At 68.1% G+C, this 98,436-nt stretch carries 90 protein-coding genes and 3 pseudogenes; 47 read left to right on the top strand and 46 right to left on the bottom strand.

Going from position 1 to position 98,436, the window contains the following annotated elements; all coding sequences use genetic code 11:
• Positions 1–717 (bottom strand): 6TM ABC transporter family protein (locus GWK61_RS02030; protein WP_228561589.1); only part of this gene is annotated, 717 nt, incomplete at its 3' end.
• Positions 718–1,078: 361 nt separating this feature from the next.
• Positions 1,079–1,489, bottom strand: a complete 411-nt coding sequence (locus tag GWK61_RS02025) for a MerR family transcriptional regulator (RefSeq protein ID WP_194904256.1) — start codon at positions 1,487–1,489, stop codon at positions 1,079–1,081.
• Between the two features lie 135 nt (positions 1,490–1,624).
• Here GWK61_RS02025 and GWK61_RS02020 point away from each other — a divergent pair, with 135 nt between their 5' ends.
• On the top strand, positions 1,625–2,521 hold the full coding sequence (locus GWK61_RS02020; protein ID WP_194904253.1) for an alkylmercury lyase family protein: 897 nt from the start codon (positions 1,625–1,627) through the stop codon (positions 2,519–2,521).
• 25 nt (positions 2,522–2,546) lie between these two features.
• Here GWK61_RS02020 and GWK61_RS02015 read toward each other — a convergent pair whose 3' ends face one another.
• Together GWK61_RS02015 and GWK61_RS02010 are read right to left on the bottom strand one after the other, a co-directional pair.
• A complete protein-coding gene (locus GWK61_RS02015) occupies positions 2,547–2,915 on the bottom strand; it encodes an ArsR/SmtB family transcription factor (RefSeq protein WP_323747368.1) in 369 nt (122 codons plus the stop codon).
• 30 nt (positions 2,916–2,945) lie between these two features.
• Entirely contained in the window at positions 2,946–3,749 is an 804-nt protein-coding gene (locus tag GWK61_RS02010; RefSeq protein WP_194904249.1) for an AfsR/SARP family transcriptional regulator, read from the bottom strand.
• A 132-nt stretch (positions 3,750–3,881) separates the two neighbouring features.
• Here GWK61_RS02010 and GWK61_RS02005 point away from each other — a divergent pair, with 132 nt between their 5' ends.
• The 9 genes from GWK61_RS02005 to GWK61_RS01965 all read left to right on the top strand — a co-directional run bounded on the left by GWK61_RS02005 (position 3,882) and on the right by GWK61_RS01965 (position 13,429).
• Positions 3,882–5,342, top strand: coding sequence for a CUAEP/CCAEP-tail radical SAM (seleno)protein (locus GWK61_RS02005; RefSeq protein ID WP_194904247.1), 1,461 nt, complete (start codon positions 3,882–3,884; stop codon positions 5,340–5,342).
• A 45-nt stretch (positions 5,343–5,387) separates the two neighbouring features.
• On the top strand, positions 5,388–6,095 hold the full coding sequence (locus GWK61_RS02000) for a DUF169 domain-containing protein (RefSeq protein ID WP_194904245.1): 708 nt from the start codon (positions 5,388–5,390) through the stop codon (positions 6,093–6,095).
• Between the two features lie 202 nt (positions 6,096–6,297).
• Positions 6,298–6,684, top strand: a complete 387-nt coding sequence (locus GWK61_RS01995) for an ArsR/SmtB family transcription factor (protein WP_228561588.1) — start codon at positions 6,298–6,300, stop codon at positions 6,682–6,684.
• A 21-nt stretch (positions 6,685–6,705) separates the two neighbouring features.
• Positions 6,706–8,529, top strand: a complete 1,824-nt coding sequence (locus tag GWK61_RS01990) for a GNAT family N-acetyltransferase (protein ID WP_194904243.1) — start codon at positions 6,706–6,708, stop codon at positions 8,527–8,529.
• Positions 8,495–9,727: a type III PLP-dependent enzyme domain-containing protein gene (locus tag GWK61_RS01985; protein ID WP_194904240.1), complete on the top strand. Its 1,233-nt coding sequence runs from the start codon at positions 8,495–8,497 to the stop codon at positions 9,725–9,727. The genes GWK61_RS01990 and GWK61_RS01985 overlap by 35 nt, the downstream gene beginning before the upstream one ends.
• Positions 9,724–9,897: a hypothetical protein gene (locus GWK61_RS01980; RefSeq protein WP_194904239.1), complete on the top strand. Its 174-nt coding sequence runs from the start codon at positions 9,724–9,726 to the stop codon at positions 9,895–9,897. Before GWK61_RS01985 ends, GWK61_RS01980 begins: the two co-directional genes overlap by 4 nt.
• Positions 9,894–12,146 (top strand): peptidase domain-containing ABC transporter, encoded by a 2,253-nt coding sequence (locus GWK61_RS01975; RefSeq protein ID WP_194904235.1) that lies wholly within the window; start codon positions 9,894–9,896, stop codon positions 12,144–12,146. Before GWK61_RS01980 ends, GWK61_RS01975 begins: the two co-directional genes overlap by 4 nt.
• 5 nt (positions 12,147–12,151) lie before the next feature.
• Positions 12,152–12,295, top strand: coding sequence for a hypothetical protein (locus tag GWK61_RS01970; protein ID WP_194904233.1), 144 nt, complete (start codon positions 12,152–12,154; stop codon positions 12,293–12,295).
• 549 nt (positions 12,296–12,844) lie between these two features.
• Entirely contained in the window at positions 12,845–13,429 is a 585-nt protein-coding gene (locus GWK61_RS01965; RefSeq protein ID WP_323747367.1) for an undecaprenyl-diphosphate phosphatase, read from the top strand.
• Positions 13,430–13,835: 406 nt separating this feature from the next.
• Here GWK61_RS01965 and GWK61_RS01960 read toward each other — a convergent pair whose 3' ends face one another.
• The 11 genes and pseudogenes from GWK61_RS01960 to GWK61_RS01910 all read right to left on the bottom strand — a co-directional run bounded on the left by GWK61_RS01960 (position 13,836) and on the right by GWK61_RS01910 (position 21,831).
• Entirely contained in the window at positions 13,836–14,747 is a 912-nt protein-coding gene (locus GWK61_RS01960; protein WP_194904229.1) for a hypothetical protein, read from the bottom strand.
• A gap of 170 nt (positions 14,748–14,917) precedes the next feature.
• Positions 14,918–15,223 carry an ATP-binding protein gene (locus GWK61_RS01955; protein ID WP_194904227.1) on the bottom strand — a complete coding sequence of 102 codons (306 nt, stop codon included), beginning with the start codon at positions 15,221–15,223 and terminating at the stop codon, positions 14,918–14,920.
• Positions 15,220–15,468, bottom strand: a complete 249-nt coding sequence (locus tag GWK61_RS01950; RefSeq protein ID WP_194904225.1) for a hypothetical protein — start codon at positions 15,466–15,468, stop codon at positions 15,220–15,222. The genes GWK61_RS01955 and GWK61_RS01950 overlap by 4 nt, the downstream gene beginning before the upstream one ends.
• Complete coding sequence (locus GWK61_RS01945) at positions 15,444–15,869, bottom strand: hypothetical protein (protein ID WP_194904224.1); 426 nt, start codon at positions 15,867–15,869, stop codon at positions 15,444–15,446. The genes GWK61_RS01950 and GWK61_RS01945 overlap by 25 nt, the downstream gene beginning before the upstream one ends.
• Positions 15,870–16,090: 221 nt before the next feature.
• Complete coding sequence (locus GWK61_RS58280; protein ID WP_194904222.1) at positions 16,091–16,387, bottom strand: DUF3375 family protein; 297 nt, start codon at positions 16,385–16,387, stop codon at positions 16,091–16,093.
• On the bottom strand, positions 16,384–16,575 hold the full coding sequence (locus GWK61_RS61475) for a DUF3375 family protein (protein ID WP_194904220.1): 192 nt from the start codon (positions 16,573–16,575) through the stop codon (positions 16,384–16,386). The genes GWK61_RS58280 and GWK61_RS61475 overlap by 4 nt, the downstream gene beginning before the upstream one ends.
• A 59-nt stretch (positions 16,576–16,634) precedes the next feature.
• Positions 16,635–16,724, bottom strand: a pseudogene (locus GWK61_RS61470) (hypothetical protein); the annotation flags it as partial.
• 217 nt (positions 16,725–16,941) lie between these two features.
• Complete coding sequence (locus GWK61_RS01925; RefSeq protein ID WP_194904218.1) at positions 16,942–18,288, bottom strand: AAA domain-containing protein; 1,347 nt, start codon at positions 18,286–18,288, stop codon at positions 16,942–16,944.
• On the bottom strand, positions 18,278–19,798 hold the full coding sequence (locus GWK61_RS01920) for a hypothetical protein (RefSeq protein ID WP_194904217.1): 1,521 nt from the start codon (positions 19,796–19,798) through the stop codon (positions 18,278–18,280). The genes GWK61_RS01925 and GWK61_RS01920 overlap by 11 nt, the downstream gene beginning before the upstream one ends.
• Positions 19,795–20,946: a hypothetical protein gene (locus GWK61_RS01915; RefSeq protein ID WP_194904215.1), complete on the bottom strand. Its 1,152-nt coding sequence runs from the start codon at positions 20,944–20,946 to the stop codon at positions 19,795–19,797. The genes GWK61_RS01920 and GWK61_RS01915 overlap by 4 nt, the downstream gene beginning before the upstream one ends.
• A gap of 45 nt (positions 20,947–20,991) precedes the next feature.
• Positions 20,992–21,831, bottom strand: a complete 840-nt coding sequence (locus GWK61_RS01910; protein WP_194904214.1) for a hypothetical protein — start codon at positions 21,829–21,831, stop codon at positions 20,992–20,994.
• A 120-nt stretch (positions 21,832–21,951) separates the two neighbouring features.
• Here GWK61_RS01910 and GWK61_RS01905 point away from each other — a divergent pair, with 120 nt between their 5' ends.
• The 3 genes from GWK61_RS01905 (at position 21,952) to GWK61_RS01895 (ending at position 27,827) form a co-directional block, all read left to right on the top strand.
• Positions 21,952–23,268 carry a metallophosphoesterase family protein gene (locus GWK61_RS01905; RefSeq protein ID WP_194904213.1) on the top strand — a complete coding sequence of 439 codons (1,317 nt, stop codon included), beginning with the start codon at positions 21,952–21,954 and terminating at the stop codon, positions 23,266–23,268.
• On the top strand, positions 23,265–26,462 hold the full coding sequence (locus GWK61_RS01900) for an AAA family ATPase (RefSeq protein ID WP_194904212.1): 3,198 nt from the start codon (positions 23,265–23,267) through the stop codon (positions 26,460–26,462). Before GWK61_RS01905 ends, GWK61_RS01900 begins: the two co-directional genes overlap by 4 nt.
• Before the next feature lie 810 nt (positions 26,463–27,272).
• Positions 27,273–27,827: a hypothetical protein gene (locus GWK61_RS01895; protein ID WP_194904211.1), complete on the top strand. Its 555-nt coding sequence runs from the start codon at positions 27,273–27,275 to the stop codon at positions 27,825–27,827.
• Between the two features lie 1,760 nt (positions 27,828–29,587).
• Here GWK61_RS01895 and GWK61_RS01890 read toward each other — a convergent pair.
• Genes GWK61_RS01890 through GWK61_RS01875 form a run of 4 tightly spaced genes read right to left on the bottom strand, consistent with a single transcriptional unit; the run spans position 29,588 to position 33,675 of the window.
• On the bottom strand, positions 29,588–31,312 hold the full coding sequence (locus tag GWK61_RS01890; protein ID WP_194904210.1) for an ADP-ribosylglycohydrolase family protein: 1,725 nt from the start codon (positions 31,310–31,312) through the stop codon (positions 29,588–29,590).
• A gap of 4 nt (positions 31,313–31,316) precedes the next feature.
• Positions 31,317–32,018 carry a DarT ssDNA thymidine ADP-ribosyltransferase family protein gene (locus tag GWK61_RS01885; protein ID WP_194904209.1) on the bottom strand — a complete coding sequence of 234 codons (702 nt, stop codon included), beginning with the start codon at positions 32,016–32,018 and terminating at the stop codon, positions 31,317–31,319.
• A complete protein-coding gene (locus tag GWK61_RS01880) occupies positions 32,015–33,436 on the bottom strand; it encodes a UvrD-helicase domain-containing protein (protein WP_323747366.1) in 1,422 nt (473 codons plus the stop codon). Before GWK61_RS01880 ends, GWK61_RS01885 begins: the two co-directional genes overlap by 4 nt.
• 35 nt (positions 33,437–33,471) lie before the next feature.
• On the bottom strand, positions 33,472–33,675 hold the full coding sequence (locus GWK61_RS01875) for a DUF397 domain-containing protein (protein ID WP_194904208.1): 204 nt from the start codon (positions 33,673–33,675) through the stop codon (positions 33,472–33,474).
• A gap of 295 nt (positions 33,676–33,970) precedes the next feature.
• Here GWK61_RS01875 and GWK61_RS01870 point away from each other — a divergent pair, with 295 nt between their 5' ends.
• The 3 genes from GWK61_RS01870 to GWK61_RS01860 all read left to right on the top strand — a co-directional run bounded on the left by GWK61_RS01870 (position 33,971) and on the right by GWK61_RS01860 (position 38,989).
• Positions 33,971–36,238, top strand: a complete 2,268-nt coding sequence (locus GWK61_RS01870; protein WP_194904207.1) for an ATP-binding protein — start codon at positions 33,971–33,973, stop codon at positions 36,236–36,238.
• A 63-nt stretch (positions 36,239–36,301) separates the two neighbouring features.
• Entirely contained in the window at positions 36,302–36,610 is a 309-nt protein-coding gene (locus tag GWK61_RS01865) for a DUF397 domain-containing protein (RefSeq protein ID WP_228561585.1), read from the top strand.
• Between the two features lie 27 nt (positions 36,611–36,637).
• Positions 36,638–38,989, top strand: coding sequence for an NB-ARC domain-containing protein (locus GWK61_RS01860; RefSeq protein WP_194904206.1), 2,352 nt, complete (start codon positions 36,638–36,640; stop codon positions 38,987–38,989).
• A 120-nt stretch (positions 38,990–39,109) separates the two neighbouring features.
• On the opposite strand, the gene GWK61_RS01855 is transcribed toward GWK61_RS01860, so the two are convergent.
• Both GWK61_RS01855 and GWK61_RS01850 read right to left on the bottom strand, forming a co-directional pair.
• Positions 39,110–39,502 (bottom strand): hypothetical protein, encoded by a 393-nt coding sequence (locus tag GWK61_RS01855; protein WP_194904205.1) that lies wholly within the window; start codon positions 39,500–39,502, stop codon positions 39,110–39,112.
• Positions 39,503–39,652: 150 nt separating this feature from the next.
• A complete protein-coding gene (locus tag GWK61_RS01850) occupies positions 39,653–40,066 on the bottom strand; it encodes a hypothetical protein (protein WP_194904203.1) in 414 nt (137 codons plus the stop codon).
• Positions 40,067–40,123: 57 nt separating this feature from the next.
• On the opposite strand from GWK61_RS01850, the gene GWK61_RS01845 reads away from it, so the two are divergent.
• The 3 genes from GWK61_RS01845 to GWK61_RS01835 all read left to right on the top strand — a co-directional run bounded on the left by GWK61_RS01845 (position 40,124) and on the right by GWK61_RS01835 (position 43,286).
• Complete coding sequence (locus GWK61_RS01845; RefSeq protein WP_194904202.1) at positions 40,124–41,506, top strand: hypothetical protein; 1,383 nt, start codon at positions 40,124–40,126, stop codon at positions 41,504–41,506.
• Between the two features lie 72 nt (positions 41,507–41,578).
• On the top strand, positions 41,579–42,463 hold the full coding sequence (locus GWK61_RS59225; RefSeq protein WP_194904201.1) for a DUF8426 domain-containing protein: 885 nt from the start codon (positions 41,579–41,581) through the stop codon (positions 42,461–42,463).
• Positions 42,464–42,986: 523 nt separating this feature from the next.
• Complete coding sequence (locus GWK61_RS01835) at positions 42,987–43,286, top strand: hypothetical protein (RefSeq protein ID WP_194904200.1); 300 nt, start codon at positions 42,987–42,989, stop codon at positions 43,284–43,286.
• Between the two features lie 263 nt (positions 43,287–43,549).
• On the opposite strand, the gene GWK61_RS01830 is transcribed toward GWK61_RS01835, so the two are convergent.
• Entirely contained in the window at positions 43,550–43,807 is a 258-nt protein-coding gene (locus tag GWK61_RS01830) for a hypothetical protein (RefSeq protein ID WP_194904198.1), read from the bottom strand.
• Between the two features lie 273 nt (positions 43,808–44,080).
• Between GWK61_RS01830 and GWK61_RS01825 the strand changes: the two genes are divergently transcribed.
• A complete protein-coding gene (locus GWK61_RS01825; RefSeq protein WP_194904197.1) occupies positions 44,081–44,608 on the top strand; it encodes an RICIN domain-containing protein in 528 nt (175 codons plus the stop codon).
• Between the two features lie 981 nt (positions 44,609–45,589).
• On the opposite strand, the gene GWK61_RS01820 is transcribed toward GWK61_RS01825, so the two are convergent.
• The 5 genes from GWK61_RS01820 to GWK61_RS01800 form a co-directional block, all read right to left on the bottom strand.
• Positions 45,590–46,933, bottom strand: coding sequence for a hypothetical protein (locus tag GWK61_RS01820; protein WP_194904195.1), 1,344 nt, complete (start codon positions 46,931–46,933; stop codon positions 45,590–45,592).
• 111 nt (positions 46,934–47,044) lie between these two features.
• Positions 47,045–47,470 (bottom strand): hypothetical protein, encoded by a 426-nt coding sequence (locus GWK61_RS01815; protein ID WP_194904194.1) that lies wholly within the window; start codon positions 47,468–47,470, stop codon positions 47,045–47,047.
• 459 nt (positions 47,471–47,929) lie between these two features.
• On the bottom strand, positions 47,930–48,319 hold the full coding sequence (locus GWK61_RS01810) for a hypothetical protein (protein ID WP_194904192.1): 390 nt from the start codon (positions 48,317–48,319) through the stop codon (positions 47,930–47,932).
• Entirely contained in the window at positions 48,316–49,647 is a 1,332-nt protein-coding gene (locus GWK61_RS01805; RefSeq protein ID WP_194904190.1) for a sialidase family protein, read from the bottom strand. The genes GWK61_RS01810 and GWK61_RS01805 overlap by 4 nt, the downstream gene beginning before the upstream one ends.
• A 682-nt stretch (positions 49,648–50,329) precedes the next feature.
• Positions 50,330–50,470, bottom strand: coding sequence for a hypothetical protein (locus GWK61_RS01800; RefSeq protein ID WP_194904187.1), 141 nt, complete (start codon positions 50,468–50,470; stop codon positions 50,330–50,332).
• A gap of 280 nt (positions 50,471–50,750) precedes the next feature.
• Here GWK61_RS01800 and GWK61_RS01795 point away from each other — a divergent pair, with 280 nt between their 5' ends.
• Both GWK61_RS01795 and GWK61_RS01790 read left to right on the top strand, forming a co-directional pair.
• Positions 50,751–51,920, top strand: a complete 1,170-nt coding sequence (locus GWK61_RS01795; RefSeq protein WP_323747371.1) for a sensor histidine kinase — start codon at positions 50,751–50,753, stop codon at positions 51,918–51,920.
• Between the two features lie 23 nt (positions 51,921–51,943).
• Positions 51,944–52,597, top strand: a complete 654-nt coding sequence (locus tag GWK61_RS01790) for a response regulator (RefSeq protein ID WP_194904271.1) — start codon at positions 51,944–51,946, stop codon at positions 52,595–52,597.
• Positions 52,598–52,674: 77 nt separating this feature from the next.
• Here the strand turns inward: GWK61_RS01790 and GWK61_RS01785 are convergent, their stop codons facing one another.
• Positions 52,675–52,893 (bottom strand): hypothetical protein, encoded by a 219-nt coding sequence (locus tag GWK61_RS01785; RefSeq protein ID WP_194904183.1) that lies wholly within the window; start codon positions 52,891–52,893, stop codon positions 52,675–52,677.
• 1,028 nt (positions 52,894–53,921) lie between these two features.
• On the opposite strand from GWK61_RS01785, the gene GWK61_RS01780 reads away from it, so the two are divergent.
• The gene (locus GWK61_RS01780) at positions 53,922–54,377 is read left to right on the top strand and encodes an RrF2 family transcriptional regulator (RefSeq protein ID WP_194904181.1); all 456 of its coding nucleotides are present in this window, start codon (positions 53,922–53,924) and stop codon (positions 54,375–54,377) included.
• A 90-nt stretch (positions 54,378–54,467) separates the two neighbouring features.
• Here GWK61_RS01780 and GWK61_RS01775 read toward each other — a convergent pair whose 3' ends face one another.
• Both GWK61_RS01775 and GWK61_RS01770 read right to left on the bottom strand, forming a co-directional pair.
• On the bottom strand, positions 54,468–55,712 hold the full coding sequence (locus GWK61_RS01775; RefSeq protein WP_194904179.1) for a globin domain-containing protein: 1,245 nt from the start codon (positions 55,710–55,712) through the stop codon (positions 54,468–54,470).
• 653 nt (positions 55,713–56,365) lie between these two features.
• Positions 56,366–56,776, bottom strand: a complete 411-nt coding sequence (locus GWK61_RS01770; protein WP_228561583.1) for a hypothetical protein — start codon at positions 56,774–56,776, stop codon at positions 56,366–56,368.
• A 305-nt stretch (positions 56,777–57,081) separates the two neighbouring features.
• Between GWK61_RS01770 and GWK61_RS01765 the strand changes: the two genes are divergently transcribed.
• The gene (locus GWK61_RS01765) at positions 57,082–57,258 is read left to right on the top strand and encodes a hypothetical protein (RefSeq protein ID WP_194904178.1); all 177 of its coding nucleotides are present in this window, start codon (positions 57,082–57,084) and stop codon (positions 57,256–57,258) included.
• A gap of 334 nt (positions 57,259–57,592) precedes the next feature.
• Positions 57,593–57,775, top strand: coding sequence for a hypothetical protein (locus GWK61_RS01760; protein WP_194904176.1), 183 nt, complete (start codon positions 57,593–57,595; stop codon positions 57,773–57,775).
• A 1,291-nt stretch (positions 57,776–59,066) separates the two neighbouring features.
• Here GWK61_RS01760 and GWK61_RS01755 read toward each other — a convergent pair.
• From GWK61_RS01755 to GWK61_RS55890, 4 genes are all read right to left on the bottom strand, one after another.
• Complete coding sequence (locus GWK61_RS01755) at positions 59,067–59,669, bottom strand: protein kinase domain-containing protein (protein ID WP_323747364.1); 603 nt, start codon at positions 59,667–59,669, stop codon at positions 59,067–59,069.
• Positions 59,670–59,695: 26 nt separating this feature from the next.
• Positions 59,696–60,055 (bottom strand): ArsR/SmtB family transcription factor, encoded by a 360-nt coding sequence (locus GWK61_RS01750; protein WP_323747363.1) that lies wholly within the window; start codon positions 60,053–60,055, stop codon positions 59,696–59,698.
• Positions 60,052–60,258 (bottom strand): hypothetical protein, encoded by a 207-nt coding sequence (locus GWK61_RS01745; RefSeq protein WP_194904168.1) that lies wholly within the window; start codon positions 60,256–60,258, stop codon positions 60,052–60,054. Before GWK61_RS01745 ends, GWK61_RS01750 begins: the two co-directional genes overlap by 4 nt.
• Before the next feature lie 204 nt (positions 60,259–60,462).
• Positions 60,463–60,789: a GNAT family N-acetyltransferase gene (locus GWK61_RS55890; RefSeq protein ID WP_228561582.1), complete on the bottom strand. Its 327-nt coding sequence runs from the start codon at positions 60,787–60,789 to the stop codon at positions 60,463–60,465.
• 952 nt (positions 60,790–61,741) lie between these two features.
• On the opposite strand from GWK61_RS55890, the gene aceE reads away from it, so the two are divergent.
• Both aceE and GWK61_RS01730 read left to right on the top strand, forming a co-directional pair.
• On the top strand, positions 61,742–64,516 hold the full coding sequence (gene aceE, locus GWK61_RS01735) for a pyruvate dehydrogenase (acetyl-transferring), homodimeric type (RefSeq protein WP_194904165.1): 2,775 nt from the start codon (positions 61,742–61,744) through the stop codon (positions 64,514–64,516).
• Between the two features lie 6 nt (positions 64,517–64,522).
• Complete coding sequence (locus GWK61_RS01730) at positions 64,523–65,401, top strand: universal stress protein (RefSeq protein ID WP_194904163.1); 879 nt, start codon at positions 64,523–64,525, stop codon at positions 65,399–65,401.
• 41 nt (positions 65,402–65,442) lie between these two features.
• On the opposite strand, the gene GWK61_RS01725 is transcribed toward GWK61_RS01730, so the two are convergent.
• A complete protein-coding gene (locus tag GWK61_RS01725; protein WP_194904161.1) occupies positions 65,443–67,410 on the bottom strand; it encodes an aconitate hydratase in 1,968 nt (655 codons plus the stop codon).
• A 427-nt stretch (positions 67,411–67,837) separates the two neighbouring features.
• On the opposite strand from GWK61_RS01725, the gene GWK61_RS01720 reads away from it, so the two are divergent.
• Positions 67,838–68,344: a MarR family winged helix-turn-helix transcriptional regulator gene (locus tag GWK61_RS01720; protein ID WP_228561581.1), complete on the top strand. Its 507-nt coding sequence runs from the start codon at positions 67,838–67,840 to the stop codon at positions 68,342–68,344.
• A gap of 187 nt (positions 68,345–68,531) precedes the next feature.
• Here the strand turns inward: GWK61_RS01720 and GWK61_RS01715 are convergent, their stop codons facing one another.
• A complete protein-coding gene (locus GWK61_RS01715) occupies positions 68,532–69,314 on the bottom strand; it encodes a helix-turn-helix transcriptional regulator (RefSeq protein WP_194904159.1) in 783 nt (260 codons plus the stop codon).
• Positions 69,315–69,440: 126 nt separating this feature from the next.
• On the opposite strand from GWK61_RS01715, the pseudogene GWK61_RS55880 reads away from it, so the two are divergent.
• From GWK61_RS55880 to GWK61_RS01685, 5 genes and pseudogenes are all read left to right on the top strand, one after another.
• Positions 69,441–70,394, top strand: a pseudogene (locus GWK61_RS55880) (DUF2231 domain-containing protein).
• Positions 70,395–70,493: 99 nt separating this feature from the next.
• Positions 70,494–71,090 (top strand): GTP cyclohydrolase I FolE, encoded by a 597-nt coding sequence (gene folE, locus GWK61_RS01700; RefSeq protein ID WP_369125542.1) that lies wholly within the window; start codon positions 70,494–70,496, stop codon positions 71,088–71,090.
• 125 nt (positions 71,091–71,215) lie between these two features.
• Positions 71,216–71,911 (top strand): uracil-DNA glycosylase, encoded by a 696-nt coding sequence (locus GWK61_RS01695; RefSeq protein WP_369125541.1) that lies wholly within the window; start codon positions 71,216–71,218, stop codon positions 71,909–71,911.
• Between the two features lie 166 nt (positions 71,912–72,077).
• Positions 72,078–73,199: a transaldolase gene (gene tal / locus GWK61_RS01690; RefSeq protein ID WP_194904155.1), complete on the top strand. Its 1,122-nt coding sequence runs from the start codon at positions 72,078–72,080 to the stop codon at positions 73,197–73,199.
• 4 nt (positions 73,200–73,203) lie between these two features.
• On the top strand, positions 73,204–74,448 hold the full coding sequence (locus GWK61_RS01685; protein WP_194904153.1) for an NAD(P)/FAD-dependent oxidoreductase: 1,245 nt from the start codon (positions 73,204–73,206) through the stop codon (positions 74,446–74,448).
• A gap of 12 nt (positions 74,449–74,460) precedes the next feature.
• Here the strand turns inward: GWK61_RS01685 and GWK61_RS01680 are convergent, their stop codons facing one another.
• Positions 74,461–74,826, bottom strand: a complete 366-nt coding sequence (locus GWK61_RS01680; protein WP_194904150.1) for a DUF488 domain-containing protein — start codon at positions 74,824–74,826, stop codon at positions 74,461–74,463.
• Between the two features lie 176 nt (positions 74,827–75,002).
• On the opposite strand from GWK61_RS01680, the gene GWK61_RS55875 reads away from it, so the two are divergent.
• The 8 genes and pseudogenes from GWK61_RS55875 to GWK61_RS01645 all read left to right on the top strand — a co-directional run bounded on the left by GWK61_RS55875 (position 75,003) and on the right by GWK61_RS01645 (position 81,051).
• Entirely contained in the window at positions 75,003–75,602 is a 600-nt protein-coding gene (locus tag GWK61_RS55875) for an ROK family protein (RefSeq protein ID WP_194904148.1), read from the top strand.
• Positions 75,599–75,859, top strand: coding sequence for a hypothetical protein (locus GWK61_RS58270; protein WP_323747370.1), 261 nt, complete (start codon positions 75,599–75,601; stop codon positions 75,857–75,859). The genes GWK61_RS55875 and GWK61_RS58270 overlap by 4 nt, the downstream gene beginning before the upstream one ends.
• Positions 75,860–76,563: 704 nt before the next feature.
• On the top strand, positions 76,564–77,010 hold the full coding sequence (locus GWK61_RS01665) for a hypothetical protein (protein WP_194904146.1): 447 nt from the start codon (positions 76,564–76,566) through the stop codon (positions 77,008–77,010).
• Positions 77,011–77,198: 188 nt separating this feature from the next.
• A complete protein-coding gene (locus GWK61_RS01660) occupies positions 77,199–77,345 on the top strand; it encodes a helix-turn-helix domain-containing protein (RefSeq protein ID WP_194904144.1) in 147 nt (48 codons plus the stop codon).
• A 265-nt stretch (positions 77,346–77,610) separates the two neighbouring features.
• Positions 77,611–78,261, top strand: a complete 651-nt coding sequence (gene phoU, locus GWK61_RS01655) for a phosphate signaling complex protein PhoU (protein ID WP_194904140.1) — start codon at positions 77,611–77,613, stop codon at positions 78,259–78,261.
• A 1,108-nt stretch (positions 78,262–79,369) separates the two neighbouring features.
• The gene (locus GWK61_RS61465; RefSeq protein ID WP_438939749.1) at positions 79,370–79,981 is read left to right on the top strand and encodes an IS5 family transposase; all 612 of its coding nucleotides are present in this window, start codon (positions 79,370–79,372) and stop codon (positions 79,979–79,981) included.
• Positions 79,909–80,439, top strand: a pseudogene (locus GWK61_RS61460) (IS5 family transposase); the annotation flags it as partial. The gene GWK61_RS61465 and the pseudogene GWK61_RS61460, both read left to right, overlap by 73 nt.
• Before the next feature lie 423 nt (positions 80,440–80,862).
• Positions 80,863–81,051, top strand: a complete 189-nt coding sequence (locus GWK61_RS01645; RefSeq protein ID WP_194904139.1) for a hypothetical protein — start codon at positions 80,863–80,865, stop codon at positions 81,049–81,051.
• Positions 81,052–81,282: 231 nt separating this feature from the next.
• Here the strand turns inward: GWK61_RS01645 and GWK61_RS01640 are convergent, their stop codons facing one another.
• Together GWK61_RS01640 and GWK61_RS01635 are read right to left on the bottom strand one after the other, a co-directional pair.
• Entirely contained in the window at positions 81,283–81,951 is a 669-nt protein-coding gene (locus GWK61_RS01640) for a response regulator transcription factor (protein ID WP_194904137.1), read from the bottom strand.
• Positions 81,948–83,336: a sensor histidine kinase gene (locus GWK61_RS01635; protein ID WP_194904135.1), complete on the bottom strand. Its 1,389-nt coding sequence runs from the start codon at positions 83,334–83,336 to the stop codon at positions 81,948–81,950. Before GWK61_RS01635 ends, GWK61_RS01640 begins: the two co-directional genes overlap by 4 nt.
• 188 nt (positions 83,337–83,524) lie before the next feature.
• Between GWK61_RS01635 and GWK61_RS01630 the strand changes: the two genes are divergently transcribed.
• The 4 genes from GWK61_RS01630 to GWK61_RS01615 are packed head-to-tail and all read left to right on the top strand — an operon-like array spanning position 83,525 to position 87,247.
• A complete protein-coding gene (locus GWK61_RS01630) occupies positions 83,525–84,079 on the top strand; it encodes a hypothetical protein (protein ID WP_194904133.1) in 555 nt (184 codons plus the stop codon).
• The gene (locus GWK61_RS01625) at positions 84,076–85,224 is read left to right on the top strand and encodes a peptidoglycan-binding domain-containing protein (RefSeq protein WP_194904130.1); all 1,149 of its coding nucleotides are present in this window, start codon (positions 84,076–84,078) and stop codon (positions 85,222–85,224) included. The genes GWK61_RS01630 and GWK61_RS01625 overlap by 4 nt, the downstream gene beginning before the upstream one ends.
• The gene (locus GWK61_RS01620; protein ID WP_194904128.1) at positions 85,221–86,039 is read left to right on the top strand and encodes an ABC transporter ATP-binding protein; all 819 of its coding nucleotides are present in this window, start codon (positions 85,221–85,223) and stop codon (positions 86,037–86,039) included. Before GWK61_RS01625 ends, GWK61_RS01620 begins: the two co-directional genes overlap by 4 nt.
• The gene (locus GWK61_RS01615) at positions 86,036–87,247 is read left to right on the top strand and encodes an ABC transporter permease (RefSeq protein WP_194904126.1); all 1,212 of its coding nucleotides are present in this window, start codon (positions 86,036–86,038) and stop codon (positions 87,245–87,247) included. The genes GWK61_RS01620 and GWK61_RS01615 overlap by 4 nt, the downstream gene beginning before the upstream one ends.
• A 475-nt stretch (positions 87,248–87,722) precedes the next feature.
• Here the strand turns inward: GWK61_RS01615 and GWK61_RS01610 are convergent, their stop codons facing one another.
• The 6 genes from GWK61_RS01610 to GWK61_RS01585 form a co-directional block, all read right to left on the bottom strand.
• On the bottom strand, positions 87,723–89,096 hold the full coding sequence (locus GWK61_RS01610) for a hypothetical protein (protein ID WP_194904125.1): 1,374 nt from the start codon (positions 89,094–89,096) through the stop codon (positions 87,723–87,725).
• A gap of 365 nt (positions 89,097–89,461) precedes the next feature.
• Positions 89,462–91,273, bottom strand: a complete 1,812-nt coding sequence (locus tag GWK61_RS01605; RefSeq protein WP_194904123.1) for an alpha/beta fold hydrolase — start codon at positions 91,271–91,273, stop codon at positions 89,462–89,464.
• A complete protein-coding gene (locus GWK61_RS01600; RefSeq protein ID WP_194904121.1) occupies positions 91,270–91,740 on the bottom strand; it encodes a hypothetical protein in 471 nt (156 codons plus the stop codon). The genes GWK61_RS01605 and GWK61_RS01600 overlap by 4 nt, the downstream gene beginning before the upstream one ends.
• An 84-nt stretch (positions 91,741–91,824) precedes the next feature.
• Entirely contained in the window at positions 91,825–92,469 is a 645-nt protein-coding gene (locus GWK61_RS01595) for a LuxR C-terminal-related transcriptional regulator (RefSeq protein WP_194904119.1), read from the bottom strand.
• Positions 92,466–93,662: a sensor histidine kinase gene (locus GWK61_RS01590; protein ID WP_194904117.1), complete on the bottom strand. Its 1,197-nt coding sequence runs from the start codon at positions 93,660–93,662 to the stop codon at positions 92,466–92,468. The genes GWK61_RS01595 and GWK61_RS01590 overlap by 4 nt, the downstream gene beginning before the upstream one ends.
• Positions 93,663–93,860: 198 nt before the next feature.
• Positions 93,861–94,313, bottom strand: coding sequence for a hypothetical protein (locus tag GWK61_RS01585; protein ID WP_194904116.1), 453 nt, complete (start codon positions 94,311–94,313; stop codon positions 93,861–93,863).
• A gap of 1,153 nt (positions 94,314–95,466) precedes the next feature.
• On the opposite strand from GWK61_RS01585, the gene GWK61_RS01580 reads away from it, so the two are divergent.
• Both GWK61_RS01580 and GWK61_RS01575 read left to right on the top strand, forming a co-directional pair.
• Positions 95,467–95,703 carry a hypothetical protein gene (locus tag GWK61_RS01580; RefSeq protein ID WP_194904114.1) on the top strand — a complete coding sequence of 79 codons (237 nt, stop codon included), beginning with the start codon at positions 95,467–95,469 and terminating at the stop codon, positions 95,701–95,703.
• A 3-nt stretch (positions 95,704–95,706) separates the two neighbouring features.
• Entirely contained in the window at positions 95,707–95,940 is a 234-nt protein-coding gene (locus tag GWK61_RS01575) for a hypothetical protein (RefSeq protein WP_194904112.1), read from the top strand.
• A 647-nt stretch (positions 95,941–96,587) separates the two neighbouring features.
• Here GWK61_RS01575 and GWK61_RS01570 read toward each other — a convergent pair.
• Positions 96,588–98,015, bottom strand: a complete 1,428-nt coding sequence (locus GWK61_RS01570; RefSeq protein ID WP_228561577.1) for a Na+/H+ antiporter — start codon at positions 98,013–98,015, stop codon at positions 96,588–96,590.
• Positions 98,016–98,436 lie beyond the last annotated feature (421 nt).

Below are 98,436 nucleotides of genomic sequence, written 5' to 3'. Positions count from 1 at the left end.
ATCGAGCGCAGCGGGCTGGTCATGCCGTGCGCCAGGATCTGCGTGACGCCCAGCGACAGGATCACCGCGACGCTGACCACGTACCGGGACGATCGGCGCCGCGTCGGCGATCGCGCACAGCCGCGCCCAGGCTGAGCGGCCGCGGTCGGCGGCGCGCGCCGCGTCGGGCAACGCGGCCGGCGTCTCGAACAACGCCAGCGCCGCCAGGACCACGGCTGCCGCCACCGGGGCGGCCACGCGGCCGGAGTGGACGGCGCCGAGCGCCACCACGGCCAGGACCGCGGTCGTCGCCCCGGCAGCGAAGGTGCTCAGCGCGGTACCGAGGCCGGACGCGAGCGCGCCGCGCCGTTCGAGGAGCGCCAGGCGCGCGTCGTCGTCGCCAATCTGGGTCAGCCGGTCCGGGGCGGCGCCGTAGGCGATCACGTCCGGCAGCGCCGCGAGGGTGTCCACGACGTCGTCGCACAGGGCCACGTTGGCGGCCTGGACGCGGGTCTCGGCTCGGCGGGCGGTCCGCCGGGTGAGCAGCGGGGCTGCGATCCCGGCGACGGACGCTCCGGCGATGAGCACCAAGGCCGCCAGGGGGAGGGTGAACGCGTCGAAGAGCACCAGCCCGCCGACAGCCAGGCCGGCCGCCGCCATCGGTAGCAGGACCTTGAGGAACAGGACTCGCCCGAGCCTGAAGTCCTTCCACCGGTCACGATCCTCGCGTCCCCTCACAGGTTGGCATTCGTCGGCGGGTAACGACCTGGCCGCGCCTCCGGGTCGGCATCGGTTCCGCTCGTCGACGCCCATTCTGCGGGACACCAGAGAACGCTTGTCGCCATTACGATCGGAGCCGGGCGTTTCGAGCACCGCCGACCTGGGAAAAGCCCTGCCGGCGATAGTAGGGACGGTCCGGAAAAGCTCGCTATCCGTCGCCGCCGTCCGCCTTGTGATCCAGCTCGGCCAACGACGCCTTACCCAAGTGTGCGAGAGGTAGTGCTCGATGATGCTGCGTCAGCTGCGGTTGGTCGGGGGCCGCAGCCTCGTCTCCGATGGCGGCTGGAGCCGTCCTGACGCGTCAGACGTCACCGCCGCGTCACAGGCTGCCTGCTCCACCTGTCGGCTCCACCTCACCCAGCAGGGGGCAGTGCCGGTCGGCGCGGGGAAGCTCACAGGTCGCGACCAGTTCAGCGAGTGCATCGCGCATGGCGATCAGGCTTGAGATCTTGCCGGTCACCGCGTCGATCTTGGCCTGGGCGAGGTCGCGGACGCTGTCGCAGCTGTCGGGGCCGCCGTCGGCCAAGCCGAGCAGGTCGGCGATGTCGTCGAGGGTGAACCCGAGTTCCTTGGCGTGTTTGACGAAGCGCACGATCTGGACGGCGTCGGCGGGGTACTCCCGGTACCCGGACGGCAGCCGGGCCGGCGGGGCGAGCAGTTTCCGGCGTTCGTAGAAGCGGAGCGTTTCCACGCTCACTCCGCTGGCTGCCGCTACCTCGCCGATGCGCACGACACCATTGTGCGCGCCGGAGCGCTTGACCCTGAAGCGGGGTACGGGGTTCAGAATGGATTGGTGATCGTTGAACTGCGTGCTGTGCCCGACTGCCCGAATCTGTCCGGGACCCGTGACCTTTTGCGGAAGTGCTTGACAGAGGCTGGTCTACCGCCGACCTTCACCGAGGTCATCGGGGGCTATCCGTCGCCGTCGGTGCTGATCGACGGCGTGGACGTCACCGGGGTCGATTCGGCCGGGCCCGCAGCGTGCGTACTGACGCCGCCGACGGCCGATCAGATCCGCGTGGCGTTGCTCCACGCTGTCGAGGCGTCGGCACTCGACCGTAATCTGCGACAAACGACGTTGGAGGATTCGATGAGCGACCCTGATGAATACCCTGCCGAGCTTGCAGTCGGCGTCACCGGTACCCGGGTCGCGGAGGTCTCGGCGCCGGCCCGCACTGTGCACCGAGCGATCCTGCGCGCGTTCGCAGACACCGGGCAGGCCCCGGACCAGGCGGCGCTGCTTGCCGCGGTTCCAGCCGGCCACGAACTCGATGTACTGCTCGCTGAACTGCATGACCGTGACGTCGTCCGCCTGGACGCCGCTGGCCGCATCCGAGCGGCGTATCCGTTCTCGGCGGCGCCAACCCGGCACGTGTTGGCGATCGACGGTGGCCCGTCGGCGTATTCGATGTGTGCCGTGGACGCGTTGGGCGTCTCCGAGATGCTGGGCCGGGACGTGGCGATCACCTCGGCCGATCCGCTGACCCAGGAGCCGATCGCGGTATCGGTTCGCGCCGGAGCGGCAGTGTGGGCGCCGGAGACGGCGGTGGTGTACGTCGGGGCGAACCAGCCGGCCGAATCCTCCTCCGGGGATGTCATCGCGGCGGAAGACCGGTGCTGCACGGTGATGAACTTCTTCACCGATCCCGGCACCGCACAGCAATGGATCGCTGAGAATCCGGCAGTCTCCGGTGTGGTGCTGACCCAGGGGCAGGCGCTGCGGCTGGGCGTCGACATCTTCGGCCGGCTCCTGGAGGAGTGAAGCCGAGGTCCGCGGCCGGCTGGCGTCAGACCCAGTCCGGGCCGATGCGGTGGCAGGTGGCCAGGTGCTCGGCGTTGTCGGCGAGCAGGTTGTCGGCCAGGTCCAGCAGGTGGCGCAGCCGGGGGTCGGCGATGGTGTACACGACCCGGCGGCCGTGCCGGTCGGCGGTGACGAAGCGGCACCACCGCAGACAGGCGAGGTGGTTGGAGACTCGGCTCTGCGGCACACCGGTCTTGGTGACGAGTTCGCCGACGCTGTGCGGGCCGTCGAGCAGCAGGGTCAGGATCGCCAGTCGGGTCGGGTCGGCCAGGACGCTGAACCAGCGCGCGCGGACGGCCGACGTGGTCCCGGCGACCGCCAGGTCGGTGCGAGAGGATCGGGCCTGCTCGGTCACGCTGGCGATCATAGTCGCCGCCTGTGCCGGTCAGCCACACGTCTGTGCGATGGAAATGTGCCGACGCAGGGTTTCAGTGGGCTGTAGCCCGAGTTCGGCGTATAGCAGGGTGCTGAAAGCGTTGTATTGGCGCAGCGCTTCGCAGGTGTTGCCTTCGGCCAGGTAGGCGTCGATGAGAGCCCGGCGGGCTGATTCGCGCAGCGGATCGGCTCCGACTGCGGCGAGTCCGGCGTCCACGGCGCGAGCGTGGACACCGGCCGCGGTCAGCCGCGTGCACAGCGCCTCCAGCGCGTGCAGGCGGAGTTGGTGGAAACGCTCGCGTTCGTTGACGAGCCAGGGTTCGGACCAGCCGGGCAGCAGATCCTGGTCGAACACCTCCCAAACCGCGTCTGCCAGGTCGCGATCGGCGATCGCTACAGCGGGGTCCAGGAGTCGGCGGGCGGCCAGGCTCGCCGCCCAGTAGTCCACGGCAACGTCGGCGACCAGGCGGATGTCGGTGGAGGTGGCGGCGATTGTGTCCGGGCAGCAGCGGTGCAATCGGAACAGCGCTCCGCGAAGGTTCGCGGTGGCTTGGGCGTCGGTGGTGTGCGGATACAGGATCTGGGCGGCCTGCCAGCGGGCGACCATACCGGTGTTGATCGCCAACAGCGCGACAAGCCGTTGGCCGGCTCCTCCGACGGTGGCGGCCTGCACGCCGGCGAGGTCGAAGCGTCCCAGCAGTCGTACCCGACACCGGCCCGCGTCGGCATTGTCGGTGGCAGTGCGGATCGACGCGACGGTCACGTGGGCTCCCCGGCTCCACTCGACGGGATCCAACAGGATTGCCTGATACATCAAGCCATCGGGGACATCGTGTACTGATATCCCCACCCCGTCTAGTGGGGCGGCGTAACGGCTGCATCACGCTGTGATAGCGCCTCGTCGGCACAGTGGGACATGCAGTCCGTCCTGCTGGAGGTGTGACCCATGTCCGTGCCGATCGCCCTCACGCGCCCGCCCCGTACCGATGCCGCCGCTGACCGGCTTCGGGTGCTGCTGGTCTCAGCGTTCGACCTCGGGCATCAGCCGTTCGGGCTGGCCTCGCCTGCGGCGTGGCTGAGTTCTCAGGGCGCCGTGGTGGCCTGCCTGGACCTGGCGGTGCAGAAGCTCGACGAGGCCGCCGTCCGCGAGGCGGATCTGATCGGGTTCTACCTGCCGATGCACACCGCGACCCGGATCCTGGCCGGGGTGGTGCCGCGGGTCCGGGAACTCAACCCCGATGCCCACCTGTGCGCGTACGGCCTGTACGCGCCGGTGAATCAGGAGCTGCTCCAAGGCATCGGCATCGACTCGATCATCGGTGGCGAGTTCGAGGAGCCTTTGGCGGACCTCGCCCGCCACCTGCGTCCCCGTCAGGTCAACGGTCAGCTGATCTCCCCGCCGCAGATTTCGCTGGGCCGACAGGACTTCCAGGTCCCCGACCGCAGCGGCCTGCCGGCCTTGTCGGACTACGCGTTCGTGACGCTGCCGGACGGGACGCGGCGGGTCGTCGGTTACACCGAGGCCACGCGCGGCTGCAAGCACCTGTGCCGACACTGCCCGATCGTGCCGGTCTATGGCGGCCAGTTCCGTGTGGTGCAGCGCGACATCGTGCTGGCAGACATCCGCCAGCAGGTCGCCGCCGGTGCCCAGCACATCACCTTCGGCGATCCGGATTTCTTCAACGGTCCGGCTCACGCCACCGCGATCGTGCAGGCTCTGCACGAGGAGTTCCCGGATGTGACCTACGACGTCATCATCAAAGTCCAGCACCTGGTGGCCCACCGCGACCGGCTGCCGATCCTGCGCCAGACCGGCTGCATCCTGGTGACCAGCGCCGTCGAATCGGTCGACGAGAACATCCTGGAGTACTTCGACAAGCGCCACACCCGCGAGGACTTCGCGAGCGCGGTGACGACGCTGCGGGACCTGGGCATCGGCCTGAACCCCACCTTCGTGGCCTTCACCCCGTGGACCACGATGGACGGCTACTTGCGGTTCCTGACCGAGATCGACGAGCTGGGCCTGGTGGAGAACGTCACCCCGATCCAGTTCGCCATCAGGCTCCTGATCCCCGAAGGCTCCAAACTTCTGGACCTGCCCGACGTGCGCGACCTCGTCGAGCCGTTCGACCCCGTCTCCCTCGTTTACCCGTGGACCCATCCGGACCCCGCGGTAGACGCGCTCCAGCGCGACGTGCTCGCGCTGACCGCCGAAGCGGTCGGCGAAGGCCGGCCCCGGGCGGTGTTCTTCGACCAGCTCTGGGCCCTGGCGAACGCCGCCGCCGGACAGCCGGGCCGTTCAAGGGCCGCCGGGGTGCGGCCGATCTCGCTGCCGGTGCCGCAGTTCAGCGAGCCCTGGTACTGCTGCGCCGAACCGACCGAGACGCAGCTGGCCCCACCTGTATGACCGCACGCCCCACCCGTCAGCCGCTCACCCAGGAGGACATCACCGATGGACCACGCCACCACCGCCCAGAAGCTGACCGACCTGCTGGCCCTGTCACACCCGCCGGTCGCGCTGGCCTTCGTCGAGACGCCGCCGGAAGGGCTCGCCGAGGCCGGCGCGCCGGTGCCGTCGGCGTGCACGTTCTGGCGCCAGGCCGAGCACGGCACCTTCTACGCCGCGGCGGCGGCACACTACAACTGCCCGGTCGGGTCGATGGTGATGGGCTTCGAGTTGCCCGCGCCGGTCAACGAGCAGCTCGGCGGCCTGGTCCAGTCGATGTGCGACGCGCAGTACCTCTCGATGGACGAGGCTGCGAAGATCCCCACCGTCGGCAAGAACAGCGCCGGGATCGTCTACGGGCCGCTGCACGAGTTCCCGGTGCCGCCGGACCTGGTGCTGTTGTGGGTGAACGTGGCCCAGGCGATGATCTACAGCGAGGCCGCCGGCCGCGCTGCCTGGACCAGCACCCCGATGGACGTCACCGGCCGCCCCGGCTGCGCCGCGCTGCCGCTGGCCCTGAACGCCGGCCAGCCCGGCATGTCCCTGGGATGTGCGGGCATGCGCACGTTCACCGAGATCGGTGACGAGCTGACCCTGGCCGCGCTGCCCGGCAGCGCCCTCGACGGCTTCCTGGAATCCCTGGCCAAGACCGTTGAGTCGAACACCGCAATGCGTGCCTTCTACTCACAGCACAAGGCCTCCATCACCGCCTGACAGCGGTATCCCTCGGCGTCGGCGGACCGCTCGGCCCGCCGACGCCGAGCGCGGATCCAGCAATCCTGCTCAGGCTCCTGAGATCGGCAGCGAGTACGACCCCTTACTCCCCTTGAGTCGATCGATACATCAGGCTAGCCTGATGTATCGAGAGTTCTCGATATGTAGACGATGAAGAATCATCGATCTGAGGCGGCGCGAGATGGCGAACGAGATGCTCGGGCAACGCGGCACCGGCTCGGGTGCGGACGTGTCGCAGTGTGCGTCGTTGACCGCGCCGATCTCGCTACCGGAAGCCACCCGCACCGCCGACCGGTTCGCCGCTCTCGGCCACCCGCGCCGGATCCAGCTGATGAACATGCTGGTCCGCAGCGGCTTCCCGGTCTGCGTCTGCGACCTGGTCGCCGTGACCGGGTGGGCGCAGTCGACCGTGAGCCACCACCTCAAGCAGCTCGTCGACGCCGGGCTGCTGCACCGCGAGCAGCGGGGCCGCTGGGCGTACTACTCCGCCGACCACGAAGGTCTGGCCAGCCTCGCCGACATCGTGTCCGTACCGGCCGCCGACTTCGGCCTGGCCGTCCGCAGCTAACTCTCCGTCAGGAGGTCTGTGATGGGCCGTCACATCCTGTTCGTGCTCGGCGCGCACACCTGCGTGCCGTCCGATCCGCTGCAGGCCGCCCGCGAACTGGGCGCCCGGTCACTCGTGTTCACCCCCTCGGCTCCGACCTGCGCCGAGGACGCCCACCTGATGGACGCCGTCGAGGTCATCCACCTGGACCGCCCGGACGAGGCCATCGAGCTGGCCCGGAAGTACCACGCCGAGCAGCCGATCAGCGCGGTGGTGTCCTACGAGGACGGCGCCAGCGTCCTGGCAGCGCGGATCACCGAGGAGCTCGGCCTGCTCGGACACCCGGTGGAAGCGGCAGTCGCTGCGGTCGACAAGCCCACCATGAAGCAGCGGTTCATCGCCGCCGGGGTCCGCACCGCCGAGCACCTGGTCGCCGACGACGAGGACGACGCGGTCGCGTTCGCCCAACGGATCGGGTACCCGGTGGTGGTCAAGCCCTGTCGGGGCGGCGCCAGCCAGGGCGTGATGCGCGCCAACGACGAGACCGAGCTGCGCGCCAACTACCGGCGGCTGCGCCGGATCGTGCGCGACTACGGCTTGGACAACGGCGGGCGACCCAACCGGGCGCAGCTGGTGGAGCGCTACCTGCCCGGCTCGGAGATCTCCGTCGAACTGATCGTCGTCCATGGCCGGCCGCAGGTCACCACCGTCTTCGAGAAGCCCCGTCCGCTGACCGGCCCGTTCTTCGAGGAGACGATCTACCTCACCCCGCCGCGGCTGGACGAGGACGTGAAAGCCGCCGCCGAGCAGCTGGCCGTCGACGCCGCTGCCGCGCTGGGCCTGTATCACGGGCCGGCACACTGCGAGATCCGCGTCAGCGACGACGGACTCTACGTCCTGGAGGTCGCCGGCCGGCTCTTGGGCGGGTCCTGCGCCCGGGTGTTCCGGGACTGCCTGGGAACCGATATCCATCCGCTGTTGCTGTCGCTGGCCATGGGCGATCCGGTCACCATCCCGACGCCCGACCCGGACCGCCCGATCGCCGCCGCGCTGATGCTGCCGGTACCCGGCGAGGGACGGCTGATCGCCCTGCGCGGCGCCGAACGGGCCCGGCGGGTGCCCGGGATCAGCGACGTGATCGAGGTCGGCTGCCCCGGCGACATCATGGTGCGCTTCCCGGAGCAGGCTTGCTACCCGGTCGGGTTCATCGGCGCCAGCGGCGCCACCCACGAAGAGGTCGAGGACGCCCTGGCCTGGGCGTCGGCGTCGATCTCCGTGGAACTCGCGCCGGTCGGCTGCCAGCGCTGGACCCGCCCGCTGCACCCCGACGACGCCGCCGTCACCCCCGGCGGCGATGCGATCCTGGCCCTGGCCGACCTGCCCGCGGAGCAGGCCCGCGAGCTGGCGGTGTCCCACGTCGCCGACATCATGTTCGGCGAGCTGCCCCGCGACGAGGCGATCCGCGAGGCCGAGTGCACCATCGGCTGGGAGGACCAGCGCGGAGAACTCGCCGGGGTGTACCTGCCCGAGGTCGGGCTGATGCTCGGATTCGTGGACGGAACCACTGCATCCGTGTGCTGCTTCGGGGTCATGCCCGAAAAGCGGCGCGCCGGACTCGGATCCGCACTGATGGCCGCCCAGCTGACCGAGTTCACCCGCCGAGGCGCCACCACCGTCGTCTCGGAGACCGACCCGCGACTGCCGCTCGGCGAGGCGCTGCTGCGCAGCTTCGGATTCAACCCGGACCCGGCGCAGGGCACCGTCACCACCCAGGTGTACAGCTGCGCGCTGGACTTCGTCGGACAGACCACGGGCGGCAAGGAGAACACCGATGTCGACTGCACCGCCACCAGCTGCACGTGCTGAAACCCTCGCCCTGGCCGCCGAACGGTACGGCACACCGGCCTACGTCTACGACCTCGACCGGGTCCGCGCCCACGCCGACCACCTGACCCGGACCCTGCCGGGCGTGCAGATCCGGTACTCGGTGAAGGCCAATCCGAACGCTGCCATATGCCGTGCGGTCGCCGAACGCGGCCTGGGCGCCGAGGTGTCCTCCGCCGGGGAGTTCGCCACCGCTGTACAGGTCGGGTTCCGGCCCGAGCAGATCATGGTGAGCGGCCCGTATAAGGAGCCTGCTCTGCTCGCCCGGCTCGCCAGCATGCCTGGGACTCTGATCTCTGTCGACTCGCTCAGCGAACTCGCCCAACTGGCCACGGGCACCGATGTCAGCGTGCCTAGGCGGGTCGTGTTGCGACTGCGGCCGGACTACCCGGCGGCCGGAGACATGTGCGTCGGCCCGTCCATGCGCTTCGGGATACCGATCGACGACATCGAGCAGGCCGTGCCGCTGCTGGAAGGCGGCGGCGTGCGGTGCGTCGGTTTCCACGTGTACGCCGGGTCCCAGATCCTCGACGCCGCAGAAGCCGCAGGCCAGCTGAACAGCGCCCACGAACTGGTCACGCGGGCAGCGAAGACACTCAACCTCACCCCAGAGGTGATCAACCTCGGCGGCGGCTTCGGCGTCCCCTATCGCGCCGGCGACGGCGAACTGGACCTCGCACCGATCGCAGCGACGCTGCGCGACCTCGCCGCCGCCAGCCCCGGCGCACAGCTGATCCTGGAGCTGGGCCGCTACCTGGTCGCCGACGCCGGCTGGTACCTCACCCGGGTCGTGCACCAGCAGAGCTTCGCGGGCCGGCCGGCTGTCGTCGTCGACGGCGGCATCCACCACCGGCCGGACTTGTGCGGACTGGAACTCGCCCACCAGGCCGCGCCCCCGCTGCTGCTCGGCCCCGTCCGTAACGGCACCCATGGCACCCAGCCGACGGCGGTCCTCGGATGCCTGTGCCTGCCCTGGGACATCCTCGCCGACGCCGCGACCCTGCCGGCGCTGCACACCGGCGACGTCCTGGCCTTCGCCACCGCCGGCGCCTACGGCCTGTCCGCCGCCCCGACCGCCTTCCTCGGCCACCGCCTCCCCGCAGAAGTGATCATCGACGGCGACGCCATCGACACCCTGGCTGCCGTGCAGCCGACCGCTGACCCGGCCGGTGCCCCATGAACCCGGACAGCCTGTTCGGCGACGACGGCCAACGCCGACTCGACACCGAACGGGACACCCTGTTCCCGCCGACCGTCCGGCCGGTGTTCCTCCGGCTGCTTTGGGCCGGCCTGGTCCTGCTCACGGTCATCGGGACGGTGCTGGCCTTCCGCATCGGGCGGCTGGCGTGACGCGCCGAGTACCGCTGATCCTGCAGGGCAGCGACGCCGAGTGCGCCGCCGCGTGCCTGGCCATGGTCGCCGGCCACCACGGACACCACCTGACGCTGCGCGAAGCCCGCGAGATCTGCGCGATCGGCCGCGACGGCGCCAGCGCCGCCGCCGTCGCGCGGGCCGTGCGCAGCATCGGTCTGACCGTCAAAGCTGTCCGTCCCGGGCCGGACAGCCCGAATGGCACTCCGCTGCCCGCGATCGCTCACTGGGGGCGCGACCACTTCGTCGTCGTCGAACGCGTCCGCGGCCATCGCGTCGACATCCTCGACCCCGGCCGCGGCCGGCGCACCCTGTCCACCGCGCAGTTCCACGCTGAGGTCGGCAAGGTGATTCTGGTCGCCGAACCGGGTCCGGACTTCCAACAGCAACGCCCCACCGCCGCGCCATTCTGGCGCCGCTATCTTCGTGCTCTGCTGCACATGCCCGGGACCCGGCTGCCGCTGATCCAGATGCTCGGCGCCTCCACCGTCGCCCAACTCCTGGGCCTCGGGCTGCCACTGCTGGCCGCCGTCATCCTCGACAAGGTCGTCCCCGCCAAGAACCACTCGCTGCTCGACCTCATCGGGATCGGCATCGCGGTCGTGTTCGCCGCGCAGCTCGTCACCACCTACCTGCGCTCCGCGCTGATCATCTACCTGCAAGGCCGCCTGGACACCCAGGCGATGATCGGGTTCTGCGCACACCTGCTCCGGCTGCCTCTGGGCTACTTCCAACGCCGCGGCACCGGCGACATCCTGCTGCGCGTCTCCAGCATCGCGATGCTCCGCGAACTGCTCACCGCCCAAACCCTGACCGCCGCCATCGACCTGGTCATGGTCAGCGCCTACCTCGCGTTGATGGCCATCGTCGACATCCCCCTGGCGCTGGTGGTCCTCGCCGTGATCATCGTCCAGGGGCTGCTGCTGGTCCTGTCCCTGCCCGCCGCCCGAGACCGGATGTCCACCGAACTGGCTGCCCAGGCCGAGGCCTACCGGCACATGACCGAAGCCATCGAAGGCATCACCACCTTGAAGGCTTCCGCTGCCGAGCAGCGGGCACTGGACCGCTGGACGGTGCTGTTCCTGGTCTGGATGCGTGCCACCTTGCGCCGTACCCATCTGACCGCGCTGCTCGAGACCTTCTCCACCGGACTTCGTACCCTGACACCGCTGCTGGTGCTGTGGCTCGGCACCGTCCGCGTGCTGGCCGGCGACCTATCCGCAGGTACCGCGATCGCGTTGACGTGGCTTGCTGCGGCCAGCGTCGTCCCACTGTCGGTACTGGCCGCCAACGGGCAACGACTGCAGATGGCCGGCGCACAACTGCACCGCCTCGCCGACGTCCTCGACACCCCCGCCGAGTACCCCGACCGCGCCGTCCCGGCCTCCGAACCGGCAGCGGCACGCTCTCCGCTCGGCGGACGTATCAAACTGGAGCAGGTCAACTTCAGATACGACCCCTACAGCGCACCGGTGCTGCACGACATCACCGTCAGCGTCACCGCCGGCACCCGCGTCGCGATCGTCGGCGCATCCGGCACCGGGAAAACGACCCTGGCCATGCTGCTCATCGGCCTGTATCCGCCGACGACCGGCGCCATCCGCATCGACGGCGCCGACGTGGGCACCACCGACCTGCGCGCCCTGCGCTCCCAGATCGGCACCGTCCTCCAGGAGCCGCACGTCTTCTCCGGGACCATCAGCGAGAACATCGCCTTCCACGACCTCGAAGTCACACCGGAAGCCATCGAGCATGCCGCCCGGCTGGCGGCCCTGCACACCGAGATCACAGCCATGCCGCAGGGCTACCAGACCCGGCTCACCGAACGCGGCGGCGGCCTGTCCGGCGGACAACGCCAACGCCTGGCCATCGCCCGCGCCCTCGTGCGCCACCCCAGAGTCCTGCTCCTCGACGAGGCCACCAGCCACCTGGACGCACTCACCGAGACCGTCATCCACCGCAACCTGACCACCCTGGCGTGCACCCAGATCATCATCGCGCACCGCCTGAGTACCGTGCAGGACGCCGACAACATCCTCGTCCTGCACGAAGGGCACCTCGTCGAGCACGGCACCCACACCGAACTCCTCGCGCACGACGGGCGCTACGCGGCCCTCGTCGGCGCGCAACTCAACGGCCACCGCGGCACCACCGACACGCCGGGTCTCGCACTCGACACCGTCACGATGCCGCGGCCACAACCCGACAACACCAGGGAAGGGAGGTGAACACCATGGCCGAAACCACCACCGTCACCGAACTCGAGCTCGCTCCCGTCGAGGAGTCGAACGAGATCAGCGAGGCCGAGCTGGAGGACATCACCGGCGGCGCCTACGCGCCGACCTGCACCAACGCCGTCTGCTGCGTGAACCAGTAACCGGCGACGGCCCAGGGATGGCGGGCAGACAAAGCAATACCACCTGCCCGCCATCCCGGTCGACGAACATCCGTCACGCGATCTGGGGTAGGGACACCGAACTATTCGTCCAGGCAGTCTCGGTGTCTGATCCGATTCCTTCATATCATTGCTTCTGGCCGACGTACCTGATGAGCGTTCACGGGTTTCTTGGCAGTTCCAGGTTCTGCTCGGCGGCGGCCAGACCAGCGATCATCGCGGCACGTTCGGCCGGCCGCGTCAGCCGCAGCCTTTCCAGGATCGGCGCCCGGATCGCACCGTCGAGCGCCTCGCCACTGGTCCACCCGCTCGTGCAGGTTTTCGCCCGACGGGTGTACGGCGCCGGTGCGTCCCGCCGACGTTCGGCCTCGGCGTGCGCAGCATGGCGGTCGGGTGAACAACGTCACCCGGATGCCGGGCGATGAACTCGCGGGAGACGCAGGCCGAGACAAGACGGCGCATCGTGGGCGTAGGGCTTTATCGCGAACCGGCAGGGCGTCCAGGTGACTTAGAGCCCCGCGCAGCATCGTAGTGAACACGGCCAACGCTGCCGCGTGCCGCTCAGCGGTTCTGCTTGCCGGGATCTCCCGCTCGAGCATCACCATGACCGGCGGTCTGTTGCGCGGCCCGAGTCACGAGGATGCCGCGAAGTTCTCGTTCCCGCCGGCCATATCGCAGCGGCCTGGGGTGCTGAACCCGCCGAGCCTGACCGGGCCGGCCGGGGCGCACATCCACGGGCAGGTCGTCATCGGATTCCTGACCGCGCGCGTGGGTACCAACACCGCGATCCGGACCCTGACCCCGTTCGCCGCGTACTGCCTGATCGGCGGATCGGTCAGCACCTTCTGGTTCAGCACGCACCGAACGCGTAGTCGCTCCGGACCGCGCAACAGGCGACGATACGGACGTTCGGCAGAGCCCGGCACGGCCGAGCTCTGCGAACAGATGCTTCGGCGTCAGCCCGACGACCGCCGCGGGCATCGTGCCGATGCCGGCCAGGCGGCCGCGGTCACCGCCGCACGATCGCCGGACCCGCGGGCGTTCCACCAGCCGCCGACCGCCAAGCGTCCGAGCAGTACGATCGACAGACTCGTGTTGGCCGTCATCGGATCTTGAAGGTATCCGGTGTGAGCGGCGAAGTCCGCGATGGACGTGAACCAGGATCCGTCGATGCTCGCGCCGTTCAAGGGAGCTCACCTTCTCGCCTTTTACAGGGCTGTAGAACTCTTACGAGAACGTAGATGGAAGATGGTGGTGGGCGACCTCCTGGTAGATCAGTTCTTACTCGCTGCGCGAGGTCCGTAGCAGGGCACCGATGGACGAAACGGTGCTGCGGATGACACTCTGACCTGCGGCGGACCCCGTGCTATCGATGGCCTGCACAGAGTCTGCTCGACGAGCCGCCGCTCCGTCTCATACTTATGCACGTAAGCGAAGATGTGCCTCGGGTCACTCGATCTGGACGTGGTGCAGGCAGGGCCCAGATCGCGCAACGTGCCGCAGAAATGTTGCGGCAGGCTCTTCAGCAGTGTGACGACGCCTGACCACGCCCGTCCGATCGGGCCCGCGGAGCGTCACAGCCACGATCAATCGCCCAGAAAGCCATCCCGGTCAGGAATTGCCGACCACGCCGGCGTTCAGTTGCATTGCGCCGAACCCATCGATATCGCGGCCGTCCATGCGTTGACCAGGCGGATATGGACGTGTCGCCGCCGGGTGCGGCGGCGACTGGCACATCCGCGGCATCCGCTACGAACACCGTGAGGGTGACCGCTTGGGCGTTGATCCGGTCGATGGCGCCGCTGACAGTGTCTTTACGTTCAACCAACCCGCTCCACGCCTGGTCGAGCGGCGACATTCGGGTGTCGGCGCCGTAGTACGCCTTGTTCGCCTCGCCCAGTAGCCGTACGACCTCTTCCAGGTCGGTACGGAGTCTCCGGAGCGTGTCGTCGGCCTTGAGAATGTCCTCGCGCAACTGCTGCCTGGCCTGGATTTCCGTCTCGATGCCGTCGGGATCGATGTCCCTGAATCGCACGTGCGAGCCTTCTGTGTCTGGGACTTGTCGGTCTTGGCCTTGTCGGTCGTGGTCGAGCCGTACCGGACGCGGTTCGTGGCCTCGGCCGTCTCCAGCAGCTTCTCCTCGCAGGTCAGCCTCCACAGCCCGAAGGGGCAGCTCCAGCACCATGGAGATATACAGGTCATTGACGGAACTGACCTGGTAGCCGGCCTGGAAACGCGCCAACAGTCGCAGCGCCCGAGCCCCGTCGCCACCGGCTCCGATCCCCAGGCACGTGAAAAACGCCTGCGAGAACGCGCTGCACCTGTCGTACATGCTCAGGTTCGGGAACGCGGAGATCACCGGGCGCCAGTCGAACTTGTCGGCTGCGAACCGCTCCAGAGCCTGCAAGTCCAGGGCGCCGTCGATCGTGCACACTTTGCGAATCAGGTCACTATCGCGGGCCGCCGAGCCCGGCACGTAGTAGAGCCGCGCCGCTGCCTGTCATCGATGAACGTCAACGCGAGCGCACCCCAGGTGGTGCCGTTCTGTCCGCGCAGGACCTGGTCGGCGAGTTCCCCGGTGGTGCTGTCCCGCCCGATGTCCTTTTAGCCTCGCACTGAGGACAGCAGACTGCGCTGGTCGGCGCTGCGGGCTCGGCCGACGGTCGCATCGTTGGACGCCCCGTTGAACGACATCGAGGAGTCCATCATCACCGCGATGTAGGCGTCCAGGAGCGTGGACTGTCCCGTGTTGGATGCCCCCGACAGCGACGTCGAGGTGGGCGAGAACGAGATGCCGGCATGGCCGGCGAACCCGCCCCGGTTGACCAGCTGAAGGGTCTCGACCTTCCACTGCGTGATGCCGGCGTCGGCCCCGGGGATGTAGAACATCAAGTCCTGATGCGCGGTCACGCCGGCACCTCCATATCCGCCGCGTCGTCCGCGTCCTCCATGTTTTGCGGGTCCTCATCGACGTCGGTCTCGAGGTCCTCGGCAGCCGAGTCTTGGGCGCCGTTCTTGGCGATCAGCCACTCGTGCAGTTCGGCCAGGCGGGCAAGCGGCAGCAGTACGGCGATGACCGAGGCGATCTGCAGCCGGTCGTCGGTGGGCCGGGTCAGAGCCCGGCTGGTGATCATGTTGTCGACGGCGTTTTCCATGTGTCCCCTGTCACGCGACCGATCGGTGGCGTGCGGCGGCCGGAACGTGGCGATGTCATCGAGCAGCTCTTGCCGGTCGACGGTGACGTCGTCATGACCGGCCTGCTGTTCGACGCGGTAACGGGGCCGCAAATGATCAGCCGGCTGAGTTCGCGGATGCCGTGCCACTCGACGGGGTTGCCTGTGGCCGAGACGAACTTGTTCGGCATCAGGCAAACGAGCGCGAGTCGTTGCTCCAACGACAGGCCGCCTTCGTCACTGGAGAACAGGGCGAGCGTCAATCGGTCGGCGTCGCTGCCGTCGACGAGGTCCTCATCCTGCGCCGAGTCGGATTGCCCGTCGTATCCGCTCAACGTTTCCTCGACGGTGCCGTCGGTCTCCGACGAGTGGGGCTCAAACATCGGCGATTCCTTCATCAGCTGCGGCGGCAAGGCGTTCGCCGAGGTGGGAGGACAGCAAGGCAGAGGGGCTAGAAACGACGGCGGCGCCCGTCAGGGCAGATGGCGCGGAACTCCTCGGTGGTACCGTCGGCGATGGAGGAATCGTCGAGGCCGGAGAGGTCGGCCAGCGCGGCCCTGAGCTCTTCCACGCTCGGCGGGGCGGGGATATCGTCGTCGGCCGGCTACAGCGGAGGTGGCGGGGCGGCTGCGGCGGAGTCATATGTCTTCTCCCGCTGAAAACTGATCTTTGCCACAGGGGGTAGCAGGTCAACGTCGACCGTCGATCCGGGCCCGGCGGTCTCCATCCAGGTCATCAGCTCTCGCTGGATGCCGCGAAGGACTCGCTCGAGTTCGCGTTCGGGGAACGGGTCGTTGTTGACTATGTGTTCCTTGAGGGTCTTGGACAGCCGGTGCCGCTGGTCGAGGACGTCCCTGGTGCCCTGGCGGATCACGGTTACCGTGCCGCGCAGTTCGGTCACGTCACGCGGTCTCCAGCGCGTCGGCGGCCGGGTGGCCGAGCAAGCACCTGGATGTGCTCGTGCAGCTCGTTCGTGAGCTCGGCGTCTCGCAGCAGCTCGAAGGCGCCGTCGAAGGCCTCACCCTCGGGGGTGGTCCGCCACAGGCGGTCCTGGCTCTCCGGGTACGCGTCCAGGATCTCGCCGACCATGTTTCTTCGTCGCGCAGGTCCCGCAGGATCTGGCGGTGCATGTCGAGCATGGATTCCTCGACACGTTTGAAGTCCGAAGGCAGCTGGCCGATCAAGTCCATGAGGTTGGCGTATCGGTCAAGCATCCGATCCCCGGACGCGGCGGCCACGGCGCCGCCACCGGCGATGCGGTCGCGCCCGATCTCCAACTCGCGGATCTACGCGCTCAATCGATCGACACGATCCTGAGTATCGATATGTCACAATCAGCCGGATTGTCGACTCGCGAATGACGGCTTTGCGGGCTGCGCCATCCCCTCGATCAGATGGCTCGCGACGACGACGTGTTCTGCATGACGCCAGCGGCTCCCCCGCACGACATCGGTACTACCCTGCCACGCGGTGCTGGGCAAGTTTGCTGAGCACCACCTGGTTGGCCTCCCAACCGTCGGGAAACTTCGCCTCGACCGACAGGTGCACCGGCTCGGTCGAGGCGTGGCTGTCCAGCAGGTCGCCGATCCCGGTGCGGGCGACGACGATGCACGCGTGGCGGTGGCGGGAGGTGAGCACGCACAGCCGTCCCGCCTCCAGGTGGAATGCAGTGGCATCCCGACGCCCCGACAGAGGGTGCACGACGATGACGACCTCGAACTCGCGTCCCTGCAGTCGGTTCGCCGTGTCGACCGCCACTGCCGGCACGGCGGGGTTGCCGGTGCGGGCGAGCGCGGCGCGCACCAGGTCGGCTTGGTCTCGGTGGGCTACTCCGATGGCGATGTCGCCGGCGGTCAAGGACCTGCCACTCGGATGGCGTTCGCAGGTACCGACCGCGCCACGCTCCAGCAGGCGGGCGGCCAGGTCGGCGGCAGTCTGGATGGTTTCGGCGTCGGTACGCGGGACATGGCGGCGTGGTAGCTCGTGCAGCGCCCATCCGGTGGTGAACGCCATCCTCAACGTCTCGTCGAGGTGGGAGCCGCCGAACCCGGCGGTGCGGAACTCCAAAGCACGGACATCCAGGCCGGTGCCGGCGCGGAAGCCTTCGAAGGGGTAGAACGCCGCAGAGACGGTGGGTGCGGCTGATGCCGGCAGGCGCCAGGAGACCGGTAGCCGGTGCACGGGGATGCCCTTGTTGTGTTCCAGCAGCACCGTCACCCCGTTGAGCGTCGGGTCGTGCGGCAGCCCGATCCACCGCTCGGTGCCGACGACGGTGAACGGGTCCAGTTGTCCGGGATCGCCGACGAACAGACCGCGGTCGAACCGCTCGACGATCTGCAGGAGCAGATCGGAGCGCATCTGGTAGGACTCGTCGAGGATCGCCCAGCCGAACGTGCCGTCGCGAACCGTGGCCCACTTGGCTGAGGTTCCGACGATGATCTGGCAGCCGGCCAAGTCTCGCAGCGTGTTGCCGACAACGCTGTTGACCGGGTCGGACACGGCCGGCGGCGGGAAGTAGCCGCCGGCAGACAGTCGGCCGATGGTGGCATCGGGGCGTGCGGTGGCCAGGCGCACCATGAGGTCGTCGACCTGGTTGTTGGTCTGTGCGACGATGATCGGGCGCTCGGCACCCTCAACGAGTTCGCCGGCCGCGCGCACCACCAAGGTGCTTTTGCCGGCGCCCGGCGGAGAGTCGACGACAACCGCCTTGTGGCTGGTGTGGGACAGGTCGTGCATGATCGCGGTGATCGCCGTGTCGGCCGCCGCGGCCGGATCGAACGCCACCGCATGGTCAGTCTGCATTGCCCCACTCCTCGGCGGCGTCGTCTTCGGGGTTGGTGTCGGAGTCGTCGTCGGCCAGGCTGCTGTGCGTCCAGGGAAGGCTGTCCTGCTCCGGGAACACCGGGGTCGGCCGCCAGCCAGGGTCGGGCAAGTAGGTGATGCGCTGCCCCAGCGCGGGCACGGAGCCCTTCTGCGGGACGACGCTGCGTCCCATGCCGCCGCAGATCTCCACGACTACGCGCGTCGACTCCCCGTCCGGAACCGAGCTGATGATCAGGGCCTTGTGGTTGTTCGGCATGGACGGGCTGATCAGGGTGACCCCCGGGGCCACGCGGACCGGGTCGGCGGTGGTCACGGTGATCCGCGGCCGGGGCACACGCCGGTTGTTTGCCCTGGTGACCACCCGGTCGGGCTCGGCTGCGGTGACGACGCCGGCGAACGCCTCGCCGATGCTGCGCCGGTCGGCGAGCACCAGTGGGTCGTCGAAGGCCATGTCGGCCTCGAAATCGGCCTGGGCCCGCTCCAGCCGGCTCAGGCGCCTGGCTGCGCCGATCGCTGCGTCGCGTTTGCGTTGTGGCAGGGCGCCGTCGTCTTGGCGGTCGGAGTAGGCGGTGAAGGAGGCCAGGTCGCGTTCGAATCGAGCGGTCGTGCGCGGTGCCTCCGCGACGGCGCGCAACAGGGACACTGCCGCCCACATCAGCCGCCAGGTGGGTTTGATCTGCTCGCCGATCAGCTCCCGCAAGTCGGCCTCGGCAGTGGCGGTCGCTGCGGCGTCGCCGCGGGCACGGGCGTCGTCGAATCGCTTTATCGCCGGCGCGAGACAGGTCTTGTCGAACTCCGGAGAGGTCGCAGGGCCCGCCGGTGGACACACAGCCGGATTCTCGGCGTCGGTGATGGCCTGCTCGACACTCAAGCCCTCCGGCGGAGCAATCCAGCCCATGATCGAGGCAAGGTTCTGATCCTCCGTGGCACTCTGCCCGGTAGCCCAGTGCTCGGCGAGCATCCCAGTGACCGGCAGCAGCATCGACGTGCCTGCCTGCTCGGCAGTTTCGGCCAGGAAGGTCAGCCACATTCCCAGCTGGGGCACCACCAGCGGCACCGAGTAGGCACCCTCGGTCTTGCGGAACCGGCACATCCGGCCAAGGTCAGTCAGGGCTTTGATGCCGCCGAGGTTGGGGACCAGGATCTGCGGGGCCTCGACATACCGGGAAGTCGGGCCCTCGCCGCGGGAGGTGACGTCGCGTCGGTGCAGTCGATGGGAGTCGATATAGTCCATCACGATCCGGCCGAGGTCGGCGGCAAATGCGAAGCGCTGGTCTCTGTTCCGGGGCTGGTCAACGACCAGCAGCTTCGGGGCCGTCCGGGACGTCCCGATCATCGCCGCCAACGGGGCACCAGCCTCGCCGGCCATGGTCAGCGGCACGATCACCAGGGGTTTGATCGACAGGCGGCGGTGACGGAAGACGGTGAGCGGCACAGCACGCATCTGCTCCATCGCCTCCAGATGCGCCATCGCTGACACCTTGCTCATGCTGCGGCTCCTGCCCCGCCGGCCTGAGCGAGGACCTCAGTGCGCAGGCGCGCGGCGTGCCGCAGTGCGGCGGCCATCTCGGCTTGGTCCGCATCCGGTGTGAGCTCGCCGCGCGCCAGGCCCAGGGCCATGGTGGCGGTGTCGATTCCGCCGAGTTGTTCGCGCACCGCGGGGCCGAGCACGTCCAGAGATGCGCATGCCCGAGCACGGGACCGGCAGAAGAAGGCCATCTCGCAGTGGCTCAGGCAGTCCGGGCGGTACAGCGCGGGCACCTGGTCCAAGGCTTCGGCGAGTTCTTCGGCCGGGCGCTGTGCCTGGCCGGACTCATCGACGTCAAGATCGAACGTGAGGTCTTCGGGTAGAAGGGACACCAGGTCGCCGATGCGCTCGATCCGGGTCAGTTGGCGGGTCAGCGTGGCGACCTGCTTCCGTGCGTCGACGAACGCCGCGGTGGGGCTGTTGGTGAAGTCCTTGGGTGCGACGAGCACGATGGTGTCGGACACGGCGTCCGGGCCGATCCCGGCCCCGGCCAGCATGGCGCGCAACGCGATGACGTACGCGCCGGCCTGCGTCGTTGCAGCCTTGACCTGCACCGCGTCGGCCTGGCCGTCGATGATCGGGAAGCTCTTGATCTCCACGACGTGGAACCGGTCTGCGATGCGGAACGCCACCAGGTCAGGCTCGAGGAACACCGCGTGTCCGCCGATCTGCAGACGCAGCATGGGGTGGTCGTACAGCGTTCCGGGGGACTTGCCGCGTGCGGTGTTCACCAGCAGTTGTCGGGTGCGGGTGTGGCGGACTTCGGGGCCGGCGTTGCCGCCGACGTCGTTCAGGTCCTGATACGCGACCTCGGGCAGCGTCAGTTTCAACGTATCGCGTAGCACCCGGATCAGCTCCGCGCAGCCGTTGGCCTTGACCAGCGCTTCGAATGCGTTGCCACGGGCGATGGCGAACGGCGACTGGCCGAACGGCGTCGGGAAGCCAGCGTGCGCGGCGATCGCGGCCTTGTCAGAACCGGAGGCGTCCAGGACGGCCCTCAACGTACAGCGAGGGTTGTTCTCCAGTGCGGCCAAAGACCGGGCGCTGTACGTCAGGCGCGGTGCGGAGCCGCGTAGCCCGTCGAGACGTTCATCGACTGCTGCTTTCACGGTGTCGGGATCCTTGAGGGGAAGAAGATGGGATCGCTGGCGGGGTCAGGCTTCGGCTTGGAGTTTGCCGGCGTCGCCCAGCGCCGCGCCGAACAGTTGCTGGGCATCGGTGAGCCGGTGTGCACGCCGGGCTGCCGTCGTGCGGTCGGCACGGTCGGCGTCTATGTGCACCTGGAGTTCCACGCCTGCGGCTTCCATCACTTGTCGCGGGTCCACAGGGCGCTCGTGGCTGGTCGTGCTCGTCGGCGCCGCGTCGGGGATACTCGCCGCGAAACGCCAGAGTAGTCGCAGCGCCGCCGGGCTGGGACCGGTTTCGGCGGACCCGGCCGTGGCCTGCACCGCCTCGGCGATGCGGATCGCACTGCTGAGGTAGGCGACGCGAGGCGACAGCGGGCCGATAATGCGCTGCTCCAACGTCCAGGTGCTGATGGTGATGAGCGCGCGCACCGGGGACAGCAGGTCATACGCCAGTGCCGGGCACAGGTAGTAGGGCCGCGAGCCGGGGGCCGCCAGGTAGGAACGTTCCTCGTCCCGGCGCAGGCTGGACAGTTTGGCCGCGGTCAACTCGCCGGGGAAGAACGCCTCGTGCACGTTGACGATCAGCTTCGGCGCCGCCGGCACGCCGAGCAGCATCAACACCCGGTGCACGTGCTCTCGGGCCGGCAGCATCGACCCCCCCATTCTCAGCGCGGGTTCCGGCTGCGGCGCATGCGTCTTGTCTGGAGCGTCATCGGTATCGACCAGAGCGTCCCAGGCCCGTTCCGCACGGCGGAGTTGGGCGCGCAGCTCTGCGGCCCGTTCAGCGGCCCCGGTCGCGGTCGCATCACGGATGGCGCGGCGCAGCTGGTTGATGCGCGTTTCCAGGGCGTCCAACGGATCACTCATGGCCACACCTTACCAGTGTTCCCGAATCTTCCAGACTTTTTCCCGAGCTCTGGTGTACGGTCGTCTCCAACACTCCTCCGCCTGCGTCGAGCCCGCGGATCTTCCCCCTGGAGGCATCCCGTGACGGGACGCGTATTCCACACCTCCGACTGGCACCTGGGCCGCCAGATCGGCCGCCATCGACGCGATGCCGAATTCGACGCCGTCCTGGCCGAGATCGTCGACATCGCCGCCGACTTCCGGCCGGACCTCATCGTGCACAGCGGAGACTTGTTCGACAGCCCCCGGCCGGGGCTGGACGACCTCGTTCGCGCTGCGCAGACGCTTCGCCGCCTCGGACGGGTCGCCCCAGTAGTAGTCGTCGCCGGCAACCACGACACGCGCAACGTGCTGACGTTCCTGGAGTTCATCCTGAACGACATGGGCACCCAGGACAGAACGCAGGCGCGGGTCCGCTTCGCCACCGACGCCCGCCCCGACGGACTGCTCACCGCTGAATACCCGACCGCCGACGGAGAGTCGGTCATCCGCATCGGCGCACTGCCGTACCTGCACCCCAACCGGTTCGCCTACGACTTCGCCGACCCGGCGACTGCGACCGCGGCCTACGCCGAGCGGATGCGTGCCGTCCAAGCCGACGTCCACCAGCGGCTGGCCGCCGGCGCAGGCCCGGACCACCTTCTCGTCTTCGCAGCGCACCTGTATGTCGAAGGGGCGGTCCCGTCGCGCACGGAGAAGCCGATAAGCATCGCGGACGAGTACGCCGTCGCCGCGGGCGCTCTGCCGGGAGTCGCCTACGGCGCCCTGGGCCACATCCACAAGCCTCAAGCGATCACCAGCTCGCCCTTCCCCGCCTATTACGCCGGCAGTCCGCTGCAGCTGGACTTCGGCGAGATCAACGACACCAAGACCGTGGTGCTGGCGGAAATCGGGTCGGGCCGGGATCCGCGTATCACCACGGAACCGCTGACGTCCGGCCGCCGCCTGGTCAAACTCGAGGGCACGTTGGACGAGATCGCGCTGCGCGCCGGCCGTGTCGGCGATGCCTGGGTGAAAGCCGTGGTGAATACCGAAGCCTCCAACCCGCATCTGGGCGAGGCCCTCCAGAAAATGCTTCCAGAAGCGACTCTCGTCATCATCGACGAGATCCGCCCCGGAGCGGCGAGCCGTGTGCTGGATCGCAGTGCGGCTACCGAAGAACTACCCGGCATCGAAGAGCTTCTCCGCTCGTACCTGGACGACCGAGGCACCAGCGGCGTCGTCCTCGACCGTGCGATGGCTGCCTTCGGTGCCTTGTCCGACGAGTCGGACCCGGACGACCCCTCCCCCTGCTGTGAGGAGACGCTGCTGTCCGCGGCCATCGCCGGGGCCGGGCTGGACGGAATCGACCGGTCCGGGCTGCTCTCCGCAATCACCCCGCCGGAGGATGCTCGATGAAGCCTCTAACCCTGTCGTTGACAGGATTCCGCAGCTACCCGAATCCGGTCACCGTGGACTTCACCGGTAAGGCCCTCATCGCCGCACTCGGCGACACCGGCGCAGGCAAGAGCAGCCTGCTGGAGGCCATCACGTTCGCCTTGTTCGGCCGGAGCTCCTGGGACGGCAAGGCATCCCGCCAGCTCATCGCCGATGGTACGTCGGCCATGAGCGTCGAGCTGCTCTTCCTGCACGACGACGAGCGGTGGCAGGTGCACCGCACCAGCCACGCCACCAACCCCAACGCCGGCCGGCACCACCTTGAGAACCTGGACACCGGCGAGGAAGCCGACGGCGCAACTAGCGTCAACAGTCGTATCAAGGCCCTGCTGGATATGAACGACGAGACGTTCCTGCGAACAGCACTGCTTCCGCAAGGCCGATTCGACCGGTTGCTGGTCGCCACCGTGAGGGACCGCTCCAAACTACTCCGTGAGCTGTTCGGCGCTGACTCCCTGGAGGTCGTCCGCGCCCAGGCCGACCGCCAGCTGCACTCCGTCGAGCAGCTCATGGCCACGGCCAAGGTAAAGCGGGACACCATGCCCGCCGACCCCGAGCAGACCGCGAACGACGCCGGCGCCGCCGCTGACGCCGCCGAGGCGATCGCCGGCCGTCTCGAGAGCACCATCTCCACAGTAAAGGTATTGCAGAACCAGGCGTCCCGGGCCGAAACCGCGGCTGCTGCGGCGCGCACGCAGGCACAGAACCTCTCGACGCTCGCCACCACCGACGCGGACGCCGTCCTGGACCGATTGGAGTCCGTCGCCGCTCAAATCGCCGACCGACGCAATGATCTGGACCGACACGCCAGCGACGCGATCACCGCCGAAAGCGATCTCACCTCAGCCATCGATTGCGCGGACCGCGATGGTGAAGGACTCACCGCGCTAGGCAAGGCCGCAGCGTTGCTGGAAACCCTCGCCGCCCGCACCGAGGACCAGCGAACAGAAGGCGATCGGCTGATTGCAGCCGCCAAGCAGCTCACCGACGAAGCCGCCGACATCTCCGTCGCCCAGAGGGAACTTGAGGCCCGTGCCACCCGCGCCGAACCCCTCACAACCGCGGCTGCAACTGCAGCCGACCTCAGCACGAAGGTCCGCACACACGTGTCGAGAACCCGCGAGGCGGTAACAGCGGCGGTGACTGCGGCCCAGCAGGTCGTCGATGCTATGCAAGCCCGAACGGTGGCGGAACATAAACGGGATGATCTCCAGGTTCGCATCGCGCCCGCCGAAGCACGAGCCGAGGAAGCCCAGCAGACGCTCACTGCCGCGCAAAAACTTCTGGAGTCCCTGCGTTCACGCGACCGTGCTGCCGAGTTGGCTGCCGAACTACACCCCGGCGATGACTGCCCGGTGTGCCAGAGAATCCTCCCCGACGGCTTCGAGCCCATGGGCAAAGGCAGCACTGCTGCCATACGAAAAGCAAAGACGGACCTGCACGACGCCCAGGAATTGCTGGTGGACGCCAACATTGTAGTCGCCGAGGCCAAGGCTGACCTGGCAGCTGCCGAAACCAGTTTCAAGGAACGTGAGACTGCATGCCGAAAGGCTGGCTCCCGTGCTGCGCAGGCCGTCGACACCGCTGACGCGATGCTGCAGAAACTCTCCTCGTCGGAGAAAGATGCCGTGCCGGGCGCCCGATTCGACACGGTCGCCGCCCAGGCGGCGCTCCACCACGCCATCGAGGTACTCAGTGCCTCCCCCGTTGACAACGCGACAGCAGCGGAACTCACCGCGCCGATCGTCACGGCGTTCGTAGAGCACGAACAGGCCGCGGCCGGCCACGCCGAACAGCTGCGCAACAAAGCAGCCGACCACATCGCCACCATCACCGCCGACGGCAATGCCCTCGCTCAACGCAAGACGGCGTACGAACGCGGGCTCGCCGACAACGATGCCGCCGATAAGCGGCACACCGCCGCAACCGCGAGACTGGCCGTCGCGATCAGCTCCCTGCCTCCACGCATCCGGCAGATGCTGCCCGCCGAGCCGCTCGTCATCACCGCCGCCGAAGCGGATGCAGCAGCCGCTCAGATCAACGCCCGCATGGACCAAGTTCAAAAACTCATCGACGATCGGGAACGAGCCCGCGCTGACGCCGCCGAGGTCAGCAGGCTGCACCGCGCCCTCGAACGGGAAGAGACGGCCGCAATCGATCGCCCGCTGAGCCAGATACGAGCCTCCCTCGATGCCTGGTCCCAAACCGCCCAGCACGCTGCCTCCTTGCTGAACAACGGCGAGGCCGCAGACATCGAGGTGCCCCGCGTCGACACACACCTCACCGACATCGGGGACCTGAGATCGCTTGCCACGGCTCTATCGACGACCACCGCCCAACTGGATCGCGAACTACATGCCGACGCGGCCCGGTGCGCTTCGCGCGCAGTCAGCGCCGTTGCCGCTCTCGGTGAGCATGCCAAGAATCTCTCCGGCATCGAAGGCTTGGACGCCTCAATCGATCTGACAGACCCGGACGCGCTGATCACTCTGGGGACCACCGTCGGCCTCGCGAGGAGCGAGGCCGCCAGGCGACGCGAGGAACAACAGACCGCGCAAGAGCAGATCAGACCGGCTGCCGACCTGGACTTCGCCATCGCAGCCGGACAGACGAGACTGGACGCGTTGAGTGTGCTGCGACGCGATCTCGTCGACGCCAAGTTCCTCGGGCACCTGACCACGCTGCGGACCCGTGCCTTGCTCGGGGTTGCCAGCGACTTACTGGGACAGATGTCCGACGACCGGTTCGGCTTCGCCGACACCTTCGACATCGTCAGCCGAGGCTCCGGTGTGGAGCACCACCCGAACCGGCTGTCCGGCGGGGAGAAGTTCCTCGCCTCGCTCGCCTTGGCGCTGGCTCTGGCCGAGATGCATTCCCGCGGTGGCACGCGCCTTGGTTCGCTGTTCCTCGACGAAGGCTTCGCGGCACTCGACACCACCACCCTTGAGGAGGCGCTGGAAGTGCTACGGGCACAAGCTGGAGGCGACCGTCTGGTCGTGGTGATCAGCCACCTGCACGCTATCGCCGAAGCCGTCGATGACGTGTTGTGGGTGGAGAGGACCCCGGCAGGGTCCTCGGCGCGCTGGCTGACCCAGGAGGAACGCGACGAGTTGGTGCAGGCCGATCTGGCCAACGGGCTGCAGACCCTGACATAGCCGAGGAACCGGCCAGGGGAACGCCCAAGCCTCTCTCAATCCGCGGGTTCGGGGGTCAGGTCCCCGCGGCACACCATGACCGGCCTACTCCAACCCAGGCCCCCAAAGGCCGGGGAGAGCGAGTCGATCAGGGTTGCCCGCGTAGCAGCACCGTGTCCCATCTGGGGCACGGTGCTGTTGTTTGTATCCTCATCCTGTCCAGAGTGGTCGCCAACGAGCCATACAGACTTGTTCTGGCGGTTGTACGTCGGAAGAGAGCTAGTTGCTCCGTTGTCCTGCTGACGGCTCTCGGAGAGCTCGTAGGCCTCATGGAACACATCGAAGGGTTCTTGCAGCTCACTCCCTGTCATCTTCTGGGCATCAGCGTATGGATGGGTAAAAAGAGCTCGCTTAAGCGTTGAACGGACACCTTCACCACTACGCGCGTACAGCTGACCAGGATTGGTGAGAAGTTCGCAGGCTTGGAAAGACCTGCCGGTCAGCATCGAGCTGGTTGGTGGTCTGTTCTATGCTGCGCCGTCTTGCCAGTGCCCGCCTTGATCTTGCCGTGAGTCTGTTTGTCACCGACCGGCTAGACGGAGCAAGCGCATCCGTTTCGAGTGCCTTCTCATCTGGCAACTTGCCACCGTCCGATTACTGGCGAGCCCTAGAAGTGGTGACAGCGGTCGAGGCTAAAGGTCCAGGAGGGGCAAAGGGCCTAAGAGAGGTATGAGGGGTTGCGAAAGAGATAGATCATTTCGTCACGCGCAGTCAGCTGGGCGCGCTTGATGGAGTATCATCAGCTCATATCAGCAGCGAAAGGACGTCTCCATGCGCTTCACGCTCACCTATGACGGTCCGCTTGCGAGCAACGCCAACCCTCAACGGAAGCATGAGATCAGGCTCAAGCTTCATCCACAGATTAAGGCTCTGTGGAACTACCCTCCGATGCAAGCCAACCAGGATTGGGTCGCCAAGGATTCGAAAGATCCGATTATGTTGAAAGAGGTAGCAGGCCATGGCTTCGCCGCTCTGGTTATTAGCGGGCAGCAGCTCTACGCCGAGCTGGATATTGTGCTTTTGAGGCCGGGTACGCCAGGCGGTATCGTCGTCACGGGCGGAGATATCGACAATAGGCTCAAGACTCTGTTCGACGCTCTCCGTCGTCCGATCGACCCGCAGGAAATCCCGAAGAACTGGTCTCCAGCCGAAGACGAAGATCCGCTGTTTTGCCTACTGGAAGATGACCACCTTATTTCACGAGTGTCGGTGCGGACAGAGCGCTTGCTTGAGCCGAATATTCCGCCCTCCCACGTACGTCTTTTTATCAACGTTGAAGTTCGGGCTTGGACTGCTACGTGGGGAAACCTCGGAATCATCGCATAGCGCCGGCTCTTATGAGAGTCACGGTCCGTGGACTTCGGGAACATGGAGTGCTGGAGAGTTGGAATCAGCTCTAGCGTCTCGATATGGAATCGCGCATCCATGTTGCGCTGACGAGAAGTGACATAAGAGTGGGGCGGATCGTGATCCTTTGGCCAGATGCTGATTTCCAGGTCGCCAACTTTTGCGATCCTATGCTTGATGAGATAGACACTGTCATCTGGCGCGACAGACGTTGAATCAAGGTGCAACTCAAGCTGACCGGCAATGGTCTGCGGGTACTCGTTGTTTTCTGCCGATTGCTCCCGAGCCGCCAAATCCAGTAGAGCCGGCACCTGTTCTTCTACGTCGTCGAGTACAGATTCGTAGTCGGTCCACGCCGCGTTAACATCGCCCGATGAGAAGGATGCGGCTTCAGTCTCGTTCTCAAAAATGGCACTGACAGTCAGAAGTGCGTATTCGCCATCTTCGAGCTGAACGACGCGAGCGCTTAGATTGACACCGATCCGCTATCCTATCGTCTGTTTGCTAGCACCACCACAAAGACCTGACTGGTCGCTCCTGCCATCGCTACCTCAGACACACTTGGCGTCTTGCATTCGTAGATGCCGGCAAGTTCTTCAGGTGAGCAACCGGCTGCACCTGCAGCAGGCCCCAGCTCGTATCCATGAGCTGGGGCCTTGCATTTTGGATCTTGATGTATCGACAGGTTGTCAGAGACAGCGGTCCAGGTTCTCGGGGCGGCAGTCCGGGCGATCGGTGATGCGGACGTTTATACCGCGGCCGGTGAACTCGTCCACTGGAGCGGCCAGCGCCGCGCCTCCCTGGCCCTATACCAAGTTGTTCACAGCATTCCTGTGCGGATGCATGCGGCGGAGCCCCGCCCACGGGCAGCAGCGCGCTGAAGGCACCGCGCCTCCATAGCAGGAGCCCAAGGCACCAACCGCGACCCGGAAACACAATATGTTGTGCCTGTCGTGAGTGGCATATGGGAGATCTTGCATTTCACAGAGGTGGACCCGCCTCCGAAATGTGACCTACGGCCACCTCCAGATCCCGCGCTGCGCCACGATCATGACCGCGATGACCGCCATCACCCTGGACGCCCTGTCCGGCGACCCGCGCCAGTGTCGTCGGAGCACTGCACTACGACAACGCGACTCTGCGCGAACAGCCTTCTGTCCGCGGCGTCGGAGTCGCTGCTTTGGATCTCGTCCCGGCGAGCTGCGAGTAAAGCATGCGAGCCTCCCCTTTCCGGCCACGGCGACCCCGCAGTGATCGAGGTCTGACTGAGGCGCGAGCGCCCTAAAGATGTTGCGTAACCCCGGGTGCCGGCGGGCTGGGGCGGCGGCCGGTCTGTTCCGGTCTGATCCGGGGTCATGGTGCCGGGGGAGGTTGTGCATAGTGGCTACGGTCTGGACGGCGGTGTGCCGTCCGCCGCCTTTGCACCGACAGTTCCGCAGGATCTTGTAGTAGCCGTCATCCGGGCAAAGGCGTGCTCCGCGCGGGGGCGGGACCAGGCGATGTCCACCGTGGTCCTCCTCTCGGGCGGGCAGCGACGACCGGCCCGTCCACCTGCGGTAAATCACGATGAGCCGGGGCCCCACTACGCGCCGTCGGCCAGCACCGCCCGCCCGGGCGCCGGCATGCCGATGGCGACCACCACGCTGATGTCGACGTCGATGACGACCCACGCCGCTCGCTGGCTCCGGTCCCATGTGCGCTTGCGGCAAGGGTCGGGCTTGTCTTGCCCTCTGGCCCGTCTACGAAGCCCTGGTCTGGCCGCCGTCTTGAGCAGCCGCAACCACCAATTCCAGCCACGGATCCACTCGTGCGCTGAACATGCCGTCACCGCTGTCGACACAGGGGATACCGCGCAGTTCCAGCCGATGGCGGACTCCATGTGAATCCGTCGCCGTGAGGCGTAGCGCGGAGGAGCCGTGTTCACCGATTGCCGGTATCACAGTAGTCTGCGAGAGTACGACCGCTCCGTATCGGGCCCATCCCTCCCCCCGCGACACCGGACGCAGGCCGACGTGTTTCAGGACCGCCGTCACGTATTCAAGATCGCAGACTCGAAGCTGTGAGCCCATCAGCCTCACGGAGCCTGCACGGGGTTCCGACATCGGAAATGAATCGCTCCGGTCGGTATCCGTGGAAGACTCGCCATGAAGGATGTACAGCGATTGCCCGTCATCAGAGATCAGTGTGCTGCGCCAGGCTGAACGGGCAGCGACGTGCACACGTACCCGCGATCGCACTGTCGCGGTCCGGCCGTCGGGCAGACGAATGATTCCGGCGGCAGTTTCGGTGAGCGCCCGGTCGAAGGCAGGCAAAGCGGTCTCCCGCGCCGGGACATCCACCAGCGGCTCGGAGACGTCGCCGCGAAGCGACAAGCTCATAGCGGACAGTAGATCGGCGTCTTGAACTGCCGCCGCATACGATCCCAGCCATTCGCGGCCCAGGCCGGCCCCTAAAATGCCTGCGGTCATCGAGGCGAGTGTGTCAGTGTCGGCTTCTGCCAGGTGGGCAGCGATCAGCAGGCCGGTCCGGGGATCGGCTGCGGAACGAGCCGCCAGATAGGCCGCGCCGACCGCGCACAACGTTCCGGACCCGCGGCTGCTCTTGGTCGTGAGGCCCATCGACGCGAGGAAACCAGCGGGGTTGCTGAGAGCGCCGACCCGGATGTCGTCGTGGGCTGTTTTCAGCGTCGCCTCGACCTCACCGACCACTTCCTCCCAGAGTTCGCGGTAAGTCCGGCCGAGAACGCGTTCTGCTGTATCGACCCAGTCCAAGGGCAGGTTCTGCCACGCCGGCGAACGCCAGTCGTCGTCCTCCGTGTCGAGGAGGGCTTCGACGATCCAGCCGTAGGTCAGGGGTGCGGGCTGTCGCATGCTGAGCCAGAGCGATCGGGCGTGGAGCACGGCTCCGAGCAGCGCCCGCGGGTGGCCGTGCGTGGTGATGGCGTCCCGCAGGACGTCACGCGCGACGGAGGCGAAGGACGGTTCGCGGTGAAGGTGGATGACGTGGGGGGCGATACGCATCGCCGCCCCGTTGGCACCGGTCTGGAAGTACTTCACGACGTCGCCGCGCTGCGTCGTCCAAGGCGGACGCCCAGCCGCCCAGGACCGGCAGGACCGTTTGACGCTCGCCCCGGCGCCACGCTCGTAGCGTAGGAAGAACGGCCATTCGACAGACTGCAGCCAGTCGGCCCAGCGGTCCCCCGCCTCCGTGATCGAACGCGCCACGGCCAGCGTCATCTGGGTGTCGTCGCTGTATGCCCCGGCCTCGATGTGCTCGGCGAAGGGTTGGTACCGAGTCGCGCGCCGGTCCCAGGCGAAGAACCGCCCGGTTGGCGCGGAAGAGTCTGGCGTTCCAGAGGTCCGATCGCGGCGCTCGAACGGCCATCCCAACGCGTCCCCGACCGCGGCGCCCAGGATCATGCCTGCCGCACGCTCGGCCCACGGATGGGATTGAGGCTGGTCCACGAAGTCACTCTGCCAGATGCGGTGAGGACGTGTAGCCCCGTTCCTCCGGCCGGATCCCGGCTCGGAGACTCTTGCTGAGGCGGCGTTTGTCGAAGAGATCAGGTGCTGTGAAAAGTGGGGGGATCAGGGTCTCCAGCCCTTGCCGGCTCAGCTGGAAGAGCAGAAGAGCGGCTTGGTCGTCGTCCTCGACGATGATCCGCTGGATCTTGGCGACCGGGACCGCGTCGGCGAGCATGACCTCGGCCTGGTCGTCGGTCGGCCACCAGTCCGGATGGCCTGGCTGACGGGTCCGGGTGCCGTTACCGATGACGCTCGGTGCGAACATGGCCTCGAATGATTCCAGGCTGCCGTCAGCGATTCGGTTACCGTTCGACCTGGCAGAGTTCACGGGGCAGAAGTCCACGCCCGTGGCCGTCATGAGGTCGAGGTCGAGAGCCATCACGATCCAGTTCGGGAAGTTGTGGTCTGCCCTCCGGGCGGTGTCCAGGTACCAGGCGTTCGGATATTCCAGGCTGCAACTGATCTGGTGCCGACGGCCGTCGAGGCGTTTGTCGTCGGTGTTGCGGAAGCTTTCGGTGCCGACGGCCAACTGCGAGGTGCTGCGGATCTCGCCGGTGACAAGGATGTGGGGCAGGTTCACGGCGCGGGTGAAGTGGCACAGCCTGGTGAGGCCGCGATCGTGGGCCCTTCGCACGATGTCGTTCACAGGTTCACCAGGTTCACCGTCGCGATGGTGAACAAGTCGGAGGATTCCGGCGGCATCAGCGATGTCAGCTTGCCGCCGTGCAGGATCACGAGCTCTTTCTTGGCCCGTGTCACCGCGACGTAGAGCTGGCGGGACTCGCGCGCCATTGCTTCGTCCATACCGTGAACCTCAGCTTCCGAAGGCCGCGGGAGTTCGTCGGCGTCGCACTGCGGGAGGATGACGTCGTCGAACTCGAGCCCCTTGCCCGAGTGGTAAGTTCCGTAGAAGATCCCGGGCCCCATCGGCCATGACTCCAGGTCTTTGTCGAGTCTGTACAACCGGTGCCGCTGATCCAGATGCGGAGCCAGAGCGTGAACCGCGGCTCGGGTACGGACGAGGATCCCGACGCGCCTGGCGGCGGCCCGGCCGTTGGCGATCGCCGCAGCCGCGAACAACTGCCGGTCGGGCTCCTCCAGTCGTACCACCGTCGGCTTCGGCCCATTGGCGGCAACCGCGACCGGCGGCACGACGTCCACCTCGTCGCGGAAGTGCGGCATGTCGGCCATCGCCTTGGCGAGCGCGGCGATCTGCGGGCTGTTGCGGTGGTTGTGCTCGAAGCGAACGACTCCGTCCGAGATGTTCAGACCCAGTGAGCGCCAAGACATGCGGCTGCCATAGATCTGCTGCGCGTAGTCTCCGAAAAAGGTCAGCGACCCTTCGTGTGGTATCGCCGCGGCCAGCGTACGGATCATCTGCGGTGTGAAGTCCTGGCCTTCGTCGACCACGATGTGGCGGTATCTGCGCCGGGTGTTGTCGTGGCCGAGGTGGGCCAGCACATGGCTGGCCAGGTTGTCCCAGTCGTAGCGGTAACCACGCTGAGCGCGCAGTCGCATGTAGCTTTGGAAGACCTCGAACACCACCTCTCGGTCTGCCCGGGCCAACGGCCTGCCCCGGCCGATGCGAGGCGCGCCGGCAAGGTAGTCGTCACGGGCGGTCACGCCGTGGCCGACCATCCAGTGGATCTCGTCTTCGAAGAACTCGACGGGCCGATCGATCACGGCGCGCTGATGTCGGCCCGAGGCACGGAGGTCCTCCAGTGCCAGGGCCATGCTCTCTTCTCTTCGTTTGAAGATCCTGATGTTCACCTCACCCCTGGACTTGAGATAGCCAAGGGCGAACTTGTGGTACTTCTCAATCGTCAGGTTCGGCTGGCCTTCGCATACCGAGCGCAGATAGGTGGCGAGCGTACTGTTGAAGGTGACCAGCAGGGTCGGGCCTCCGACGCCTGGGGCAGCGGCCAGGAAGTCAGCGCGGTGGAGTGCCATCGTGGTTTTGCCGCTGCCCGCGGTGCCCAGCACGACGCAGTGACCGTCGGGCTTGAGGAAGGCGGCGTCACGCTGCTGGCCGGTCAGAGCGGGCAGCTTCTCCGAGATGGACACGTTTGATGGGCCCGTTCTGTCGCTGGGACCGGCGCTCAGTCCTCGGGAGGGAGCTCGAACTCTCCGGAACGGACACCCGCGAGGAAGGCATCCCACTGGGACCGCGTGTACGTCTGGACCGGCTCGGGATCCTCGCTGTCACGGACCTGAACGACACCGCCGACGTAACGGACCTGGAGGCAGTTGTCACCACCTCCGCTGTGCGACGACTTGCGCCACCTGGGCTCGAGGACGGTCATCGCTCACCGCTCCCGCAGGTCGCAGGTCGCAGGTCGCAGGTCGCAGGTCGCAGGTCGCAGGTCGCAGGTCGCGCCAATGATCCGAATCTTATCGGCGCGCGAACCCCGCCATGCGGGCAAACCGCCCAGTTCACCCGAAGGTGTCAAGCCTCTTGTACCCGCCATCTCCGCCCCCTCCGCTTTGGCGCTGATTTCGGCGCCAATGCTCATCTATACCCACCACGTTCCCCGATGGCAATCCCGCGGACTACGATCGGACTGGATCAGGGTCGTGAATCTCAGGGGGCTTCCAGGCATGGTGCAAAGACCCGACGACGCGAGCGCCCGTATGGAAAACTCCGGCCAGGTCGCCAAACTCGTCATGGCACAGCACATCGACAAGGTCGAGTTCGGCTCCGACTCCGTCCCCATCGAGCCGGCCCGGGAACTGCCGTCCGACGCGCTGGAGTTCATCGACCACAAACCGGCTCTCGCTTGGCTCGATGCGCAAGCCGCCCGGGACGCCGACGGACCCGCGGCGCGGGCCTTGGTCGTGACCGGGACCGCCGGCGGTGGGAAAACCTCGCTGGCCGTGCACTGGAGCCACAAGGCAGCGGCGGACTACCCTGACGGCCAGCTCTATATCAACCTCCGCGGCTACGACGTCGGCGAGCCGGTGGGAGCGGCCGAGGCCTTGGACCGATTGCTGCGTTCGTTGGGCGTCGCGCCGTCCGCCGTTCCCCCAGGACTCGATGCCCGATCGGCCCTCTTCCGTTCCCGGGTCGCCGATCGACGTGTCCTGGTCCTGCTCGACAACGCAGCGTCTGCCGACCAGGTGGGTCCCCTGCTACCCGGCTCACCGGCCTGCCTCGTCGTCGTCACCAGCCGGAGCATGCTCGCCGGTCTGGGTTCCGGGACAGCGGCGGTACGGCGACTGCGGCTGGGGCTGCTCGACGAGGGCGACGCCGCCGCCCTCGTGGCTTCGGTCGCCGACGGCCACGACGGGCTGGACGACAGCGCGGCCCCGGGCGAGCTCGTCCGCCTGTGCGCCCGGCTCCCGCTGGCCCTTCGCGTCGCCGCCGAACGGCTGGCGCTCCGCCCCCACGCGCGTCTGGCGGACATCGCCGCCGAACTCCGCGACGAGTCCCGGTTGTGGGACGCGCTGTCCGTCGAGGAGGGACGCGAGGCCGACGACGTCCGAGCTGTCTTCGCCTGGTCCTATCGCGCGCTCACCCGCGAAGCAGGCCGCATGTTCCGGCTGCTTGGTTCGCATCCGGGCCCGCTGATCACCGTCGAATCGGCGGCGGCACTCGCCGGCACCACCGCTGCGCAGGCCGAGCGGATTCTCACCGGACTGGTCGGCAAACACCTTGTCGAGGCACCTCGACACAATGCTTACGAGTTCCACGATCTGCTCCGGGCGTTCGCGCGCTACCAGTCACGGACAGAGGACACCGACGCCGAGCGGTCTCAGGCCGTGGAGCGGCTGGCAGTCTGGCTCAAACACGCCGCGAAGGCGGCCTCCGTCGCGACCGGCAACGACAGCCTCGCACTCGAGGTCGGACCGGTTCCGCCAGACTGCCCAGTTCCCGCCTTCCCCGATCACGCCACCGCACGATCGTGGTTCCTGTCGCAACGCGAGAACATCGCCGCCACCGTCCGTACCGCCGCCGAACTGGGAATGGATGGGCTGGCCTGGGAGATCCCCGCAGTCCTGCACGGCCTGCACGCGACCGACAACACCTTCGAGGACTGGATCGCGAGCGCTGAGATCGGGCTGGAGGCGGCACGTCGCCTTACGAACCGACGGGCTGAGGCCATCCTGCTGGAAAGCTTGGGCAAAGCGAACGCCCAGCGGTCCCAGCTCACCGAAGCCGACCGCCTCCAGAACGAATCGTTGACCATCCGCCGCGAACTCGGCGACCCCGTCGGCCAGACCCGCTCGCTCAACGCTCTCGGCATCGTGCGCTGGCGGCAACACCGGCTTCCGGAGGCGCTGACCTACTATCGCGCGGCGCTCGATCTGACGGAGCAGACCGGGGACACGACGATGGCCTCGTACGCGATGCTCAACATCGGCCAGGTCCTCGCCGACGGGGGCGATTGTCAGGAAGCTGAATCGTGGCTTCGTCGCGCCCTGGCCGAGCACCGCGATCATGAACGGCCCATCGCCGTCTCCGACACACTTCAAGCGTTGGCCAAGACGTTGCGCGGACTGGGAAGGACCGCGGAGGCGGTCGCATGCGCAGAGGAGGCGGTCGCCGTCGCCGATCGCATCGGAAGTGCCCAATACGCCGGGTACGCACTGCTGGAGGCCGGCCACGCGTACCTGGCAGCCGGTGAGGTGGAAGCGGCGTTTGAGGCGTTCTCTCGGTCTACCGCCATCCACGTCCGGATCGGTGATCGACTCCGGGAGGCGAAGTCCTACAGCGGCGCGGCAGAGGTGTACTCCGCCGGCGGCAGGAAGGTCGACGCGGCGCAGTTCCATCGGACTGCGGCCCGCCTCTACGCGGAGGTCGGCGACCTTGCCGGTCAGCACGCCGAACTGCATCGCGCGGCTGTCGCCGACGACGCCACTTCCTGATATATACGAACTCGGATATTCTTCAGACGCCTGGCGCCACCATAGCGCACCGGGCTCATTCGGATGAATCAGGACAAGATGGCTGCGGACGAAGGGGACATGATGGAACCTGTTTCTACAATCGGCACCGGACGACCGGACGACCGGACGACCGGACGACCGGACGACGCGTTGCGTTGGATCAAGGCATCGGCGAGCGGAAACAACGGCGGTAACTGCGTAGAACTCGCTGTACTCCCCGACGGGAAAATAGCCCTGCGGGACAGCAAGAACCCTGACTCCCCCTATCTCACGTTCACCAAGGCCGAGCTCACCGCTTTCGCCGACGGCATCGGCAAGGGGGAATTCGACCACCTCTACAGGATCCAGTGATCCTCGCCAGATAAGAGAAGGGCCGCGGTGGACCAGCCAGACTTCCACATGTCGGGATCGGCGTCGAACGTCGTTCACGCCGGATCGGTGAGTGGCGGCATCCACATCACCACCTCTAAACCGCCGCGGCCCAAGCCCCGCTTGCTGCCCGCCGGCGTCCACGGTTTCGTCAACCGCGTCCGGGAACTCGGCACGCTCGACGCGGTCCTCGCCGCCGCGGCCGAAGACGCTCCACGGATCGTGCTCCTTGTCGGGACCGCCGGCGTCGGGAAAACCTCCGTCGCGCTCCGGTGGGCCCATCTCGTCCGCGAACAGTTCCCAGACGGCCAGCTGTACATCAATCTCCGCGGCTACGACCCAGGCGAACCGGTGCCGGCGGACTTGGCGCTGGAACGGTTCCTACGCGTCCTCGGTGTGAACCCGGAGGAGATACCCACCGGGCTCGAGGAACGGTCGGATCTCTTCCGCTCGTTGGTGGCCGACCGGCAGATCCTGATCGTGCTGGACAATGCCGCGACCGTCGATCAGGTTCGGCCCTTGTTGCCCGGGACCGAGTCCTGTCTGACCCTGGTGACGAGCCGCAGTCAGCTGCCCGCTCTTGTGGCCCGCGACGGCGCGCGCCGCGTCGCTGTGGAAACCCTGTCCCCGCAGTCCTCCGTCGCACTGCTGCGCAAAGTCACCATGGACTATCGTCCCGCCGACCCCGAGACCGACACGGCCGAGCTGGCACGGCTGTGTGCGTATCTGCCGCTGGCCTTGCGGATCGCAGCCGAACGCGCGGCAGCCCGGCCCTGGCTGTCGTTGGCCGACCTCGCCAGCGAGCTGACCAGCGAATCAGGGCTCTGGGAGGCGTTGTCGGCAGAGGACGAAACCGACGCCGACGCGGTCCGCACGGTCTTCGCCTGGTCCTACCGTGCACTGCCGGCACCGGCCGCCCGTGTCTTCCGGCTTCTTGGACTTCATCCGGCACCGGAATTCGGCCTGCACGCCGCTGCGGCGCTGGCCGAACTGACGCCGATGGAGACTCGTCGACTGCTGGCTCTTCTAGCCGGCGCCCACCTGTTGGAGGAAGTGGGAAGCGGACGGTACCAGTTCCATGATCTCCTGCGCGCCTACGCCGCCGACCTCGCGCGGCAGGAAGAGACTGAGGAGTCTCGAGAGCGGTCTGTGAAGCGTTTGCTCGACTTCTACCTTTACGCTGCGGCTTCGGCACAGCCGCGCGACCGGATGGCGCCGATCGATGTCTCCGGCGGCGAAACGGTTCCCGCGTTGCCTGACCTGGACAATGCCGACGCCACGCGCACCTGGTACCAGGCCGAAAGGGCGAACCTCATGGCCGCCGCGCAGGCCGCGGCCGCGCACGGCGCGGACCGGGTCGCGTGGCAGATCCCCGCACTCGTCCAGGAGATCAACGGCGGTCTGGATCCTGCCGACACCTGGACCTCGGTCAAGGTCGGGGGGCTGGAGGCGGCACGGCGATCCGGCGATCACTATGGAGAAGGCGTGTCCATGTTGGGGCTGGCCGTCGGTGACAAGTACGCCGGACGGCTCGACGTGTCGCGAGAACGGTTCACAGCAGCCGCCGACGCCTTCGACGCAGCCGGGTCATTGGTCGGCCGTGCCCACGCTGAGAACGGTCTGGGGCTCGTCGCCATGCTGATTCGCGACTTCGACGCCGCCGAGGCACATTTCTCATCGGGCCTGGAAACCGCCCGCTGCGTCGCCGACCCGGCGCTGGCCGTACCGGCGTTGATGAATCTCGGTTCCGTCCGGGGTGCTGTCGGCGAATTCAGCACCGCACAGAATCTGCTCGACGAAGCCGTCGCCCTGGCCCGGCAAGTCGGCGACCAGGCCAACGAGACCGAGGCCCTCATCGAGTTGTCCGTGGTCCTGCGGAACACCGGCGATCTGAACTCAGCGCGCCGAGCGAACAATGAGACTCTGCAGGTGTGCCACGAGACCGGCAACCAGCGCCAGGAAGCGCATGCGCTCCTGGAGAAGGCACGGATCGATCTCGCCGACGGACAACCGGCCGAGGCGCTGGTCTCCAGCCATGCCGCGGCGAGTGCCTTCGGCGGGCTCGGCGACAACGACCGCGAAGCCGTCGCGTGGGGCCTGACGGGCACCGCGTACTCGCACCTGGGACGCCACGAGGAAGCCGTCGCTTTTCTCAAGCAGGCCGCGTCCACCCATCAGGATCTGGGAAGGGCTTGGCTCCACTCACAAGACTTGCTTGATCTGGCAGCCGCCCTGGCCCGCTCCGGCGACCGGGCGGGAGCACTCGAGCACCGACGTCGAGCCGCAGCAGAGCTGGCAACCTTCAGCGACCCCGTGGCATCCGCGCTGCGCGCCGGCATCGACGAATCCGTCAACGGATGAGCCGACACCGAGCGTATGAGTCGCTCCTCACGCGCGGGCCTGACCACGGCTTCAAGCTCCGGTTGCGTTGAGGATCGATGCCGAGTAGCGCGACTTCGGCCTCCCACCAGTGCATGAAGATCACATCCGAAGTCCGCCGTTGACGTCTCCGTCGATCTTGACGAACTTCCCGATCTCGCCGGTGTTGACAATGCCCCCCGTCCGCGGAGTCCCGGCCTGAGGCGTGACGACGTCCGCGAGCGTCTCCAACCAGTCGGGGTGGTCATTTGCGACCCCCGCCAGATAGCCCATCCAGTACGCGGTCAGCAGCCGTTCGTCCGGCGCATCGCCGCCGGCGAGCGCGAGCACCCGGGTGCGTGAAACCTCCAGGTCGGCAGCCACCTTGTCAACAGCCTGCTTATCGCCCCTGCCCCATCGGCGTGCGATGGCGTCGCGTGTCGCATTCCAGGCATCGCCGAGCATGGCGGTGGCGACCTTCTGTGCTCCCGGAAGGAGCAGCGCTGAAACATCCATGTCACACTCCATCGGTCTGGTCTGGATTCAAGAGGTGGTCGCTGCGCAGAGATGTCCATCATGGTAGTTCGTAATCCGCTTGCGTACGCAGTCGGCGGCAGCCACACCCGATCAGTCCACCAGCACCGGCCAGTGTCACGTGTCGCCACATCAGAACTCTGCCACAACCGGCCGGCCGACCATTCCCAGCCCTGAGCCGTCCTCCACGACAGGCAAAACACCGGCGGCGTCGGCGAGGCAAATCAAACGTCGGCGGTGACCGGGACCGAGGAGATCGTCGATTTCGGAGTCGACCACAACATCCATGCCCTGGTCCTCTCCCTGAAGCTGCTCACTGCGAACGTCAGCTCCATGCTCCACACGCCTGAGGTTGTCGTACGCCGACCAGGTACGCCTCGTCCATGACTTCTCTGCCGACCAGTTGTCAAGGGCCACGGCCGAAGCCGTTGGTCGCGTCGAACCGTCAACACGTGGAGAAGGTGGCTGTTCACTCCCCCCGAACCAGTCCGCCGAAACCGTGTCGGTGGCGAAGGTGAGCCCGGTCAGGGCGTCATCGTCGACCATGGTGCGCTGACGAGGCAACCGCTGCGAGACGACCCGGGGAGGGTGTACGGTGCCGCCGTGGTGATACCCCCCTCGGAAGCTCAGCTCATCCTGTGGCAGCGCACGCAGCAGAGAGCAGCCGCCGTTCAGCATCTGTTCGTTGACGGGGAGTCATTGGATGACGCGCTCGCCAGCGGTCCCGGATGCATGAAGGGCGACGGCAGACCGTCCGATCCCAACGGATTCGTGGTTCTCACTAAGTCTGGCTACGTATACAGCGATAGCCTTGAACAGCATAGGGTGGCTTACGCTGATATCGCCACCGTTCGGCGGTCATGGCGGCCGGTATCCCCAGAGTTCACCATCGCGCTCAGTAGCGGCAAAATTCTGCGATACATCACGCCGCACATCTTTGGGCGCGAGTGGGAGCAGGCTATTCGTCAGGTGGTCCGGTCACCGTCGCCGACGGAACTGCCCATCGATCGGCGGCTGCGCTTGGTCTCGGGTGCGATGGCGGCGGTCGCTGCAGTCTTCAACCTCATCGCGCTGTTTCCTTCTTACTCATACGTTGGCGCCGACGCCGCGCGCGTGACGCTCCATGACTCGCCCGCCAGCTTGGTTTACAACTTGGTCCTCGTCGGTGCACTACTGATAGCCGCCGCCCTGGTCCTTGTCGGCAAAACAGCCCGGCTGGGCCTTGGCATGGTCGTCGGTTGCGGCTTCCTCTTCCTGACCCTGTTCGTCGTCGACGTCGGTGACGTGCTGCGCGGTACCGCCGCGGGAACCAGCAGTTACGACTCGCCCGGCGCCGGTTTCTATCTGGGGGCTGCCTGGGCGGCGGCCAGCATGGGCGCAGCTTGCGTTGCTACCACCGCCCTGCGCCGGTCTGGGGATCTGGCTCCGGTCCGAACCCGAACCACTGGAACCTGGGCAGCAGCTGGGTTGATCCTAGCTGGAGCATGGCTTCTTGGGGATTGGTGGCCGTGGAGCCGGGACGTCCTCACCTATATCAGCAGGGGCACACCCCAGACGTACGACTTCGCGCCATGCTGCTCGCTTTCGCAGCAGCCAGGGCAGCGAGTCGTCCAGGCGCTCACGTTCACGGCTCTGGTCGCCGCGATCGGCGTCCTCGCCGCATGCATCAGCTCCTCGGCCCTCGCAGCCGGCCTCTATCTGTCCGCGGCTGTATGCGCAGTCGCCCCGTGCGTCACCGTGCTCCTCAAAAGGCCGTTCACCCTTGAGCAGGTCGCGAACGCGTTCCACTGGTCGCTGCCATCTCTGACCAGCGCAAACAGCATGGTGCGGGTCGAAGTGCTGCCCGGTGTCTGGATCGCAGCCCTCGCGTCGGCAGGACTCCTTCTGATGGCCGTAGTCCGAGGCCTCCAGCCTGAATTGCTGCCGCCGAACGTGTTAGGGCGGCCGTTTGACCAGCCGGCAGCCTCGGCGGGCAGTCCGTCATGACGAGGAGGCCTGCCGAGCGATCGCGGCACGCCTCAATCACACATTCGTGAAGCGAAAGGGGACGCCCGGACTATGTCTCCAAACGAGACGGGCACTGTCTGGGTCATGCGCGCTGGAAAAGTCGGTGAGGACCGCTTCCCGCAGTGGGAAAGCTCTGGCGTGTGCGCCATCGGATTCCATCCGGTCACCGGCCGCCTGCACTCCGGCATCACGCACGCCGAGCTGGAGGCCCGGGTCGCCAAGTGCTACCCGGACAAGACCGAAGCCGGCGTCAAACGGACCGCCGCCATGATCGGCAGTTTCATCAACGTCATGCGGATCGACGACACCGTGGCCGTCGTCGACCACGGCAAGATCCGCTTCGGCGCTGTCTCGGGCGATTTCTACGATCTGACCGGTGATCCGGACGCCGACGAAGATGGCTACCTACGTCGTCGTTCCGTCCGCTGGCTCGGCACAGCAGACCCCACTGCCGACTTGGCCGGGGTCATGAAAGCCCGCAGCACCATCTACCGCCTCGAGAGCGCCGACAACCGCCGCGCTCTCCACCGGCTGCTCGACCGACTGAGCGGAAATCCCTATGCCGCCGCCGTCGGCTTGCTGGAATACCGCGCCACACACCGTGTAGGACCGGAGGCGATCACCACCGTGACCACAGAGCCGTACCGCGACCCGAAAGCGGTCGAGCTGGTCATCCAGCGTTCCGGCGGCTTCTGCGAGAACCCGGAGTGCGAGCACCCCCGATTCCAGCACTTCACGCAGGCCGGGAAGCCGATACTCCAGGTCGATCACGTCGTCGACCTCGCACTCAACGGTCGTGACCATCCTGCCAACATGATCGCCGTCTGCCCGAACTGTCATGCGATCAAGACCCTGAGCGCCGACGGCGAGAGGTGGCGCTCGCTCTTCCGTGAAGCAGCCGCCGAGCTGCACAGGCGTGGCATCGACGGCGAGTAGGCCCATACGACGGGCATCTCTCTCAAAAACCTGATCCGACCTTCCGTCGTGAGTGGCCGACAGTATGACCGGCCGTAAATTTTTCCGCGTCTTCTCGACGGTCGACGAGAACAATAAGGCCATGAGAGGTCGTTCGATCCGGGGTTGACGCCTGAGGAGGTGCTCGTCCACCCGCGACACCAGGCTGCGCGACAGACCCTCGTCGCGCTGAACAGTTGCGGGAGGGCGAGGGTCCCGCGACGGCTTCGACTTCCGACAGGAAATACTCCAACGGGTGCTGGAAGCGGAGGCAAACCGCAACGCGCTTTCGCAGGCGGCCAACGCTTGTCCACGAGGGCCCGCAGGCCGAACCTGAGTCCCGGCATGGACCCATCCGACTCAGGCACGTGGATCTTCGAGCGAGAGAAATGGGAGCGCAGCAGCCGCCAGTACCGCTCGACGGCGACGCGATGGCCTGGCGCGCGTTCGGCTTCGACCGCCGGGCCATCCTGGCTCCGGTGCCGCGATGAACCAGCCTGGGACAATGGCCTGCAAGGAGGGCCTGCGCGCCGCCCTCAGGCGGGTCGAAGCCGCGCGGGAAAGCGGATCGTTCGCGATCCTGCACGACCTGAACAACTGTCTGCCCATCGGGGATGTGACCGTCTTCGGACCGGACAGACCGCCGGTCACCGAAGAAATCAAGCTCAACGCCGAACGGCAGGACCCTGCACGTCTACGGCGGATCCACGAAGCACGAGAGGCCCTCTGGAACCGCGCTCCGCTGCCCGGCGACGACCCCAGGAGACGCTCTACGACCTGGCCTTCCCGTTCAAGACGCGCGTAGACCTGCTCCGCTGGGCCGTCAGACAGGCAGCCGTCGAAGACATCGCGACGACCACGGTGCCAAAGCAACCGCGCCCCAGCCGTGGCGGACCCTTCCACCCCTGCCGCGCACGGGCGTAATTCATGGCCGCTTGCCCATGGACGGCAGGACGACCTCCGCACCTCGCATAGGCGTAGCGGGTTAGCAGGCTCGCCGGACACTCTCCTCGTGCAGATGTTCCAGCTGGTGCCCGCCCACTCTGCCGGTCGGTAGGCACGACAAGATCAGCTCGCCGTGGCGATGGCCACCACGCACGCCCGACACTCCGGCGCTCTCTGGACCACCGTCTTCCACCCAGCGGAGAAGGCCAGGTCCCGCCTGGGCACGTCCCTCTCCACCTCCACCTGGTACGAGCAAGCAACAACAATTCCGCCCTCGGCGTCGAGCGACGCGTGGAGCAACACCGGACGACGGTCCGTCACAGGCGGCATGGTCTGGCGCTGGTAGTACTTCATCTCGACAAGCGTGTAGTACTCGGGCATTGCGCATTCCTTTGGTTGATCACCATCAACCCCCATCGACAGCGAGCCTAACAGTGCTCACCGACGTCCGCCGGTCTCTTCACAACGCCCGCTACCAGGGATGGGTTATCCCTCCGCCAGAGCACTGCCCACCGTGCGCCATGCTACTGGTAGGCACGGGAGTTGGAGGCTGCGGAATACGGCGAGTGAGCTTGCCCTCTCGGATCGGATCAGATTCATTTCAGTTGCCTGAATCAGGCTTCTGGTAGTTGGACCGCGCTGTAGCTTGGGTTCGTGGACCTCAGCGTGAAGCTCCGCTTGCCGTTGCTGGACGTCAGCGCCGGCGGCATCGACGTGACATTGCGGCGGAAGAAGTCATCTGAACCTGCCGGCCCTTTTCTGATCATTGCTCGTGATTGCGGGCTTGCTCTCGACACCGCACTTCGTAGCACGGCTGGCGAGCCACACCTGTGGGAGCCGCATGGGCTCCCGCAGCAGCTGTGGGCTTTGAAGCCGACCGGTGTTGCCGGGGAGATCTACATCGTGTCGGCGGCCAACGGGCTCGTCTTGGACTCGGGACCCAACTCGACGGAACCGGCGCTGTGGATGTGGGACCAGCACGGAAAGCCCTGGCAGCACTGGCGGCTTGAGAAGGCTCCCGACGGTGTCGGTTGCCTGATTCAGGCTTGCCACAGCGGTCGCTATCTCACTGCTCATGACGAGTCGGTGCGTCGGTGGAAGCCGTGGTTCGAAGACAGGGACCCGCCCAGATTGGCCCAACAGTGGCTGCTCACCCAGCCTCACGCCTACGTCGCGAAATGATCCACCGGTTGAGCTATTCACGGCGTGCGACCTGTGCTGTGTAGCCAGGCCGTGTGTTGCTGGCGTCTTGAATCCAGCATGTGATCGACCGTCCAAGCGAGTGCCGGGATAGAGCCGGACAGCTTCGTCAGGCGCGGTCGCTGGTGCTTCGCGGCGGTCCTCGACCAGCCTCTTGAGAGGGTCTCCGAGCGCTGTCGGGAGCCTGATCAGTGCCTCGCCGAGACGCAGTTCCATGCTGGCGTCGGTGATGGCGGCGTGCTTGGTCGTCAGCTGCGTGATGCACACGACGCGTTGGGCGTATTGCAGGACCAGCAACCCCGCGACGCGGTCGGCCGCCGGAACCGACTCATCGTTCAGGAGTCGGCGGGCGAGATCCCAGCGCTGGTCGTGCTCCGGGAAACTGCGGGATCTCGATGGCGTTCACGTGTCGCCGCTGAACGGCTCAGGTGACGAACCCGCAGGAACGAGAGAACTGGTCGTTGGGGAGCCAGTCGTCGATGTCGTGTTGCGTACAGGTGGGCAGGGTCTATCCGCGATCGGTCAGCCAGCTCAGCTGGTTGAGGGCGGTGGTGGCGGAGTCAACAGCGTAGTGGGATGGCGACAGTGCGCGGCCGTCGTAGATAGTGCAAGGCGGCGAGGCTTTAGAGGACCTTGCGGTGTTCGGGATCGGTTACTCGTTTGATGCGGGCCTTGATGGAGGTCTCCAGGCCGATCAGCCACTCGTCGGTTGGCGACGGTAGCCGAGCTCAGATTGCCCAAGACCTGATGGGGTGCAGATGATGTGGAGTGACTTCGCCGGTCAGGCTGTGAGATGGTATTGCTGCTGGTAGCGGGCTGTGTGGTTACGTTGGTGTTCTTGCTTGACGTGGTAGCGCCAGTAGTCCTCGAAGTCTCCGTTGGAGATCAGGGCCCGGAGTTTGAGGACGGCTTCGGCGCCGGTGAGTGACCAGCGGGCTCCGGTGATGTCCAGGCGGTCGGCGATCAGGTGGCGGGCCGGCGCCCTCGACGATGCCGGTGGCGATCGGCCAGCCGGAGGCCAAGGCGGTGTCGTAGCGCAGGTGATCGTGCTTGTTGGTCAGGTAGGTGACGGTCTCGCCGATTTTCTTGCGGTCTTCGGGGTCGTTCCGAGTTGCGGCCGCGGCGGCGAGGTGGTCGACAACGTCCGCGGATCTGCCGTTCAGGATGGTCAGGGCCCATTCGGCGACCGCTGTGTCGGTGTCGTCGTTGTGCAGGATGTGGGCTGCGTGGTGCAGGTATTGCAGGACGTGTATGACGTCGATCAGGATGTGGATCGGCGCGTTCCGTTTCGCGGCCTCGGCGCGGATGGCGTCGATCTGGGCGATCGCGCCGTCGACGAGCACGACCCAGGTGCGCCGGTGCTCGCCGGTCGCGGGCCTCGGCTTGGTCGAACACCGCTTTGATGACTTCGGCGGCGTCGTCGGCCACTGAGGCGGTGAGCCATTTGCGGACGGCTTTCGGGCCGGGCCGCTTCTTGCGGTTCTTCTTCGCCTTCTTCTTGCGCTTTTTCTTCTCGGCCTTGGCCAGGGTGATGATGTCGTGCGGGCGGCGGGGTGCGGGGTCGGCGTCGTAGACGGCGCCGATGGTGGCCATGCGCTTGCGCCCGGCGTGCCCGTCCTCGCCCAGGCGGCCGGCGGCCTTCTCGCGCTCGGCCTTCTTGCGGGTGGCCTCGCGCAGGTCGGCCGGGCGCATGACGATGCCCTTGCCGTCCACCGACAGCACCAGCAGCGTGGCGGCGTCGCTCATCATCGGCGGGGTGTGGTCATAGAACGCGGCGAAGTCGGCCGCCGCGCTGATCGCCATGGCCCGCACCGCCTGGGGTGCGGCGACGCCGGCGCCGCACGCCCGGGAAAGGGCCTCGGCGGCGTCGTGGAACGAGCCGCGGGCGGACTCGATCGCGGCGAGCTTGGCGACCTCGTGGGAGTACAGCCCGGCGGGCAGGTTCAGTACGGCGTCGGCCGGATACAGGTTCTCGGCGCCCAGGGCGCGGAAGGCCAGGCGGTGCACCGCCACCTGGCCGAGCGTGGTGGACTGGTGTCGCACGTGGCCGGGCTCGACGCGTTGATGGACCACCCCGTTCACGTCGACCGGCGGCTCGATCCTCCCGGCGGCTTGGGTGTCGTGGAAGCCTTGCAGCACCTGCAGTTCCACCGTGCGGCCCGCGGCGAGGACGGCCCGTTCGGCGGTATCGGCCGACCAGCCGCCAGATATGCCGTGCTCGCGCGCGGCGCAGATCATCTGCTCCAGGCTGTCGCGGGCGGCATCGAAACAGGCTTCGGGATCGGGGGCGAAAGCGTACTCTGACACGGCGGGCTCTTCCTTGCGCGCGGGATGGTTCGTCACCTCCGACGCTGAGGGAAGGGCCCGTCGGCCGCGGTGCTTTCACCCGATTCGCCCGTGAACGCCAGGGGCCAGTCCCTACCTGCCCGGCTCGCCACTCACACACCAGCCCCGCTCAACGAGCCGGTTCAGCTTGCCGCGCATCGCCTCGGTGACCCTGGCCTGCACCCCCAGACCCAGCGACCGGCACAGATCCACTGATCGCAGTGGTTCCCCGGCGTCGTCGATCGCCTCCAGCACGTCCCGGTACGGCTGCGGCAGTCCGGCCAACGCCTCGGCTGGATCGGCGTTCGGGGCGAACACCGGCACCATCGCCCACCGCGAGGCGGCCTGCACGACCGGGACAGCCGACGGCCCTGCCGCCGATTCCATCGTCGTGTCCTGTTCGGCCAGCACCTCGGCCACCACCGCCCGGCCGATCCGCAGTCGTTCCAGCTCGCGTTCGGCCTCGCCCAACTGCTGGGTCAGCGCCGCGATCTGCTCCCTGATTCCGTCGGCCCTCATCTGCGCTGCTTGTTCGCGTGCCTGCAAAACCTCAAGCAGCGATCCCATCCCGGCCTCCCCGCCCCGAGCGAGCCAACGGAATCCAGAATAAATAACAAACAGTGACCCAATCGGGCAAACCGGTGAACTCCCTTGGCCCCTTACCCCGCCGAGGCTGCCCACCACGGCGGAACGTCCCGCGGCCTACGGCGCAGCCACGCACGCCGCCCGCCGAGCGGCGGCACCGAACCGGCTGGAGACATTCAGATTGCCACGCCGGCCTTCCGCATAGGCCAAGATTATGCGGACGCTGGTACGTCTACAGACCGGGCAGCCTCGAACGGCATTCGGTAAGGGACGCCATCCCAACTACGAACCAACCTCGATTCGATCTCCGTGAGCATCATCTGCACCCCCTGCCGGAGGTGGTTCCGGCAGGACAGCATCCGTGATTGACGATGGTGGTTCAAAGCAGGGCTCTTAGATGCCTGTCCTATGCGCCGTGGCGTCGCGTAGCGTGAACACGACCAGCGAGAGCGGCACAATGATCCAGACCTGTAGCGCGCTGTATCGGTGTAGTTCCCGGTCTGTATCCACACCAGCCAGTTCGGTATCGAGGGCACCGGGTCGGCTCAGCGCGAAGGCATAGGCGGTCAGCGTCACATAGTTCGCCCCCGCGCCCAAGAGCCACAGGGCGAATACCTGGGCGCCGAAGCCGGATGAGGATGCCAGTAGCCAGATACCGAACGCGGCCGTGGCGATGGCGCCGCCGATGAACTCCGTCAGGACGATTCGCCGTCGGCGCCTCGTGCCGCGGGTGCCGAAGATGTCGATCGCCGCGAGCCGCCGCACATCCATGTTGAGCATCATGACGCAGGAAGCACTGGCGCGGTGAAGATTTCTGGGCTTCCGGTGCGGGTGTCGACCCAGGCCGGATGGAAGGCGCAGGGGCCTGCGGTCAGGCCCTGGTAGTTGCCGAGCCAATATTGGCCCTGCCCGTTGTCGGCGGGGGCGGGGTCGAACGGCTGGGTGGTCACCGGTTGTGGCGGGCTGAAGTGGGCCGAGCCGCGGCGGGCGGTGGAGAACAGGAGTTCGACACGCCCGGCGTCGAGGGCGAACAGCGAGATGCCCACGTTGCCGTGGTCATCGACAGCTAGCTGCTGCTGGAAGTAGACGACCTGGCTGCTGCGGACCACGGATATGGGCGGACTCCAGGTGGCGCCCTGGTCGCGGGAGGCGAGCACCAATACTTCGCAGGTGCCTGTCGTCGCGTCGTAGGTGGCCGCGGCCGCGTAAAGGCTGCTGCCGTCGGGCGCTGCGGCCAGTGCCGGGCCGCTGCGCGTCATCACTTTGCCCGTCTGGGGTGGGAAGGCGATGTGGACGGGCAGGGTCACCGGGGCGGCGAAGGTGGCGCCGCGGTCCGTGGAGGAGACGACCTTGGCCAGGCCCGTGCCGCTGGATGCGGCAACGTAGTACATGAGATGGACTGCACCGTCCGGCCCGGCAGTGATCACCGGAACGCGGCCCTGGGTGCCGGTCTGCGGGTCGATCGCACGTGGCTGCTCGAAGGTGCGTCCGCTGTCGGAGGAACGGGAGAACACCAGACCATTGACTGTGTTGTTATAGAAAGACCCGGTCAGGTACAGCATCCCGGACGGACGGGGTGTCGGGTCGGCGGCCAGCCCCGGGTGGTCCAGGTAGCCGGCGGCTGCGGTGACCGGGGGATGGAAGGTTCGTCCGCCGTCGTCGGTGCGCCAGACCAGGGCATTGCCCTGTTGCTGCCGGTCGCCCACCACGGCGCAGACGAATCCCCTTCCCCGCGGATCGAACGCGATAGTGGGGTTTGCGTCGAAGTCCGGTGTGAAGCCGGGCAGCGGGCCGTTGCTCCGCCAGTTCGCGCCGCCGTCAAAGGAGGCGTAGGTGGCCAATCCGAGTGCAGTGCCCTGCTTGGCCCGCGAGGCGATGAGCAGGTTACGCGGGTTGCGGGGATTGACGGCGATGTACGGTTCCAGATGCGAGCTGAAAGCGTCGTGGCTGGCTTGGATGTTGCTGCCTGCCTGCGCCGCGCTCGTCCTAGTGGTCGTCATTGCTGTTGCCGCTGCGCTGGCTGCGTGGTTTGCACGGACTGTACAAGCGGCCGCTGCGACGGCGGAGCCGATGAGGGTCCGGCGTGTCAGGCGGGGGGCGAAGTCGTTCATCGAGTGTCTCTCCTTTGATGTGCCGTGTCGGTGAGTGCGATGGGGTTCGCCGACTACCTGGTCATGCGTCGGTGCGGCCGAGTCGCCAGGCGGCGGCCCCGAGGAACACGATCGGGTGGGCGAGCAGCGTGACCGGGGATGCCGGGCTAGACAACCCCCGAGTCTGGATGTGCAATCCGGTGACCAGGGCTGCCAGGTCGACCGACAGCCATTTACCGATCCGCAGGTTGCACGGTGACGGCAGGGCCGAGACGACTGCGAGGCACGATGAATACCAGGGCGTACAAGCCGGTGATGCGTGCGGCGGCGGTGCGTGTCAGCCCGCCGACTCCCAGTCCGATCAGCACGATCACCATGAGGTTGAGACCCGCGGCCAGAAGGGCCCGGACGACGCTGGGATGCCCCCGCCAGACCGGTTCCGGTCGGCTGCGGGAAGCCGATCACGACGGCTTTGGCCGCCAGGACGGTTCGGCGCTGCGGGGCGGCAGAAAAAGTGGTGTGGATCAGCGGCGCGGTCGCACTGATCGCCGGCCTTGTGTTGTCGTTCGCCACGTTCTTCCCGGTCCAAGCAGGCCTGTGGGGTACTCCGACCTGACCGCCAGGACCCCGAGGGTTTCGATGATCAGCTGGATGAGGCGGAAGATGGCGGTCACCGGCTCGAACTCCGCCTGTTCGGCCGTGGTCAGGGCCGTCCGGGCCCAGGATCATTCTCATGGTGGTGGACTTTCCCGAGCCGTTCGGGCCGCTCGACGCTGAACATCAGGCCGGCCACCGCTACGACGTGGCCGTAGCGTTTCCTGACATCCACTACCTCGATCTTCACGGGTGTGAGCTCCTTGTCGGTGAACCGGTCTCCTTGTGCACCAGGCTCGCCCGCGCGGCACCCATGGGTCGTCAGCGCAGGGGATCGACTTTCCTGTACACCCCTCGTCGGTCACGCGAGAGGCACGGCATCCGCCCATCGGCCCCAGGTATGACCGAGACCGTCGACCCACGGGCTGATGTGGCGTTGAGCTGGGACGGCTACCCTGATGCAGGTGAATGGACTGCCACTGGCCGAACCGATCACATCCGGCCCGTTCCGCAGGGTGCTGATCTTGGACGTGCTGGTGGCGGTCACGCTGGGTCCGCTGTTGATCCGCTCGGCCCTGTCGCCGACGCCAGCCCGGGTGATCACCGCCGCGACATGGGTGGCGGTGGCGACGGCTGTGGCCGCAGCGGTCGCGGTCGCCGCGCGGCGGGTCGCCCCGCTCACGGCGTTGATCGTCTCGGTGACCGCGACTGCGGCCAGCCAGCTGATGGGCTTTGAGCGAGACGCGTTCCTGACCGTCGCTCTGGTGGGCTATACCATTGCGGCGACTTGGGTGCCGAAAGTGTCGGCCACCGTGTTGGGATGTGCCGGCGCCGTTTGCGTGGCGGTGTTCGCATTTTCGCCATGGCACCGCGACGGCACCGTGCCGGACTGGTGGCGCACGCTGGGCCTCGCGGCCACGGCCCTGGCGGTGCAGGCCGTCGGCTGGGCCCTCGGACTGGCCGCCTACCGGCAGCGCAGCTACCTGACGATCCTGCGCCGACAGGCTGAACAGCAGCTGCGCGCCGAGAAGGAGTCCTCCGGACGGGCGTTGGCCGAGGAGCGGCTGCGGATCGCCCGCGAACTGCATGACATCGTCGCGCATGCGATGAGCGTGATCACGGTGCAGGCCGGCGTGGCCCGCCACGTCGCCGCCACCCGGCCGGAACAGACCAGCCAGGCGCTGGCAGCGATTGAGGCAACCGGCCGTCAGGGGCTGCGCGACATGCGCCAACTGCTGGGCGTTCTGCGGGACGCCGCTGCCGAGCCCCTGAGCGCGCCAGCCCCTGCGCTGGCAGACCTGCAAGGGCTGCGCACCGGCACCGAGGCCGCGGGCATCAGGGTGGAGCTGTCAGTGAGCGGACAGGTACGACCGCTGCCCGCAGGCATCGAGTCCTCGGCCTACCGCATCGTGCAAGAGGCCCTCACCAACACCGTCAAGCATGCTGCCACCGATCACGCCCAAGTGACGGTCCACTACGGGCCCGACGAACTCGCCCTGGAAATCATCGACGACGGCACCGGTACCGCGTCCGCCAGCCCGGCACCTGCCGGCCACGGCATCATCGGCATGCGCGAGCGTGCCGCACTGCACGGCGGTACCTGCACCGCCACTCCCTCGGCGGTACGCGGGTTCCGCGTCGCAGCCCGGATCCCCATCCCGGCCCAGGGACACGTCGGCGGCCAAGGCGCAGCGGCGTGAACACCGCCGGACTGTCCGCCCCGCTGATCTCCGTGCTGATCGCGGACGACCAGGCACTGGTCCGCGGCGCCTTCGGCGTCCTTGTCGATACTGATGCCCGAATGCAGGTTGTCGCGTGCGCCGCCGACGGCGCCGAAGCGGTCGCGCTGTGTGCCGCGCACGAACCGCAAGTCGTTCTGATGGACGTGCGGATGCCCCTTCTCGACGGGGTCGAGGCCACCCGGCAGATCACCGCCCGACACGTGGACATCAAAGTCCTGATGCTCACCACCTTCGACCTGGACGAATACGTCTTCGGTGCGCTGCGCGCCGGCGCATGCGGGTTTCTACTCAAGGACATCCCGCCAGAGGAACTGCTCGCCGGGATCGTGGTGGTGGCCGCCGGCGACGCATTGCTCGCCCCCGCCGTCACCCGCCGCTTGATTGAAGAGTTCACTCGCCGCCCCGAACCAGCCCGCGGGCCGCACCGAAGCCTGGACGGACTCACCGACCGCGAACGCGAAGTGCTGCTGCTGATCGGACGTGGCTTGTCGAACACCGAGGTCGCCGACCGACTGCACCTCGCCGCGCCCACCGTGAAGACGCACGTCAGCCGCCTATTGGCCAAGCTACAAGCCCGCGACCGAGCCCAACTCGTCATCGCCGCGTACGAGAGCGGACTGCTCAGCGGGGAATGAGGCAAGGCGGGCGGTGGGCTCAGCACCGAGAGCCTGTAGTACCTCTGAAAACTCGCCTGTGGGCGTGACCCGGGGTTTCAGGCAGGAAACCGGTTCTCGTTGATCAGTCCGCCAAGGACGGGTTCCCTGCGGATCCGTTCCGGCAGGGCCGGGAAGGTGATCACGTTCGAACCACCATCCGGTGCGCGCAGATCCATCCCGCATCTGGCCCGCCGTGGCACATCATGGCAGAGCTGTTGGGTTCCAAATCCTGTCCTTGCCGAAAGTTCATCCGTGCTGGTCAGAATGCTGGCCATTATGCGGACGCTGATACGCCCACAAACCGGGCAGCCTCGAACGCCGCTCGGTAAGGGACGCCATCCCAACTACGAACCCACCTCCATTCGATCTCCCTGAGCATCATCTGCACCCGGCGTTCTGGGTGCGAAGCCGGGCTACGAAGTTCAGGCCGGCGACGGCATAAGCGGCAATCAGCGTGGCAGCTACCGGCTCGATGTCCGCACGGACAGTGCCATCCGGTCCGGTGACCAGCTTGCGGATCGCATCAGGCCGGGCGCAGGCGATGCTGCTATCCGAGAGCGCCGCACCGCTCGCAGGCGTGGTGGGCGAAGGCGTCTTGCTTGTAGCAGGTCTGACACAGCCCTCCGGTGTTGGTGCGGATGCGCAGCAGTAGGACACGCTGGCATCCGGTACAGGTGTCCGTTGAACCGCATGCCTTGCACAACGGCTTGCCGTCGAGGGCGCGACAGTTGACGATGCGCTTGTGGCCGCATCGTGAGCAGGGCTCGGCTCGCAACTCGTCGGAACAGTTCTTGCACCGCGGCGAGTTGGTGCCTGCCTGTATGCAGCGCTTGACCTGCCCGCACGAAGTGCAGGTCGCCGTCGGCCGGCCACTACTGCTGACACCGCCGAGACCTAGGTGAGGACGTCCCTGCTCCACGGCCACCAATCCCCAAGAAGCCATGCGCCAGCTAGGATCAGGCGGTGCCCGTGGCCGCCGGCCTGTGCGCCGCCCAGTTGTGCAGACGCCTCGCAACCAGTGACGAAGGCCTCCACGCAGCTCAAGTACGAGTTCGCCTACGCGGTGCGGACACGTCCTGAAGAAGACGAGCAGCGCCGACGGCCGCGTCCTGACGTCATCCCAACCTCTGGTTCTCCTTCTGCCGGACGCGCCCGCGAAGTATTCACCGACGAACCGTCCGACATGCCTTCAGACCCACCGATCACGGCGCCGCCGGCTGCCGAACGGCTCATCGAGTCCAGGACAAGGCCGCCCGAACGGCAAAATGCCTATTATCGGTCATCGACGCCGTAAGCTCGGGACATGCGTCTCATGAAGTCGACCGACCTGGCCCTGCGCCTGCTGATGAGTCTGGCCGTCGTGCCGGGGGACGCTGACCCGGACGATCTGCCGACTACGCGCGATGCTGCAAGGTCGACGGGCGCGGCCTACACCCACATGGTGAAGGTGGTCGGCAGGCTCCAGCGATACGGCCTGGTCCAGGCCCGGCGGGGACGGGGCGGGGGCCTGGTGCTGACGCCCGCGGGCCGCGCCGCCTCGGTGGGAGCTGTGGTCCGAGCCTTCGAGGGCTCGGGCGACCTCGCAGCCTGCATGGACGGCGAGGCGTCATGCCCGATCAACACGGCATGCCGGCTCAGGTCGGCGCTGAGCACGGCGCAGGAGGCGTTCTACGCGTCGCTGGACGAGGTGTCGGTCGCGGACGTGGTCGCCGCCCCGACCGGACCGCTGCTGTTGGCGATCGGCCGACGCGGCTCCTGAGCGAGTGGTCGAGGACCCGGATCCGATCTCGGGAACAGACGGGTCGGCGGCGCCGCCCTGAACAGGCCGAGCGCACCGCCATGTCGATGGTTACGCCGCAGCGGCGAGCCAGAGATCGGGGCCGAAGACCTCGTAGTGGATATCGGCGGCCGGAACACCCTTCGCGAGCAGTTGTTCGCGCACGGTGCGCATGAACGGCAGCGGTCCGCAAAGGAACGCTGCGGCGCCGGGCGGGATGTCGGACTCCGTCAGGTCGGCCCGTCCGCTGCGCACGTCGTCCCGCCACGGTGCTTCGCCGAGTCCCGCGACCCCGTCCTCGTACCAGAACTGCGCGTTGCCATCCGCGAGTTTGCCCGCCAGCGCGCTCTGCTCCTCGCACAGCGCGTGTGCGTCGGAACTACGATCGGCGTGCACGACGAGAACCGGCGCCTCGTGCCCCCGGTCCACCAGGTCCGCCAGCAGCGCGACCATCGGCGTCACCCCGATGCCGGCCGACGCCAGGACCAGGGGACGCTCGGCGAGGTCCTCCGCACCCACCGCGTCCAGCACCAGGTCGCCGAACGGTGCCGACAGCCGCACGACATCTCCGGCCCAGACCGCGTCATGCAGATGATTCGAGACCTCGCCGGCCGGAATACCGCCCTTCTCGCTTCCCCGCTCGCGCTTCACGCTGATCTGCCATGTCCCGGCGCCCGGCGCTGAAGAGAGACTGTACTGCCGGATCTGCCGCGACCCGCACGCCAATTCGACCTGAACAGAGACGTACTGGCCGGCACGGAACGACCCGGGAAGTCGGCCATCCGCAGGGCGGAGCACGAACGACGCCACATCGTCCGTCTCCCGGCGCCGCTCGACGACCTCCCAGTCCGACCAAGTCCCGCCACGGAGTGCGCCGTGTTCCATGGACAGTCGCCCCTCCAGCGCGATCAACGCGTTGGCCATCAGCCAGTAGACCTCGTCCCAGGCCTGCGCCGCCTCTGGCGTCACGGCGTCGCCGAGCACCTCGGCGATCGCCGCGAACAGGTGCTCGTGGACGACCTTGTACTGCGCCGGGTCCACGCCGAGTGAAGCGTGCTTGTGGGCTATTCGAGACAGCATCGCGTCCGGTCGGGCATCCGGATTGTCGAGAAGGTGAGTCGCGAACGCCGCGATCGACCCGGCCAGCGCCTGCCGTTGGACACCGGACGCCTGGTTGCCGCGGTTGAACAGGTCCCGCAGGAGCTCGGGATGCGCGGCGAACAGGAGGTCGTAGAAGCGCTCGGTGATCTCGCCGATCGCTGCTCCCACAGCGGGCAGGGTGGCGCGGACGGTCATGGCGGACTTCTCGGAAAGCAAGGTGACTCCAGCAGGTGCGGGGGCGTGGCCGACGCCGGATGATCTCGGATCAGTGGCCGGTTTCGACGTTAACATGCACGGAAGACTCCACTTTTGCGGCCCCCGCTCATGACTCGCCGCTGCGTGTGCGGTACCGGCGGCGGGCCGGGATCGAGCCGGTCGATCTCCCGATCCACGGCACGGCGCAGCTTGTCGTGGCGCGGATCACGCAATGCCGCCGACCGGAGCGGACCTCGCCATCGGATGTCACCGGGCTCCAGCCGCCTCGAACTCGGCGAGCATCAGTGTCCTGACGTACCCCGACGCGGGAACACGCTACAGGCCGTCTGCCGCGACCCGTACTCCTCTAGGAGGTCACGTTGGAGCAGCCCGGTCCGGACCCGATACCGCACCCCGACGATCAGCATGCGCCGGCTCGGACGCCGGTCGGACGGTCATGGCGAGCGCCAGCGGCTCCAGCGGGGCCGCCGTCGCCTTGTTGACGGGGCAGCCGGCCGTCATCAGCCCTCGGCTGAACCGCCGCACCGACCTGGTCCCGGCCGGCCAGACGGTTCCCCGCTCCGCGGCCCACCGCGTCTGCGCCATCCGCGAAGCCACGAGGGTGGCCGCGCCGGTAGGGATGCCCTGCGACGTCGCCTGCCATTTTCGGCAGGTCAGGGCTTACCCTCCGCGGCAAGGAGCACCAGGAGAATCGTCACCGCCGCGAACATACCGTGAGCGACGACGGCGGCGAGCGGGAAATGCTGCTCGGCTGTGGTTTCGGTATGCGCATGGCGACCGTGGCTGGGCCGCCAGCGCAACAGCATGGTGAAGCCCAGACCTGCGACCAACACGATGATCGCGCAGGCCGCCCAGGCTGCCGGGAGCGTCCCGCTGAGCAGATAGTCGATCCAGGCGCCCAGACCAGTCACTGCCAGCACCGCATGTCCGGTCACCAGCCACATGGGCAGCCGGGTCACCCCGGCCCGCCGCTGCTGCAGCCCGCCGTGACGCAACCAGACAGTTGCCAGGTAGCCGCCCAGACTCGCGGTCAGCACCCAGGCCGCCAAGCCCATCACCGACACTGCTGTACAACGTGACACCCAGCCCCCACACGTCGCCGGCCAGCAGCACCTGGACGTCGAAACGTTCGGCAGACATGTACTCCAGGCAGGACCCGTGGGCCAGGAAGGCGAAGTGGCGGAACCGCGCGATCCAGCATGGTACCGCGTCGCCCTGGGGTCGTCGCGATCGGGTAGCGGCATCCTGCCGACGACGCGCAACGGAGCCGAGATCGCGGTCATCGCAACCGTGGTCGGGTGGCGGCACCCTGATCCCGCTCGCGGCCCCCGACGCCTTCACCCGTTCGTCGCGGCCCCTGCTCAGCGCCATGCTGCTCGACCTGGTGGCGGTGGAATCGGTCATCGTTATTGCCTGCATCATCAGGCGCCGTGACTGTATCAGCCTGCGGTGGGCCGTCACCGAGACCGCGCTGGGCCTGACCTGTTTCCTGGCCGAGCCACCGTACGTATCCGTTGACGAGCGCGTAGCCACGTGGGCGGGGTGAGCGCCAGCTCTCACCGTGAACTTCACCGTGGCTGCGGCGGTCGCCTGCCGGTCGCGGGCCCACACCCTGCAGGCAGGTCTGCTTGCGGCCGGATAGCTCGCGGTCAGCTATCCCGCGGTGGGGCACAGCGCGAAGCGCGGCAAAGTCGTCAGCAACACATTGACCTATCTCGCCTTCGGACTGCTGGTGCACGGCATGGCCAACGTGATCCGACGGTTCGGCAGCGACGCCGACGACGCCCGTGAGAAGGCCAGTGAGGCCCGCGCCCAGACCGAATTCGAACGACGCCGGTGCCTGCTGCACGACCCGGCGAGCCTGCCGCGCTACCTCGGAAGTGCGCTGGGGCATGGTCGGCGGCTCCTGGAACGACACCATCCTGGCCGTCACCGCCATGACCCGGATGCGGGATCTACTGCCCTACGCCCAGGAACTGCAGGCCCACCTCGACGCGTACTGCGACCTCGCGCTCGGCTACGACCCCGACATCCAGTTCACCACCGTTTCCGTCGCCTACTGAACAGCGACCGTTACAAGCCGGTCCGGAAGAGCGACCCGCGGCAACCGATCCGGAAAGCCGTGAGAAGGGATCCCGCCCATATCCGATCAGTCCAACCCGCTCACCGAGCCGGTGCGTCTCCCCGGCCGGGGCAAGCGTGCCGCCGAACGCCGGCTTGCCACCGCGGTGGGCGGCGCCGCCCGGGTGCCGTTCTTCATACTCAATAGCCTGATACATGTCCGGTTCGTGCCGTCGCTGCCGAGGTCCGGACGCGACTTCGTATGAAGGAGACATCGAGGGAACATACAAATCGAACAAGAAGATCGAGGGCTACGCCCTCGCTCACAGCCAGGCAACCTCGGCAGCGTTGTACAAGTCACCCGTCCGGCATAGCCGTCCAGGGTTGTAGTGACCTTCGCGGCAGTAGCGGCGTTGAGACTGGCATGTCGATGAATGCCAAGCTGTTGCCGCGTCAGGAAACCGTGAACACTGATCACACTGCGGGTTCCGAAACGTCCGACACGCCGATCTTTCAGTCCCTGGCACGCAGTTGGTCCTCGGACGGGCGCTTGGTACCCGGAATGAACGATCAAGAGTGGAACGCCGCGCAACTGAATCTGATACTCCACAGCACATCCAACCCACCGATCGCCGATGCATGCTGCTCGGATGAAGCGGCCGGACAGTGGCGGTGCCGGAAGAAGCAGGGGCCTGATGCGGACCTGTGTCAGTCCACAGCCAGGCGCCTGGGCTAGGAATCGCAGGCTATCGCAGAAGTCTGTGAATCGGTTGGCCGCGCCGCACAGAACTGCTTGTGAGAAAGGGTGAGCCTGCCCATGACGGCCTGCGCTTCCGCGACGCTGTCTACGGCCATCGTTCGCTCAACCTCGTCACGTGTTCGGGCAGGCGGCCGGGCAACGGCACCCGCACGGTAGTCGAATAGACGTTCGACATGTGGATCTCGACGATCGAGAGATGGAATCCGTGGTAGATCACCGACTTTCCATTATTCTCACCTCCGTAGTAGTGACTGCGCGCCAGGCGTACACGCCTGGCGAACAGAGCCTTCCGAGCACGAGCAGACAAACGAGTAGTACAACCGTGTCCTGACCAACCCGCGGCGCGGCCGCCGGGTTCGCCGTTGTGGGGACGCCGCTTCGGAGGCGGGCACTGTTTCGTCGGCTCCGGCGCCGACCCGTGTCGGCTGTATGGCGGGGCTGATCAATGCCGACGCTGTCGACACCTCATCGACGCCCTGGCATCGGTACTCAGACCAGCTACCCGACCGCACACGGGCACGCTCGCGGTCATGTCACTCAGAAGCATGTCCAGCTGAGCCGGGAGGTGCTGCCCCGGCACTGGGAGGTTGCGGCACGGCTCGTAGGTGTTGCGCTATCACCGCGGCCGGGGAGTCACCGGTGAACGGTGGCCGACCTGTGAGCAGGGTATAGAGGAGGCAGCCAAGGAAGTAGAGACCGCGGCGCGCATCGGCCTTCTTTCCGTCCGCCTGCTCCGGGGACGTATAGGGAAGGGATCCGATGATAGTGCCGGTCGCCGCCAACGTCCCCTGTGCCGACTCCGTTGCCACGAATCGGGCGATGCCGAAGTCCGGCACCTTCACGACACCATCCGCGGTGACCATCTCATTGCCGGGCTTGATATCACAATGCACGACATCCGCACGGTGAGCAGCCTCCAGTGCGACACACATCTGCACAGCCCAGGCGAGCGCCAGCGCAGGTGTGGGCAGGTCATCGTCGGCAAGCACCTTCGCCAAGGTCCGGCCGGCAAGGGGCTCCATGACAAGGTACGGGATGGGACGACGCGACCGTCGGCAGCGGCCTCGCCATAGTCGTGGCCGGTCACGATCTGCGGGCAGGAGCAGTGGGGCGGGAACCTCCTCTGTCCGTTCCACTGCGGCACAGGCGGCGGCGCCTGTGCTTACGCGTCGGTACCCGTCGTCGAATCGGCTTCGCGCAGCTCAGCCAGCAGGTTCTGCTGTTCGGTAATCAACTCGGTGAGGATGCGACGAGCCGAACGCAGCAGCTCGACCACGTCGGGGCCGGCCAGCGAATACACGACGGTGTCCGACTCACGTACCGAGGTGACGATACCCGAGCGACGCAGCACCCCCAACTGCTGGGACAGGTTGGAGCGTTCGACCTCGATCTGGGCCAGCAACTCGCGGACCGGCACGGGCCCGTCGGACAGCAGCTCCAGTACTCGGATGCGCACCGGATGACCGAGCATCCGGAAGAACTCGGCCTTGGCCTGGTAGAGCGGAACCGTGACTGGCTTCACTTCTCCGACTCCTCATCCTTGGCGGTCGCAGGTCGCGGGACGGTGATCCCGGCTTTGCGGGCCAGGCCGTGCGCCGTCTCCAACTCGTCCAACGCCGACGCGACCCCCGCAAGATCGGCGGTGTCAGCGGCGTCGGCCAGACGTCGCCGCGCCACCTCGACCCGCGCGATCAGTACCTCGGCGATCTGTTCGGTCTTTTCCACGACCACCCTTGTCCTGCTGTTCGAACCGCCTAGAAGCATCGACCGCACCCCCGACAGGCACGGCCGACCGCGAGGCACCGGTACCTGGCACCCTCATTCAGCTGTCGGGAGGCGGACCCGGGGCCCGCGTGGACATCATGTACCCGATTGAAGGAATCATCAATTCGACATGCAGGCGAGACGGGTGACCAGGGACGGCAATGATCAGCCGTCGTCCGCGATGAGCGCGTGCAGGTGCTGGTCATGCCATCCGTCTTCGTGCAATAGAGCGCTGCGCATGGTGCCTTCGAGGATGAATCCGGCCTTGACGGCGACCCGGCAGGAGGGGTCGTTGGCGACCGAGTGACACAGCCGCAGACGGTGCAGCCCGAGGTCGTCGAAGGCCCACTGGCTGATCCGCCGGGCCGCGGCGACCGCGACGCCGCGGCCACGTGCTGCGGGCAGCAGCCAGTACAGGACCTCGCCGCTACCGTCGGACAGCTTCAGGTCGCCGCACAGCACCGCATGCGGCCAGGGCGATGGCGAGATCAACGTGGACGCTGAACGCGGACAGGCAGCAGTCCGGCGGCAAGCCAGCCGCAGCACGACATCGAGCAGGAGCGCGGGCCCTTTGAGTCGTTCTTCGACGGCCGGAAAGGAACACACAACGCGCGACCGTTGAAACCGCGATGGTGTTCGGCCATGTCCCAGACCAGCGTGAACCCGCCACGGCGAGAAGCAGGAACCCGCAGGTCGGAGCTGGCGTTTCGAGTCGTTCCCTGGTTCACGCCCCGGTTTCCGTTTGTGGGTCCGAAATACCCGGACCCGGGGGGATCGATATCCGCGGGAACCGGAGCCGCGTGGAAGGTCATTGACACCGGAGTCCGGGGGATGATTCGCGGCGGAGCCTGGACAATTCCCGGTCCACGAACCGCTTCGGGTGCGGCTCGTCTTCAGAGACCGGTTGAAGCACAGCACGTCGCGTGAAGCACCACAGCAGCGCGGACAAGCGGCATTGGCGCCGCAAGCACGCGGGCCGTGAAACAGGTCCCTCATCTCACCACACCCGGTGGCTTGTGAGCGGCCAGCAGGACGGCCACGGCATCGATCGCGTGCTTTGAGCTCGCCGAGGCGATCAGGTCACCGAGATGCACCTCGGCCGGCTCACGGTCCCGCTGCGCGGTACGGCATGCGTACGGCGGCTCCGCCGCCCACGACCACCCTGAAGCGCACCCGTGAGCTCTTGACGCGTCGCGCCGGCCCCGCGCCGGATCGGCGAATCGAAAGTATATCGTGATACGATATATGTGCGACCAAGTCCTTGGAATGCGGATCATCGACCGGTCGCGCACCGCGACCCAGACAGAGGTCGGAGTCGAAGTCGCCACGTGTTGCTCGGCCCGGCTCGGCCGGGACGCACCTGATCGCGCCGGAGCCCGTGGGCCGCAGTCCGATCCGCGGCTCGATGGCGAGAGCAGCGTGGCACCAGCACAGGGAGCACGCTATGTCGTCAGGAACGCATGATCGTCCGGTGGCCGGTGCCCGGCTCGCCAGCCAACTTCTGGATCTGGACCCGGTCGAGACTTCGGAGTGGTTGGAGTCCTTGGACGGGGCGGTCGACGTCGAGGGCGCGGGGCGGGCGCGGTATCTGCTGCTGAGTCTGTTGCAGAGGGCGCGTGAGCGGCAGGTAGGCATCGCGGACCTGAACAGCACCGACTACATCAACACCATCCCGCCGGAGACCGAGCCGCCCTTCCCCGGTAACGAGCACCTTGAGCGGCGTATCCGGGCCGCCATTCGCTGGAACGCGGCGATCATGGTTCATCGCGCGCAGCGGCCCGGGGTCGGAGTCGGCGGGCACATATCCACCTACGCCTCGGCGGCCTCGTTGTACGAGGTCGGTTTCAACCACTTCTTCCACGGCCGTGACGCCGTCGGCGGCGGCGACCAGATCTTCTTCCAGGGGCACGCCTCGCCCGGCATCTACGCGCGGGCGTTCCTAGAAGGGCGGTTGACGGAGGATCAGCTGGACGGGTTCCGCCAGGAGGTGTCCCACCGCGGCCTCGGGGGCGGACTGCCCGCCTATCCCCACCCGCGACTCATGCCGGCGTTTTGGGAGTTCCCGACCGTGTCCATGGGCCTCGGGCCGCTGAACGCGATCTACCAGGCCCGTTTCAACCGCTACCTGCACGCGCGCGGGATCCGCGACACCAGCGGTCAGCGGGTATGGGCGTTCCTCGGGGACGGCGAGATGGACGAGACGGAGTCCCTCGGCGCGATCGGCGTCGCGGCCCGGGAGGGACTGGACAACCTGACCTTCGTCGTCAACTGCAACCTGCAGCGGCTCGACGGCCCGGTGCGCGGCAACGGGAAGATCATCCAGGAGTTGGAGTCGTTCTTCCGGGGTGCCGGCTGGAACGTCATCAAGGTGATCTGGGGCCGGCAGTGGGATCCGTTGTTGGCCGCCGACTCCGACGGCGCGCTGCTGAACCTGATGAACACCACCACCGACGGGGACTTCCAGACCTACGCGGCCGAGTCCGGCGCATTCGTGCGTGAGCACTTCTTCGGACGCGATCCGCGCACGGCCGCCATGGTCGTAGATCTGTCCGACGAGCAGGTGCGGGGCCTCAGGCGCGGCGGGCACGACGACCGCAAGCTCTACGCCGCCTACCGGGCCGCCGTCGAGCACACCGGCGCGCCCACGGTGATCCTCGCCCAGACCGTCAAGGGCTGGGGGCTCGGCCCGCACTTCGAGGGCCGCAACTCGACCCACCAGATGAAGAAGCTGACCGTGGAGGATCTGAAGGGGTTCCGCGACCGGCTCTGCCTGGATATCCCCGACTCGGCCTTGGAGGAGAAGCTGCCGCCCTACTACCTGCCCCGTGATCCCTCGGAGCTGGACTACCTGCACGACCGCCGCCGCGCACTGGGCGGGTACGCCCCGTTCCGCACGGTACGGGCCAAGGCTGTGAGTCTGCCCGACGAGTCCGCGTACGCGGTCGCCCGGCGCGGATCGGGACGCCAGGAGGTGGCCACGACGATGGCGTTCGTCCGGCTGCTCAAGGATCTGATGAAGGATCCCGGGATCGGCGACCGGTTCGTGCCGATCATCCCGGACGAGGCGCGCACCTTCGGCCTGGACGCGTTGTTCCCGTCCAAGAAGATCTACTCTCCGCAGGGACAGAACTACCTGTCGGTCGACCGGGAGCAGATGCTGAGCTATCAGGAGTCGACCACCGGGGTGCTGCTGCACGAGGGCATCACCGAGGCCGGCTCGGTGGCGTCGTGGACGGCAGCGGGAACGTCGTACGCCACGCACGGCGAGCCAATGATCCCGGTCTATATCTTCTACTCGATGTTCGGCTTCCAACGCACCGGGGACGGGCTGTGGGCCGCGGCGGACCAGATGACCCGTGGGTTCCTGATCGGCGCGACCGCCGGACGGACCACCCTCAACGGCGAGGGACTGCAGCACGAGGACGGCCACTCTCTGTTGCTGGCCTCGACGAACCCGGCCTGCGTCGCCTACGACGCGGCGTACGGGTACGAACTCGGGCACATCGTCCGGGACGGCCTGCGGCGGATGTACGGCGAACCGCACCCGGGCGAGGACCAAAACGTCTTCTACTACCTCACTGTCTACAACGAGCCGATCGTGCAGCCGGCCGAGCCCGACGACGTCGACGTCGAGGGGATCCTGGCAGGGATGCATCGCATTTCTCCGGCCGAAGCCGGCTACGGGCCGCAGGCGCAGATCCTGGCCTCCGGCATCGCGGTGCCGTGGGCACTCCAGGCGCAGCGTCTGCTGCAGCGGGACTGGGGCGTCAGCGCCGACGTGTGGTCGGTCACGTCCTGGACGCGGCTGCGCCGCGACGCCCTCGCCGCGCAGGCGTGGTCCTTCGCACATCCTGCCGAACCCCGCCGGGTCCCGTTCGTCACCGAGCGGCTGCGGGAAGCGCCGGGGCCGGTGGTGGCCGTGTCGGACTGGATGCGGGCCGTACCGGACCAGATCGCCCCGTTCGTGCCAGGTCCGTGGTGCTCGCTGGGCACCGACGGGTTCGGCCTGTCCGACACCCGCCCGGCACTGCGGCGGCACTTCGGGGTCGACGCTCCGTCGATCGTGGTGCGGGTGCTGCGTGAACTGGCCGACCGCGGTGAGTCGCATCGGACCGCGGCGGCCCGCGCTGCCGAGAAGTACCGGCTCGACGGCGGCGACGACCAAGCCGAGGCAGCCACGGCAACGCTCGACACGAGCCCGGTCAACGGAAGCCGGTGACACGTCATGTACCGGCGTCCGATCGTCGTCGGGGTGGACGCCTCCGATTCGGGCCGCGACGCCCTGGACTGGGCCGCCGCGGAGGCCGCAGCCTGCCGGCTTCCACTATGCGTCCTGCACGCGTACTCGACCATGTCCTCATGGGCCATGGTCAGCGAAGTGCCGCTGCCGTACGACGACGCCAGCGCTGCGGTGGCGGCCGCGCTGGTCGAGCACGCGGCGGCTCGAGCACGGTGCGTAGCGTCCGATATCGAGGTGAGCACCCGCCTGGTCGAGGGCACACGAGCACCTGCGATGCTGGCCCAGTGCCGTGACGCGGAGCTTCTGGTCATCGGCGGACGGGCGCTGGGCGGGGCCCGTGGCATGGTAGCGGGCTCGCTCGGCGCCCGGGTCGCCATGCATGCCGACTGCCCGGTCGTTGTGGTCCACCCGATGCGCCCCCTGGCGCCGGGCGGCTCGCCCGCCCGCGTGGTGGTCGGCGTCGATGGCACGCCATCGTCCGGACGCGCCATCGAGTTCGCGGTGCGTGCCGCCGTCCAGCGTGGCGTGGACGTCACCGCGGTCCACGCCTGGAGTCCGCAGGTAGTCGCCGGTCTCTCTGCGTCGCGCGAGGCCCAGTCCGGCGCCGAAGCCGCCGCGTGGCGGACGTTCCAGGCCGTGGTCGCCCAGTCCCACCTCCAGCACCGGAAAGTGCGCGTCGACCTGCGACTGGTCCAAGGTCCCGCCCAGGACGTACTGGTCGCCGAGTCCGCCGGCGCGGCTTTGGTCGTGGTCGGGTCCCGAGGCCGGGGCAGCGTGCGGGCGGCGCTGCTGGGATCGGTGAGCCGGGCCGTGCTGCGACGTGCCTGCTGCCCGGTCGCCGTGGTTCGGTCCCGTACGTCGTAACCGGCCGTCGAGTTGCCGCCGCAGCCTCGCCGATCGCGGGCTCAGGCGGTCGGCGTCGGTGTTCGCCGGCGCAGCCAGGGGATCATCCCGCCGGCCAGCACCATGGCCACCTGCCTGTCGGACAGTCCGTGCCGGGTGAGGTAGTCCTCGTCCCGCGTCATGTTGTGGATGGTGATCGCGGTGTCGGAGGCGATCGCTTGTCGCAGGTCGTCCACGTCGAGGATGTCGTCCTGCGCGATCCGCTGATAGTCCGCAGGGTCGCTGAACTCCAGCGCGAGCACCCCGAAGTTGGCCAGGTTCTGCCAGTGGATACGGGCGAAGGAAACCGCGAGGACCAGGCGCAGGCCCAGATAACGGGGTGCGATGGCGGCATGCTCCCGGGAAGAGCCCTGTCCGTAGTTGGTGCCCGCGACCACGATGTGCCCGCCGGAATCCCTGGTGGCCAGCGCCCGGCCGGGATAGCTCTCGTCGATCTGGGTGAAGGCGAACTCGGCCAGCTTCGGGATGTTGCTGCGGTATGGCAGGACCCGGGCACCGGCGGGAAGGATTTCGTCGGTGGACACGTCATGGCCGACTTTGAGCGCGACCGGTGCCTGGATGCGGTCGGGCAGCGGCGGGAAGTCCGGCAGCGAGGCGATGTTACCGCCCTTGACCAGGTCGGCGCGGCGAGTGGTTTCCGGCGGCGGCGGTTCGAGCATGGCGGTGTTCACGCTGGACCGCTCTGGCAGCTCGACCTTCGGGTAAGCGATGCCGAGCAGATCCGGCAGCTCTCGAGGGTCGGTGATCAGTCCGGTGAGGGCGGCAGCCGCGGCGGTCTCCGGCGAGCACAGGTAGACGGAGTCCTCGCGGGTTCCGGAGCGTCCGGGGAAGTTGCGCGGGACGGTGCGCAGGCTGTTGCGGCCGTTCGCCGGCGCCTGCCCCATGCCGATGCAGCCCATGCAGCCGGACTGGTGCAGCCGCGCGCCGGCGGCGATGAGCGCGAACGTCGAGCCCATCTTGGTGAGGTCCTGCAGGATCTGCCTCGACGTCGGGTTGACGTCGAAGGACACCCGGGGGTGGGTCTGCCGGCCGGCCACGATGGCGGCGGCCACGGCGAAGTCACGCAGCCCGGGGTTCGCCGAGGAACCGATCACCACCTGCTCCACGTCGCGGCCGGCGACCTCGCGGACCGTGACGACGTTGCCCGGCGAGCTCGGCAGGGCGATCAACGGCTCCAGCATGGACAGGTCGATCTCGTCGGTGACGTCGTAGCCGGCGTCCGGGTCGGCGACGATCTCCCGGAAGTCGTCCTCACGCTGCTCGGACCGCAGGAACGCCCGCACCTGCTCGTCAGCGGGGAAGACGGTGCTGGTGGCACCCAGTTCGGCACCCATGTTGGCGATCACGTGCCGGTCCATCGCGCTGAGCGCGGCCAGCCCGGGGCCGTGGTACTCGATGATCCGGTTCACACCGCCTTTGACGCCGTGCCTGCGCAGCATCTCCAGGATGACGTCCTTGGCACTGACCCAGGCGGGCAGTACGCCGGTCAGCCGGATGCCCCAGATCTGGGGCATCCGCAGGTGGATCGGCTCGCCGGCGATCGCCATCGCCACCTCGATGCCGCCGAGCCCGATCGCCAGCATGCCGAGGGATCCGGCGGCCGGGGTGTGGCTGTCCGACCCGGCGAGCGTCGCGCCGGGGCGGCCGAACCGCTGCATGTGCGTCGGGTGGGAGACGCCGTTACCGGGTTTGGAGTACCACAGTCCGAATCGCTGACAGGCCGAGCGCAGGAACTCGTGGTCTTCGGCGTTCCGGCTGTCGGTCTGCAGCAGGTTGTGGTCCACGTACTGCACCGACACCTCGGTGCGGGCCCGGTCCAGGCCGAGCGCTTCCAGCTCGAGCATCACCAGGGTGCCGGTCGCGTCCTGGGTGAGGGTCTGATCGATGCGAAGCGCGATCTCAGCCCCCGGGGTCATCTCGCCCCCGGCGAGATGCGCGGCGATGAGCTTATGGGCGACATTCTGTCCCATGGTGTGCCTCCTGGCCCTATACGGATGGTATCCCGGTCACCGGCGGAGGGGGCGGTCGTGGACCCGCCGGCGACCGGGGCTACCCACCCCGGGGTTCAGCTCGCCGGGGCGTGATAGGGCGGGAATGCTCCCGCGGGAGCACCGCCGCGACCTCCGCGGCGTGGTGCGCGCCCGCAACCCGCGAGCGTTCGGCCGGCGTCGCCGGTGGCCCGGGCCGGCCGGATGAGACGCGTGTCCTCGGTCGAGAGACGGTGCCGGATCCCGCGCGGGGTTGCGCAGTCGCGAGCGGTGAGCATGACACAGCCCCTCAGACGGTGCCCCGCCGCGTCGGCTGCGGCAGCCGACACCGATGTATATCGTATCACGATATACTCGGAGGGGAGAGAGATCGCGACGCCACCGGGCGTGGTGTCATGGAGCCGTGGCGATGGAGGACGACCGCATGGGAGCAGAACACCTGACGAAGCGGGATTTCGAGGAGCTGGCCCGTTTCCGGTTCAACATCCGGCGCTACCTGCGGTTCAGCGAGGAGGCGGTGCGCGCTCAGGGCATCACCCCGCAGCACTACCAGCTGATGCTGGCGCTCAAGGGGTTTCCGGGCCGCGAGTGGGCGTCGATGCGGGAGCTGGCAGACCGCCTCCAGCTGCGCCACCACAGCGTAGTCGAGCTGGTCGATCGGGCGCACAAGCAGAGCCTGGTGGAGCGCCTACCGGATCCTGCGGATGCCCGCGGGGTGCGGGTGCAGCTGACCGAGGACGGGGAACAAGCGCTGACCCGCCTCAGCGAGCTGCATCGTGACGAGCTGCAGCGTATGGGAACGGCGTTGGCCGTCCCGATCTGGGACTTCACATCAGGCGGCGGCACCGAGCCGCCCTCCGCCGGTGGCGGGAACGCCGGCAACGTGACCGGAGGCGGTGAGAGTCAGACCGCGTGAGCGCGGATGGCGCAGACACGCTGGACGCGCAACGAAGCGCCGCATGTTCAGCGGGCCGCCGAGCGTGCCGGACGCCCAGTCGGCTCACGGCCGACGCAGCGCCCCTCGACGCTGTTTCCGACGACGTCACGCCCGGGTACAGCCGGCGACTGCGCGCGGTTTCGACAAGCCCGCAACCGTCGGCGAATCAGCCGTCGTGGTCACGTGCGCATCTGTCGCCGTCAGGTGGTTCGACGGCCTCGGCGCCGTCGACGGGCGTCTCGCGCAGCTCCACACAGCATTGGCCGGGGCGCGGTGCCAGCATCGCGTCGAGGCCCGTCGTCTCCAGGCCGTCCAGAACGCCGCAGACGAAGGCGTGGTTGATCCCGCACACCAGTTCGGGCGAGCGAGCGGCCAGGTGGTGGAACGGGCAGTTGAGCAGTCGTAGCCTGGTCGGGGCCTGACGGTCCGGTTCGAAACCCCAACGCTCGAGCACCGCCTCGCCGGCGCTGAGTGAGCGTTCCGGGCCGAGGCGCCCGGGACGGGTGCGAGCACGCTCGGCCGCCCCCGTCGCCTGTCCGTGTCCACGCGCCGCGCGCAGCGCGGCGGCACGCGCCCCTTCCCCCGGCTGTTCGGTCAGGACCGCGTCGATGAGGATCTCGGCGATCACGTCGGGCCGGCGCTCGGGGATGCTGACCTGGATGTCGGTGTCGGACGGCTCGTACACCTTCGGCTTGCGGCCGACTTTGCGGACGCCGCCGGGGTTGTCGTAGCGGGCGGTCAACAGGTCGGCCGCGACAAGTTTGTCGAGGTGGAACGCGGCCAGCTTCGGGGAGATCCCGGCGTCGGCGGCGGCCTCCTCGCGGGTGACCGGGCGCCGGGCGCTTCGCACGAAGCCGAACAGCCGGCGGCGCTGCGCGTCCGCGAGCGCCGCGACAGCCTGCACGCCGGCATCGGCACCTGCCTGGAACGGGGTCGGATCACGGACCATGGTCCCATGATAACGCTTATCTGCATATCCATAACCATGCCGCCTCCTGGCCAACCCCAGCCAGCTTGACACTCACCCCCAATAAGACCAACAATTGTTAGTGAAATCAATCAGGAAGATCACGTCATGACCAGCGAGCCGCACCTCCAGGCGGAACAACCGGTGAGCGCCCTGCTCGCCGGGCCGTACGGGCACTCGTTCCACCCGATGCCGGTCACCGTGCCGATCCGGGCGTGGGCGGCCAGCCTCGTCTTCGACACCCCGTTGCGGTTCGCTGGAAACCCCGCGATCCTCGCCCGCGGCTCCATGCGGCTGATCGGCCTGGGCGTCGTCGGCGCGCCGGCGGCGGCCACCGTCGGGTTCCTGGACGTTCTCGCGATCCCTCCGGGGACCCGAGCCTACTGAGTCGGGCGTATGCACATGACCCTGAATCTGCTGGTCACCGCCGCCGACGCGGTCGGCTTCCTGTGGCGCCGTGCCGGCTCCGGGCCGGTCGGCAACGTCGGGGCGGGAAGGCTGGCACTTTCGGCGGTGAACATGGCCGTGCTCGCCGTCTCGGGAGTTCTCGACGGCAAGCTCGCCTACCGCTACGGAGTACGCGTCGCTGACGAGGCCATCCAGGCGCACCGCTTCGATCTCGTCGGCAACGCCGGCCGCAAGGCCGTCGCCCGCCGTCCCCACACCCCACCCACCCACACTCCACTGCTGGAGCCCCCCGTGCATGGCACCCGGATCCTCGGCGGCGGTCTCAGACCGCAGCCCAGCGGCGCGAGCCGAATGCCCACCCCGGTGATCTTCGGCTACTTCGCGCTCGCCGTCGTCGACCTGGCGGCCTGGACCGCCTACCCGGCCACTGACCGGACCACCGTGGCCTGGACAGCGTTCGCGTTCGGTCTTCTGCTGCCGGTCGCCCTGCTGGGGTTTCCCATGCCGGCCCGCTGGATCCCCGTCTACCAGGCGCGGTCCGTGGTCGCCGCAGCCCCGACGGCTCCGCCGCGGGGACTCCCGTCGAGGCCGTCCCGGCAGAGCGCCACTTCCCGGTCGCCGTCGTCTTGGGACATGGGGTGCTCGCTGTGGTGACCCTCGTGCTGGTCCTGCTCAACGCGCTGAACACAGGAGGCAACTGAGATGACCGATCAACTCCTCACACTGACGTCTGCGCCGGACGTGACCGGGCCGGTGGACGCTCCTGCCACCCTGCACGTGGCGCACGACACCGCCGGCGTCGACCTCGGCGCCGCCGAGGACGCCGTACGCCATTTCCTCAAGGCCCTGGGCGTGTCCACGGACAGCGAGACCATGCAGGGTACTCCCGGCCGGATGGCCCGTGCCTACGCCGAACTGTTCAGGCCCCGCGACTTCGACCTGACGACGTTCCCCAACGACGAGGGCTACGACGAACTCGTGTTGGCCCGCTCAATACCGGTCCGGTCGATCTGCGAACACCACCTGCTGCCCTTTGTCGGGACCGCCCACGTCGGTTACCTTCCCGGGCAACGCATCCTCGGACTGTCCAAACTCGCCCGCGTGGTCGAGCACTTCGCCCGCCGTCCTCAAACCCAGGAACGGCTCACCAAGCAGATCGCCGACTGGCTGCAGGTCCAACTGGCCTGCAAGGGCGTCGGCGTCGTCATCGTGGCCGAACACACCTGCATGACCCTTCGCGGCGTCCAGGCCACCGGCTCCTCCACCGTCACCTCGACCCTGCTGGGACTGCTGCGCCACGACCCGCGCTCCCGAGCCGAGTTCCTCACCCTGACCGGCGTCAGCCGGTGACGACCACCGGCCGGTGGACCGGTCTGCCCGACCACGTGAAGGAGGACCCCGTGTACCAGGACCCGCCGGCGAGTTCGCCCCGGCATGCCACGTGGCCGGCCCGCACGGCCGTCGACTGCCGCACGCTGGAGGACTTGGACGAGCAGGTCACACGATGCGGGGCGTGTCCCCGCCTGGTGCGGTGGCGGGAGGCCACCGCCGCCGTAAAGCGCGCCGCGTTCGCCGACCAGGCCTACTGGGGACGCCCGGTGCCGGGCTTCGGACCTTCGGACGCCGCACTGGTGATCACCGGGTTGGCGCCGGCCGCACACGGTGCCAACCGGACGGGCCGGATGTTCACCGGCGACCGCTCCGGCGATGTCCTGTTCGCGGCCCTGCACGAGCTGGGACTGGCCTCCCGGCCCGCCGCGACCGGCCTCGGCGACGGGCTGCGGCTTCTCGGGGTCAGAGTCACCGCACCGGTTCACTGCGCCCCGCCGGGCAACCTGCCCACACCCCAGGAGCGCGACACCTGCAGTCCGTGGCTGCAACAGGAACTGCGCCTGCTACGGCCCACCGTGCGGTCCATCGTCGCCCTCGGCGGGTTCGGCTGGCAGGCCGCCCTGCCGGCAATGCAGGGCGCCGGCTGGACCGTGCCCCGACCCCGGCCGGTCTTCGGCCACGGCGCACGGACCGTCCTGCCGGGCGCCGCCGGCGAGGCGACCGGTGTGACCTTGTTCGGCTGCTACCACGTCAGCCAGCGCAACGTGTCCACCGGACGGCTCACCCCGGCCATGCTGCGCGAGGTGCTCGCCACCGCCGCCCAGGCCGCCGGCCTCTGACACCCCACCGACGTCCCCGCCCCGCCGGACACGACCCGGCCGGCGCAGCGGCACGCCCGCCCGGCGCGGGACTGCGCCGGGCGAGAACGGACAGGAACACAGATGATTCCTGTACCGCAGGTCTCGACGGCCACCGGCCGCCGCAGGCGAAAGGAACGGAAACGCCATGGACCCGTTGACTGCACTTCGCGACGCGGGGGTGTCGATCTGGCTGGACGACCTGAGCCGGGAGCGTCTGGTGTCCGGCAGCCTGGCCGAACTGGTCGCGCACGACCACGTGGTGGGAGTGACAACCAACCCGACGATCTTCGCCAAGGCGATCACCGGCGGCCAAGCCTACGACGCGCAGATCGGCGATCTGGCGGCCCGCGGCGTTGCGGTCGACGAGGCGCTGCGAACGCTGACCGCGTTCGATGTGCGCTGGGCCTGCGACGTGCTGCGCCCGGCATTCGAGGCCAGCGATGGCGTCGACGGGCGCGTCTCCATCGAGGTGGACCCCCGGCTGGCCCACGACACCGCCGCGACGATCGCCGAGGTGAGGGCGCTGTGGTGGCTGGTGGACCGGCCCAACCTCTTCATCAAGATCCCGGCCTCGCGGGCCGGCCTGGAAGCGATCGCCACCGGTCTGGCCGAAGGAATCAGCATCAACGTCACGCTGATTTTCTCGCTTGCGCGGTACGACGAAGTCATGGACGCCTTCCTCACCGGGATGGAAGGCGCCCGCGACGCGGGCCGGGATCTGTCGGTGATCGGGTCGGTGGCCTCGTTCTTCGTCTCTCGGGTCGACACCGACGTCGACGCCCGGCTGGACAAGATCGGCAGCGTGCAGGCGGCGGGCTGGCGCGGCCAGGCGGCGATCGCCAACGCCCGCCTGGCCTACCAGCACTACGAACGAGTGTTCTCCTCCCAGCGCTGGAGCGCCCTGCGGGATGCCGGCGCCAAGCCGCAGCGGCCGCTGTGGGCGTCGACCTCGGTCAAGGACCCCGCCTACCCCGACACCCGCTACGTGACCGAGCTGGTGGCGCCGGGCGTGGTGAACACCATGCCCGAGGCCACGCTGCACGCGGTGGCCGACCACGGCCGGGTGCCCGGCGACTCGGTGCGCGGCCACTACGACCACGCCCAACAGGTCCTGGACGGTCTGCAAGCGGCCGGCGTGGACTTCGAGGACGTCGTGCAGAGCCTCGAGGACGACGGCGTCGCGAAGTTCGAGGCCAGCTGGGACCAGCTGGCCTCGCAACTCGCCGACACCCTGCAGGCCAGGCGCGCGCCCGGAACAAGGAGCTGAGAACATGCCAGGACACGACATCACCGACGCATACGTGATCGCCGGCGCCGGTCTAGCCGGCGCGAGAGCCGCGCAGACCCTGCGCGAAGAGGGCTTCGACGGCCCGCTCGTCCTCATCGGGGAGGAGAGCGAGCGGCCCTACGAGCGGCCGCCGCTGTCCAAGGGCTACCTCCTGGGCACCGCCGAACAGGACAGCGTCTACGTCCACCCCGCCCGGTGGTACGACGAGCACGACGTCGACTTGCGCCTCGGCACGCAAGTCACGGCGATCGATCCCGGCGGCCGTCACCTGCGGCTGGCGGACGGCAGCCGCGTCGGCTACGCCAAGCTGCTGCTGGCCACCGGCTCGGCCCCGCGACTGCTCCCGGCCCCGGGCGCCGACCTCGACGGGGTGCTGTACCTGCGCCGGCTCCGGGACTGCGAACGGATCAAGGCGGCCTTCGCCTCCGCATCCCGGGTCGCCGTCATCGGGGCCGGCTGGATCGGCCTGGAGACCGCCGCGGCCGCGCGTGCCGCCGGTGTTCAGGTGACCGTGCTGGAGAGCGCCGAGCTTCCGCTGCTGCGGGTCCTCGGGCGCGAGGTGGCCCAGGTGTTCGCTGACTTGCACCGCGGCCACGGCGTCGACATGCGCTTCGGCGTTCAGGTCGCCGAGATCACCGGGAGCGGCGGCCATGCCGACGGCGTCCGGCTCGCCGACGGCACCCGCGTGGACGCGGACGTGGTGATCGTCGGCATCGGCATCACACCCAACACCGCGCTCGCCGCTCACGCGGGCCTGGACGTCGACAACGGCGTGCGTACCGATGAGCACCTGCGGACGTCCGACCCGGACATCTACGCCGCGGGCGACATCGCCAACGCGTTCCACCCTCTGCTGGGCCGACACATCCGGGTCGAGCACTGGGCCAACGCCCTGAACCAGTCGCAGACCGCCGCCAAGGCGATGCTCGGCCAGGACGCAGTGTACGACAAGGTGCCGTACTTCTTCACCGACCAGTACGACCTCGGCATGGAGTACTCAGGGTATGTCGAACCCGGCGGCTACGACCAGGTCGTCTTCCGCGGCGCGGCGGGCGGCCGCGAGTTCATCGCGTTCTGGCTCTCCGGCGGCCGGGTACTCGCCGGCATGAATGTCAACATCTGGGACGTCAACGACGCGATCCAGGCACTCGTCCGCTCCGGCCGCCCGGTCGACCCGCATCGCCTCGCCGACCTCGGCGTGCCGCTCGACGCACTCCTCGACCTCTGAGTGCCTCGCGGATCAGTCTTCAAGCAGGCGGGCCAAGACGGCCGCCTCGCTGATCTCAGGGTGCTTGGTGGCGGTGAGCAGCGTCAGCGTCCCACCCCGCGCGAGTTCACGCAGGTGCGCCAGGGCCTCGGCCCGTTCGGGTTCCTCCAGCTCACCGCGGTAGCGGCGGCCGAACTCCTCGAAGCGCTGCGGATCGTGGCGGTACCACTGGCGCAGATCCGTCGACGGCGCGACCGGCTTGCACCACTCGTCCAGTGCCGCCTTGGCCTTGGTCATTCCGCGCGGCCAGATCCGGTCGACCAGCACCCGCGTGCCGTCGCTGTCCGCCGGCACGTCGTACACCCGACGTACCTGCACCGTGCTCCCGCCTGTGGTCATCGGTCCTCCATCACTCGTGGTCGCCACATTCCACACTGCGCTACCGGCGCCCGGAACGCGACGTCGACACGACCGCTCGGGTCGCCTGCAGCAGGGAGAGGCGCCCCGGGACCGCCGACCGATCCATCGCCGGTGTGACTACCGCAGACTCAGTGTCGCACCGGCGGGGTCCAGCCGTGTCCTCCACTGGCGAGTTCGCCCACCCGCTGCAACCGGTGCCGGGCCTGATCCAGTGCAGTTGCGGCCGCACCGACCATGTGGAGGCCGTCGCGTCCGGCCTGGCGATCGAAGCCGCGTACGCCGCGGCCACCGGCGACGACCGGGTGCGGCTGCGCGACGTGGCGCGCCGCATGCGGGACGGCGACAGCCTCACGGGCGCTGCCGTGACCGACGCCGCACGCCTGCTCGGCCGCGCGATCGCCGGACTGCTGACCGCAGTCGACGCCCACACGGTCGTCGGTGGCGGCATGGCCCAGTTCGGCCCGGACTTCCTCGGGCCGTTCGCCGACGTACTGCGCACCGAGGGCAAGCTCACCGTGTCTTGCCAGGCCGGCGATGGAGATCCGCTGCGCGACACCGCCACGCAAGTGCGCATGGCCCGCGCGGTGCAGGCCGGCGGCGCCCTCGCGATCCGCTGCGGAGGCCTCGCGGACGTCCAGGCAGATGCCGTGGCGGTCGACGTCCCCGTCACCGGCCTGAAAAAGGTCGACACCGAAGGCGTCTTCATCACCCCGGCGGCCAACCAGGCGTTCGCAGTGCCGGCCGCGAGGGCATAGGGCGCCGCGGCGACGCCACTGACCGGCCGCGACCCGACGGCAAGCCGTTCCACGCGATGATCGATGCCGTCCACTCGGTCGGCGGCGGCCTGGTCGTGGCCGATCTGTCGACCCTGGCCGAAGGGGTCCGGACGGCGGCAGACGGGGCCGACCTGATCGGCACGACCTTGTCCGGCCACACCCCGCCAGCCCGCCCGGCCCCGAACCCGACCTGGCGGTGGTCACCGCCCTGCGCGCCGACCTCCCGCACACCGTGATCGTCGCCGACGGCCGCTTCCTGGGGTACTGCCCGGCAGCGACGGCGGCCAGGATCCTGGAGGAGCGGCGCGAAGCGCCTCGTTGGAAGGGTGGTGGCGGCTACCGGGTGGGAGGTGGTGGTGTCCCAACGGACCGCGGAAGACCTACGAAACCGGGTCGTCAGGCCGGCGGTCGAGAACGACTTCTGCGCCGGGCTGGAGGCCACCGGGTTCGTCCACGATGCGATGGCCGTTCGCACATTGGCAGCGCCAACTATGGCTGGTCCGCGATGACGCCGAAGGCGCGGACCCATAGTTGGCGTGCTGCCTGGTCCGGCAAGGTCCCATCAAGTGCCTGAGACAGCGCTCTGGGATGTTCCGGACAGACCAGGAACGGGAGCCACCACGATTCGATCGCGACTGCCGATGATGAGACACGCTCGAAGCACCCCAGCCAGCGACTTGGTGTCGTCTAGGCCATCGAACGGTCCACCCACCATCGGCGACAGCCACGCGCCACGGCCATGCCCCCGTCGCGCACCTGCGGCAACCGAGGCGGAGCCTGCGCACGACGTTCAGGTGCGGGAAGCACGTGCCAGGCGGATCATGAAAAGGGAATTCACCTGGGAGGTGCCGCCATGTTCCGAAGTCGAACTCCCCCGCTGGATCCGCCCGCGCTCATCCCACCGCTACATCGGGACCAATCCTTGACTCGCGCTGAGGCTATGCGCCTTGCCGATGAATCCTTCCCGTGGGTCTGCGCGCTGGCCGGTCTCGAACCTGGCGAAGTCCAGTACGGCAACATCCCCATCGCTTTGGACACCCTAGAAGGCCATTTCGGCAAAGGGTTCCTCCTCTACAGCGACCGTGCGGTTTACCTGTCGATACAGAAGGTCACACGCCGGGTTGCCAGAGAGGGCATGAGCAGCGGAACAGTGCGCGTACCATTCGAAGACATCACCTGGCTAGGACCGCCTCTCGAGTCCGATAATATGCTCGAAGGGTTCGAGATCCAATTCTCCCGAAATGGCCGGTCGTTCGGCTACGAACTGTGCTTCACTCCAATCTGGAGCGATATCCTCAATCAGTTGATGACAATCCAGCACCTTCGGAATAACTGGGGTGGGTATCGGCACCCCCCTGGGTGCTTGTGTCATCTCGGTACCGGATAGCTATGAGCACGCAGACAAGCCAGTCGCGATAGTAGCAAATGAACTTGCATACCCACGTTGCCGACCTGCGGCCCCAGATCTCCCGGTTCCCGGCCACACACCGGACCCGGCAGCCACTGCCGAGCGCACGAGCCCGGCCGCGTTGACCGACTGTGAACTCGAGGTCCCGGGCCTGGGCGGAGCGGGGCTTGTCGAACGACGAGATCACCGCTCTCCTGGTGCTCGGCCCTGCCACCGTCAAGACCCGCGTCAACCGCTCGACGACAAGACCCGACCGCCACGACCGTGCCCAACTCGTCGGCGGGGCATACCTCAGTGGTCTGGCACGCCCGTGACCGCCGAATCGGAGCGACTCGTCGGGCGCTGGATCCAGGTCGGCTCTGCCACGATGGCGCAATGGTTCCGCGGCGGCACCTCGTCCGTCACGGACGGCCAAGAGAAGCGAGCCCGGTCTTCATCATGGTTCCGATCCATTCGATACGCCAACCCCACCGTCAGAATCCGCTTTTCCGCACTTCACGCGAATGGGCGATCCGGCATCGCAGAGGGGTGGGCGATAGTGTCGCTGAGACTGGGATCGGTGACGGATAGGAGCAGGCAGTGCGCGATGTGTATCACCAGGGATTGGATGAAGTAGGGCGTGATTTGGCGCGTCTGGCCAGGTTGACGGGGGCTGCTTTGCGGGGCGCGAACACGGCACTGCTGGGTCCGGATTTGCAGGCTGCCGAAACCGTGATCGTTGGCGACAGGGCAGTGGACACGCTGCGGGCGTGGCTGGACGATCGAGCGCTCGACCTGATGGCACGCCAGCAACCGGTGGCCGGGGATCTGCGTGTCTTGGTGGCCTCGCTGCGGATGAGCGCGGACCTGGAGCGGATGGGTGATCTGGCGGTGCATATCGCGAAAGTCGCGCGGCGACGCTATCCCTCGTGCGCGGTGCCCGATGATCTGCGCGACACGATCGACGTGATGGGAGTCGTCGGGGTGCACTTAGCGGACACTGTCGCGGAACTGATCGAGGGACGAGACGTGCCTGGAGCTCGGAGAGTCGAAGAGCAGGACGACGTGGTCGACCAGTTGCACCGAGAGTTGTACAGCGCGATCTTGCAGCCGGGCCGGGACTGGCCCATGGAGACGGCGATCGATCTGACACTCGTCGGCAGGTACTACGAACGCTTCGCCGATCACGTGGTGTCGGTCGCACGCCGGCTCGAGTTCGTGGTCACCGGCACGAATCAACGAGGTGAGTGACGGCGCCACAGCCGAGGCGGTCGTCAGCAAATGTCGGCGACCAGTGCTGAACTGCTACACGAGCGTTCAAGCAGTGTCCTCCGTCGGAACCGTTTCGGTGCGCGGCACAGGGAGGTCGAGGTGAATCAGGTCCTTAGGCGCAAACGATGAGGCGGGTACCAAGGAATGACGGACATGGCCAGAGGCACAAGAGCCTCCACGGAAGCAGCGCATGGGAAGGAAGTCGGACCGAGCGGGCAAAGGGCTCGCAGAACTATGGCTTCACACCCGCGTGTCGTCAATGGTCGTAGTGGGGACAGACGGGATTGCCACCGGTGTGTTATGTCTTGGCAGAGACAGTAGTGCTGTCAGATCTCGGCAAAGTGATTGGAGCCGTCCCTGTCCACCGTGAGCACGTACTCCGCACGGCAGGTCCGTCGCCGGTTCTGACCGGCCCTCGATCGGACTGACGGATCGCGGCGCAGGGCCCACACTCGCTCGCGGGTGCCGTCACTGGTCGTCAGTTCCAGCGCGCCCGTCCTGCTATGCGACCGCCGCAGGGCGTCTGCCCGGCCTGTCGACCACCCACCTGCTGTCGGCCGTGGTCACGCTGATCGCGCGCGTCCCTGGTTGGAGACCGTCGCCGGCCGGTCTTCGCGCCCTTGGAACATGAACGTGGGCCGGGCCGGGCCGGTCCGACGCGAGCTGCTGGACCGCCCCTGCTCTGGAACCGCACTGCTGCGGCAGATTCTGCACGACTACGAGCCCCACGTCCGCGACGGCCTCGCTCGAACACCGAACATCACCGACAGCGACGCATTCCGAGGCCGAAGATCTGCCTCACAGACAGTGTGATCGACGTGTCCCGGCCACCGCTCTGCCTGACACTGCTGAGATTTTCGGCAAGGACACCACGATAGCGACCAGTCGGCTGACGCTGGAGGGCGTTCAGCGGCTGCTGGCCGCGCGGGATTTCGCCGTCAGTATCGCCAGTCTGAGTTACTGATGGCGCGGACGGCGCAGACCTGAGGGCGAGCAGACGATGCGCGTGGTGCGGGGCTTGGAAAATGCTGGACGGCGCGCTGGTCGACCTTCTAGGTCGCGTTGGGGATTGAAGTAGTCTCTTGATATGCCGAGCGGGATACGTAGCCGGTTCGATCTGACTGATGCCGAGTGGGAGCGTCTGGCTGAGTTGATTCCGGTCCCGGAGCTGGGCCGCAGGTCATGGCATCTGCGGGCTCAGTTCAACGGGATCATGTGGCGGTTCCGATGTGGAACGCCGTGGCGAGACGTGCCGGAGCGATACGGCAACTGGAACACGATCTACGACCGTTTCCGCACGTGGCGAGATGATGGGACGTGGGACCGGCTGCTGGAGGCGGTGCTGGCTGACGCCCAGGCGCGTGGGCAGGTCGACCTGCGGATCGTTTCAGTCGACTCCACCACGAACCGTGCGCATCAGCATGCGGCCGGGGCGGTGTTCGAGCAGGCCACGCTGGAGGCGTTCGAGGAATCGTTGGCCGAGGCCGGCGGTAAAAAGGGGGCGGAAGACGGGGACGAACCGCCCCTGAGCCGGACGGAGCTGGCGAACGGGTTGCGGGAGGCAATCCGGTTGCTGACGGACCCGCCGCCCAGGCGGCACCAGCCGCTGATCCGGACAAAGAGGCGCGTCGTGCGGCGCGTCGGCGGCGCAAGGCCCGCCTTGCCGCCGCCGACCTCGGACGCTCCCGGGGCGGACTGACCACCAAGGTTCACCTGGCCGCCGATGCTCGGTGCCGACCACTGTCGGTGAAGGTCACCGCCGGCCAGCGCGGCGACAGCCCAGAGTTCACCGCGGTCCTGGAAAGGATCGCCGTGCGGGATGCGCGCGGCGGCCCGGCCCGTTGCCGCCCGGGTGCCGTGCTGGCGGACAAGGCGTACTCCTCGAAGGCAAACAGGGCCTACCTGCGCCGTCGCGGCATCAAGGCGGTGATCCCGGAGAAGGCCGACCAGTCCGCCGCCCGCAAACGCAAAGGCGCCAGGGGCGGCAGGCCGGTCGGCCACGACGCTGAACTGTATAAAGACCGGAACACGGTCGAGCGATGCATTGGCAAACTCAAGCAGTGGCGCGGCATCGCCACCCGTGCCGACAAGCTCAGTCAGAGCTACGAAGCCGGACTGCTACTGGCCAGCGTCATGATCTGGATACGCAGCACCTGACACATTCCCCAACGCGACCTAGGACCGCCGAGGCCCAGGGAGCGCGTCGGGGCCCGGGCCGGCGGCGATCGGCCTGTTCACGGCTCCGGGTGTCGCCCCGGATCGGATCGAGGCGTTCGAGGGGGTGGACCCAGAGGCCGACAACCGGCTTCGGATTCTGTCGTCGCACATCGTGGTCCATGTCAGCGCCAGCCGCCAGGAGGACTCCGCCGAGATGCGGACGGTCGTCGCCGCACGCAGCGACGGCGTCGACCGGTTCGTGTGCGTCTTCGACACCCGCCGCGACGAGGTCCACGATCCCCATCCGGTCGATCGCCTGGCGTGCCGCATGGGCCAGACACGGACCGACCCCTCACGATCACTGGCCGCCGTCGAACTGCTGTTCGGAACTCCGCTACGGACAGACACCACGCATGCATTCGAGTGCCGGATCCGGTTCGCCGGGCCCGGACGCCGAACTTCGAATACGGCTTGCGCCGCCCCGCCGACCTGCTCGTGCTCGCGCCGGATCAGAATCGTGCGATCGGCCCGGCGTCGATCGTCACGGTCGAGCATCCGGTGTCCGACGGTCAATTGTTTGCCGTCCTGTTGCGTAATCTTTCCGCCGCCTAAGGCACGCGCCCTTTGCCCAGTAAGAGAGCTACGGAAAGCACGGCTGAACATCGGCATGCTCTCTGCATTCACCGCCGTTTGGCCAAGCATCATTATCCTGAGACACACTCCCCCACACACCTCGAACAGTCCGCAAGCCGACCGCAAGCGACCCGGTCGTTCGAGCACAGCGGTCTTCAGACAGGCAGGTGATCCTCACCTTCGCAGCCGTGGCGCAGCAGCCCGGACTCACTACGGATCCCCGGGTTTGACCAGCCCGGTCCGGAATCCGAGGATCACCGCCTGGACTCGATCGCGCACGTCGAGCTTGGCGAGGATCCGGCCGATATGGGCTTTCACCGTCGTCTCCGCGAGGTGGAGCTCGGCGGCGATCTCCCTGTTCGATCTGCCTCGGGCCACCAGGGTGAGGACTTCGCGCTCGCGCAGGGTCAGAACACTGAGAGGGGCGTCGTCCGGTTCGCTGTCGAGGTGCGGTGAGACGGTGATGAAGTTCTCGATCAGCCGGCGGGTCACGGTCGGGGCGGCCACGGCTTCGCCGCCGTGCACCACACGGATCGCGGCGGCCAGGTCGTCTGCGAGGGCGTCTTTCAAGAGGAAGCCCGAGGCTCCGGCCCGCAGGCCGTCGAAGACGTACTCGTCAAGGTCGAAGGTGGTCAGGATCAAGACGCGCGGGGTCGCCTCGGCCGCTGTCCGGATGGCGCGGGTCGCCTCGATGCCGTCCGTGCCGGGCATGCGGACGTCCATCAGGACGATGTCAGGGCGCAGGGCACGGGCCATCGCGATAGCCACGGTCCCGTCCGCGGCCTCGCCGACCACGGCGAAGTCCGGTTGCCGGCTGAGGATCAGCCGGAAGCCTGTGCGGACCAGGGCCTGGTCGTCGGCGATCAGGATATTGATCATGCCGCTCCGTCTCGGGGAAGGACAGCGCGGACCAGGAAGCCCTGCTGCGTCGGACCGGTGTCCAGACGGCCACCGACCGCGCGGACCCGCTCGGCGATGCCGGGCAGCCCGTTGCCCCCGGCCGTCGACCGCGATGACGGCGGTGACGGCGCAGGAGCCGGGACCAGGGCCGGTGGTTCGACGCGCACGTCCCGGCTCTCGACCACGAGCGTGTCCGTCTCACCGTCGTAGTGCAGCGACACGGCGGCGCTGGCCCCCGGACCCGCGTGTCGCACGGTGTTGGTCAACGCTTCCTGCACGATCCGGTACACGGTGAGATCGACGGCCAGTTCCAGCGGTACCGGCCGGCCGACCACCTGGAAGGAGACGTCGACGCCCGCGCGGCGCAGCTGGTCGATGAGAGCGGGCAACGCCTCGGCACCGGGCTGAGGCGACCGGCTCGCGGGTCTGCCGCTCCGGTCGCGGCGGGCGATGTCCAGCAGGCGCCGCATCTCGGCCAGGGAGGTGCGACCCACCGCGACGGTCTCGTCCAGGGCCCGTGCCGCCTGCGGACGGTCGTCGTCCATCACGGCTTTCGCGGCTTGAGCCTGGATCACCATCACCGCGATCCCGTGCGCCACCACGTCGTGCATCTCGCGCGTCAGATGAGCCCGCTCGGCGGCGGCGGCCAGCGCGGCGTGCTGGTCGCGCTCGCGTTCCAGATCCGCCGCGCGCTCCTCCAGCAGGGCGACATGGATGCGGCGGCCGCGCGAGGCGTCGCCGGCGAACCAGGCGGCGGCCACAGCGAGGCTGGGATCCATCGAGTGGTAGACCACGCCCTCGTCGATGTGGCCCCCCAGGAGCAGGCTTCCGCCGATCGACACGGCCCAGCAGCCGACGGTGGTCACGATCAGAATGGTGATCGATGCTCGCCGTGAGCGCACACGGGACGCCGCGGTGTAGAGGCAGAAGGGTGCCAGGAGATCGACCGGGGTGATGTACAACCGCGCGTCTCCGAGGTGGACGGCCGCGCCGAGGACGACCAGCAGTGTACCGGCGAGCAGGATCCGGCGGCGGAGCGCGAACCCCACGACCTGGAGGAACGACGCCGCCCACCACAAGGTGACCGCGCCGCGCCACCCGCTGATGGAGCCGAACAGCCCGGCGGGTTTGCTCATGGGATCGGTCGGGACGTTCCAGAAACGCAGGACGGGGCCGGTGACGAACACCGCAACCGCGACCAGGAAAGCCGCGACAGCGAGGTCGGCTATGACGCACGCGAGCATCGAAGACCGCAGGGCGCCGGCCAAAGCCGTGACGCGACGCGACGCACCCCCGAGGGCCGCGCGCGCACGCGGCCACATGCGGCGTACAGGCTTCGAACGGATCGGGTTCAGATCGGCCATGGTGTCCCCCACGGTAGGCACCGAGCGGCCGGCTGGGAACACGACCAGGGTCTCGGTCCGCGAGCGCAGACCGATACCTGGGTAGTAACGCGCCGGCACAGATGGGTTCCCACGTCCGACGCGCCGGAATCGTGGCCGGATGCACGGTGGACAGCGAACTCACCACACGACTCTTCTCGGGAGTTTCCATGCCATCTCGCGGCACCATGTCCCAGCGATCCCCCTGGCTGACTCTGATCACCGCGTCGCTCGCCCTGACCGCGTGCAGCGGCCAGTCACACCGTTCAGCGACGGCGGCCCCGGCCTCGACGTCGTCCACATCGGTACAGGCCCAGGCCCAGGCCGTCTACCGCGACTTCGTCGCCTGCATGAGAAGCCATGGCTTTCCGGCCTTCCCCGACCCGGTCGTCGACCAGAACGGGCGCGGCGACTTCGCCTCCGATCCGAACGCCAAGACCGAGATCAACTCCCCGCAGGCGCTGCCCGCTTGCGGCCCGATCCTCAACCGCCTGCCCGCGGGAGGCCCGAACAGCCACTCGGTGTCGGCCGCCGATCTCGCCGCGCTCAAGCAGTTCGCCGGCTGCATGCGGGCCAACGGCATTCCCCAATGGCCCGATCCCAAGGCCGACGGTACGTTCCCGATCATCGGCACGCCCCTGGAGCGCGAGGGCAAGTCCGCACGGATCCAGCACAGCTTGGCCGCCTGCGAGCAGTACTGGAGCAGCGGGATCAACGTCTCATGAACAGTTCACCCGCAGGGGAGCCGGATTTCGACGCGCAGCCCCGCCATCGCAATGCCTTGCGAGCCCTGGCCGTCGCCCTGGTGGCCTCAGCCGGCGGGGCGGCCTCGTACGCGGGGGGAATGTTCGCCTCGGACCGCCGGCCGACACCGCCGGCCGTCGTCCCGACCGCGACGGCGACAGTCCACGTTGCGGACATCACGCAATCCCGCCAGGACTCTGCGACGCTCGGCTTCGACGGCGACTACACCGCCGTCACCGAGCGGGCCGGAACCGTCACCTGGCTGCCGGCGCCCGGGACTGTCATCGCGGCCGGCAACAGGCTGTTCGACATCGACGACACGCCCACGACGCTTCTCCTGGGCAGCGTCCCGGCGTGGCGGGCGTTCACGCCCGGGATGAGCGACGGCCCGGATGTCCGACAGCTCCAGCAGAACCTGCACGCGCTCGGCTTCGGTCCCCACCTAGCAGTCGATGGACGCTATGGAACCGCGACCGTCGCGGCCGTCGACCACTTCCTCGCGGCGCTCGGCGTTCCCGTGAATCGGCGCGACGGCACACTCGCCCTGGGTTCTGTGGTGTTCCTGCCGGAGACTGTGCGGGTCACGCAGGACGCGGTCGTTCCGGGAGCGCTGGTCTCGGCCGGCTCGCAGATCCTGACCGCCACCTCGAACCGTTCCGCGGTCCTGCTGCCGCTGTCCGTGGACGCGCAGAGCAGCGTCGAGGTCGGCGCTCCGGTCCGGATCACGCTTCCGGACGGGTCGCCGACCTCCGGGCACGTCACAAGAATCGGCCACGTGGCGACGCTCCCTGACGGCGGCGGATCCGGGTCCGGACAACAGGGCCAGCCGCCGGTCGTCGACGTCACGATCGGACTGGACACCCCCCTGCCCGCCGCCGCGGCCGGCTGGGATCGGGCACCGGTCCAAGTCGGCATCGTCACCGCCGTCCGCCGCCACGTGTTGACCGCCCCGATCATGGCGCTGATCGCCGGACCACATCACGACTACCAGGTACGGATCGTCGCGGGCGGGACCGTGTCGGCGGTCACGGTGACCACCGGGCTGTTCGACGACATCAGCGGCACCGTGGAGATCACCGGCCCCGGGATGTCGGACGGAACGCTGGTCGAGGTCCCCGCATCATGAGAACACATAAGAGCACTGGCCTCGACGCGGGCACGGCCGCGGGGTCGGCGAAGCCTGCGGCTCTCGAACTCCGCGACGTCCACATGGTCTACCGGGGCGCGGTGCCGGTGCACTCGCTACGCGGAGTCAACCTGACCCTGGCCCGCGGCGAGTCGGCCGCGGTCGTCGGCCCGTCGGGGTCGGGGAAATCGACCCTGCTGCACCTTGCCGCAGGCCTGGACCGGCCCACCGGCGGCCAGGTCCGGATCGCCGGCGCGAGCCTGGCGGGCCTGAGCGACGCGGCACTGTCCGGACTGCGCGCACGACATGTCGGCGTGGTGTTCCAACAGTTCTTTCTCATGGAACGGCTCACCGCCGTGGAGAACGTCGCCGCGGGACTGCTGTATCGAGGAACACGCTCCTCGATCCGGATCACGGCGGCGCACCAGGCTCTTAAGACGGTGGGCCTGGCGCACCGCGCAAGCCACCGTGCGGCCGAGTTGTCCGGCGGGGAGCGGCAGCGGGTCGCGATCGCGCGGGCCCTGGTCGGCCGGCCGACGCTGATCCTGGCTGACGAGCCGACCGGGAACCTGGACTCGGCCAACGGAGCACGGGTCATGGAACTGCTGCACAGGCTCCACGAGGCCGGAGCGGCGCTGCTGGTGATCACGCACGACCGGGACATCGCCGCCGCCATGCCCAGGCGCGTCGAGGTACGGGACGGGTTGATCATCAGCGACAGCCGCGCCGCCATTGCCCGGAACACAGGAGAGGCAGCGAACACCCAGAACACTCAGGACACCGTGAACGCCGAGAATACCGGGAGACACCAGTGACCCGCGCAGCCGTCAACTCCCGGATCCGCCCCGCGGACCTGATCCGACTGGGGCTGCTGGGGCTCCGCGTCCGGCGGCTCAGAGCCGCGCTGTCCGCCCTCGGCATCGCGATCGGCATCGCCGCCGTCGTGGCCGTCCTCGGTATCACCCGGTCCAGCCAGGCGGCGTTGCTGGCACAGATCGACCGCCTCGGCACGAATCTGCTCACCGTCGCCAACGGCCGGACCATCGGCGGGCAGGTGGCCGAGCTTCCCGCGAGCGCCGCCACCGGGCTCGCGCGCACCGACGGGGTCACCGCTGTGACGCCCACGGCCGTCCTGCCCGCGGTCCGCGTCTACCGCACGGACAAGGTGCCGCCCTACCTGACCGGCGGCATCGACGTCATCGCCGCCGACTCCACGCTCCCGGCGACACTTGACGCGCGACTTCAGTCAGGGGTCTTTCTCAACGCCGCCACCGAGCACTACCCGGTGGCCGTCCTCGGCCACTACTCCGCAACCGTCCTGGGCGTGACAGCGCCGGGACAGCAAATCTGGCTCGCCGCGTCCGGCCACGGCCAGTGGTTCACCGTGGCCGGCATCCTGCAGGCGCAGGTCCTCGCCCCGGAACTCGACCAGGCCGTCCTCATCGGCGGGCCCGCAGCCGCCACCGGATTCGGCTACGACGAGCACCCCAGCCTCATCTACATCAGAGCATCGACAGACACGGTCGCCGCCACAGCAGCCCGTCTGGCACTCGCCGCCGACCCCGAGACACCCGGCGAAGTCGCCGTCAGCCGCCCGTCCGACGTCCTCACCGCACGCGTCGCCGCGCGAGCCTCCGGCACCCAACTGTTCCTCGGCCTCGGTGCGGTCGCCCTGCTGGTCGGCGGGATCGGCATCGCGAACGTCATGGTCGTCTCAGTCCTCGAACGCCGCGGCGAAATCGGGCTGCGGCGAGCCCTCGGTGCCGGACGCAGGCACATCGCCGGACAGTTCCTCCTGGAATCCCAGGCACTGGCCCTGCTCGGCGGCGCGGGCGGCGTGCTGATGGGGATCGCCGCCACCGCGACCGTCGCACGAATCCGGAACTGGACCATCCTGATCCCGGGATCCGCAGTCGGAACAGGACTCGCTGCCGCCGCCGTCATCGGAGCGGCGGCCGGCCTCTACCCGGCACTACGCGCCGCCGCGCTCGCGCCGACCACCGCACTGCGCAGCAGCGAGTGACCATCGCCCGAACACCCCGTCGACAACCCGGCGACACCATACGCGCTTCCGCGCAGCACGGGACTCCCGGAATGAAGCCGCAGGCAGAGCCGAACGGGGTTGCCCGGTATCCTCCTGCCCGTCATCTGAACTGTTGCGGGTTTGATCCACGATCAAACCCGCAACAGTTCCCTCCTCGCCGGCAGAAGGGCAGCCGTCCTCCGCGACCCCCTTGCCGCACGGGCAAAGAACGGACCGATTTGGACCGCACGCTCGGCCTCGCGCCATGCACCGGCCGGCGCGGCCACTGCCGCGATCCCGCCGTGCCCCAGCGCGTCAGCCTCCGCGGTCAAATACAACCGTCGCTGCCGCTCATCCAGATGCGGCAGCAACGCCGCGCCCCTCACATCCGGCACCGCAAGGTTCTACTCTGATGTCCCGCAGCAGCCCGCATCCCACGCGCGACCACACGCCGTAATCGACACCATCTGTAGTCTCACTTGAGCTCCACACCAGCGCGTCTGGCTCGGGGAACAGCTGGCCGCCTTGCGAAGTATGTCTCCCTCCGCATCCAGCTCACGGATCCGCTTGCGGGCCGAAGGGCACGGCTCGGCGCAATGGTGTCGACGCTGGGTGGATACCGGCGAGCCGGTGTGATCAGAACGTCCGCCATCAAGCCGAGCAACAGCCACAGCCGTACATCGCCGAGCAACGTCGCGTTCGAGGTCAGCAAGGGTGCGATACCCAGCGCCAGGCCGGACAGCAGGGTCCAGACGGGGACTGGCCACCGCATGCGCAGCATGTCCCACAACAGTGCGCCGAGCAGGAGGCCGACGGTGTAGTAGTTGTAGACGCCGGGGTCCAGCACGAGGCGCGCTCCGATCCCCAGCACGATGACGGCCTGCCAACGGCGGCGTCTGATCGCGACGGCGCCGAGCAAGCACCCGAGGATGATCTGCGCCGGCCGATCCCAGCCGGGGGTCGTCGGCGAGCTGACGCCCAGCGCACGCAGTGCAGAGGAGGGCTGGTTGGTGATGGCGTACTGGGCTGCGGTAAGCGTGTGCAGGTCCACCAGGACGAACGGGAGCCACGCCAGCAGCACCGCGACAGCCGTGCAGAACACGACGTATTTCCTGGCTGCTCGGGACGCGGCGAACACTAATGGCAGGAAAACCAGCGCCCAGGGTTTGGAGTCCACGGACAGCGCCAAGCAGATCCCCGCGACCGCCGGGAGGTCCGAGACCAGGGCCCACGCCGCGAGCGTCACGAACAGCAGGGCCAGCACGTCGTCGAGGTGCCCGTATCCGGCGGCCAGGTCCACCCAGCCGATGAGGAAAGCGCCGCCGCCGATCAGCAGGGCGAGGCGCAGCCGGGCGTCGCCGGCCAGTTCCGGGCGCAAGGTGACGGTGATGCGCTGGACGGTGTACAGGACGAACAGCCCCACAGTGGTCATGATCGCCTCGGCGGGAATCACTCCAGCGGGGTCCAGCAGGCGCAGTCCCTGGGCTGTGACGAAGGTGACCGGGCCGAATTGCAGTTGGGGGTAGTTCGCGTACACGTGCAGCCCGCCTGCCGGGGCACCGGCGGCCGCGCCATCGAACAGCAGCGTGCCGGCCTGGCGGAAGTAGTGCCAGGAGTAGCCGCCGTGGCGGGCAAGGACAGCGAACCACAACAGCGTCCAGCCGCCGAGCAGAGCCCACAGCCGCCTGTCGTTCAGCACGAGCCGGGGGCGACGTTCGATCAGCGTCCGGTCGAGGGCGGCCTGGTCGGTCTGGTCGGCTCCCAGCGGCCAGGCCCGAGGAGCGGCGCGCCATTCGTCGGGGCCGCCGCTGGTGGTCTGCCGTTCGGACAGTTCGGGTGACGCGGCCACGGGAACCTCCTGCGACTGGCGGGCACAGGGGCGTTGCCCTCACCCAGGACAACGCCGCGATACGCAGTTGCAGCTCCCGAACCGGCGTGATTCATGGCAAACGGAGACATGATTCAGAGCAAACAGAGAACTGGGTCGTCGCCGCAAGGCATCCTCTACATGACCTTTTGCACTCTTCTGCGGCCTGTCCGTCGGCGCACGCGTTCACCGCTTCCCGCGCCGTTTCCTGCGCAGCGGTGAACGCCGACGTGGGCGGGATCGTGACGACGTAGACGGTGAACAGTCAGACAGCGATGTTGGTGGTCACGTTCACGTCTGTGAACTCATCGATGCCGCGTGCGCCGGGTACTGGTTGATCGTGTCGTCTAGCCGAGTTCTGCGACCAGGGTTCGGCCGGTCGGGCTGAGCAGGCTTCGGAGCTGCGGCCAGCCGATGGTGAAGGACTGGCGGTCGCACGCCTCCATGCCGATCTCCCCTTGGTCGAAGCCGACGGTGAGCCCGGCTGGTGTGATGGCGAAGTGCTTGTAGTTGTCCGGAGTCGGAGCCAGTCCCAGCCGGGCGGGGGCGCTGGGGTCAGCGAGTTGCTGCGCGACGCACTGGCCGGGGTCGAGGAAGTGGGCCAGCACGGCTTCGCTGATCGTTTCCCGCGCTCGCGCTGGGTCGGCGAACAGGCTGTCGAAAGTGACCGGCTTGGCGGACGGCACCAGCATAGTCGCGGAGACCCAGTGGTCGCCGTCGTTGCCGCCGGGGAAGATGCCGGTGCTGGGAATCAGGACGCTGACCACTGCGGTGGTGGCTGACACTTCTCCCTTGCTCGGGTCCGACGAGTAGATCCCGGGGTAGGAGCCGGGCTGGGTGGCCGAGCCGTAGATCTGGAGGTAGTTGTCCCTCATCCGCTGCTGATCGTCGGTGATGAGGCGGCGCAGGGCGGCGTTGACCGCGTCGAGCCCGTCGGCTCCGGAGACTTGCAAGTAAGTCCCGCTCGTGGTGTATCCGGGTCCGTACTCGGGATCGGGCAGCAAGTGCTGGTCGAGGGTGCGCACCGTCGGCCCCGATCCGGCCAGCGCCGCCTTGATCGCCTCGGTGACCTGGTCGATCGCGCTCTGGTCGCTGGTGACGCCGATGTGGGAGCAGGGCGCGGCGAGCGTCGCCCCACCCATGTAGGCCTGGACGCGGGGGCTGAAGGTGTTGTTTTGGAGGTCCTGCAGCGTCATGTAGTCGAATATCGACGTCACGGCGAATCCGCCGGGGGCGAGGTCGACCAGGGTGCTGGCGGCATTCCCGACCGCGCCCGCCCCGACGCGGCAGGAGTCGGTGGTGGAGCGCACGGTGGCAAGGCCCGGCGGCGGCTCGCCGTTCGGCCCGGAAACGGGGTAGCCGTGCTCGGACGGGAGCGTCACGACGCCGTCGCCGTTCAGCGGGATGCTGTAGAGCGTGACGCCGAAAAGGCTCCGGTCCACCGTCACGTCACCGCCGATCTCGACGAGGTGGACCGAGGCCGGCAGCCATGGCGGCAGGTCTCCGCAGCCGGAGGGCAGAGCCGAGCCGTGCTGGTGCTGTGCGAGGCATTTCTGGCCGTCCTGGCCCCAGGGTGCCGGCAGCTTCTCGCCCCAGACCGCCTGGTAGAGCTCCTTCATGAGCGCGATCCCGGTGTTGCCCCAGGGGGAGCCCAGGTGCGGGGTGTCGATAGTGATCACGTACGGGATCTCGTCGGCCGGGATCGGATGGGCGACGTACTGTCCGCTGGTGGCGTAGCGGATCGCCAGGCCGCCCATCGAATGCGCCACGACGACGACCCTTCCGTCGCCTCCGGCAGCGCGGTAGGCGGCGGAGACACCGTTCACATAGTCGGCCAGACAGGAGGCGATGTTCGGGTTCGAAGCCCAATTGGACGACCAGGTGCTGTAGTCGAACTGGAACGGATTGATCCGGTCGCCCAGCTGCCGCGTCAGCATCGCCGCGGTTCCCGTCATCGGCGTGCCGGTCCATCCGTGCACGAAGACGACCGGCCGGCTCGTCGCGGACTGCTTGTTCGACGCAGCGGTGGAACCGGTGAGCTGCCTCGGGCACATCGGTCCAGCGGCAGCGGTACCGGGGCCGCTCACGAAAGCCGTCAGCGCGCTCGCAGCGAACGCGACGACGCAGCCGCTGACGAGAAGACGCCGCAGCCGGTTCATCGCGCGGGCTCCGTGAGGCTGATCTTCCACTGGCCGTCGGCGTCGATCAGGTGCACCGTCCACTTCGATCCGCCGCCCGAGCCGGCGGCCGGCTGACCGGCCTGGCCGCCGAGGCGCGCGACGACGGTCGCCGTGCCATCTTGATCGTCGTGGAAGGTCGAGCTGTCGAACGCCACCGGACCCAGTGCCTTGATCTGCCGCAGCGTGCCTGGGTCGAGGGATTGCCCCGCAGGCAGTGCGACGGCGGCGCGAACTCCGGCGTCGGTACCTGCGGCCAAGTCACCGCTGAGCGTCACCGCTTGTTGCGCCGTGAACCCGCCCGCTGATCGCCCGGGCTTCGGCGGCCACGGGCCGTCGGTCGCAGAGACCTGCCGACCAACACCTCCGCGGCCGGCCATCATCCACGCCACACCGCCTATCACCGCCGCGGCGGCAACGGCGAGGACTGCCCAGTTCCGTCTGTTCATGCTTCCCTCCCAGATCTCGTGAATCACTCGGCACTTCCCGCAGGCGCCCGGCCGCTTGCCGCCGTTCGAGCCGGTGTCCGAGTCTCAGTCCGACAGCTCCGCCGGGTCCAGGCCGAGGTGGCGCTCCAAGTCCGCCGGCGAGTGAGTGCGCAGATACTCCGCGAACTTCTCGGTGACCTTCGCCATGTGCTCCTCGGTGGTTTTGGGCGTGATGAACAGCCGTGCCGCGATCGCAGCGAACGATTCACCGCGGGCGCGCCCGGCGAGGACCTCCCGCTGTCGGGGCGACAGGGACGGGATCCGGCCGCGGCGCCCGGCGAGCTCGGCCAGACCGGTCAGCGCCTGGGTGATGACCGTGTGGCCCTCCGCCACCCGGGAGACCGCGTCGGCCAGGGCGTCGAGCGGCTCCGCCTTGTGCACGACACCCCGCGCGCCGGCGGCAAGACATCCGACCAGGACGGCGCGGCGCCGCTCGTTGGTGTACACCAGCACCGGGTATCCGGCTCCGGCCACAGCGCGCACGGCCGCCTGGCCCTGGAGTTCGGCCACGCGGCCGGTGCCGCTCAGTTTCAGATCGACCAGAACCACGTCAGCCCGCGGCGCGGCACGCAGGAACTCGGTGACGGACGGGAAGGTCGCTGTCACGTCGTGCGCGGTGAGCAGCAGCGCGAGCCCGTCTCGCATGATCGTGTCGTCGTCGATTCCGACGACGCGGACCCTCCGGGTCACGATCGCCCCCTCTCCGTCCATGGACCGCGCAGCGTGACGCTCGTACCGTCACCGGGCTCGGAGCCGATCAGTGTGCTGACATCATGGCGGGTGAGCACGCCGGTGACCTGTTCCCGCAGTCCGAAACCGAGCGGTGTGACGGCGGGGTCGAATCCCCGGCCGTCGTCGTGCACGGTCACCTCCCACCACCCGGCAAGCTCGTCCGCGTCGGCGTGCACGACGACCAGCCGCGCGTCCGCGTGCAGCCGCACATTCGCCAGCAGCGTCGCCAGTGCTCCGGTCAGCGCCGCTGCCGCCGCCGGCACGACGTGTACGTCGGCCGCGAGGTCCACGCTGAGTTCCAGCGGCAGATCGCCGAACCCGTCCACCGCCGCGTAGACGGCATCGGTCAGCGGCACCGGACCGCCGGGCCCGGCGGGCGGCCGCGGTGCGGGCTCGGTGTGCAGGTCGTCGAGGAACCGGCGAACCCGGTTGGCCAGCTCCAGCGCCTGTCCGCGCAGCGGCCCGGCGAGTTCGGGCGGCAGATCGGGCTGGGCGAGCAGCCGCAGCAGCCCGATGTTGTCGTGCAGCAGCAGGCGCTGGGCCTGCAGGTGCCTGAGCCGGGCACCCTGCGCGGCGCCGGCCGCGGCTGCGTCGCGGGCAATCTCCGCGTCCAGCGCCAGCCGGCGCAGGTAGCCGACGAGCAGGCGGGCCAGCACGGCGAACCCCACATAGGCAAATGTGTTACTGACCACGGTGATCCGGGCCGAAGCGCCGATCGCCACTGGAAACATCGTGGCGAGGTACACCCCCGACAGCGGCGCGACGGCCGCCACAACCTCGCGGCGGCGACGGAACACGATCGCGGCACCCGCCGCGCTGTCCAGCGTCAGCGCGAAGCCCCACGCCGTCCAACTGCCCGTGGCATCGGCCCGCGTGATGAACGCCGGCTGTGCCAGCAGTACGGCGACCGCCACCACTGCATCCGCCCATCCCCAGGCCCGGCTCCGGTAGCACCGGGCACGAACTGTGGCCGTGGCCAGCACCGCAGACTCCGCGGCGTATCCGGTCAGCAGGGCGATGAACAGAGTCGGCGACGTCGTGTCCCGCAAGGCGGTCGGCAGCGCCACCGCCAGTTGCAACAGGGCAACCGCCCGCACGCCGAGGAAGAAAGCCAGGGCGCAGATCTCCACCCCGGCGGGCGTCGTGGGCAATGGACGCATGGTCAGTCCGACGGCTTGTCGCGGGCCACGTTAAGTGGTCGGTCCGAGGTGCCGCGCCGGTGGCTCGGACAATCGGTCGCGGCTTGATCACCGCACTGGCAGTCTTCTGCCCGCATGTCGCGCGTCTCCTCATCTCAGCAGCCGACCTCGGTACGTGAGCCGCCCCGGCGCAAGTGGTGCCCGCTGGCATCACACAGCCGCGGCGATCCGGGTCAGGTCATGGTTCACGGCATCGCGCAGCTCGCCGAACCGTTCAGGGGCTTGATATAGAGAAAAGGTGCCGATGATCATCACCTTCGCCGTGGCGAGGCTCACAAGGTAAGTTCCGTCCTTGGTCCAACAGCCCTGGCTGCGGACCTGTCCGGGAATGTGAAGGTCAGTGCACTGCTGTGCCGGGCCCGGCGCGCTGAACAGCAGACTGTTCACCCAGAACGCGTCGTACGGCCTGACCTGGATCTCGGCAGCGCTCAGTGGATTCGACGTAACGAGCAGACCCATCAACGCGCAGTCCAGGCCCGGATAGGTGTCGATGTTCTGCTTCATATACGACCCCATATCCTGTGGCAGCCGATGTGTCGCAGGGTCCTGGTAACTGGCCGTCCAGGACTCGTCGAAGCCGAACGCCGCCTTGAGCCCCGGCATGATGCCCGTACATTGAGCTGGAATCGCGGCCGGCGCACCTGTGTGCCCGGCCTCCGGCGACGACGCGGCAACTCGCGACGACGCGGCGACATCTCTCGGCGCTGCGGTCGGCGAAGTCGAGGGCCCGCAAGCCGCCACACATCCCGCACTCGCTGCCACGCACAGTACGACCACAGCTCTACCGTGCCTTTGCCACCGCATACCGCACCCTCCCGAGCCCGTCCCGACTTCTCGTCGTCGATCCTGCCTGCAAGCGAGGAGCCACGGAACCCGGGAAAGACCGGGGTCACGACGACAGCGGACCGTCCGGAGCAGGCACCGGGCACGACAACATACATCTCTTCTCGCGGCCGAGATGGCATGGGTGTTCACACACTGCACCATCGACTTCGTCTCCGGCCGATGGCCGCATCTGCAGAACGCGGATCCGGAAGGCGCGGGCGGGCTGCGAACACCCCTTGGGCCGCCAGCCCTGACGCCACACCGCTGACAGACCTCATCCGACATCCACTAACGTTCGACGTCCTGTGGACGCGGGTCTGTACATCGGCAGCACCGGTACGCGGCCGCAGAATTCCTGCCACTGCTTCAGTCGGCCGGTCCGCGCCGTCACACCTTCTGTCAGGGCGCCTGGTTCAACGCCAACGTTCCTACCGTCGAAAAGCCGCTGAACTGTGCCCGCCGCCTCGAACCCATCGCCTAGCGCGCCGCATCTGGCACAGCTGCGGCAGGATCGCCGGGCTCAACGCGCCACAACAGTCGGTAAAACCCCGATTCCTCCGCAGACTGGCGTCTGGTGAAGTCTGACGCTCAAGCCGGGCCCGTCTGGCCGGGCGACACGGGGATCTGCAAGGTGGACATCTACCATCGGGAGCCGTCAATGCCTGGGATCCTCTGTGCCCTCAAGACGGGCGCGGTCATGGGAACCTTGTTAGCCACAGTCACCGTGATCGGATGCTCGTCCAGTTCCTCGTCCTCGTCGCATCGAGCTTCTGCGACCAGCAGTCCCGCGCCGGGTTTGACCGCAGCGCCGGCGGCCAGTGCCTCCGGCGGAACGGCGACCGCCGCTTCCTCCCCGGCCCCGAGGTTTCTGCCCCTACTCTCCGCTGGGCCCGGTTGATTCCTCCGGTCCGGGCGGGACCTGTCGGCACGGGTGGTGTTCACAGCCACCGGACACCCGTCCGCGGACGCGCCGGCCGCCATGGTGCAGGTCGCCAAGGACCGCGCCGTGCTCATCCCGGGCAAGCCGGTAACGGTGACCGCATCCGGCAGACACATCACCATCGACGGCGTCGCCGCCCAGGTCGACGTCATGAAGACACTCGGGGCACCGGTAGCGGTGACCTTCCGCCCGGTGCTGACCGCCGTCTCGCCCACCCGTATGACGTAGCCGGTGCCGAGCTCGGCGATCCCGGCGCAGGCCGAGAGCGACTTCCAGGCCTTCTCTGGGACGGCATCGTGGCCTCCGCCGGCACAGTCGAACAGCGCGTCGCTGCCGACCCAGATGCAATTCAGTGGCCTGACCGGCCAGGTCGAGGCCAAGCACCTCGCGGCGATCCTGGTGCTGGCCGGCCTGCTACCCGAACTGGAGACCAGCGAGGCCACCGTGGTGAACCCCACCGGCTGAAGACTGACGCACTCCGCAACGACACGCGGTGTCCACCAGGAGCGACGCCTGACATCGCAGGCTTCGGTGAGCTCGCCTGCGACGCTTCTTCAAACGGCCCCAGGCGGCACCCTGGTCCGGCGGCGCGGTAGTCGACAACTGCTTTCCTGGGCAAAGCTCACGGTAACGCCGCGGCCGCCGAGTCAAGCTGCGAACCGCTGCGAGTCGCCGCCGAGCGGCTGGGACGGCCCTGACCAACCGTTTGGTCAGGGCCTCTGATGCAGGTGCCCGGAGGAAACCATCGTCGACGACGGCAACCTACCATGGGCGCCAAGCCACGTCGGAGACGGACACTCAGTCGAGTGCGCCGGCCGATAGCCGGCACGCCGCCTCCTGTCGTCCAAGGGCCCCGGCTGACCGGACAGCGCTACCCGATGCTTAGCGGGTAGCGCGCTACCACGTCGAATACTCGCGCGACCCCCGGCGACCTCGGCCCCGCCATGTCGTCGCGTAGCCACGGTCACGCACGGCACGACGGGTTCCGCTGCGGCGTCAGTCGGCCAGGCCGGCTTCCTCCAAGTCCAGGACGCGTTGCAGGCGGCGCCGCGTAGCGTCGCCGATCTGCCCGTCGGCGTACATCCGGGTCAGGGCCTCGGTCTCGACGGCGATCAGGTCTCGGCGCAGCTCGGCGGAGGCGGAAGCGCTCGGCTGCCGGGTACTGTCGGACTCCTGACTTTCGTGCTTGATTCTGGCGCGCAGGGGGCATGCCGCAGCTGTTCGACGGCGACCTCAGGCTCGGTACCCGAACGGTCCTCCAGCTCCGCCAGCGCGGCGCGGGCCATGGCCAGCCGGGCCCGGTTCTGCTCGGCGCGGTTGTCGGCGGCCGGCTGGGCGATACGGGAGCGTCGCACCAGAGGCTCCAATGTGAAGCCCTGGACAACGAGGGTGAACACGATCACGGTGGTGGTGAGCAGGAGTAGCAGATCCCGGCCGGGCAGTGCCGCGCCGCTGCCGGCAGTCAGCGGCACGGACAAGGCGGCGGCCAGCGGTACGACGCCCCGCGCTCCGGCCCAGGACACCACCGCCGGCTTCCACCAGGACACATGCTCGGCGCCGGCGCGGCGCTGAGTGGCCGCCGAGGTCGGGAACACCCACAGCGCCCGCATCACGATCAGCACCGCGGCGATGGTCGCGGCCTGCCAGAGCCACGCCGCCCCGTGGGCCGCACGGACCAGGGTGGGCAGCTCCAGCCCGATCAGCGAGAAGATCACCGATTCGAGCAGGAACACCACCGTGGCATACACGGCGTGCAGCTCCAGGCGAGTGTGCGCGGAGGTGATACGGGCGGTCTGCGTGCCGACGATCACCGAAGCGACGACGACCGCTGTCACCCCCGAAACGTGCAACGCCTCGGCCAGTACGTAGGTCGCGTAGGGAGCGACCAGGGCGATGACGGTGTCCATGACCGGGTCGACGGTGCGGCGGCGGATCAGCACAGCCCCGAATGCGGCGAGGGCGCCGACGGCCGCGCCGCCCCCGCCGAGTGTCAGGAACTGCCCGGCGGCGTGTCCCCAGGCGATGCCGCCGGACGCGACGGCCAGGGTGACCGCGACCCGGAACAGCACCAAGGACGTGGCGTCGTTGAAGAGCGACTCGGCCTGCACCAGGGCCTGGATCTTCGCCGGCAGCGCCAGCCGCCGGCCCAGCGCGGTGACGGCGACCGGGTCGGTGGAGGCCAGGATCGCGCCCAGCACGAAGGCCATCGAGGCCGGAAGCGGCGTCAGCACGGACGCCACCGCGCCCACGGCGGCAGCCGTGGCCAGCACCAGGCCGACGGCCAGCACCGTGACCGGCCTCCACACCGATCGCAGATCCCGCCAGGCCAGCTCCTCCCCCGCGGCGTACAGCAGTGGCGGCAGCACCACCAGCGAAACGACCTCCGGGGTGACGCGCACGTCCGGGACCCCGGGCAACGATCCGACCACCACCCCGGCCACGACCAGCAGCGAGGGGGCCGGGACGCTGAGCCGCCGGGCCAGCGCGGCCACCACCGTCGCCAGCACCACCAGGGCGAGGACGATCTCCACACTGCGCATCGCGGCGGTGCCTTTCAGGGGCGACAGGACTCGAAGTGCCGACCAGACTTCGGCTCACCAGACGACCGCGAAGCGGCGCCGCTCACACCAAACTAACAACTGGCGATCACCGGTGAAAGGGAATCGCTCAGCCACCTGACGGCCGCGCCGCGCCGGTCGCTGGTGGCGGTGGTCCGGACCGCCGCGCGCCTCGCCTCATACGCGCCTCATCCCCGTGAAGCCAACGCCAAACGACGGCATGCATCCGGCGGTCCGGCCGCACGCCCTTGGGTCTCGGCGACATGGCTTCCTGCGGCCCTCGCCCGTGAGCGGTCGGGCTCATCCCGGCCACCGGTCACGGACGCACGGTTGCTTGACCGGCCGATACGGATCCCGTCGCGTTCGCCGAGGCGGAACACGGCCCGGGTCCAAGGCTTCTTGA

The sequence above is a fragment of the Catenulispora rubra genome (assembly GCF_015356825.1).
Taxonomy (GTDB): domain Bacteria; phylum Actinomycetota; class Actinomycetes; order Streptomycetales; family Catenulisporaceae; genus Catenulispora; species Catenulispora rubra.
Note: the sequence above shows the minus strand (reverse complement) of the source record. Positions and strands in the feature narration are given on the sequence as shown.

Coding starts and splice junctions, on each gene's coding strand:
- GWK61_RS02010 (WP_194904249.1), bottom strand. CDS start 3,749: ATGTATCAGGCAATCCTGTTGGATCCCGTCGAGTGGAGCCGGGGAGCC.
- GWK61_RS02005 (WP_194904247.1), top strand. CDS start 3,882: ATGTCCGTGCCGATCGCCCTCACGCGCCCGCCCCGTACCGATGCCGCC.
- GWK61_RS02000 (WP_194904245.1), top strand. CDS start 5,388: ATGGACCACGCCACCACCGCCCAGAAGCTGACCGACCTGCTGGCCCTG.
- GWK61_RS01995 (WP_228561588.1), top strand. CDS start 6,298: ATGGCGAACGAGATGCTCGGGCAACGCGGCACCGGCTCGGGTGCGGAC.
- GWK61_RS01990 (WP_194904243.1), top strand. CDS start 6,706: ATGGGCCGTCACATCCTGTTCGTGCTCGGCGCGCACACCTGCGTGCCG.
- GWK61_RS01985 (WP_194904240.1), top strand. CDS start 8,495: ATGTCGACTGCACCGCCACCAGCTGCACGTGCTGAAACCCTCGCCCTG.
- GWK61_RS01980 (WP_194904239.1), top strand. CDS start 9,724: ATGAACCCGGACAGCCTGTTCGGCGACGACGGCCAACGCCGACTCGAC.
- GWK61_RS01970 (WP_194904233.1), top strand. CDS start 12,152: ATGGCCGAAACCACCACCGTCACCGAACTCGAGCTCGCTCCCGTCGAG.
- GWK61_RS01950 (WP_194904225.1), bottom strand. CDS start 15,468: ATGGAAAACGCCGTCGACAACATGATCACCAGCCGGGCTCTGACCCGG.
- GWK61_RS01945 (WP_194904224.1), bottom strand. CDS start 15,869: ATGTTTGAGCCCCACTCGTCGGAGACCGACGGCACCGTCGAGGAAACG.
- GWK61_RS61475 (WP_194904220.1), bottom strand. CDS start 16,575: ATGGTCGGCGAGATCCTGGACGCGTACCCGGAGAGCCAGGACCGCCTG.
- GWK61_RS01925 (WP_194904218.1), bottom strand. CDS start 18,288: ATGCAGACTGACCATGCGGTGGCGTTCGATCCGGCCGCGGCGGCCGAC.
- GWK61_RS01920 (WP_194904217.1), bottom strand. CDS start 19,798: ATGAGCAAGGTGTCAGCGATGGCGCATCTGGAGGCGATGGAGCAGATG.
- GWK61_RS01910 (WP_194904214.1), bottom strand. CDS start 21,831: ATGAGTGATCCGTTGGACGCCCTGGAAACGCGCATCAACCAGCTGCGC.
- GWK61_RS01900 (WP_194904212.1), top strand. CDS start 23,265: ATGAAGCCTCTAACCCTGTCGTTGACAGGATTCCGCAGCTACCCGAAT.
- GWK61_RS01895 (WP_194904211.1), top strand. CDS start 27,273: ATGCGCTTCACGCTCACCTATGACGGTCCGCTTGCGAGCAACGCCAAC.
- GWK61_RS01875 (WP_194904208.1), bottom strand. CDS start 33,675: ATGACCGTCCTCGAGCCCAGGTGGCGCAAGTCGTCGCACAGCGGAGGT.
- GWK61_RS01870 (WP_194904207.1), top strand. CDS start 33,971: ATGGTGCAAAGACCCGACGACGCGAGCGCCCGTATGGAAAACTCCGGC.
- GWK61_RS01865 (WP_228561585.1), top strand. CDS start 36,302: ATGAATCAGGACAAGATGGCTGCGGACGAAGGGGACATGATGGAACCT.
- GWK61_RS01855 (WP_194904205.1), bottom strand. CDS start 39,502: ATGGATGTTTCAGCGCTGCTCCTTCCGGGAGCACAGAAGGTCGCCACC.
- GWK61_RS01850 (WP_194904203.1), bottom strand. CDS start 40,066: ATGGTCGACGATGACGCCCTGACCGGGCTCACCTTCGCCACCGACACG.
- GWK61_RS59225 (WP_194904201.1), top strand. CDS start 41,579: ATGTCTCCAAACGAGACGGGCACTGTCTGGGTCATGCGCGCTGGAAAA.
- GWK61_RS01835 (WP_194904200.1), top strand. CDS start 42,987: ATGGCCTGCAAGGAGGGCCTGCGCGCCGCCCTCAGGCGGGTCGAAGCC.
- GWK61_RS01830 (WP_194904198.1), bottom strand. CDS start 43,807: ATGCCCGAGTACTACACGCTTGTCGAGATGAAGTACTACCAGCGCCAG.
- GWK61_RS01815 (WP_194904194.1), bottom strand. CDS start 47,470: ATGAGGGCCGACGGAATCAGGGAGCAGATCGCGGCGCTGACCCAGCAG.
- GWK61_RS01810 (WP_194904192.1), bottom strand. CDS start 48,319: ATGATGCTCAACATGGATGTGCGGCGGCTCGCGGCGATCGACATCTTC.
- GWK61_RS01805 (WP_194904190.1), bottom strand. CDS start 49,647: ATGAACGACTTCGCCCCCCGCCTGACACGCCGGACCCTCATCGGCTCC.
- GWK61_RS01785 (WP_194904183.1), bottom strand. CDS start 52,893: ATGGCCAGCATTCTGACCAGCACGGATGAACTTTCGGCAAGGACAGGA.
- GWK61_RS01780 (WP_194904181.1), top strand. CDS start 53,922: ATGCGTCTCATGAAGTCGACCGACCTGGCCCTGCGCCTGCTGATGAGT.
- GWK61_RS01765 (WP_194904178.1), top strand. CDS start 57,082: ATGCTGCTCGACCTGGTGGCGGTGGAATCGGTCATCGTTATTGCCTGC.
- aceE (WP_194904165.1), top strand. CDS start 61,742: ATGTCGTCAGGAACGCATGATCGTCCGGTGGCCGGTGCCCGGCTCGCC.
- GWK61_RS01730 (WP_194904163.1), top strand. CDS start 64,523: ATGTACCGGCGTCCGATCGTCGTCGGGGTGGACGCCTCCGATTCGGGC.
- GWK61_RS01725 (WP_194904161.1), bottom strand. CDS start 67,410: ATGGGACAGAATGTCGCCCATAAGCTCATCGCCGCGCATCTCGCCGGG.
- GWK61_RS01720 (WP_228561581.1), top strand. CDS start 67,838: ATGGAGGACGACCGCATGGGAGCAGAACACCTGACGAAGCGGGATTTC.
- GWK61_RS01715 (WP_194904159.1), bottom strand. CDS start 69,314: ATGGTCCGTGATCCGACCCCGTTCCAGGCAGGTGCCGATGCCGGCGTG.
- tal (WP_194904155.1), top strand. CDS start 72,078: ATGGACCCGTTGACTGCACTTCGCGACGCGGGGGTGTCGATCTGGCTG.
- GWK61_RS01685 (WP_194904153.1), top strand. CDS start 73,204: ATGCCAGGACACGACATCACCGACGCATACGTGATCGCCGGCGCCGGT.
- GWK61_RS01680 (WP_194904150.1), bottom strand. CDS start 74,826: ATGACCACAGGCGGGAGCACGGTGCAGGTACGTCGGGTGTACGACGTG.
- GWK61_RS01665 (WP_194904146.1), top strand. CDS start 76,564: ATGCGCCTTGCCGATGAATCCTTCCCGTGGGTCTGCGCGCTGGCCGGT.
- GWK61_RS61465 (WP_438939749.1), top strand. CDS start 79,370: ATGCCGAGCGGGATACGTAGCCGGTTCGATCTGACTGATGCCGAGTGG.
- GWK61_RS01640 (WP_194904137.1), bottom strand. CDS start 81,951: ATGATCAATATCCTGATCGCCGACGACCAGGCCCTGGTCCGCACAGGC.
- GWK61_RS01635 (WP_194904135.1), bottom strand. CDS start 83,336: ATGGCCGATCTGAACCCGATCCGTTCGAAGCCTGTACGCCGCATGTGG.
- GWK61_RS01630 (WP_194904133.1), top strand. CDS start 83,525: ATGCCATCTCGCGGCACCATGTCCCAGCGATCCCCCTGGCTGACTCTG.
- GWK61_RS01625 (WP_194904130.1), top strand. CDS start 84,076: ATGAACAGTTCACCCGCAGGGGAGCCGGATTTCGACGCGCAGCCCCGC.
- GWK61_RS01620 (WP_194904128.1), top strand. CDS start 85,221: ATGAGAACACATAAGAGCACTGGCCTCGACGCGGGCACGGCCGCGGGG.
- GWK61_RS01605 (WP_194904123.1), bottom strand. CDS start 91,273: ATGAACCGGCTGCGGCGTCTTCTCGTCAGCGGCTGCGTCGTCGCGTTC.
- GWK61_RS01600 (WP_194904121.1), bottom strand. CDS start 91,740: ATGAACAGACGGAACTGGGCAGTCCTCGCCGTTGCCGCCGCGGCGGTG.
- GWK61_RS01585 (WP_194904116.1), bottom strand. CDS start 94,313: ATGCCGGGGCTCAAGGCGGCGTTCGGCTTCGACGAGTCCTGGACGGCC.
- GWK61_RS01570 (WP_228561577.1), bottom strand. CDS start 98,015: ATGCGCAGTGTGGAGATCGTCCTCGCCCTGGTGGTGCTGGCGACGGTG.